The 115343-nt window shown below is 44.0% G+C and carries 99 protein-coding genes and 1 pseudogene (2 of these 100 cut by a window edge); 53 read left to right on the forward strand and 47 right to left on the reverse strand.

From position 1 onward, the window contains the following. Both AB6D93_RS01915 and AB6D93_RS01920 read right to left on the reverse strand, forming a co-directional pair. A protein-coding gene (locus tag AB6D93_RS01915) for an HD-GYP domain-containing protein (protein WP_069597131.1) crosses the window boundary here: on the reverse strand, positions 1-1234 show its 5' portion. 308 nt of this gene lie to the left of the window's left edge; only the first 1234 of its 1542 coding nucleotides appear in the window; it begins with the start codon at positions 1232-1234; the stop codon falls past the left edge of the window. A gap of 249 nt (positions 1235-1483) precedes the next feature. After that, positions 1484-1783 (reverse strand): hypothetical protein, encoded by a 300-nt coding sequence (locus AB6D93_RS01920; RefSeq protein WP_017060414.1) that lies wholly within the window; start codon positions 1781-1783, stop codon positions 1484-1486. A 218-nt stretch (positions 1784-2001) separates the two neighbouring features. Here AB6D93_RS01920 and AB6D93_RS01925 point away from each other — a divergent pair, with 218 nt between their 5' ends. Further along, positions 2002-3405, forward strand: coding sequence for a PLP-dependent aminotransferase family protein (locus AB6D93_RS01925; RefSeq protein WP_017065418.1), 1404 nt, complete (start codon positions 2002-2004; stop codon positions 3403-3405). Between the two features lie 127 nt (positions 3406-3532). Next, complete coding sequence (locus tag AB6D93_RS01930; protein WP_004734707.1) at positions 3533-3739, forward strand: hypothetical protein; 207 nt, start codon at positions 3533-3535, stop codon at positions 3737-3739. A 133-nt stretch (positions 3740-3872) separates the two neighbouring features. Here AB6D93_RS01930 and asnS read toward each other — a convergent pair whose 3' ends face one another. Beyond that, the gene (gene asnS, locus AB6D93_RS01935; RefSeq protein WP_017060416.1) at positions 3873-5273 is read right to left on the reverse strand and encodes an asparagine--tRNA ligase; all 1401 of its coding nucleotides are present in this window, start codon (positions 5271-5273) and stop codon (positions 3873-3875) included. A gap of 557 nt (positions 5274-5830) precedes the next feature. Here asnS and AB6D93_RS01940 point away from each other — a divergent pair. After that, positions 5831-7321 carry a SulP family inorganic anion transporter gene (locus tag AB6D93_RS01940; RefSeq protein ID WP_017068770.1) on the forward strand — a complete coding sequence of 497 codons (1491 nt, stop codon included), beginning with the start codon at positions 5831-5833 and terminating at the stop codon, positions 7319-7321. Positions 7322-7439: 118 nt separating this feature from the next. Here AB6D93_RS01940 and AB6D93_RS01945 read toward each other — a convergent pair whose 3' ends face one another. Then, entirely contained in the window at positions 7440-9062 is a 1623-nt protein-coding gene (locus tag AB6D93_RS01945; protein ID WP_017068771.1) for a methyl-accepting chemotaxis protein, read from the reverse strand. A gap of 501 nt (positions 9063-9563) precedes the next feature. On the opposite strand from AB6D93_RS01945, the gene AB6D93_RS01950 reads away from it, so the two are divergent. Together AB6D93_RS01950 and AB6D93_RS01955 are read left to right on the forward strand one after the other, a co-directional pair. Next, complete coding sequence (locus AB6D93_RS01950) at positions 9564-9761, forward strand: hypothetical protein (protein WP_133154288.1); 198 nt, start codon at positions 9564-9566, stop codon at positions 9759-9761. Between the two features lie 81 nt (positions 9762-9842). Then, complete coding sequence (locus tag AB6D93_RS01955; protein WP_017060419.1) at positions 9843-10985, forward strand: amino acid permease; 1143 nt, start codon at positions 9843-9845, stop codon at positions 10983-10985. A 119-nt stretch (positions 10986-11104) separates the two neighbouring features. Here AB6D93_RS01955 and AB6D93_RS01960 read toward each other — a convergent pair whose 3' ends face one another. The 3 genes from AB6D93_RS01960 to AB6D93_RS01970 form a co-directional block, all read right to left on the reverse strand. Beyond that, complete coding sequence (locus AB6D93_RS01960; RefSeq protein WP_017060420.1) at positions 11105-12466, reverse strand: L-serine ammonia-lyase; 1362 nt, start codon at positions 12464-12466, stop codon at positions 11105-11107. A 120-nt stretch (positions 12467-12586) separates the two neighbouring features. Then, the gene (locus AB6D93_RS01965) at positions 12587-13840 is read right to left on the reverse strand and encodes an aromatic amino acid transport family protein (protein WP_102320452.1); all 1254 of its coding nucleotides are present in this window, start codon (positions 13838-13840) and stop codon (positions 12587-12589) included. A 309-nt stretch (positions 13841-14149) separates the two neighbouring features. After that, a complete protein-coding gene (locus tag AB6D93_RS01970) occupies positions 14150-14749 on the reverse strand; it encodes a CoA pyrophosphatase (RefSeq protein WP_102333204.1) in 600 nt (199 codons plus the stop codon). Positions 14750-15052: 303 nt separating this feature from the next. Here AB6D93_RS01970 and AB6D93_RS01975 point away from each other — a divergent pair, with 303 nt between their 5' ends. Beyond that, positions 15053-15595, forward strand: coding sequence for a heme NO-binding domain-containing protein (locus tag AB6D93_RS01975; RefSeq protein WP_017060423.1), 543 nt, complete (start codon positions 15053-15055; stop codon positions 15593-15595). A 1-nt stretch (position 15596) separates the two neighbouring features. Then, positions 15597-17315 carry an ATP-binding protein gene (locus AB6D93_RS01980; protein WP_102320450.1) on the forward strand — a complete coding sequence of 573 codons (1719 nt, stop codon included), beginning with the start codon at positions 15597-15599 and terminating at the stop codon, positions 17313-17315. Between the two features lie 162 nt (positions 17316-17477). On the opposite strand, the gene pabB is transcribed toward AB6D93_RS01980, so the two are convergent. Then, a complete protein-coding gene (pabB, locus tag AB6D93_RS01985; RefSeq protein ID WP_017065426.1) occupies positions 17478-18857 on the reverse strand; it encodes an aminodeoxychorismate synthase component I in 1380 nt (459 codons plus the stop codon). A gap of 254 nt (positions 18858-19111) precedes the next feature. Here pabB and AB6D93_RS01990 point away from each other — a divergent pair, with 254 nt between their 5' ends. From AB6D93_RS01990 to AB6D93_RS02025, 8 genes are all read left to right on the forward strand, one after another. Beyond that, positions 19112-20629 (forward strand): fumarate hydratase, encoded by a 1518-nt coding sequence (locus AB6D93_RS01990; protein ID WP_102320448.1) that lies wholly within the window; start codon positions 19112-19114, stop codon positions 20627-20629. A gap of 164 nt (positions 20630-20793) precedes the next feature. After that, positions 20794-20979, forward strand: a complete 186-nt coding sequence (locus AB6D93_RS01995; RefSeq protein WP_004734731.1) for a hypothetical protein — start codon at positions 20794-20796, stop codon at positions 20977-20979. 199 nt (positions 20980-21178) lie between these two features. Beyond that, positions 21179-22552 (forward strand): YcjX family protein, encoded by a 1374-nt coding sequence (locus tag AB6D93_RS02000; protein ID WP_017065428.1) that lies wholly within the window; start codon positions 21179-21181, stop codon positions 22550-22552. A 14-nt stretch (positions 22553-22566) separates the two neighbouring features. Next, positions 22567-23619: a YcjF family protein gene (locus tag AB6D93_RS02005; RefSeq protein ID WP_102333205.1), complete on the forward strand. Its 1053-nt coding sequence runs from the start codon at positions 22567-22569 to the stop codon at positions 23617-23619. A 123-nt stretch (positions 23620-23742) separates the two neighbouring features. Continuing rightward, entirely contained in the window at positions 23743-25287 is a 1545-nt protein-coding gene (gene tyrR, locus AB6D93_RS02010) for a transcriptional regulator TyrR (RefSeq protein ID WP_017067720.1), read from the forward strand. An 18-nt stretch (positions 25288-25305) separates the two neighbouring features. Beyond that, the gene (rimJ, locus tag AB6D93_RS02015) at positions 25306-25893 is read left to right on the forward strand and encodes a ribosomal protein S5-alanine N-acetyltransferase (RefSeq protein ID WP_017065430.1); all 588 of its coding nucleotides are present in this window, start codon (positions 25306-25308) and stop codon (positions 25891-25893) included. A 164-nt stretch (positions 25894-26057) separates the two neighbouring features. Further along, on the forward strand, positions 26058-26531 hold the full coding sequence (locus tag AB6D93_RS02020; RefSeq protein ID WP_017060433.1) for a DUF2947 domain-containing protein: 474 nt from the start codon (positions 26058-26060) through the stop codon (positions 26529-26531). Positions 26532-26796: 265 nt separating this feature from the next. Then, complete coding sequence (locus AB6D93_RS02025; protein WP_017065431.1) at positions 26797-27012, forward strand: hypothetical protein; 216 nt, start codon at positions 26797-26799, stop codon at positions 27010-27012. 171 nt (positions 27013-27183) lie between these two features. On the opposite strand, the gene AB6D93_RS02030 is transcribed toward AB6D93_RS02025, so the two are convergent. From AB6D93_RS02030 to AB6D93_RS02040, 3 genes are all read right to left on the reverse strand, one after another. Then, the gene (locus AB6D93_RS02030; protein ID WP_017067721.1) at positions 27184-30024 is read right to left on the reverse strand and encodes an Hsp70 family protein; all 2841 of its coding nucleotides are present in this window, start codon (positions 30022-30024) and stop codon (positions 27184-27186) included. Between the two features lie 153 nt (positions 30025-30177). Next, complete coding sequence (locus AB6D93_RS02035) at positions 30178-32136, reverse strand: Hsp70 family protein (RefSeq protein WP_102333206.1); 1959 nt, start codon at positions 32134-32136, stop codon at positions 30178-30180. Continuing rightward, a complete protein-coding gene (locus AB6D93_RS02040; protein ID WP_017060436.1) occupies positions 32136-32768 on the reverse strand; it encodes a DUF2760 domain-containing protein in 633 nt (210 codons plus the stop codon). The genes AB6D93_RS02035 and AB6D93_RS02040 overlap by 1 nt, the downstream gene beginning before the upstream one ends. Before the next feature lie 350 nt (positions 32769-33118). Here AB6D93_RS02040 and AB6D93_RS02045 point away from each other — a divergent pair, with 350 nt between their 5' ends. Continuing rightward, positions 33119-34657: a sensor domain-containing diguanylate cyclase gene (locus AB6D93_RS02045; protein WP_102333207.1), complete on the forward strand. Its 1539-nt coding sequence runs from the start codon at positions 33119-33121 to the stop codon at positions 34655-34657. 87 nt (positions 34658-34744) lie between these two features. Then, positions 34745-35275, forward strand: coding sequence for a 3'-5' exonuclease (locus tag AB6D93_RS02050; protein WP_017060438.1), 531 nt, complete (start codon positions 34745-34747; stop codon positions 35273-35275). A 122-nt stretch (positions 35276-35397) separates the two neighbouring features. Here AB6D93_RS02050 and AB6D93_RS02055 read toward each other — a convergent pair whose 3' ends face one another. From AB6D93_RS02055 to AB6D93_RS02065, 3 genes are all read right to left on the reverse strand, one after another. Next, positions 35398-35847: a TerB family tellurite resistance protein gene (locus AB6D93_RS02055; RefSeq protein ID WP_017060439.1), complete on the reverse strand. Its 450-nt coding sequence runs from the start codon at positions 35845-35847 to the stop codon at positions 35398-35400. A gap of 183 nt (positions 35848-36030) precedes the next feature. Further along, positions 36031-38058, reverse strand: coding sequence for a hypothetical protein (locus AB6D93_RS02060; protein WP_102333208.1), 2028 nt, complete (start codon positions 38056-38058; stop codon positions 36031-36033). Between the two features lie 24 nt (positions 38059-38082). Continuing rightward, positions 38083-38613 carry a hypothetical protein gene (locus tag AB6D93_RS02065; RefSeq protein WP_029235374.1) on the reverse strand — a complete coding sequence of 177 codons (531 nt, stop codon included), beginning with the start codon at positions 38611-38613 and terminating at the stop codon, positions 38083-38085. A gap of 81 nt (positions 38614-38694) precedes the next feature. On the opposite strand from AB6D93_RS02065, the gene AB6D93_RS02070 reads away from it, so the two are divergent. The 3 genes from AB6D93_RS02070 to AB6D93_RS02080 all read left to right on the forward strand — a co-directional run bounded on the left by AB6D93_RS02070 (position 38695) and on the right by AB6D93_RS02080 (position 44903). Further along, positions 38695-40023: a MipA/OmpV family protein gene (locus AB6D93_RS02070; RefSeq protein WP_017070881.1), complete on the forward strand. Its 1329-nt coding sequence runs from the start codon at positions 38695-38697 to the stop codon at positions 40021-40023. A gap of 198 nt (positions 40024-40221) precedes the next feature. Continuing rightward, positions 40222-44265 (forward strand): ATP-dependent RNA helicase HrpA, encoded by a 4044-nt coding sequence (gene hrpA, locus AB6D93_RS02075; RefSeq protein WP_102333209.1) that lies wholly within the window; start codon positions 40222-40224, stop codon positions 44263-44265. A 143-nt stretch (positions 44266-44408) separates the two neighbouring features. Then, positions 44409-44903 (forward strand): outer membrane beta-barrel protein, encoded by a 495-nt coding sequence (locus tag AB6D93_RS02080; RefSeq protein ID WP_017065440.1) that lies wholly within the window; start codon positions 44409-44411, stop codon positions 44901-44903. Positions 44904-45058: 155 nt separating this feature from the next. On the opposite strand, the gene AB6D93_RS02085 is transcribed toward AB6D93_RS02080, so the two are convergent. Beyond that, positions 45059-45841, reverse strand: a complete 783-nt coding sequence (locus tag AB6D93_RS02085; protein ID WP_017067728.1) for a hypothetical protein — start codon at positions 45839-45841, stop codon at positions 45059-45061. Continuing rightward, complete coding sequence (locus AB6D93_RS02090; protein WP_102321034.1) at positions 45762-46553, reverse strand: hypothetical protein; 792 nt, start codon at positions 46551-46553, stop codon at positions 45762-45764. Before AB6D93_RS02090 ends, AB6D93_RS02085 begins: the two co-directional genes overlap by 80 nt. Before the next feature lie 545 nt (positions 46554-47098). Between AB6D93_RS02090 and AB6D93_RS02095 the strand changes: the two genes are divergently transcribed. From AB6D93_RS02095 to AB6D93_RS02150, 12 genes are all read left to right on the forward strand, one after another. After that, positions 47099-47884, forward strand: a complete 786-nt coding sequence (locus tag AB6D93_RS02095) for a TetR/AcrR family transcriptional regulator (protein WP_102333210.1) — start codon at positions 47099-47101, stop codon at positions 47882-47884. Positions 47885-48055: 171 nt separating this feature from the next. Further along, positions 48056-50518, forward strand: a complete 2463-nt coding sequence (locus tag AB6D93_RS02100) for an RND family transporter (protein ID WP_240799497.1) — start codon at positions 48056-48058, stop codon at positions 50516-50518. Positions 50519-50562: 44 nt separating this feature from the next. After that, positions 50563-51369, forward strand: a complete 807-nt coding sequence (locus tag AB6D93_RS02105; RefSeq protein ID WP_102333212.1) for an outer membrane lipoprotein-sorting protein — start codon at positions 50563-50565, stop codon at positions 51367-51369. Positions 51370-51378: 9 nt separating this feature from the next. Continuing rightward, positions 51379-52587, forward strand: coding sequence for a hypothetical protein (locus tag AB6D93_RS02110; protein ID WP_102333213.1), 1209 nt, complete (start codon positions 51379-51381; stop codon positions 52585-52587). Between the two features lie 247 nt (positions 52588-52834). Then, entirely contained in the window at positions 52835-53986 is a 1152-nt protein-coding gene (locus AB6D93_RS02115) for a GGDEF domain-containing protein (protein ID WP_372049989.1), read from the forward strand. 218 nt (positions 53987-54204) lie between these two features. Beyond that, entirely contained in the window at positions 54205-55188 is a 984-nt protein-coding gene (gene pheS / locus AB6D93_RS02120; protein ID WP_004734764.1) for a phenylalanine--tRNA ligase subunit alpha, read from the forward strand. 18 nt (positions 55189-55206) lie between these two features. After that, a complete protein-coding gene (gene pheT / locus AB6D93_RS02125) occupies positions 55207-57594 on the forward strand; it encodes a phenylalanine--tRNA ligase subunit beta (protein ID WP_102333214.1) in 2388 nt (795 codons plus the stop codon). A gap of 288 nt (positions 57595-57882) precedes the next feature. After that, the gene (locus tag AB6D93_RS02130; protein ID WP_102333215.1) at positions 57883-61152 is read left to right on the forward strand and encodes a hypothetical protein; all 3270 of its coding nucleotides are present in this window, start codon (positions 57883-57885) and stop codon (positions 61150-61152) included. Positions 61153-61390: 238 nt separating this feature from the next. Then, the gene (locus AB6D93_RS02135; protein WP_102333216.1) at positions 61391-62284 is read left to right on the forward strand and encodes an alpha/beta fold hydrolase; all 894 of its coding nucleotides are present in this window, start codon (positions 61391-61393) and stop codon (positions 62282-62284) included. A 128-nt stretch (positions 62285-62412) separates the two neighbouring features. Further along, a complete protein-coding gene (locus tag AB6D93_RS02140) occupies positions 62413-63216 on the forward strand; it encodes a hypothetical protein (RefSeq protein WP_017091243.1) in 804 nt (267 codons plus the stop codon). A 45-nt stretch (positions 63217-63261) separates the two neighbouring features. Then, entirely contained in the window at positions 63262-64305 is a 1044-nt protein-coding gene (locus AB6D93_RS02145) for a hypothetical protein (protein WP_102333217.1), read from the forward strand. A 494-nt stretch (positions 64306-64799) separates the two neighbouring features. Further along, entirely contained in the window at positions 64800-65726 is a 927-nt protein-coding gene (locus tag AB6D93_RS02150; protein WP_102333218.1) for a hypothetical protein, read from the forward strand. Positions 65727-65848: 122 nt separating this feature from the next. Here the strand turns inward: AB6D93_RS02150 and AB6D93_RS02155 are convergent, their stop codons facing one another. Then, a complete protein-coding gene (locus AB6D93_RS02155) occupies positions 65849-66229 on the reverse strand; it encodes a hypothetical protein (RefSeq protein ID WP_065583532.1) in 381 nt (126 codons plus the stop codon). Between the two features lie 606 nt (positions 66230-66835). Here AB6D93_RS02155 and AB6D93_RS02160 point away from each other — a divergent pair. From AB6D93_RS02160 to AB6D93_RS02170, 3 genes are all read left to right on the forward strand, one after another. Next, positions 66836-66979 carry a hypothetical protein gene (locus tag AB6D93_RS02160; protein ID WP_157938615.1) on the forward strand — a complete coding sequence of 48 codons (144 nt, stop codon included), beginning with the start codon at positions 66836-66838 and terminating at the stop codon, positions 66977-66979. A gap of 75 nt (positions 66980-67054) precedes the next feature. After that, positions 67055-67786: a GTPase gene (locus AB6D93_RS02165; protein ID WP_065583531.1), complete on the forward strand. Its 732-nt coding sequence runs from the start codon at positions 67055-67057 to the stop codon at positions 67784-67786. Positions 67787-67831: 45 nt separating this feature from the next. Beyond that, a complete protein-coding gene (locus AB6D93_RS02170; protein ID WP_065583540.1) occupies positions 67832-68974 on the forward strand; it encodes an MFS transporter in 1143 nt (380 codons plus the stop codon). Positions 68975-69071: 97 nt separating this feature from the next. Here AB6D93_RS02170 and AB6D93_RS02175 read toward each other — a convergent pair whose 3' ends face one another. Further along, positions 69072-70580, reverse strand: coding sequence for a DUF3360 domain-containing protein (locus tag AB6D93_RS02175; protein WP_017059070.1), 1509 nt, complete (start codon positions 70578-70580; stop codon positions 69072-69074). A 317-nt stretch (positions 70581-70897) separates the two neighbouring features. Between AB6D93_RS02175 and AB6D93_RS02180 the strand changes: the two genes are divergently transcribed. From AB6D93_RS02180 to AB6D93_RS02190, 3 genes are all read left to right on the forward strand, one after another. Further along, a complete protein-coding gene (locus AB6D93_RS02180; RefSeq protein ID WP_017059071.1) occupies positions 70898-71236 on the forward strand; it encodes a hypothetical protein in 339 nt (112 codons plus the stop codon). Between the two features lie 83 nt (positions 71237-71319). Further along, entirely contained in the window at positions 71320-72192 is an 873-nt protein-coding gene (locus AB6D93_RS02185) for a patatin-like phospholipase family protein (RefSeq protein WP_017070388.1), read from the forward strand. Between the two features lie 15 nt (positions 72193-72207). Then, on the forward strand, positions 72208-72576 hold the full coding sequence (locus AB6D93_RS02190; protein WP_102333219.1) for a hypothetical protein: 369 nt from the start codon (positions 72208-72210) through the stop codon (positions 72574-72576). Positions 72577-72760: 184 nt separating this feature from the next. Here the strand turns inward: AB6D93_RS02190 and AB6D93_RS02195 are convergent, their stop codons facing one another. From AB6D93_RS02195 to AB6D93_RS02205, 3 genes are all read right to left on the reverse strand, one after another. Beyond that, positions 72761-73441, reverse strand: a complete 681-nt coding sequence (locus AB6D93_RS02195; RefSeq protein WP_017065459.1) for a haloacid dehalogenase type II — start codon at positions 73439-73441, stop codon at positions 72761-72763. Positions 73442-73638: 197 nt separating this feature from the next. Further along, positions 73639-74442: a MetQ/NlpA family ABC transporter substrate-binding protein gene (locus AB6D93_RS02200; RefSeq protein WP_017059075.1), complete on the reverse strand. Its 804-nt coding sequence runs from the start codon at positions 74440-74442 to the stop codon at positions 73639-73641. Between the two features lie 331 nt (positions 74443-74773). After that, complete coding sequence (locus AB6D93_RS02205) at positions 74774-75682, reverse strand: dienelactone hydrolase family protein (protein ID WP_017059076.1); 909 nt, start codon at positions 75680-75682, stop codon at positions 74774-74776. Between the two features lie 408 nt (positions 75683-76090). Here AB6D93_RS02205 and AB6D93_RS02210 point away from each other — a divergent pair, with 408 nt between their 5' ends. Continuing rightward, a complete protein-coding gene (locus tag AB6D93_RS02210) occupies positions 76091-76717 on the forward strand; it encodes a hypothetical protein (protein ID WP_017065460.1) in 627 nt (208 codons plus the stop codon). Positions 76718-76728: 11 nt separating this feature from the next. On the opposite strand, the gene AB6D93_RS02215 is transcribed toward AB6D93_RS02210, so the two are convergent. Further along, positions 76729-77184 (reverse strand): Lrp/AsnC family transcriptional regulator, encoded by a 456-nt coding sequence (locus AB6D93_RS02215; protein ID WP_017059083.1) that lies wholly within the window; start codon positions 77182-77184, stop codon positions 76729-76731. A 142-nt stretch (positions 77185-77326) separates the two neighbouring features. On the opposite strand from AB6D93_RS02215, the gene AB6D93_RS02220 reads away from it, so the two are divergent. Next, the gene (locus AB6D93_RS02220; protein ID WP_102333220.1) at positions 77327-79138 is read left to right on the forward strand and encodes a PLP-dependent transferase; all 1812 of its coding nucleotides are present in this window, start codon (positions 77327-77329) and stop codon (positions 79136-79138) included. 116 nt (positions 79139-79254) lie between these two features. On the opposite strand, the gene AB6D93_RS02225 is transcribed toward AB6D93_RS02220, so the two are convergent. Continuing rightward, a complete protein-coding gene (locus tag AB6D93_RS02225) occupies positions 79255-79497 on the reverse strand; it encodes a hypothetical protein (RefSeq protein ID WP_017059085.1) in 243 nt (80 codons plus the stop codon). 406 nt (positions 79498-79903) lie between these two features. Between AB6D93_RS02225 and AB6D93_RS02230 the strand changes: the two genes are divergently transcribed. Together AB6D93_RS02230 and AB6D93_RS02235 are read left to right on the forward strand one after the other, a co-directional pair. Further along, positions 79904-80953 (forward strand): HlyD family secretion protein, encoded by a 1050-nt coding sequence (locus AB6D93_RS02230; RefSeq protein WP_102333221.1) that lies wholly within the window; start codon positions 79904-79906, stop codon positions 80951-80953. A gap of 12 nt (positions 80954-80965) precedes the next feature. Continuing rightward, positions 80966-81988 carry a DUF2955 domain-containing protein gene (locus tag AB6D93_RS02235; RefSeq protein ID WP_102333222.1) on the forward strand — a complete coding sequence of 341 codons (1023 nt, stop codon included), beginning with the start codon at positions 80966-80968 and terminating at the stop codon, positions 81986-81988. Here the strand turns inward: AB6D93_RS02235 and AB6D93_RS02240 are convergent. Continuing rightward, positions 81985-82869 carry a LysR family transcriptional regulator gene (locus AB6D93_RS02240; protein WP_017059087.1) on the reverse strand — a complete coding sequence of 295 codons (885 nt, stop codon included), beginning with the start codon at positions 82867-82869 and terminating at the stop codon, positions 81985-81987. The genes AB6D93_RS02235 and AB6D93_RS02240 overlap by 4 nt on opposite strands. A gap of 164 nt (positions 82870-83033) precedes the next feature. On the opposite strand from AB6D93_RS02240, the gene AB6D93_RS02245 reads away from it, so the two are divergent. Together AB6D93_RS02245 and AB6D93_RS02250 are read left to right on the forward strand one after the other, a co-directional pair. Then, positions 83034-83534 (forward strand): nuclear transport factor 2 family protein, encoded by a 501-nt coding sequence (locus AB6D93_RS02245; protein ID WP_017059088.1) that lies wholly within the window; start codon positions 83034-83036, stop codon positions 83532-83534. A gap of 197 nt (positions 83535-83731) precedes the next feature. After that, the gene (locus AB6D93_RS02250; protein WP_017059089.1) at positions 83732-84478 is read left to right on the forward strand and encodes a nuclear transport factor 2 family protein; all 747 of its coding nucleotides are present in this window, start codon (positions 83732-83734) and stop codon (positions 84476-84478) included. 157 nt (positions 84479-84635) lie between these two features. Here the strand turns inward: AB6D93_RS02250 and AB6D93_RS02255 are convergent, their stop codons facing one another. The 11 genes from AB6D93_RS02255 to AB6D93_RS02305 form a co-directional block, all read right to left on the reverse strand. Continuing rightward, positions 84636-85778 carry a diguanylate cyclase gene (locus AB6D93_RS02255; protein WP_102333223.1) on the reverse strand — a complete coding sequence of 381 codons (1143 nt, stop codon included), beginning with the start codon at positions 85776-85778 and terminating at the stop codon, positions 84636-84638. Between the two features lie 186 nt (positions 85779-85964). Next, positions 85965-86213, reverse strand: a complete 249-nt coding sequence (locus AB6D93_RS02260) for a hypothetical protein (RefSeq protein WP_102333224.1) — start codon at positions 86211-86213, stop codon at positions 85965-85967. A gap of 378 nt (positions 86214-86591) precedes the next feature. Beyond that, entirely contained in the window at positions 86592-87761 is a 1170-nt protein-coding gene (locus AB6D93_RS02265; RefSeq protein ID WP_102333225.1) for an MFS transporter, read from the reverse strand. Between the two features lie 128 nt (positions 87762-87889). Then, on the reverse strand, positions 87890-88798 hold the full coding sequence (locus tag AB6D93_RS02270) for a LysR family transcriptional regulator (protein WP_102333226.1): 909 nt from the start codon (positions 88796-88798) through the stop codon (positions 87890-87892). A 200-nt stretch (positions 88799-88998) separates the two neighbouring features. Continuing rightward, positions 88999-89178 (reverse strand): hypothetical protein, encoded by a 180-nt coding sequence (locus tag AB6D93_RS02275; protein WP_017059095.1) that lies wholly within the window; start codon positions 89176-89178, stop codon positions 88999-89001. 63 nt (positions 89179-89241) lie between these two features. Then, on the reverse strand, positions 89242-89967 hold the full coding sequence (locus AB6D93_RS02280) for a metallophosphoesterase (protein ID WP_029235480.1): 726 nt from the start codon (positions 89965-89967) through the stop codon (positions 89242-89244). 79 nt (positions 89968-90046) lie between these two features. After that, entirely contained in the window at positions 90047-90541 is a 495-nt protein-coding gene (locus tag AB6D93_RS02285; protein ID WP_017059097.1) for a YcxB family protein, read from the reverse strand. Between the two features lie 455 nt (positions 90542-90996). After that, on the reverse strand, positions 90997-92991 hold the full coding sequence (locus AB6D93_RS02290; protein ID WP_102333227.1) for a choice-of-anchor X domain-containing protein: 1995 nt from the start codon (positions 92989-92991) through the stop codon (positions 90997-90999). A gap of 12 nt (positions 92992-93003) precedes the next feature. After that, positions 93004-94521: a triacylglycerol lipase gene (locus AB6D93_RS02295; RefSeq protein WP_102333228.1), complete on the reverse strand. Its 1518-nt coding sequence runs from the start codon at positions 94519-94521 to the stop codon at positions 93004-93006. 489 nt (positions 94522-95010) lie between these two features. Then, on the reverse strand, positions 95011-96108 hold the full coding sequence (locus tag AB6D93_RS02300) for a nickel/cobalt transporter (RefSeq protein ID WP_017059100.1): 1098 nt from the start codon (positions 96106-96108) through the stop codon (positions 95011-95013). Between the two features lie 94 nt (positions 96109-96202). Beyond that, positions 96203-96925, reverse strand: coding sequence for a DUF1007 family protein (locus AB6D93_RS02305; protein ID WP_029235926.1), 723 nt, complete (start codon positions 96923-96925; stop codon positions 96203-96205). Between the two features lie 475 nt (positions 96926-97400). Here AB6D93_RS02305 and AB6D93_RS02310 point away from each other — a divergent pair, with 475 nt between their 5' ends. After that, positions 97401-97892, forward strand: a complete 492-nt coding sequence (locus AB6D93_RS02310; protein ID WP_102333229.1) for a NifB/NifX family molybdenum-iron cluster-binding protein — start codon at positions 97401-97403, stop codon at positions 97890-97892. Further along, positions 97889-98086 carry a (Na+)-NQR maturation NqrM gene (nqrM, locus tag AB6D93_RS02315; RefSeq protein WP_017077941.1) on the forward strand — a complete coding sequence of 66 codons (198 nt, stop codon included), beginning with the start codon at positions 97889-97891 and terminating at the stop codon, positions 98084-98086. The genes AB6D93_RS02310 and nqrM overlap by 4 nt, the downstream gene beginning before the upstream one ends. Before the next feature lie 52 nt (positions 98087-98138). Here nqrM and AB6D93_RS02320 read toward each other — a convergent pair whose 3' ends face one another. Continuing rightward, on the reverse strand, positions 98139-98417 hold the full coding sequence (locus AB6D93_RS02320) for a DUF134 domain-containing protein (protein WP_004734814.1): 279 nt from the start codon (positions 98415-98417) through the stop codon (positions 98139-98141). Positions 98418-98452: 35 nt separating this feature from the next. Here AB6D93_RS02320 and AB6D93_RS02325 point away from each other — a divergent pair, with 35 nt between their 5' ends. Further along, the gene (locus AB6D93_RS02325; protein ID WP_102333230.1) at positions 98453-98908 is read left to right on the forward strand and encodes a PaaI family thioesterase; all 456 of its coding nucleotides are present in this window, start codon (positions 98453-98455) and stop codon (positions 98906-98908) included. Positions 98909-99125: 217 nt separating this feature from the next. After that, positions 99126-100217 carry a transporter substrate-binding domain-containing protein gene (locus tag AB6D93_RS02330; protein ID WP_102333231.1) on the forward strand — a complete coding sequence of 364 codons (1092 nt, stop codon included), beginning with the start codon at positions 99126-99128 and terminating at the stop codon, positions 100215-100217. Between the two features lie 43 nt (positions 100218-100260). Here the strand turns inward: AB6D93_RS02330 and AB6D93_RS02335 are convergent, their stop codons facing one another. Beyond that, positions 100261-100464, reverse strand: coding sequence for a hypothetical protein (locus tag AB6D93_RS02335; protein ID WP_004734817.1), 204 nt, complete (start codon positions 100462-100464; stop codon positions 100261-100263). Positions 100465-100821: 357 nt separating this feature from the next. Between AB6D93_RS02335 and pnuC the strand changes: the two genes are divergently transcribed. From pnuC to AB6D93_RS02350, 3 genes and pseudogenes are all read left to right on the forward strand, one after another. Next, positions 100822-101556, forward strand: coding sequence for a nicotinamide riboside transporter PnuC (gene pnuC, locus AB6D93_RS02340; protein ID WP_102333232.1), 735 nt, complete (start codon positions 100822-100824; stop codon positions 101554-101556). Positions 101557-101564: 8 nt separating this feature from the next. Further along, positions 101565-102293 (forward strand): nucleoside phosphorylase, encoded by a 729-nt coding sequence (locus AB6D93_RS02345; RefSeq protein ID WP_102333233.1) that lies wholly within the window; start codon positions 101565-101567, stop codon positions 102291-102293. 125 nt (positions 102294-102418) lie between these two features. Further along, positions 102419-103098 (forward strand): annotated as a pseudogene (locus tag AB6D93_RS02350) (Crp/Fnr family transcriptional regulator). Between the two features lie 145 nt (positions 103099-103243). Here AB6D93_RS02350 and AB6D93_RS02355 read toward each other — a convergent pair. The 8 genes from AB6D93_RS02355 to AB6D93_RS02390 form a co-directional block, all read right to left on the reverse strand. Next, positions 103244-104947, reverse strand: a complete 1704-nt coding sequence (locus AB6D93_RS02355) for an FAD-dependent oxidoreductase (RefSeq protein ID WP_102333234.1) — start codon at positions 104945-104947, stop codon at positions 103244-103246. A 268-nt stretch (positions 104948-105215) separates the two neighbouring features. Further along, positions 105216-106118: a VirK/YbjX family protein gene (locus AB6D93_RS02360; RefSeq protein WP_133154293.1), complete on the reverse strand. Its 903-nt coding sequence runs from the start codon at positions 106116-106118 to the stop codon at positions 105216-105218. A 320-nt stretch (positions 106119-106438) separates the two neighbouring features. Further along, entirely contained in the window at positions 106439-106582 is a 144-nt protein-coding gene (locus AB6D93_RS02365) for a hypothetical protein (RefSeq protein WP_017059112.1), read from the reverse strand. Positions 106583-106607: 25 nt separating this feature from the next. Further along, complete coding sequence (locus AB6D93_RS02370; RefSeq protein WP_017059113.1) at positions 106608-106883, reverse strand: HU family DNA-binding protein; 276 nt, start codon at positions 106881-106883, stop codon at positions 106608-106610. Between the two features lie 356 nt (positions 106884-107239). Then, positions 107240-107935 carry a VC0807 family protein gene (locus AB6D93_RS02375; protein ID WP_017059114.1) on the reverse strand — a complete coding sequence of 232 codons (696 nt, stop codon included), beginning with the start codon at positions 107933-107935 and terminating at the stop codon, positions 107240-107242. Positions 107936-108106: 171 nt separating this feature from the next. Then, complete coding sequence (locus AB6D93_RS02380) at positions 108107-108763, reverse strand: glutathione S-transferase family protein (protein WP_102333236.1); 657 nt, start codon at positions 108761-108763, stop codon at positions 108107-108109. A 50-nt stretch (positions 108764-108813) separates the two neighbouring features. Further along, positions 108814-110004, reverse strand: coding sequence for a YbfB/YjiJ family MFS transporter (locus tag AB6D93_RS02385; RefSeq protein ID WP_102333237.1), 1191 nt, complete (start codon positions 110002-110004; stop codon positions 108814-108816). Between the two features lie 405 nt (positions 110005-110409). Further along, positions 110410-110982 carry a YceI family protein gene (locus AB6D93_RS02390; protein WP_017059117.1) on the reverse strand — a complete coding sequence of 191 codons (573 nt, stop codon included), beginning with the start codon at positions 110980-110982 and terminating at the stop codon, positions 110410-110412. A 291-nt stretch (positions 110983-111273) separates the two neighbouring features. On the opposite strand from AB6D93_RS02390, the gene AB6D93_RS02395 reads away from it, so the two are divergent. Further along, positions 111274-111990, forward strand: a complete 717-nt coding sequence (locus AB6D93_RS02395) for a DUF1826 domain-containing protein (RefSeq protein WP_102333238.1) — start codon at positions 111274-111276, stop codon at positions 111988-111990. 52 nt (positions 111991-112042) lie between these two features. Here the strand turns inward: AB6D93_RS02395 and AB6D93_RS02400 are convergent, their stop codons facing one another. Both AB6D93_RS02400 and AB6D93_RS02405 read right to left on the reverse strand, forming a co-directional pair. Further along, positions 112043-112402, reverse strand: coding sequence for a VOC family protein (locus tag AB6D93_RS02400; protein WP_102333239.1), 360 nt, complete (start codon positions 112400-112402; stop codon positions 112043-112045). 115 nt (positions 112403-112517) lie between these two features. Then, the gene (locus tag AB6D93_RS02405; RefSeq protein ID WP_102333240.1) at positions 112518-113219 is read right to left on the reverse strand and encodes a YafY family protein; all 702 of its coding nucleotides are present in this window, start codon (positions 113217-113219) and stop codon (positions 112518-112520) included. A gap of 335 nt (positions 113220-113554) precedes the next feature. On the opposite strand from AB6D93_RS02405, the gene AB6D93_RS02410 reads away from it, so the two are divergent. After that, positions 113555-115343 carry the 5' portion of a methyl-accepting chemotaxis protein gene (locus tag AB6D93_RS02410; protein WP_102333241.1) on the forward strand. Its footprint extends 98 nt past the window's final position, so the window shows 1789 of its 1887 coding nt (coding positions 1-1789); the start codon lies at positions 113555-113557; its stop codon lies off the right edge, out of view.

Raw genomic sequence — 115343 nt, forward strand, 5'->3', positions numbered from 1 at the left:
CGTGGTGAGTCAGAGATATCTCCTTTGCGACTCTTAAGAAAGAGCTACTTCCCAACTGCTTTTCTGCAATAGATAACGCTTCAGCCCCAATCGCGGGGTGACCTTTCATTATCTCAAACTCTTCGTCCGTCAATTTGCCCGGCTTCAATAACACACTATCAGGAACACCTACTTTGCCCACGTCGTGCAAAGGCGCAGATTTGTAGAGCAACTCGATGTAGTTTGGTGTTAACAAGCTTGAGTGGGTTTCTGATTTGCTGAGCTCTTGTGCGAGCACCTTGACGTACTCTTGAGTTCTTAGGATATGTGCGCCCGTTTCATTGTCTCGAGATTCAGCCAATGCCGATAAGCTCACAATGGCTACGTCACGTGTGGTTTTCACTTCGTTTTGCGCGGTTTCAAGGCTATCAAGCATGGTATTGGTCATAGATGCCATTGATCCAAGCTCGTTGTAGCCGAAAATAGGTAAGCGAACGCCTTGCTCGCCATTGGTGACTTTGTTTAATGCGTGCTCTTGGCTTAGGAGAATACGCTTAATTAGCTTACTCCAAAGCGTCATGATGGTTATCGCGTAGCCACCCAGTACCACAGCCAAATAAATAAACTCTTTGATCACGCTGATCTTGCCGGTGCCATCCAATAAGCGGTCAGGGTTGTGTTCTAGCCAGAAGATGTCTTTAACGGCAATCATCGTCAACATAGTCGTCAGTGTTACCAGAAGCACGATAACCAAGCCTATCATCTGCTTGACCAGTGAACTTCTTTCACCAACCAGTTGGAAGTCGAATTGTCCAGTCGTCTCCATTTTATCCATTTGGCTGAGCTTGGCATTCAATTGAAGAATGGTTCCGGTAAAGAAGCCGAATAGACTCATGCCAAACAGCACCTTCAAATTACTATCTATGGTGAATTCATAGCTTAAGTTGTAGTAGAGCGCGAAAGGCACACTTGCAGCAAAAAATAGCAGGGTATCGAGTTGCGTGAATCGGCCTTGCTTGACCAAGGTATGTTGCGCCAATGGGTAACGACGTGCGAGCCATAATAAGATAAACACAATACTGACTTGTGTGAAAATCTCTAACGTCGTTAAGCTATCGAGCATAGGGCACACCCGACTGCCATAGGTGCCAAACAGCACGCCAGCAATGACGTATAACTTAGTCGTTAGCGATTGATTGTAATTTGAAGTATCCATCGGTAAGCCTTTGTTCTCATTCTTATTAGATTTACGCATTCATTGATTCACGACTTTAGAATTGCGAATAATTAGCATAACTGACGTGAATAAGACCGGAAATTCTATCGATAGCTTTCGTGGATTGATACAAGAAATTGGTTTGTGTTAGAGATTTGTTAGCTAGGTGGGGGTTATTGCAGCATTTTTATGAAGATACTTGAATAGCCTCGGTCGAGGTTCGAGGCTATTCAGTCTGTGTACTGGTTAGAATCGCGAGTGATTGAGTTTGCTATCTACTTTACCCCGTTACTTTTTGAGATTGATTTCAGCTTCGATTGAGCCGGTTTCAATCTCAGGGTGAGACGCTAGTTTGTCTGCAGCCCATTGGTTGATGTGTTTCAGAATAGCAGACACCGCGTGTTTTTCCGTTGGTGCTTGGTCTTGTTCGACATCGATCTTTTGCTTTGGATGTGAGCCTGTCGCATCTTCAGCAATATGGAGCCAATCTGGGTGCCAGTAATATGGCTGACCGCTCGGTGTTGTCCAACTGTGAACACCGTTTGACTCTCCTTTATAACTTAATTGGTCTGCTTCTATTTTTTTCATTGTTATCTCGCATGTTTTTGGGTTACATCAAATTATTGAGATAGAAAGCCAACTTAGCTCCTACCTTGGGTACAAACTTAGCAAAGCTTACAAAGTTATCTGTGAACCAATTCACACTATTGTGGAAATTAGGTGCGATCATATGGATAGCAGCAATAGTTGTTGGCGTAAGTGATAAAATCACCGGCTCACAGAATTTCTCTAGGTAGTACAATTAGATGGCGCGTTATGAAGAGCTTGCAAAGGATATTCGAACTCAGATAGCCAACAATACGTGGCGATCCGGAGAGAAGATCCCTTCGGTACGCATGAGTTGTCGAAATTACAACGTCAGCAATAGTACTGTCTTACAAGCCTACCAGTTGCTAGAAAGCGAAGGGTGGATCATCGCTAAACCTCAGTCGGGCTACTTTGTAGCGCCAAGGCTGGACGGCGTTGACTACGCACAGCCACTCGTTAGTGAAAAGAAAGCCATTAATGACCGCTTATTTGATTTCTTGAAGTCGAGTTCAGCCGAAGGTGTGATTCCTTTCGGCTCTGCATTCCCAGATCCCGACCTTTTCCCGTTACCTACCTTGACTCGAAACCTTGCCAGCGCGGGTAGGAAGATGACTGGCGCGAGTGTGATAAATAATTTACCACCGGGCAGTGAGTCCTTGAGAAGGCAAATCGCACAGCGTTATCTGCAGCAAGGGATTACGGTTAATCATCAAGACATCGTGATTACGTCGGGTGCTATGGAAGCGCTCAACTTGAGCCTGCAAACGGTCACCAAGTCGGGTGATAACGTCGTGATTGAGTCTCCCGCCTTCTATGGTGCTCTGCAGGCTGTCGAGAGGCTCGGGCTTAACCCTATCGAAGTGGACGTTTGCCCAATCAATGGGTTGAATATAGAGCAGTTTGAAAACGCGCTACAAAACCAAGATGTTAAAGCGTGTTGGCTGATGACGACTTTTCAAAACCCAACGGGAACCAGTTTGTCGGAACAGGCAAAGCGCCGTGTGGTAGAGATTGCAGAACAGCATGGAACCTACATTATTGAAGATGACGTGTATGGCGATCTTTATTACGAAGGGCATAAGCCGAAGCCACTAAAGGCCTTCGATAAGACCGATTCCGTCTTGCTTTGTGGGTCGTATTCAAAAAGTTTGTGTCCTGGTTATCGAGTAGGGTGGGTTGTGAACACGCGTTTTAACGACGCGATTCAAAAGTTACAGCTTCTTTCTACGTTATCGAGTAGCGCTCCTGTTCAACTTGGTGTCGCTCATTTCTTAACGCATGAAAGCTACGACAATCACCTTCGTAAACTGCGTAAAAACCTTGTCGTCAGGAAAGAGCGATTTATCGATGTCATTAAGCAGTACTTTCCGCATTCAATCGAGATTGAAGAGCCGGCTGGTGGTTACTTGATATGGATTCGCTTTTCTGAAAAATTCGACAGCCAACAGTTTCATCAACTGGCTATCGAACAAGGTATTAGCGTTGCATCTGGCGATCTGTTTAGTGAGCATGGCAGAGTGGATAACGCGATACGATTGAACTTCTCTTATGAACTGACAGAAGAGAAAGAACAGGCGCTCATCTGGCTTGGCAAACTGGCACATCAACTTACGCACTCGTAAAACCTTAAGTCCCTCATAAAAAAGACAATCATTCCAACTGTACGGGTTGTTTGTGGGGTAACTGTACGCCTAATTGACCAAAGAGTTGTGATTCAATAACGGTAGACCAAATATTGGAGATACCGTTATGTTGAAAATGACTATGGGAAATGAAGTTAAGCTGATTATTGTCGCTATTGTGTGTGCGCTTCTGCTTATTCTCGGCCACGTACTGCTGGCAAAAGCATTCGCTGATATGGCGTGGGCGGAATACACCACTGCCGCGATCCCATTCGTTATGATGGCAATTTGCGGTCTTGCAATAAAATACGCTATCGACCAAGATGTGGATTAGCTTTTGAAATAATGAGTCTCAGATAGTGGCACGCAGAAGCATCTGGACTCGTTTTATTCCGAACATAAAAAAACCTCCGCAAGTGCGGAGGTTTTTGTTTGTTCTTAACTTTTAATATCGAATAGGTTTCGAATTAGAAGTTTGCAGAGCGTGGTGTACGTGGGAATGGAATCACGTCACGAACGTTACCCATACCTGTTACGTAAGATACTAGACGCTCGAAACCAAGACCGAAACCAGCGTGTGGCACTGTACCGTATTTACGTAGGTCGCGGTACCAGCTCATGTGCTCAGGGTCGATACCCATAGCAATCATACGCTCGTCTAGAATGTCTAGACGCTCTTCACGTTGTGCACCACCGATGATTTCACCGATGCCTGGTGCAAGTACGTCCATTGCTGCAACTGTTTTGCCGTCGTCGTTTAAGCGCATGTAGAAAGCTTTGATGTCTTTCGGGTAGTTCTTAACGATAACAGGTGCTTTGAAGTGCTCTTCAGCTAGGTAACGCTCATGCTCAGAAGACATGTCGATGCCCCACTCAACGTCAAACTCAAATTTCTTACCAGAGTCTAGTAGGATTTGGATTGCGTCAGTGTAGTCAACTTGTGCGAAGTCAGCGTCAACGAATTGCTCTAGACGAGTAATTGCTTGCTTGTCGATGCGAGAAGCGAAGAATTCAAGGTCGTCGCGGCGCTCTTCAAGAACAGCAGCGAAAACGTACTTAAGCATGTCTTCAGCCAGTTTCGCTACATCGTTAAGGTCTGCAAACGCAACTTCAGGCTCAACCATCCAGAACTCAGCTAGGTGGCGGCTTGTGTTTGAGTTTTCAGCACGGAACGTAGGACCGAACGTGTAAACCTTGCTTAGTGCACAAGCATAAGCTTCAGCATTAAGTTGGCCAGATACTGTTAGGAACGTCTCTTTACCGAAAAAATCTTCGTTGAAGTCTACGTCGCCTTTTTCAGTGCGTGGTAGGTTTTCCATGTCTAGCGTAGAAACACGGAACATTTCACCAGCGCCTTCTGCATCAGATGCAGTAATAAGCGGAGCAGAAGTCCAGAAGAAACCTTGCTCGTGGTAGAAACGGTGAATCGCTTGAGATAGACAGTTACGTACACGTGCTACTGCGCCAATCACGTTTGTACGTGGACGTAGGTGAGCAACTTCACGAAGGTACTCGATAGAGTGACGCGTCTTAGCCATTGGGTAAGTGTCAGCGTCTTCAACCCAGCCTACAACTTTAACGTCAGTTGCTGCTAGTTCGAAGTCTTGACCTTTCGCAGGAGACTCAACAATCTTACCCGTTACTTCAACAGAGCAGCCAGTTGTTAGCTTTAATACTTCGTTTTCGTAATTATTAAGATTATTAGGAACCACGGCCTGAATCGGGTCGAAACAAGAGCCGTCATAAATGGCAAGGAAAGAGATTCCAGCTTTGGAATCACGACGTGAACGGATCCAGCCGCGAACAGTTACTTCACTGTCTACCGCTAGCTTGCCGCCAAGTACGTCTGTTACAGGCGCGTAAGTCATGTTGATTTCATTCTCCATTGAGGGACAAATTCAACTCAAAGTCTCTGGCATTGCTGCAAATAAATATACATTTGCACAATAATTAGCCGAAACATTAAGTTGTATAAACTTTTTAAATCGATTGAACATATTACCTGTCATACCGACAGCTTCAACCTTTATTCTTGCTTGGAGAAAGAAATATTGTGTCTACTGACGATAAATAGGTTTGAGGGTGTGTTTTTTGTTCGATCTTAGCGTCAGCCTTACCTTTCACCCTATGTGAGCTGCTGAACGAGCATGGCGTAATCGAAACCTTTGTTTTCAATAATGGGAGTGTGATTGTGTTCAGACTCACTCTATATTGGCGCGGATTCAGTCATTTTGGACTTGATCACCTTCTTAATTTCCCACTAAAGTACAAGAGGAGTTTAATATCTACGTGTTAATTACGCCGCCTTAACCCCTGCATTCTCTCTACACCCGCACTTTTCGAGCGCTCGCTCATTCAAGAAAAACAGTCGATCAAATTATGTCTCAACAAGGCAGGACTGGCTGTACAAGTAAAAGAGAATTACATGCTTAATTATTTAAAAAAACACTGGTTATCAAACGTTAAAGGAGATTCATTATCTGGGATTGTGGTTGCACTCGCATTGATCCCTGAAGCCATCGCATTTTCAATTATTGCAGGCGTTGACCCTAAAGTAGGGCTCTATGCCTCGTTCTGTATTTGTGTCGTCACTGCTTTGGTTGGCAGTCGTCCGGGAATGATTTCCGGTGCAACAGGCGCTATGGCGCTACTAATGGTCACTTTAGTGAGAGAGCACGGACTAGAATATCTACTCGCCGCTTCATTTCTAGCTGGCGTCATTCAGATCGCAGCTGGTTATCTCAAGCTTGGTAACCTGATGAATTTCGTTTCCAAATCGGTGATTACTGGATTTGTTAACGCGCTCGCCATTCTAATTTTCATGGCCCAACTTCCTGAATTAATCAACGTCCCTTCAAGCGTTTACGTGTTAGTCGCTTTGGGTTTGGCGATCATTTATCTGCTTCCTTATTTCCCCAAGTTTGGTCGCGCAATACCTTCTCCACTGGTCGCGATTGTTACCCTGACAATCATTAGTTTGCTCTTCGGCTTAGATGTGAGAACGATTGGCGATATGGGCAAGCTTCCCGATTCACTGCCTGTGTTCTTGATTCCTAATATTCCATTCACGTTTGAGACGCTTGCAACCATCCTGCCATATTCGATTGCTCTGTCTCTGGTTGGCTTGTTGGAATCCTTGATGACAGCGACCATAGTCGATGACCTGACTGATACTGAAAGCAATAAAAACAATGAGTGTAAAGGGCAGGGCGTTGCGAACATCGTGGCTTCCCTTTTTGGTGGAATGGCGGGCTGCGCAATGATCGGTCAGTCGATCATTAACATCAAATCAGGTGGCTTAACCCGATTGTCCAGCATGATCGCTGGGGTGGTTTTGTTGCTAATGGTGGTGTTTGTTTCTGATTGGTTGAAGCTGATACCGATGGCCGCTTTAGTGTCTGTGATGATCATGGTTTCTATCGGCACATTCTCATGGCGTTCCATTGTTGAGCTTAAAGATCACACACTGCCAACCAATGTAACCATGCTAGCAACCGTGGCGGTGGTGGTGTTTACTCATAACTTAGCGATAGGTGTTGCGGTTGGCGTGGTGCTGTCGGCTCTGTTTTATGCACATGCCAGCAAATCCATGGTGTTTATATCCGATGAAGTCGTGACAAACGAAATGCACACCATTCACCGAGTAAAAGGCCATGTCTTCTTTGCTTCGTCAGATGCGTTTGTCGACTTATTTGATTATGACAACGCGACCTCTTTAGTGACCATCGATATATCGGATGCGTCATTCTTAGATAATACCTCGGTCGAGGCGCTTGATAAGGTTGTGTTCAAGTTCCGTAAAAAAGGGGCTTACGTTGAAGTGTCAGGAATGGATAGCGTGAGTGCGAACCTGATAGTCAAACACGCGATGTATCACAAGCATAAAGACTTAACCGCGGTTTCCATTACGCACTAATCTTGGTTTAAGGTACTTTTAAAGCCTGAAAGCCTGAAAGCCTGAAAGCCTGAAAGCCTGAACTAGACATTGTTATGAAGTTAAAGCGCTCATTGTTGAGCGCTTTTTTGTTGGCGATCTATGACTTCTTCTTTGTACTCGACAAAGTAAACTGATTAATCAGTGACTCAAGGTGATCAGACAGCTCTTCTAAGTCATTGCTGATGTTGCGAGTTTCAGCCGCAGATTGCGACGTGTTGTTGGCGTGAGAGGTGATGGTCTCAACCTTTTGTTGAACATCTTGAGTCGCTTGTGTGGTGGATTGTGTTTGCTGCTGAATATTCTGTGCGTGAGCCAAGACTTGTTTCATCTCTTCGACCACACCATTCATTTCAATTGAAAGTGCGTCGATATCGGTTGAGCTTTGATGAGCTTGTTCGCAAACGCGATCGGCAGAAGTTAGCGACTCTTCACTGCCTTGCTGGAATTGATGAATGATTGACTCAATGCTGCCTGTTGCTTCTGCGGTTCGCGATGCAAGGTGGCGAACTTCATCTGCCACTACCGCAAACCCACGACCTTGTTCTCCCGCACGAGCTGCTTCAATCGCTGCATTCAAGGCCAGAAGATTGGTTTGGTCAGCAATGCCACGAATCACACTCAATATTGAAGAGACCTCTCCGGTTTGCTCATTGAGTGTCAGTATTTTGTGTTTCACTTCTTCTATGCTGCTAACGAGGTTTTTTATCTCACTGCTTGCGTCGTGTGCTTGGTTGGCACTCTTACATGCCACATCGGCGGTGTGATTAATAAGCTCTGAAGCCGTTAAAGTCGCTTGTTCTACATTGACTTGCTGTGCCTGTATTCCTTCGACATTATGTTGCACTTCGGCGGTTTCGCTTTGCTGGTCACTGGCGGCTTGCTCGGTAATTTGCGCGACACTAGTCAGTTGGTTGGCAGACGCATTCAGTTTGTGCGAGGTGTTTTGTACCTTTTCTAAGCTGTCGGATACGGTTCCCATGAACGAGTTGATGGAGTTAGCCAGCGTGCCAATCTCATCCTTGCTTTGTTCCGGCAGGCGAGTGGATAGGTTTTTATCGTTGCTGACTTGGGTCATAAAGCGAGAAGTCTGTTGCAGCGGGCGCACGATAATCTTACGAATTAATCCCATCGTAAGGACAAATCCGGCAAACGAGATCACTGCCATAATGCCAATAGCAGCCATGGTTTGAGTGTTAATCAGCGAGTTAACATGGTTAAGGTTATATTCGAGACGAATCGCACCCAAGACTTCACCTTCTGGTGCCATATGACAGGCGACACAATTGGTTCCTCGGTAATCTTCACTCGACTTCATTGGCAGAGCAATAACCAAGCCTTTGCCCCAATCAGCAGAAAAAGGTTCGATAACGGTTTCGCCCGCTAGCGCTCGTTTATCAATATCGTCAACCGGTGTTTGGTTGTCATTACCTGGGCCATATAACTTGCTGACAGCGTCGGCGCGTAAAACACGAACGTCTTCAATGCCTTCTTGAGCCAGTGCTTTCTGACGAAGGGTCTCTTTTTGTGCCATGGTGCCGGTGAGCATCATCATATTGAGGCTATCGAAGTAGTTACTTGCTTTGTCGTGAAGCTGCTCACTTAACACTGAGTTTACAAGTTGCTTTTGTTGCGAATATTGGAAATAGGTCGATATTGCCAGCAAAAAGGTGAACACGATGGCGAGGGCCACTAGGATTTTAAAGGTGATTGTTGAGCGCATAAGGTGTTTGTTTTTATTAATTATAATGACGCAAATACTGTACTAGTAAGAATTCCTACCACCTATGGGGTATAACGAATTGTGTGACCACACTCCGGTTGTGGTTATGCTTCTGTGATGTAGCAAGTTTGTGCGGAACCTGGTGTTGAAATGGAACGCGCTTCAAGCTCCTCGCTGTTCTTAAAACAGACTGTTGTTTTGGGAAAATTGAAGTGCAGCATCGAGTTTTGATTGTGCTGATAATTAGAAAAGCCTAGGTTGTTAATTAGCTCGATGTATTTGTCCGCTTGTCTTTTATCAATAAAGACTATTGTTTTAGACGACTTAGTGGTCAGTTTATATCCAAATGGTTGTTTTGTTCAATTTAATAGCAAAAATTGTGGTTATAGCGTTGTGTTTCGAGGCTCATTCGATAAGATGAAAAGACCTCTATGATAGAGGTAGGGCAGCAACGGATACGCTGCTTCAAATACTATGGAATGTGACTTATTGGACACATACATGAAATTCAAGATTACATCACCGATTATTGAACCTACGGAAGGTTCACCACATCAGTTAATGCTTACTCACGCTTCTCGTTTTACCTCTTTTAAGACAAGCTCCCCTTTGAACGCCCTGTTCGACAACGTCTCTGTACGCTTCTTTACCGCTTATCGCTCCTATTGTTATTCGTTTTATAACTTTATTTCTATCTGAACTCCTTTGTCATCCGCTCGATGAACGAAGACTCACATCTATAAAAACTAAACAAATAAGTTAAAAACAATGAATATTAAAATGATGGGTAGCTCCCTAATTATCGCTGGTACCGCTCTCGGTGCTGGTATGCTTGCGATCCCAATGGTATTAGCTCAATTCGGATTGCTTTACGGCACACTGCTTATGGTACTGATCTGCTTCGGTACGACTTACGCAGCATTACTACTTCTAGAAGCGACCATCAAAGCGGGTGGCGGTCTAGGATTAAACTCTATTGCCCGAAAAACCTTGGGTAAACAAGGTCAGCTGCTTACCAACGGCTTGCTATACGCGTTGTTGATTTGCCTATTAATGGCTTACATTCTGGGCGCAGGTGACTTGCTGAGTAAGTTACTGTCTAACTTTGGCGTCGAAATTACCGCGACTACCAGCCAAACCGTGTTTACCTTGCTTGCTGGCGCAGTAGTCGCAAGTGGTACTGGTGTGATTGATAAGCTCAATCGAGCATTGTTCTTCGTGATGCTTGCTAGTTTGTTTGCAACCATGGCCTTCTTAGCGCCGAGCATGACTCAAGAAAACTTGATGCAGGTAACCAGCCATGACCACGTTGACCTAATCAAAACCAGTGCCATCCTGTTTACGAGCTTTGGCTTTATGGTGGTGATTCCAACCTTGGTTTCTTACAACCACGAAGCGACAGACAAACAGCTGCGTAACATGGTGATCATCGGTTCTCTGATCCCATTAGTGTGTTACTTGTGTTGGTTGTTTGCGGTAGTGGGCAACTTGAGTGAAGAGCAATTCAGAAGCTTTGAGAACGTATCAGATTTGATGGCGGCGTTTGAGGCTCAGTCTCCTTGGGTGGGTAACGTTCTGTCTACCTTCACGGGCTTGGCGTTGTTGACCTCTTTCTTTGGCGTAGCAATGGCGTTGTTCAACCAGAACAAAGACATGTTCAACCAAAATACAGCGGTAACGTACTGCATTAGCTTTATCTTGCCGTTGGCGGGTTCATTGCTTGCTGCAGACAAGTTCCTACAAGTGCTGAATTACGCAGGCATCATCTTGGTGTTCCTAGCGGTGTTTGTTCCTCTGGTTATGGTTCACAAGCAGCGCTTCATGAAAGTTGCTGATGACCGATACCGAGCAGAAGGTGGCAGCGCAATGATGTTGTTCTCACTGCTGTTTGGTTGTTTCCTGCTTATTTCGCAAGTGATTTAACAAAACAATTTGGTCGGTTGAATCAATCAGTCACCAAGCTTTAGCTCCAAAAGCTTCAGATACAAAAAAGGAACGCCGCGGCGTTCCTTTTTTATTATCGGTTTATTAATTCAGAATGATTAACAAACAACCTTAACAGCCAAACCACCTTGAGATGTCTCACGGTATTTAGCGTTCATGTCTTTACCTGTTTCTAGCATTGTTTCGATAACTTTATCTAGAGAAACAGTAGGAGCAGAAGAGCGACGAAGCGCCATACGAGTCGAGTTGATTGCTTTAACTGCAGCAATACCGTTACGCTCGATACATGGTACTTGTACTTGGCCAGCAACTGGGTCACATGTTAGACCTAGGTTGTGCTCCATGCCGATTTCTGCAGCCATACATACTTGCTCAGGGCTACCACCCATAAGCTCAGCAAGACCAGCAGCAGCCATAGAGCATGCCACACCAACTTCACCCTGACAGCCAACTTCAGCACCAGAGATTGAAGCGTTACGCTTGTAAAGACCACCGATCGCGCCAGAAGCTGCGAAGTAACGGATGTAATCTTTCTCTGTCACTGTTTGGATGAACTTATCGTAGTAAGCCAATACAGCAGGGATGATGCCACATGCGCCGTTTGTTGGTGCCGTTACTACACGGCCGCCAGCTGCATTTTCTTCGTTTACTGCGAAAGCAAACATGTTTACCCAGTCAACAACCGACATTGGATCATTGGTTGTTTTTTCTGAAGTCATTAGCTGTTGGCGAAGTGCTGCTGCACGGCGAGGAACACGTAGTGGACCAGGCAGGATACCTTCAGTATTCATACCGCGATCCATACACTCACGCATAGTTTTCCAGATGTTAGCGAAGTAAGTGCGAGACTCTTCGTCTGAGTGGAACGCTGCTTGGTTTTTCATAACCAGTGTACTGATAGAAAGACCGCTTTCTTTGCACTGATTAACCAGCTCTTCAGCTGTTGTGAATTCGTAAGGTGCTTTGATTGGGTTTTCTTCTTCTTTGCCGAAGTTCTCTTCGTCAACGATGAAACCGCCACCAATTGAGTAGTACGTTTTTGAGTATGCAACTTCGTCACCAACCCATGCATGAATGCTCATGCCGTTCTCGTGTAGAGAAAGGTTGCTAGTGTGGAAGTTCATACCGCCATCGCGTGGGAACGATACTGTATGACAGTGCATGCCAACAGGAAGGCGCTCAGTTTCTTCTACGCGAGCAATGAAGCCAGCAATAGAATCGATATCAACACGCTCAGGAGTATTGCCAGCAAGACCCATGATGATTGCGATATCTGTGTGGTGACCTTTCCCTGTCAGTGATAGTGATCCATATACGTCCACGGTGATTTTAGTGATGTCGCGCAATTTTCCCATTGAACGTAGGTCATCAATAAATTCTTTACCCGCTTTCATTGGTCCAACTGTGTGTGAGCTCGATGGACCAACACCGATTTTATAGATATCAAATACACTAATCATAGCGATTACCTCAAAAAGAGAGCCTCCCAAGGGGAGTAGGGAGGCTCATTTATTATCATTATATTTTTTGTCTAATCTCGCGATATAAGATGGATGCCATCTTATAAAAAGGGCTTGAGATTAAAGAGCGCCGTAGATTACAGAACTAATAGCCGCTAGACCACATAAAGCTGTAAAGATTTGCACAGGTGCTGAAGTTTTGTACTTAGCCATTGCTGGTACTTTTTGCATCGCGAATACAGGCATTAGGAACAGGATAGCTGCAATCATTGGAGCACCCATTGTTTCAATCATACCTAGGATACTTGGGTTAACTACCGCAACAATCCAAGTAGTAACAACGATGAACGCTAGAGATGCTTTTTCGATAGTGCTTACTGAAGAACCAGAGCGAGACTTGATTAGACCAACAAGACCTTCGTGAGCACCTAGGAAGTGACCGAAGTAGCTAGAAGTAATCGCTGCGAACGCTACTAGAGGACCCATGTAAGAGATAAGTGGAGACTCATGTACGTTTGCTAGGTAAGAAAGAACAGAGATGTTCTGTGCTTGTGCTGTTGCTAGTTGCTCTGGAGATAGAGAAAGCACTACAGAGAATACGAAGAACATTACAAAACCCATCAGCATCATTGCTGCGCCACCAGTGATCGCGTCAGTTTTCTTAACTGCGTCATCACCGTATACACGACGTTGCTCTTTAGAGAACTGTGAAATGATTGGGCTGTGGTTGAAAGAGAACACGATGATTGGAATAGCAAGCCAGATAATAGAAGGCATTGTTGACCATTCTGGGCTTACGTCCATCATTGAAGTGTTCCAATCAGGAACTAGGTAAAAAGATAGCGCTAGTAGGATGAATACTAGTGGGTAAACCATTGCTGAAGTTGCTTTAAGCATCAGCTCTTTACCGAATACAACACCTGCTGTCATAGCAAGGATAAGTGCACCAGAAAGAAGAGGACGAGGAATAGATTCCATACCCATTTGGTTTACTAGGAAAGAATCAACTGTGTTTGTGATACCAACACCGTAGATAAGAACGATCGGGTAGATAGCGAAGAAGTAAGCAAAAGTAATAATGTTTGCGCCAGTCTTACCGAAGTGCTCTTCAACTGTGTCTGTAATATCAGCTTCAGGGTTTTTAGCAGACAGTACGAAACGAGCTAGAGATTTGTGTGCGAACCAAGTCATTGGTGCCGCAATTAGAGCTAGGATAACTAATGGCCAAAAACCACCCGCACCAGCTTTGATTGGAAGGAATAGTACGCCAGCACCAACTGCTGTACCGAATAGTGATAAACACCAGGTAAAATCTTTATAGTTAAACTTGCTTGAATCTTTAACGGCATTTGCCGAAGAAGTTGTTGTGTTCATGTTAAATTACTCATTTTTTGGGAACAGGAAATAAGTCGGGGCTAATTCTGCAGAATTTTCTTCTGCAAAAAATAGATCTAAATCATGTAATGAAACGGCGTGTCACATGATATGCGAAAAACGGATTTTTGATCACGAAAATAGCGTGCCACAGGTGATTTATGTTTATGCTTGGTATTACTTTTATTTATGCGAAAGGCGGGGTTGTATAGATTTATACCAGGGAAACGTTTGCGTAAAATTGCATTAATAAATCTGTTCCATAGAAAGTCTGGATTTTGTTAACAGAGATTAAACAAAACGTAGTTGCTATGTAATTTGTTGCACTACATGTTGCTGCAGTGAATGGATGATTTGCGCCGTAACGCCCCAAATTAGGTGCTCTTGGAAGGGCATAGCAAAAACTCGATGCTTGATTTGTTTAAAGTTAACAGTGTGGCTGTGTAACTTGGCTTGGTCTAAAACATAGGTAGCGGGCACCTCAAAAATTGAGGCAACTTCGTTCTCATCGATGATGGCTTTATAGTCAGGATCGACCATGGCAACAATCGGCGTCACAGAAAATTTACTAATAGTACTCAATGCAGGTAATTGCCCAACAATTTTAACTTGATCCGATCGAATTCCCACCTCCTCATGGAGCTCTCTGAGTGCAGTGAATTGCATAGAAGGGTCAGAAAGTTCGTGTTTACCACCAGGAAAGCTGACTTGGCCGGGGTGATGCTTTAAATGAGCCGCTCTTTTAGTAAAAATGACATGTAAACCATCTTCTCTTTCAACTAAACCTACCACCACTGCCGCTTTACGTAATTGCTCGCCACTGATGTGCGAAACACGCTCTACTGACTCTGGGTGATAGCCAACGGTAGGGTTAAGTTGGAATTGCTGAAGGAAGTTTTCTTTATTCATATCAAGCCAATATATTGATTATTATGATTTTAATTATAGACATAACCGTGGGTTGATTACCAATATTGAGTTTTTCTTCATTCACTTTCCCTCTTTTAGTTATTAATTGGGCGTCATGAGGGGCTGTTTACCGATGAATCTCCTCAAAATGACGATTTTTGCTATATTCAATATGTGCATACAGGCGAGTAAGCGTTATCGATGTCATAAAATTGGGTGACGAAACGTAGATTTTTTGTTTAAGAATTTGATAACAATAACTTAGTGGACCATTCTAAAAAGAAATAGAAGAAAAGGTATGAGATGAAAGGAATCATATTCACCGAATTTTTAGAGCTTGTTGAAGACAAGTTTGGGCTAGAGCTTTTGGAAGAAGTTCTAGAAATGTCAGAAGATGAAGGAATCTATACGTCGGTCGGCAGTTACGACCACAAAGACCTTGTCAGGTTGATTATCAACTTGAGTAAGAAAACCGATATTGATGCGGCAAGCTTGCAACGCGTGTTTGGGCAGTCTGTATTTAAGAACTTACTGGCCTCATTACCGAATAAAGCGAGCCTTGCTCACAGCAATACCACCTTTCAATTTATTCAGCACGTAGAGCGTTACATTCATGTTGAAGTGAAGAAGCTCTATCCGGATGCTGAGCCACCTGAATTCAGTTTTATCACCACGACCGAAGCACAACTTGTTTTTGACTACAAAAGCGCAAGGTGTATGTCTCATGTTTGCTTAGGGCTTATTGAAGGATGTGCTGAATACCACGGTGAATCTATCGCGGTGGAGATGACGCCACAAAATGATGACCAAAGCGTGGTTAGGTTTAATCTCAAAGTAGAAAAGTAATATGGATCTGGCATCTGCCCTAGAGAAGAAGCTTAAGCGTCAAATCGCGGCAAGGAAAGCGGCTGAAGGATTGTTGGAACAGAAGAGCCTCGAACTGTTCGAGGCTAACCAACAGCTTGAGCTTGCTTTGCGTCAGTTAGAAAAGCGCTCCAACGCGAATATACGCCGCATTGAATTCCAAGAACAAATCGACAACCTGTTGATTGATTTTGGGCGCGCGTTTCTAAGAAATGATCTCGATGATGTCATGCTATCTGAACTAACGACCAACGTGACTAACAGTTACTTAATCGAAGCCAGTCGTTTGATTCTACCTCCCAAGCTCATCCCTCAGTTACAGACCTATGATTATGGCGATGAGACTGTCGAGGTGTTAGAGCAAGACATTCAAGAACCTCATTGGCAAGACAACCTACTGACCGTGCCCTTAGAGGTTGAAAAAGTCATAGTTGGTGCGTTAATCGTCAGAGTCAGGTTGTTAGACCAAGACTACGAGTTTATCCAAAGCCAACTGTTGTTGGTCACGGACCTTATCTGCAGTGCCTTAACCCATCAACTAGCAATCAACCGAAATATTGAATCACGTAAACGAGCGGAAGAGTCCGAAAGGGCAACGCGTGACTTTGTGGCCATGATTAATCATGAGTTAAGAACTCCACTTAATGGCTTACTAGGCAGTGCCGAGTTGATCAGTGATACCGAACTGAATAGCTCTCAGCGTGAGATAGTGAACAACCTGAGCCAATCTGGAGAGTTTCTCCGAACCATCATTAATGATCTATTGGATTACAGCAAAATTAACGCAGGGATGTTAGAGCTTATTCCAAAGAAATTTGCCCTGAATGACTTGCGAAACACGATTGATAGTATTTTCGTCAATCGAGCAATCGAGAAGCAGCTTGAATTTAATATCAGTGTTGCGTCAAATGTTCCCTCCCATTTCCAAGGTGATTTAGAGCGCATCACTCAGCTGTTTGTGAACTTAATCGGTAATGCGATTAAATTTACAGAAGAAGGACATGTGAATGTCGATATCGAATGGGACAAAAACCAATTTGTTTTCTCTGTAGAAGATACTGGAGTCGGAATTGCTGAATCAGCACATAAGACGCTGTTTGAACCTTTTACGCAGGCAGATAACTCAAGTAGTCGGAACTATGAGGGAACAGGACTTGGGTTAGCGATTTGTCGCAAACTGGTGGCTCTGATGAATGGTGATATTGGGGTGACCAGTGTCGTTGGTTCAGGCACGACGTTTACCATCTCGATTCCTCTTCAAGTTGTCGATGTTCCGGCAGAGAGTGATAGTGTCGCCAAGGGCTTTGAGTATGAGGCGGAATTGTCACTACTTAAAGTGCTGGTGGTTGATGATATTAAGATGAACCAGATCATCATCCAACAGATGCTTCGTAAACATGAGATTGAACCAGCTATCGCAAGCAATGGTGTCGAAGGGTTTGAGCTCGCGTCAGACAACGAATACGACATTGTATTCATGGATTGCAGAATGCCTGTTATGGACGGGTTTGAAGCAACAGAGAAGCTAAGAGAGAAGGGTTACGTTAAATCTATTGTGGCACTGACCGCCGGAACGACATTGGAAGAACGCGAACGTTGTATTCAGTGTGGAATGGATGACATTTTGAGTAAGCCTTACACCGCCAACGATCTGAAAGAGATGCTCAAGAAGTGGGGTGTCTCAGCGGTGAAGGTCGCTTAAACACGCGAATAAAGCGTTGTGAGTTATGTACTCTAACTTACAGACTAAAAAACCGAAGTGATCTTACGATCCTTCGGTTTCTTTTTATATCGAACTTTTGCTAGCCGTTAAGCTACGGAACTCGTCATTAAGTCGCGGAACTCGCAGTTAATGACACTAGGTTTAGCAATCTTCAAGTACCGGTAGAATTCGACTCAGCTTATCCAGTGTTTCTTGGTATTCAGAAGCACAATCACTATCAAATACCACACCACCGCCAGCCCAAGCATAAAGCGTGTTGTTCTCGGCGACTAATGTACGAATGGTAATACTGGTATCCATTCTGCCATTTCGGCTGATGTAGCCAATACTGCCGCAGTACGCTGAACGTCGATGCGGTTCTAACTCTTCAATGATCTGCATCGCGCGAACTTTTGGTGCGCCAGTAATCGATCCTCCAGGGAAACAGGCTCTCAGAAGGTCAGTTGCAGAGTATTGGTCATCAAGGTCCGCTCGTATCGTGCTCACTAAGTGGTGCACGGCAGGGAAGCTTTCAATATCGAAGAGCTTTGGTACATGCACTGTGCCCGGTTTTGCTACTCGGCCAATGTCATTACGAAGTAGGTCGACGATCATCAAGTTTTCCGCCTGATCTTTATCGGCGCTTGCTAGGTCTTGCGCGTTGGCATTATCAATCATCGGGTCCTCAGAGCGAGGTCGTGTGCCTTTGATTGGCTTGGTTTCAATGACGTTGTCTTTGAGTTCTAAGAAACGCTCTGGCGAAACACTGATGATTGCGCAGTCGGCCAAACGGATAAAACCCGAAAAGGGCGCTGAGTTGTACTGTTCTAACTTGTCATAAGCCAGCCATTCACTACCTTGGTATTGGGCATTGAAGCGCTGAGCTAAGTTAATCTGATAGCAGTCCCCGGATAACAGGTACTCTTGAACACTATCGAACTTAGTGGCGTAGCTCTCTTCGCTCATATTGGATTGCCACGGTGTGGTTAACCCAAAGGGCGCATGTGATAGGTGTGATTGAGCCATCTGCTGCATTAGCCAATCATGATGTTCATCGATATTGCTACCGACAATACACGCCGTTTTCAATTGGTGGTCAACGATAACAGCCCATTCATACAAGCCAACTGCCATGTCAGGTGCTTCAATATCACGCTTTGCGAGTGATGGAAGTGTCTCGACTCTGCGCCCTAAATCATAGCTAAAATAGCCTAAAGCGCCGCCAACGAATGGCAACTGAGTGTGCTCTTTAGTCGCAGGCAATAATTGTTGCTGATATTGGTCGAGTAGTTCGAAAGGATCAGAGTCTGAAACCTCGCACGTCTCATTAACATTAACGGTCGTTTCTGCACCGATTGTCTCGAAGGTGGCGATGGGTTGAGCAACTAAAATATCGTATCGACTATCAACGTGGCTTTCTGAAGCGGAGCGTAATAGCATTGCCCACGGCAGGTTTTCAATATGGGAAAACAGCTGTTTAGCTAAAGTTGATTGATATTCAAGCGGCTTGATTTGGATAGAGCGAAATTCGTTGTTATTCATTTGTTTAATTTGTGACAAAGAGTTCGATCACTGCATGGCGTGTGAGAGGAAGCAAGAGTATCATAAATTGAAAATAAAATGGGTTCTTGATTAGAACGGTGTAATCCAAGTGGTTTAGTTTAAAGCTATGCAAGCGATTGCTAAAGCAACTAAATACAGCTCAACACAATAAAAAGCTAAACCACCTAATTCGATTTGGCACATATAGTCAAACTGTGAACCCACATGGAACCAGAACAATAAAGAGGCATGCAATGACGGTTATTCGTAAGCAAGATGTGATCAGCAGTGTCGCTGACGCACTTCAGTACATTTCTTATTATCACCCTTTAGACTTTGTCCAAGCCCTAGAAAAAGCGTACGAGAAAGAAGAGAGCCAAGCAGCTAAAGATGCGATCGCTCAGATTCTTATCAACTCGCGCATGTCTGCGGAAGGCCATCGTCCAATTTGTCAGGATACGGGTATTGTTACTTGTTTCGTGAACATCGGTATGGATGTTAGGTGGGAAACGGATCAAACAGTACAACAGATGGTTGATGAAGGCGTTCGTCAAGCTTACAACAACCCAGATAACCCATTGCGTGCATCTGTCCTAATGGACCCTGCAGGTAAGCGTATTAATACCAAAGACAACACACCAGCGGTTGTCCACATTAATATGATTCCAGGCAACAAAGTTGAAATTCAAATCGCGGCTAAGGGCGGCGGTTCTGAGAACAAAACCAAGATGGTTATGCTGAACCCTTCTGATGATATTGCAGAATGGGTAGAGAAGACGCTGCCAACAATGGGTGCAGGCTGGTGTCCACCGGGTATGCTAGGTATAGGCATCGGCGGTACGGCTGAGAAAGCAGCTGTGCTAGCGAAAGAATCTTTGATGGAACACATCGATATCCAAGAGCTTATCGAGAAAGGTCCTGAGAACGCAGAAGAAGAGCTTCGCCTAGACATCTTCAACCGTGTAAACAAGCTTGGCATTGGTGCACAAGGTCTTGGCGGTCTCACTACTGTGGTTGATGTAAAAATCAAAACAGCACCAACTCATGCTGCTTCTAAGCCTGTATGTTTGATCCCGAACTGTGCAGCAACGCGTCACGTTCACTTCACACTAGATGGCAGCGGCCCAGCAGAGCTAACGCCACCTAAGTTAGAAGAGTGGCCAGACATCACTTGGGAAGCGGGCGCAAATACACGTCGTGTTAACCTTGATGAAGTGACTAAAGAAGACGTACAAGAGTGGAAGACCGGCGAAACGGTTCTTCTGTCAGGTAAGATCTTAACCGGTCGTGATGCTGCTCATAAACGTATTCAAGGCATGCTAGAAAGCGGCGAAGGCTTACCAGCTGGCGTTGATTTCAAAGGTAAGTTCATTTACTACGTGGGTCCTGTTGATGCTGTAGGTGATGAAGCGGTAGGTCCTGCGGGCCCAACAACTTCAACACGTATGGATAAGTTCACTGACATGATGCTGAACGAAACTGGCATTATGGGCATGATCGGTAAAGCGGAACGTGGCCCTGCAACGGTTGAATCAATCAAAGAGCACAAAGCGGTTTACCTAATGGCGGTTGGTGGTGCAGCTTATTTAGTCGCAAAAGCAATTAAAAAAGCACGCGTTGTTGCGTTTGAAGATCTCGGTATGGAAGCGATTTACGAGTTTGAAGTTGAAGATATGCCTGTAACGGTAGCGGTTGACTCTAACGGCGTGAACGCACACCAGATCGGCCCTGACACGTGGAAAGTGAAGATTGCTGAAGCTGAGAAAGCGTAATTAATCGACGCCAAAAAATCGTAATTGTCGCTAACTTCAGCGTTTGAATTGCAATTTTTGACAGAAAGTTAAAGACAAAAGTGCAGCATTATCTGCACTTTTGTCTTATTATCAATGATATAGTGATAAACACATAGTTTGATATAAGAACATAGGAGAGAGGAATGCCTCGTTTTATTCAGATCCTACAGATTATCTTGGCAGTGGTGATTGGTGCTTTTGTTGGCTACGACCTGATCTTGAAAGGGATCAGTATCTTTGATAATAAATACGTGACGATTACATGTGCGCTTTGGCTAATTGCAGAGATTGCACTGTTTGTTATCTACAAGTTGATTGAAGACGATTAGACGTCGGATATCGTGCAAAAATTCTAAAGCCCCTGATTATGAATGTAGTCAGGGGCTTTTATTCATCTAGCATTAAGAATGTGTATTGCATACTCATCAACATAAGCAAAAGCATACAAACTATCCCAACGGGGAAAGAACATAGGCTTGCCTTTCTATTATCATAACCAGCTAGCCTAACTATCACGGAGTCGTTCTAATGAAACACTTAACTCAAGAAATGAGTGACTTTATAAGCAGAGGAACGGATTCTCATATTCGAGTAGCGGTCACGGGGCTCTCTCGTGCGGGTAAGACAGCATTCATTACTTCGCTGGTTAATCAGCTTCTTCATACGTCTACCCACAAAAACTTGCCACTGCTTGCATCTGCGAGAGATGGAAGAATTATTGGCGCAAAGCGTATCCCGCAACACAACATGATGATTCCACGCTTCTCTTATGATGAAGCGATGGAGTCGTTGAATGCACAGCCACCAGAATGGCCAGTGCCAACGCGTGATGTCAGTGAGATTCGTCTAGCAATCAAATATAAGCCTGCGAAGGGCGCGAAAAAGCTACTGAGTAAAAACAGCACCCTTTATCTCGATATTGTCGATTATCCAGGTGAATGGCTGCTTGATTTGCCGTTACTGGATATGGACTTCGATACCTGGAGCCAATCTCAGTTTGCAGCATTGAAAGGCGACAGAGAAACTTACTCGCAACAGTGGAACGTAATGCGTGGTGATATCGATTTGCTAGCAGAAGCGGACGAAAAGAAACTGGTCGCGATTGCCGATAGCTACACTCAGTACCTTCATACTTGTAAAAGTAACGGGCTGCATTGGGTACAACCGGGTCGATTCGTATTACCCGGTGAGCTTGAAGGCGCGCCTGTGTTGCAATTCTTCCCGTGCATCGCACCTGAGGGTAAGTTCTCAAAAACAAGTAACTATGCGGTACTTAAAGCGCGTTATGAAGAGTATCAACAGAAGGTCGTCAAAGCGTTCTACAAGAATCACTTCGCGACGTTCGACAGACAAATCGTGCTAGTGGATTGCTTACAGCCACTTAATGCGGGCTATGACTCTTTCATGGACATGCGTGGCGCGTTAGAACAGTTACTTAAGAGCTTTAAGTACGGTCGAAGCAATATCTTAAGACGTTTATTCGCGCCGAAGATCGACAAGATCTTGTTTGCAGCCACAAAAGCTGACCACGTGACACCGGATCAACATCCGAACTTGGTGTCACTGTTACAACAGATGGTGCATCCAGCTTGGCAGCAGGCGGCGTTTGAACACATCGACATGAGTTGTATGAGTATCGCGTCTATTCAAGCGACCAGCGCGGGTTATATCTCGTCGGGTTCAGACAATGTTCCGGCGTTGCAAGGTGTGACTTTGGATAATGTCCCTCAAACCATGTATCCGGGAGAGGTGCCGCGTAAGTTGCCTAATAAACAGTATTGGGAAACCAACCAGTTTGATTTCACGAGCTTTAGACCGATGGAGCAACATTCCGATGAGCCTTGCCAACATCTAAGAGTCGACAAGGTTTTAGAGTATCTCATTGGCGACAAGTTGAAGTAATTGAGGCAATCAAAATGAGTGAATTAAAAACAAAGCAGGTCTTTAATGAACCGTTGAAGACCTCTTTTGATGAGCAAGACAAGAGTGACGTTGGCCCGGATTTAGGCGCTCAACAACTGTTCACAGAGCAAGAGAAATTTGTCCCTGTCGCACCGCAAGTGAAAGCTGATCTTGATGGTGAAGCTGAGCAGCAATTGGAACAAGTGATTCGACCGAGCAAAAAGAAGAAGTGGTTTGGAACGGGTTTATTGGTCGCTTTCTCTGGCCTAGTTGGATGGCAGGCAATTGATTCGGTCATTACCGCGATTCAATCGGCTGACTGGCTGGCGTTAGGTTGGGCAGGCTTCATTGCTGCCATTGCTTCATTGGGTTTAGGCGCAATAGGCAAAGAGCTGTGGAAACTGCGTTCACTTAAAGATCACTTTAGTGTGCAAGAGCAGAGTGAAGAGCTACTCCAAAGTCAAAGTGTCGGCAAGGGCAAAGCGTTCTGTGAAAACATCGCCAAGCAAGGTGGCATTATCGCTGAGTCTCCTTCGTACGATAAGTGGCGAAACAGCATTAACCCAGCACACAGTGATGCAGAAGTGTTGGATATGTACGATGCGTTAGTCGTGAGTCAACAAGACAAAGTAGCGACTCAAATCGTCACTAAGTTTTCGACCGAATCGGCGGCTTTGGTCGCGGTGAGTCCATTGGCGGCGGCTGATATGTTGTTGGTGGCTTGGCGAAATTTCACCATGATAGACAAGCTTGCTGATGTGTATGGCATTGAGCTTGGCTACTGGTCTCGCATTAAGCTATTTAAACTGGTGTTAATCAACATGGCCGCTGCAGGAGCAAGTGAGCTCGCGATTGATGCAAGTATGGATCTCGTCTCGATGGATCTTGCAGGCAAAGTCTCAGCTCGAGCAGGGCAGGGGCTAGGTGTCGGTATCCTTACTGCAAGACTGGGCTTAAAAGCCATGACATTGCTGCGTCCTATGCCTTGGCATAACGAGAGAAAAGTAAAACTGGCAGACCTCCGCAAAGCCGTCCTTTCTGAAATAAAGCGTATCACTCTTAAATAAAGCATTTGAAGCTCAATAGTTTGAGAAGAAGAGTAAACATATGTTTACTCTTCTTCTTGACTGAACTCAGAGCTTAATCCACACTACTGTCAACTTATCCTGACACCTATAATAGGACTATTTGTGCGTCTTGAAGTATTGTGTGAAGACAGACTCGGCTTAACACGTGAGTTGCTCGATATCTTGGCCTCAAAAAGCATTGATTTAAGAGGAATCGAAATTGATGTTAAAGGTATTATTTACCTAAACTGCCCTGATATCGATTTTGATGCTTTTAGTGAACTTATGGCTGAAATTCGCCGAATTTCAGGTGTGAAGGATGTACGTAAAATCCAATTTATGCCAAGCGAAAGGCATAACACAGAGCTGATTGCTCTGCTGGCAAACCTACCTGATCCTGTTATTGCGATTGACCTTAAAGGCTCAGTCGATATGGCTAACCACGCTGCATTGAACCTTTTTAATAAGCAAGAAGACGCAGTCATCGGTGAACCGCTAGCGACGTTTGTTCCTAGTTTTAACTTTGCTCGTTGGATCGAAGGCGATGTAACGCGCCATCGTGAAGTTGTCGTGTTGGATGGTTTAGATTTCTCGATTGAGATCCTGCCGATTTACCTTGGTGGTGATGTCAACGAAGCGGTACTGGCAAGCGCAGTAATGACGATTCGTTCTTGTAATCAAGAGATGAACTCGCCAGATTCAATCCCAGAACAGAACAACCTAGGTTTCGAACATTTTGTTGGTGTCTCTAATCGCCATAAAGCCTTGATCAGCCAAGCTAAGAAATTGGCTATGCTGGATCAGCCTCTATTAATTGAAGGCGACACAGGTACAGGCAAAGAGATGTTGGCGAAAGCGTGTCATAACCGTTCAAATCGATCGTCTTTCCCATTCTTGATTCTAAGCTGTGCATCGATGCCTGATGACGTAGCGGAAACGGAATTGTTTGGTCATGCGCCGGGTTCATTCAACCATGAGCAAGGTCATAAAGGTATTTTCGAACAAGCGAATGGCGGTACGGTATTTTTAGATGAAATTGGCGAGATGAGCCCGCATCTTCAAATCAAGCTGCTGCGTTTCCTACAAGATGGTTCATTCCGTCGTGTTGGTGAAGAAGAAGAGATGCACGCGGATGTTCGTATTATTGCATCAACGCGCCACCGTCTTTCTGAATTAGCCGACTCGGGTTCGTTCCGTGAAGATTTGTTCTACCGCTTGAATGTACTGACTCTGTCTATTCCAGCATTGCGTGAACGCTCAAACGACGTAGCGCCACTGTTGGAACTGTTCGTTGCAAAGTACGCGCAGCAGTTAGGTATGTTAAAACCAAAACTGACTCAAGAGTTAGTCGACCAGCTTGGTAATTACCAATGGCCGGGCAACATTCGTCAGTTAGACAACATGGTTCTACGCGCACTAACAGAGTTGGATTCAGACACGCTAACGGTTGAGCAATTCCACTTGCCACAGCTTGAAACAATGACGGCTGGAATGGCGAACCTGAGCTTAGACGGCTCGCTCGATGAGATCATGAAAGACTATGAATCTCAGATTCTAGAGAAGCTTTATCAGTCTTTCCCATCAAGCCGTAAGCTAGCAAAACGTTTGAATGTTTCTCATACCTCAATTGCGAATAAGCTTCGTGATTACGGTATCAGAAAGAACTGATCGAATAAGAACAAGATTATGGAAGATTTGAGTACACCAGAGCGCATTTATAAGCATGATGGTAATCTGATTCTACGCACGGCTGAAATCGATGATGCTGGCATGATCAGCGAGTACTTTCAGGTTAACAGAGAGTATCTGAAACCTTGGGAACCGATTCGCGAAGACGCGTTCTTTGATAGAGCGAGTTGGGCGCAGCGACTGATCAAGTTAAACGAGCTTCATAAAATGGGGCTAGGCTATTACTGTTTACTGATTAATGCTGACTCTAATGAAATGTTAGGCACCATATCGTTCAGTAATTTGTCTCGTTTCCCGTTCTACGCTTGTAATGTCGGTTACTCATTGGCGCAAAGTGCACAGGGCCACGGTTACATGCGCAGAGGTTTGAACATGGCCAAAGACTACATGTTTGATGTGCAGAACATGCACCGCTTAATGGCGGGCTACATGCCTCACAACGAACGCAGTGCTGGCGTATTAGAACATCTTGGTTTTGTCCGAGAAGGTTTTGCTAAAGACTACCTACAGATTAACGGTAAATGGGAAGACCATATACTGACAGCATTAGTTAACCCAAATTGGGAAGATAGACGCGTTATTTAGCGGCAATATTGCTAAGACGTAGTACTAGTTAAAGGCAAATAGCTTTTAAACGTAAACAAAATTTAGACGCAGCGTATATCAAGCTTTGCTAATCGCCGCTGCATCAAAAAGAACAGATAGGCATGGTAAATCCATCAGCCTGAGCAGATATTTGAGGAATTTTGATGTCATACACAACTTTGGACGAATACCAAAGAAAATGGATTTTCACACACCAGTCAATGCCGCTTCCGGCAGAGGACTTGGAAAAGATTAAGCCAATGACACAGGCGAGAGCATCTCAGTTCTGGAAAGAGAACGTGAGCCCTCAAAGCCCAGACGCAGAACGACTGAGCTCGCAAGACTGGCCAAGCAAAGCATCGAACTGGAATGAAGAGATCAGTTGGATGGCGCATTGGGAAGCGGATGAGCCTGAAATGCCAGAAGAGATTCTTAACTTTATTGATTGGCAAGATGACGTAACTGTTTATTTTTGTTACGAAAAGTACAATGTTCTTGAAACCAAATGGGCGATTTTCAAGAAGCATTGGAAGAACTTCTTGTTCTACGATGATGGCCCGATTCTAATCGGTCGTCGTCGTTCAGAAGCCCTTTGGTTTGCTACCAATGGCAAGGTGAAAATTGGTAACCGTGCTTAACCTCGGTGTGATTTAATCGAGCTAGTGCTGGTAATCCGAGCAACAGATAGATAAACAAAAAGCGAGCATCGAGCTCGCTTTTTTTGTGCCTAATGATCTTCGAAGATCATGGGGAAAGACCCACTATTTGAGCCCTAAAGGTGACCATATCCACTCATTTAAAGCGAGTGAATTACGAAATTGAGATCGCTATCTCATTGGGTTAGTTGAAGTTTCATGGGGTTGAGCTATCTTTATATTACTGCCTTAGTGGAGGTGAAGTATTATGATTTGGGATACTCTCGAACGTGTAAATAAACTTCGCAAGGAAGCAATGGAGGATCCAGAGTTTTTGGATTCAGCAAAAATGCATGAGGAATGGCTTTTAAGCGAAACTCATAATCAATCGAACAAAGGAGCAAAAGAGAATAAACCGAAAAAACTATCTGACATTTATGAAAATACGGATTTTCCTATCAACCCAACTGGAACCAAACATTAACAATGATGAACTGCAACACGGCTAAGGCTCTTAACCAAAAAGCTATAAGTCGATTACACATACCAGCCTTAAGCCACCAATAAAAAAGCCACTTTCAACGAATCGAAAGTGGCTTTTTCTTTTCTTGCTAGCTTCTTTACCATTAGCAACGAAAGCTAATCGTTTTCAAACCTAGTTATTGATTAGGCTTAATCCGCTTGGTAACGCATCACCAAACACACGCTTAGATTCACTCTCAGAAAGCTCAGTCACTTCACTCACTAGTGTTAACCATGAGTCAGGTACCTTGCTTTGCTTAAGCTTCTCAATCACTTGATTGCGATAGTCGTCAGAGATATCAAACTGACGGTCACCGGTTTTTCGACAAATCATCACCGCTGCGAAGGCGATCATCTGCTCTTTCTGCCAGTTCTGTTCAAGCAGTTTTGGTAACCACTGTTCAGCTTGCTCTCTAGGAATTACGCTGTGTTGGCTGCCATACAAAGGCGTTCTTGATGCTAATCGTCCTAGCGCCCACCAGTGAGCCTGTTCAAATTGGTTATGGTTGATCGCTTTGCTTAAGAACCAACTTGCCAGCAGCACTTTGTCTTCAACCTCAAGTTGCTCAAGTGACGCCGCTAAACGGACCATGGCTTCATAACCATTATCTTGCGCATCTTTGGCTGTCTTAGGGTTCTTCATTGCACCTGGGTGAAGGTATTTAGCGATGTCAGCCAAGATACTCTCTTGCTGCTCTTGGTTTAGCCCACCAGCGACACGACGCCAGAATACCCACCAGTCTGTCCAGCCTTGGTGGTTCTTGAACTGAATGTTCTGTTGGTAAAGGCCCCAAATCTGTTCGATACGCCATGAGTCAGTCGGATCGCCAAAGCCAGGACGTAGCGAGTATCCCGCCAAACGTAGCCAGTTCTTCTCGTGTGCTTCTGAGCGGCGACGACGTTTACGACCTAATGAGAAGGTATCAAATAGATGACGAAGGGTCGTGAAGTCCCATTCATCGCGTTTACCTAGTCGCTTCTCAAGATCTTTCGATAGTGTTTTGATCTCTTTCGATTCAGCACTCTTCTTGTTGCCGCTGTACAGGCGAGAAATCAACTCCTTACACTCTTCCAATCTTGGGTGAAGCGCGGAGGTATCAGATTCATCGCCTTGCTTGTTTCTTACTTCAAACTCAAGCAACCAACGCTTAGAGTCATCTTCTATACTCACACACTCCATTTTCAATGTGCCGACTTCGGTTAACTGACAAGCGAGCAGTACTTCAACACGCTCTTTTTGGTTGGCTTGAAGTTCTGCAGTACCTGAGCCTTCCAGCGTAGAAATATACGGTGGGAGAGGGGAGAACAAGTCGGCATCCACATTGACCATCACACCGTTTTGAATGGCGGTGTCATGAGCAATTTGATCGTGTGTTGAAGTCAGAAGATTAAATCGTACTGGCTCACCTAAAGTCAGCGAGAAACGACGGCTGTTCAAGCGTATCTCTTGGCCTTCTTCGGTTCCTTTGGCAAGCAGACAAAGCGCTTTACCCATCTTGTTTTTCTCTTGCAGATGCAAGAAGTAAGAACGGGCAGCACCGCCACCGATTTTCAGCTGTGCACCGCGGCGTGCTTTACCAAAGGCAACCGCGCCAAGGGCAACAGACCAATCTGGATGAGGGTTATCAAGCACTGTGATAGGAGAACCGTTCCAGTTGCCCAGTAGCTGAGTAATTCGCTCTGTTACCAGTTCACTGTTAAACACACCACCATTGAGCAGCACGCCAACTGGAATTGCAGGTTTGGTGTCATCGAACTCAATAGAGTCTGAGTTTTCCAATGCGGCTTTAGACACTTGTTGGTGCGTTGCTAGGAATTCTGCAACGTGCTTACTCACCGCAGGGTCAGCCACGTAAGGCAGACCAAACTCAACCACAGCACTGCGGCGTTTGTCGGGTGTTTCAGTAAACTCAGAAAGCGGGAAGAAACCTTCCAATGCGATTTGATGGACTTCTTGTTTAGTTAAACCAATACTCTTAGTACCGCCAAGCAGTTTTGAACCGCTGCCCAGCATGGTGATCTTTACATCATCGGGCGCATTGGCAGAAAGCAGGCTCTCTTTTGCGGCGCGAGTCTGTTGAATCAGTTTGGTTAGGCTAGAGGCATTCAGCTTTTTGTTTTGATTGAAGCGTTGCTCTGCAAGGTGGGCAAGGGCTAAATCGAGGTTATCACCACCAAGCATCAAGTGTTCACCAACACCAATACGGTCGAGTGCGAGCTCGTTATTACCGTCGCTGTTCGCATCGAATTTGGCTTCAATTAAGCTTAAATCGGTGGTACCACCTCCAACATCACACACTAGAATCAGTGGGATTTGTTGAAGTTCATCTGCTGCGGTTTGTTGGTGACGGGCATACCAGTCATAACAAACGGCTTGCGGCTCTTCGAGTAATAGAATCTTACCTAAGCCCGCCAGTTCTGCGGCTTCGAGTGTTAGCTTGCGTGCTGTCTCATCGAAGGAAGCAGGAACGGTAACCACAACATCTTGGTCTTCAAGCTTGTTGCTCGGGTTACGGTAGTTCCATGCTTGGCGAATGTGGTTGAGGTAGCTTGCACTCGCCACAACTGGCGAGACTTTATCGACATCTGCTGCGCCTGCCCAAGGCAGAATGTCGGAGTTACGATCCACCGCTTGGTGTGACAGCCAACTCTTAGCACTCGATACTTGGCGGCCTTCAACCTTAGCGCCTAATTCACGTGCCCATTCACCGACGATAACGTTCTTAATATCGCCTTCAACGGGGCTTGGTTCCCACGGCATTGTCAGGTCAGAAGGGGATATTTGACCTTGTGCTGGGTGGTAACGAAAGGATGGGAGTAAGGGCTTGCGAACCACTTCACCGGGGCCGATGAGTTGGTCAATATCGAAAAGAGAAACGGGAGCATGTTGTAGGTCGTCGTTGATTTCACAGTAAGCGACAACCGTATTGGTTGTACCTAAGTCAATGCCGACTAAAAAACGAGGAGTTGCCATACAAAACCTTATTCTTCCAGAGTGATGACCAGTTTTTTGATAGCTTTGGTCTTATTGTTGTTATTCGTAAACGTCATTCCTGAGAAACAGGCAGGACTAGATTGAGAAATGCATTGATAAAGTAACGGCACCCGCTAAGGTGCCGTTGATTCATTATGCTTGTTCGTTTGAGTCGTTATTTGAGTCTTCACGAACGTCGAACTCAACGTGCCACTTCTGACCGTTGTCAGTGGCAATCGCTTCAAGATATAAGGTACCTAGCTCAGTAACGCGAGAAGCCAGAGTAACTGGAACCACTTCACCTTCGCGACGGCCTTCAGAAACAGGTAGCGTCACTTGGATTTCAGGAAGCTCATCAAGCTCTTCAGGCGCCCAGTGATCAAGGTGCGTACCCGCTTCATCTTCACGACGAATGGTTGAACCGAAGAACTGGAAGTGTACTGGCTGACCAATCACTAGACCGAATTCTTGGCTAGGTACTTGTACGCTTGAACCTTCTTCCATACCAAATGGTGCAACACACAAAGCTTCCATCGGAGGAGCCATACCTGGGATAGCTGGCATCGCGCTTTCAATTCCTACGTAGTAAGAAGAAGCGATACCACCGCGGATACGAACGCCTTGGCCACGACGAACTGCGCCGTAGTATGAAGCGCCACTTGCAACCGCTAGGTCTAAATCTAAACCTGAAAGCTGTTTTGCGAACTCTTCGTCAGCATTGATCAACCATTCGTTGATCGTATCTGAAAGACGATCAGCAAGTAGGTTCGATTTTAGAACACCACCATTGAACAGGATTGCTGTTGGCTTGATGAAGTCTGCCGCTGGCGCTTCTGACCCTTGCGTACCGGGCATACCGGGCATGTTTGCAAACGGGTTGAAATCTTGCTGAGCCGTTTCGCTATTTCCAGAAAGCGCGTTCGCTTGCTTAGAAAGGAATGCGGCAATGTGACGAGTAATACCTGCGTCTTGAGCGTAAGGCAGACCCATTTGAGTCAGTGCGCCACGCGTCTTTTGTACAGGGTGCTCAGTTACAGCAACTTTAGGGAAGAAGCCGTCCACTAATGTTTGTTGAACTTCTTGCTGAGTCAGTTCTGTTTTCAGTGTTGCGCCAAGCAGTTTAGAACCACGGCTTGGAACAACGATAGGCACAGATTGCAGTTCAGCATCGTTAAGCAGTGCTTCTTTCGCATCACGACATGCGTGAGTCATTGCTTGAACCTGCCAAGGAGCCAGTTCTTTGCCTTCTTGCGCCAGTTTCATCTTCAAGCGGTAAGCCAGTGCTAAGTCCATGTTGTCGCCGCCAAGTAGGATATGTTCACCTACTGCGATACGGTTCAGGCTTAGGTTGCCGTCATCTTGTGTTACTTCAACTAACGAAAGGTCGGTTGTACCACCACCGATATCGACAACAAGAACGATGTCACCAACGTTAACTTCATCACGCCATGTGTCGTTGCTGTTATCAATCCAGCTGTACAGAGCCGCTTGTGGCTCTTCAAGAAGCGTTAGGTGAGCGAAACCAACATTACGTGCAGCTTCTGCTGTTAGGTCACGAGCCGCAGGATCAAACGAAGCTGGAACCGTGATCGTTACATCTTGGTCTGCCAGTTTGTGTTCTGGGTTTGCGTGGTTCCATGCGTCTTTAAGATGCTCAAGGTACAATTCAGTTGTCTTAAGCGGAGATACTTTTTCAACTTCTTCAGGGCTGCCTGCAGGAAGGAAAGCATCGCGACGGTTAACACCACCGTGGCATAACCAAGATTTTGCACTTGCTACCAAACGGATAGGGGTTTTAGAACCAAGGTTACGAGCAATTGCACCCACTAGCGCTTTTGGCTCTGAAGACCAAGGAAGAACGCGAGAGCCCGCATTCATTTCATGTTCGTGCGGTTGGTATAGGAACGAGCCAAGTTGGCTGCGAGTTTCTACTGTACCTGGCGCCGTCAGTTGAGGGATTTGCATCACCTCAACGCGAGCGTCTTCATTGCTTGTGTCTATGTAAGACAAAACGCAATGTGTAGTACCTAAATCGATACCAACACTGAACTTGGGTACCTGGTTTTGCTCTTGAGAAGATGGCTCTTGAGCTGAATGACTTTGGTGTTCCATTATAGCTCCACCTCTGCCGGTGCAATTACAGATGCATCGTAGTTTTCAGCAAGCTTAGGCAGGTTCATGTCAGTTGCTTTCCAACCTTTGTGAACCAGTGTGCCGTTGAATGGTGCATTGCCCGTTACGTTGCCAGTTAGGCGAATTTCTTGAGGGTTGAAACCTTCAGCGATAGTGATACGTGTTTCTTCATCTTCAGTGCGGATGTGAGACAGCGTTACGTAATCAGCCAATACTTTTTGACCGCCAGTGTGAATAACACGAGCTGCTGCGCCAACTTCTTCATCAGAGAATGACGTTAGGTCTTCTTTTAAGAAGTCGATAAGGCGCGCTTCTTGCTGCATGATAGACAGTAGCTGCATTGCAGAGTCTGTTGGTGCTGTAGCAAGCTTAGATTCAACTTCTACTACTTTTTCGATCACACGTTCAACTTCTACTACTTTCTCTACTTCGACAATTTTCTCAACTGGCTTTTCAACTTCAACGACCTTTTCTACTGGTTTTTCTACGACTTTCTCAACCACTTTGGTTTTACGAGAAACGGCAATTAACAGTAGTAAAACGCTTGATGCAGTTAGGCCTGCGTGAAGCATATCAAACGTTTGTGGGATTAGGTTCAAATCAACGATCATAGTGATTTCTCTTTAAAATTGATTTAACGGTATATTCGTCGGTTTAAAGGAATATACAGGTTGGAAAGAAACTCAGTGGCATAAGGCCGAAATGGTCACTTTCAAGCTATAAATATGGGTGGATACTAGCATATTCAAGGCTTAAGGGCTTTATTTAATGTTTTCAATAAACTGGCTTTTTGGTGAGTTAGCTTGAAAGTTAATCGAGATTTGTTGGTTTATTAGCCGTAAATGTCCATGGGTTGTAAATAGTGTTAGTTTTATCCCATTGTGAGAGTCAAAGATAAATAGAGCCTAGCATTCCGGCAGTGTATACTTTCGACTCAAAATAACATCATATGGGAAGCTGTATGCCCCACACTACCGACCCTATAACAGGGTTGAAGAAACGAACTTTGCCGTTAGTTGTCTTTTTTGCCACATTTTTGATGACGGTGTTGTGTTTTGTTTTGGTTGCGGCGAATCAAAATAGGTCTTTGAATGAGAATCTGGATAGCTTTGCTCAGCATCAAACGCTCAGTTTAAAAGCGTTTATTGATAACGATGTCGCTTATATCGGTTCCGGTGCAAATTTTTTCTATTCTAATGATGTCGATAGTCGGGATCGATTTGATCGTTTTGCTCAGCAAACGATTAACGGTTCGAAAAGCCTGATCGGATTGCAGTGGATGCAAAAAGTAGCGGTAGAAGATATCGCCGAGCATACCGCCAAAATGAAAGCTCAATACCCATCCTATAGAATGTTTACTATCCCTAAACATGGGCCAAAAACTTATGGTTATGTCTTGGATGGCGAGCCCGTATTTATCGCGACAGATATTTATCCGAATGATCCAGTGAACAACGGTGTTTTGGGTTTTTACTCTTCTCGTGAGCGGTTTAACCTGGTCATTGATAACATTAAAAAAACACGTGAAGCGAATATTTCAGACAAAGTTCGTCTGTTGCAAGACGGTTTAGACAGCAACACACCTAAGAGCGGAATGTTGGTGTATCACCCTGTCTTTGAGGGAGAGAGTGACAACTTACTCGGCGTTGTAATTGGTGTTGTTCGTACCACATATTATTTTGAGAAACTTCTGGCATCTACTGTCGGCGATATGGACGTTTATGTGCGTGTTACCGATAGCGGTTTTGAAGCTGAAGATGCCCCGATAATGTTCGAAACCAATGGTTATGAAGCGGTAACTGGGCAGCACATTACAAAGACGATTACATTAACTAACCGTGAATGGATTATCGACTTCAAGATAGATGCATGTATTTCATTTAATGGTTACTTAGTGTTGGCGGGAATCGGCATAGTTGGTACCACTATCTCATTGCTGCTTGCTTATATTGTGAACCTGCAAATTAGAGAGAAAGAGCGCTTATATCGAATGATTGATGAAAGAACAGAAGAACTTCGCTTTCTTGCCAATCATGACAGTTTAACGGAAATTTATAATCGCCGAGCTTTTAATAAGATGCTTGGTCAATCGATACAAAGCGATAAGCCGTTTAGCTTAATAGTGTTTGATGTTGATAAGTTTAAAGAGATCAATGATAAGTTTGGGCACCCAGCCGGTGATGCGTTACTTATCCATGTGATTAAGGTTATCTCAGTGAGCTTGAAGTCTGGAGATAACCTATTCCGGATGGGAGGGGATGAGTTCGGTATCATTTCGAGCATCACTGAACATGACTCATTGTCTCGCTATTTAGAATGTATTTTAGATACGGTGAGTGAGTCTCATTGCGAGCATTCTGGCCAGCTATTGAGTTGCACTCTAAGCATCGGGGCTACCATCCGCACTAATGAAGACATTGAAGCGCTCCTTCAAAAAACTGACAGCATGTTATACCTAAGTAAGTCAAATGGCCGAAATCGAGTCACAATTGCAGGCTAAATGAGCACTTGATGCAACTGGGGTCGAGTTCTTTATTAGGCTCATGTACAATTTCACGAAATTTTTGACGAGAGAATTAGGCGACGTATGAATCACAATCGAGTGGTGTGTTTCGATTTGGAAATGTGCTGTTGGAGCGAAGACGGTGTAGGAACAACAGGGGAGATCATTGAAATTGGTCTTGCTGAGATCGATCTTGTATCTGGAACCATCGTGAAGCGCGCGCAATATTACGTTAAGCCCGAAAAAGACGAAGTCTCTCTATTTTGCGCCGAGTTAACGGGCATTACCCCTCGTAAAATCGAAAAGCAGGGTCGCCCATTAGAGTCTGTTATCAAGTCGATGATTAAGAACTTCGGTGGCCCAAAGAAAATCTATGCAGCGTGGGGACGCGACGATCTTATCTTACACAAAGAGTGTATTGAGAAAGGCATTGAACCTCCGTTTAGCGAGTTCTTAAACATCGCAACGCTTTACCGTGTTCAGAATCGCTTGAAAGACAAACGCATTGGTCACCGCGCTGCTCAAGAAGCCAAAAATATTGAGTGGGAAGGTCGTCAGCACTCGGGTTATGTCGATGCTTATAATCTTGCGAAACTCACATTAACTATGTTGTAGCTAAATTTTTAGCTCCTCTCAGCCCTGTTTAGTCAGCTTTCAGTTTACCGATTCAAAAAAGCGACCGGTTTCTTAACCCGTCGCTTTTATTTATTTCAGTTTCCAATTCATTATTTCAGGCACTAATTTTCGCCTAAAACACTTAACTTACTCTTGATGAAGTCACAGTGGTCGACGTAGAGCAGTTCTGCTGTTTTACGGATCACAGAATCTTCGATAGGGTCAATTTCCCCGTCGGCATGCGCTACTTCCCACATCGCTTTGATTAAGTCGATTCGCACTGGCTGAGATAGGTCTCTGAGTTGCGATGTAAAGTCATACAGCGATACTGATTGCTCTACTTTCGGCTCTGCTTGCGCGAGCAGTACCTTTGCTTGTTCTTCATCTAAATCCAGCAAACGCTGCAGAAGCTGTAGCTTAGCGACTCTTTCTGATTCATTGATCTGATGGTCGGCACCCGCGACTTCACACAACAAACTCGCGATGGCGATATTAGGTGATGTGCCTTGGTTTTTGCTTAGGTCCTGGCCTTCAATCAATTGTTTAAACATTGATGTGAGAGAATTGAACATAACGAGCTCCAGTTAAAATTTGTATCGAGTTCCGTAACGCTGATAGCTATCAACTATAACCATAACCATAACCATAACCATAACCATAAGCATAAGCATAACTATTGGGTCTACAGAGTGTGATCGCAAGCGTCTTTACTAAAAACTGACATTACGGATACGCGAGCGATAAGGAGCATTTTATCAATCGGGCTCTGGGAAACGGGTAATTTTACCGTCGCCACTGAGTGTCGTGATCGATTGCGGTTTCCCATCAGTGTCTAGCCTCAATTCTCCAATCGCACTGCGGTTTGAAAGGCGATAGAAGGTCTGATTGTCAGGGCTTCGCTTTTCGATCTTCAAGCGTTTACGCTTAGTGAAGTAGTTCAAAACTGAGCGAGGGCTGTATAACAGGCGGTCCCATACATCGCAGAATTTAAGCAGCGGAGCAGGGAACTGATTTTTAATACCACTGCAGGTGATTTGATAGATGTTCGGGCTGTTGCGACGATACCTAAGCTTGATGTCATAAGCGAAGGAGTAGTGAACATCGCCAGAAAGTACCACGAAGTTGGTCGGTGTTTTGGTATGGGTAAAGATGCTAATCAGCGTATTAGCACTGCCCGGATGTGCCATCCAGTTTTCAGCGTCAATCACTAATGGCTTGCCGATTGTGGTCGCCATCTTTTGCAGTGTTTCAATAAACTTCACGCCAAACATCGGTGCAGCAGAAACGATCACCACTTTATCTTGATTCATTAACTGATGTTGAAACTCAATCAAGGCTTCCCAGTCCATTAAACCTGAAGGCTTGTTCATGCGTGACTCTGAACGCCAACGACGCGTACGAGTATCCAACACAATGACTTTGGGTGAGGTATCTATTGTGTAATGCCACTCTTCAAAGCGACTCAGCATCTCAATAAAGGCTTGATGCTTGTCTGGCTCGATGTTGCCAATAGAGTGAGTAGTCGCTGCATTGCCGGCTTCATTATGAGTTTGTTTACTAATGCGCGGTTGTTTAGTAATGAGCGGTTGAGCGACAAAAAGCTGTTTTGCTTGCTCGATAAACGTTTCATCGAAGCTCTCCGGTTTGTTACCCCAACCTTGACACATCCAGTAAGCCGCAAGGCCGTTACCAATGACTTGGGTCGCGAACTGGTTTTGGTCGACGGCATGCTCCCAACCCACGGTAAGGTTCCAATCATCCGTCACATCGTGATCATCGAAGATCATGTACGTTGGAATATGCGCGAACAGACGTTGCACTTGCGGTAAGCCAGCAATGAAATCATCCATGATGACGCTTTCATCACGCCATTGTTGCTGCTCAGTCGGTGTTAATTGGCGTCCACCTTGAGTGAAGTTATTCTCAATTAAACGCTCTCGATTGACGCATTGCCACAGTGTCGGAGACCAAACCAATAAGTACATCGCGATAAACTCAGACAGCGTGACCAAGTGGTTTTCACAAGCGGTAGAGCTAAAAATCGGCACGCCACGGTTCGGGAATAACTTATCGATCATCGATTCTGAAGCTGTGTGGTGCGGCAAATAGTGATGACGCTGGTATAAGTGGTATTCACTGTTATACAGAGCGTCACTGTTGTTGATTTGTTTAATTTGCGAGTCAGTCGGTAAGCTTTCGCCTACAAGGCCAAGCAGGTGAATCACTTGTTGAATAGCATCAAGTGTTGGGCCTGCCACATGGTCGGCGTAGATCTGATCGCCGCTCATCATCAGCATGTCGGGTCTTTCAGCGACGGTTTGATCGGCCATCTTGTTATCGACTGCAACTAGGCTGTCTTTGCTTGGATGATGCGGGTTGCGGCACGAGCCATGAAGAATGTAATCAGCTGAGGTCGATATCTTAAACTCAACGCGAGATTTACCGTTGTAAACAAGGTGAGGGGCGAGCTCTTTTAGTGAACCTGACTCTGTGTGAATGTCATATTCAAGCAGCGTATTAGTCGGAAACTCACCTTGTAAGCGAATTAGCGTTATCCACGCATGTGTACCGATTTGAATCGAATCATGTTCTTCAAGCGATGAGGTATAAAACGGCTGGTCTTGTGCTGCTTCAGAATCGTCTATTTCTTGAGTATGAAGCTCGGCTCTGCCTGTAAGAGGCGAGCTGGTGGCTAACCAAAGTACCACTTCAGTCGCGGTGGTTTTTCTTAAAATGGGTCCGGCGAGTAACAGGGGAAGAGATGATGTCGTAGAGGGTTTCAATACGGTACCTAAAATCGTTGGTGGCTAGTCGTCGTGGTGTTCTTTTGTTTCGATCTTATTTGTGTCTGGCTTTGTGGTTTCAAGCGTTGATGCTTCAAGTTCTACTGAGTCAGATTCTGTTGTTTTAAACTCTGCAATCTCAGGCTCTGCCATTTCAGATTCTGTTGATTCAAGAACTTCGATAACTTCTGAGCTAGAAAGTTCATGGCCCATTAGAAATATTGCCAATAGGGCATCGGCTTTGGTCTTGGTATCGGAAGGCTCGTCTAATAACAGTTCGAGCTTTTCTCGAATCATAGCAATCTCGTGCTCAACAAAGCCACGGCCTTCTTCATCCCCTTGATTGTCTTCAGGGGCATTATCGAATTCAAGAAATAGCATGTCACCGTCTAGGTTGGTATCCACCAAACGCTCAGGCAACCACGCCTCACCCATAACAATATCTGGATCGGAATCTTTGGGTAAGTGATCTATAATGTTTTGTAATTCGGAGACTTTCACAATACTTTCATTTAACCGAGAATATTCTACATTGTAACGGTCAATGCCGAGCAAACCTAAAAATAGTTAGCCGTCATGGTTAATAAATGTCTAATCAGTAAAACAATATTTTTTTCAAAGAGTAATTACACAAGAATGAAGCTCAAATATTTACCGACTCTTCCTTCATCTGGATTGGTTTTACTAGGTAGCGCTTTCCTAAGTGGCATTTTCGTAAGTGCTAATGCGTGGGCCGCTGAAGAGCAAGAGTGGGGCATCGCTGCAATGTTCCGTACAGCAAGCATCCCTTATGACACGTCTGGTGGCGACCAATCGGTTAGCTCATTCGTACCGATGCTGTTTTTCAAGAACGATTATGTGTTTATTGACGGTACTGAGATGGGGGCATACCTCTATCAAACTGACGATGAGAAGTGGTCTTTCAATGCTATCTCTCGCATGCGCTTTATTGATATTCCTGCATCTGAGCAGAACGCGATTGAAGGTGATACGGCGGACTTTGGTGCTCAACTGACCTACCAACTTGATGATTCTTGGTCTGTCGAGACGGAGTTAATGAGCGACAGTGAATACAACTTCCACGGTAACTTACGAGCTAAAGCCAAGTATGAAACTGGAGATTGGGAGTTTTACCCGAGCGCGACGCTGCGTTATAAAAGTGCTGATTTCAACAGTGAGTATTACTCCGCATCTAATGAAACCATTGGTGCTGGTGTTGACTTAAATGTTGGTGTTGAAACGCGTTACCATGTGGTTTCTAACTTGTACTTATTGGGTTCAACCAGTGTGACTCGATTGGACGATAACGCTTACGATTCTTCGATTGTTGAAGACCGTTATCAGGGGGAATTGTACCTTGGCTTTGGTTTCTTTAACGACAAAGAGAAAGCGCCAAAACCTAAACTGAGCAATGCGCCGTACTTACGTGTCGCACACGGCTGGGGAACGCCATCCAATATTGGCGACATCATGAAGTTCAATCGAGAGAAAGACGAATACAACAACCAGTTGACCTCGTTCTTCTATGGACACCCGTTAACCGATGAGATCTTCGGTTTGCCACTGGATATCTATTTAACCCCAGGTATTGCGCACCACTGGAGCTCAGACGTTCAATCAAGCAGCACCGAATACATTATCGCAATCAAGGCGTACTACACTTTTGATTGGCCAACTCAGTGGCGTGTTGGTGTGGCAGAAGGTATGTCTTACATCGATTCGATTACCTATATCGAAGGCTCTGAGATGGACCGTAAAGGTTACACCGCAAGCCATCTATTGAACTACTTAGACTTCTCATTCGATGTCAACGTTGGCGACTTGATTGGTAAGAATGACTTGAACAACTTATGGTTCGGTTATTCATTGCATCACCGTTCTGCAATCTTTGAAAAATCCTCTCAGTATGGTCGTATCAAAGGCGGTAGTAACTACAACACGGTTTACTTCCAATATGAGTTTTAAGCGCAGTTTTTAACGTTAGCTTTAAACCAGAGTTGACTAAGTACGAATTACATTTGACCGCGCTTTCATAGCTCCTGCGAGTGTTAGCGAGATTAATCAGCCTGATAGCTAAAGGTTTTCCCTTTGCTGTCAGGCTTTTTTGTTTGAGACTTGTGATATAATCGCGCGAGTTTAATAAGTACAAGAATAGGACACGCTTTGACTTCGTCTCCGGAAAAAGCAGATAACAACAAGAATGCAGCACAGCCAAGTTCTTCACAGAGCAAAGCGAAACCAAACCAAGCTGCATCGAAAAAATCTGCTGAACAATCAGCGAAAAACAACAAATCATCTCAGAATAGCCCAGCCTCTCTTCGTAAAGCGCTCAACGAATGTATGATACGCGATCGCTTCCGTTTGAGTAAGCGAATTGCTGGTGCGAGCAAAATTAAGAACGAACAAGCTAAGCACGCTGTCTTTGATGAGATTGCGTTAGACATTGCTAAGTCGATGATGACGGCAACTCAGCGTGCGGCACAGAAACCAACGATTGAATACCCAGAAATTCTCCCGGTTAGCCAAAAGCGCGAAGACATCGCGAAAGCCATCGCTGAAAACCAAGTGGTTATCGTGGCGGGTGAAACGGGTTCGGGTAAAACCACTCAGCTACCAAAAATCTGTTCTGAGCTTGGCCGCGGCCGCTTTGGCTTAATTGGTCACACTCAGCCCCGTCGTCTTGCGGCGCGTTCGGTTGCGAACCGTATTACTGAAGAGATGGAAACACAGCTGGGTGAGTTCGTTGGTTATAAGGTTCGATTCAACGACCAGATTTCTGACAATACCCAAATCAAACTGATGACCGACGGTATTCTACTGGCGGAGATTCAACACGACCGTTTCTTAAATCAGTACGACACCATCATTATCGATGAAGCGCACGAACGTAGCCTGAACATCGATTTCATCATGGGTTACCTGAAAGAGTTACTGCCAAAGCGTCCTGATCTGAAAGTGATCATCACGTCGGCAACCATCGATCCAGAGCGTTTCTCTAAGCACTTTAACAATGCACCGATCATTGAAGTGTCTGGTCGTACTTACCCAGTTGATACGCGTTACCGCCCATTAGGTGGTGATGAAAGTGATTCAGACCGCGACCAAATCGAAGGCATCTTTGAAGCCGTTGATGAGCTGTGTGATGAAGGCCTTGGCGATATCTTGATCTTCATGAACGGTGAGCGAGAAATTCGTGATACCGCAGATGCATTAAGTAAACGCAACCTTCGTGATACCGAAATTGTCCCGCTTTACGCGCGTCTATCGGCGGGTGAGCAGAACCGTATCTTCCAGTCTCATACTGGTCGACGCATCGTTCTGGCAACCAACGTGGCAGAAACCTCGTTAACCGTTCCGGGCATCAAGTATGTTATCGACCCGGGTACGGCGCGTATTAGCCGCTACAGCTATCGTACTAAAGTACAACGTCTACCGATTGAGCCAGTGTCTCAAGCGAGTGCAAACCAGCGTAAAGGTCGTTGTGGTCGTGTTGCAGAAGGTATCTGTATTCGTTTGTACTCTGAGGAAGATTTCGAGTCACGCCCAGAGTTTACTGACCCAGAGATTCTTCGTACTAACCTAGCATCGGTTATCCTTCAGATGACAGCGCTAGGCCTAGGCGATATTCAAGCGTTCCCATTTGTTGAAGCGCCCGATAAGCGCAACATTCAAGACGGTGTAAGGCTGCTTGAAGAGCTTGGTGCGATCGCCACCGTTGAACCGTCAGCGAACAAAAACAAGAACCACGGCGACGACAAGAAGAAGCTAACCGCGATTGGTCGTAAGCTGGCAAAACTGCCTATCGATCCACGTTTAGCGCGTATGGTAATTGAAGCGCCACGTAACCGATGCCTACACGAAGTGATGGTGATCGCGTCTGCGTTGTCGATTCAAGATCCGCGTGAGCGTCCATCAGATAAGCAACAATCGTCTGATGACAAGCACAAGCGTTTCTTCGATAAAGAGTCTGACTTCATCACGTTTGTGAACTTATGGGATTACATCAAGCAGCAGCAAAAAGCATTGTCGAGTAACCAGTTCCGCAAACAGTGTAAGCAAGATTACCTCAACTATTTACGTATCCGTGAATGGCAAGATGTGTACTTCCAAATTCACCAAGCAATGCGTGAGCTAGATACTAAGTTGAATACAGAACCGGGCAGCTACGATGGCATTCACATGTCACTGCTATCAGGTCTGCTTTCGCACATTGGTATGAAAGACCAAGAGAAGAATGAGTATCAAGGTGCACGTAATGCACGCTTCCACATCTTCCCTGCGTCTGGCCTATTTAAGAAACAGCCTAAGTGGATCATGTCTGCTGAGCTGGTGGAAACCTCAAAACTTTGGGGCCGTGTTATCGCGAAGATTCAACCTGAATGGATTGAACCGCTAGCGAAACACCTGATTAAACGCAGTTACAGCGAACCACATTGGTCGAAGAAGCAAGCGGCAGTAATGGCACACGAAAAAGTGATGCTTTACGGAATCCCAATCATTCCAAAACGCTTAGTTAACTACGGTGCGATTGATGCCACTGTCAGCCGTGAATTGTTTGTACGTAGTGCATTAGTAGAAGGTGAGTGGGAAACCAAACATACGTTCTTCAAACAGAACCGCAAGCTCCTGCAAGAAGTGGAAGAGCTTGAGCATAAATCGCGTCGTCGCGACATCTTGATCGATGATGATGAACTGTTCGACTTCTATGATCAACGTGTTGGCGAAGAGGCAGTGTCAGGCCGTCATTTTGATACATGGTGGAAGAAGACCAGTCAGAAAACCCCTGAGCTGCTTAACTTTGAAAAATCGATGCTGTTCCGCGGTGATGCTAGCCACGTTACCGATCTGGATTACCCGAACTTCTGGCACCAAAACGGTATCAAGCTCAAGCTGAGTTACCAATTTGAGCCGGGCGACGATAACGATGGTGTAACGGTACACATTCCGCTGCCTATCTTGAACCAGATCGACCAGAACGGTTTTGATTGGCAGATCCCGGGTCTACGTCAAGAGCTAGTAATTAGCTTGATTAAGTCGTTACCTAAAACGCTACGCCGTAACTTTGTACCTGCGCCAAACTACGCAGATGCATTCTTGGCACGTGTGACACCGCTTGAAGCACCGTTACTGGATTCTCTTGAGAAAGAGCTACGCCGCATGACGGGTGTGGAAGTGGTACGTGATGACTGGAAGTTAGACCAGATTCCAGAGCACTTAAAGGTAACATTCCGCGCTGTAGATCATCGCAAGCGTAAGCTGAAAGAACAGAAAGATCTGCATGAGTTGAAAGAGAGCCTGAAAGACAAGGTTCAAGAAACGCTTTCTAAAGTGGCAGACGACGATATCGAGCAGCAGAACCTGCACACGTGGAGCTTTGGTGAATTACCAAAAGTCTACCAACAGAAACGTGGTGGCTACGATGTTAAAGCCTTCCCTGCGCTGGTGGATACCAAAGACAGCGTAGAGATCAAACTGTTCGAAACCGAGCAAGAGCAAATCTCGGCAATGAAATCGGGTCAGCGTCGTTTAATCTTGTTGAACGTGCCATCACCGATCAAATACTTGCACTCGAACCTGCCGAACAAATCGAAACTTGGCTTGTACTTCAACCCATACGGACAGGTACTCGATCTTATCGATGACTGTATCGCTTGTGGTATTGATAAGCTGATTGAAGAGAAGGGCGGTTTGGTTTGGGAACCAGAGCAGTTTGAAGCTCTGAAAGAACACGTACGTGCAGAGCTGGGTGATACCGTAGTAGAGATTGCTCAACAGGTTGAAACCATCCTAACCACGGCATTCAGCATCAGTAAAAAGCTGAAAGGACGCGTGGATCTTTCTATGGCATTCGCACTTTCTGACATAAAAGCTCAAGTAGAAGGTTTGATTTTTAAGGGTTTTGCCACAGAATGTGGGTGGAAACGCTTGCCGGATATTCTACGCTATATGAGAGCGATTGAACGCCGCATGGAAAAACTGCCAATTGACCCGAACAAAGATCGTCTTCACATGATCAAAGTTGAGTCAGTAATGAATGATTACAAAGAACTGCTGAATAAAATTCCAAAAGGGATCGCGGTTCCAGAAAATGTAAAAGAGGTGCGTTGGATGATAGAAGAGCTTCGTGTAAGCTTCTTCGCACAGCAGCTCGGTACGCCTTACCCAGTATCAGATAAGCGTGTTAAAAACGCGATTGATGCTTGCTAAAGGAATAAAGCTAGACGCAATGGCAAGGTTTGGGTATAAATCTTGCTTATTGCATTACTAATTGAATAGTTATTACATACAGGGCGACTTGGTGGCAATTTATTACCACTCAAGGCCTGCCACTAGGACGAAAAAGGTCGAATATGAAAAAAACGTTATTGGCACTAGCACTACTAGGTGCATCTTCAACAGCAATGGCTGATTCTTGGTTGTACGGCGGTGTAATGGGTGGTCAAAACTCATTCGCTGGTGAAGATGAAAACGCGGTGGGCATCCACGTAGGTACAGGTATCCTTCCACTAATCGGTGTTGAAGCGGGTTACTGGGATCTAGGTTCTTTCGGCAGCGTTAATTACGGCAACCGCGATCTTAAGAATTTAGACGCAAGCACTGCTTATCTAGCGATTAAACCAAGCATCGATTTTGGTCCTCTTCACGTATACGCGAAGGGTGGTCTTCACTCTTACGAGCTTAAAGCTGATGGCTTCAAGCAAGACGATGTTGATATCATGTACGGTGTAGGCGCTGAATACTTCATCTTTGGTCCACTATCTGTAGGCGCTAGCTACCAAAACTTCAAAATGAAAGATGACGACTCTGGCGTATTCACGCTAAACGCAACTATCCACCTACTGTAATTACTTGCAGTCAGTGACAGACGTACCGTTGGTCACGGATATTTGTAGAGTTCGTAAGAATTCGTAAAAAATGCCAGCTTGATAGCTGGCATTTTTGTATCTGTTAACCGTGTAATCGCTACTCTGTTTTCTTATAACAGATAGCAAGCGGATGGTTATTTTTTACTGTTCAGAATACGCTGAATTCTTGGGTTAATCGCTTTACCGTGTTTACTTTCGTACTCTTCACGTTTTAAATCGTTCAGGTTCTTTACAGAGTTAGCGGCAAGAAGGAATTCTGGTAACTCAGTTTCAAGCATGCCTTTCTCATCTAAACGTTTTGCTTCCAAGTAGTACTTCTTAAACAGACCATCCAGCTTGTTTTCAGCCGTACGCTTCAAGTCATACAGTTTGTTCTGAATCAGCCATTTTTCAATTTTGTTGGCAGCGGTGCGAGACAACACACGGATACGGCTATCCAGCAACTCTTCTTCAGTTAAAGAATCTTTCAGGATCCACAGCTCACCCATTTGCGGCGGCCAGCTGTTGCCAAGCTGAATACGTTCGTGGCAGTGCATTAAAACGCGGTTAAGGCCGTCTGAATCAACAGAGTTGGCAAACTCAATGAACTTACCGCTTGGCTCACTACCGTACTGATATTCCCACTGCGTTTCGTACACGCTCAAGAAAGAGCCGAACACGTGAATACACCAATCGGTTAGTTCCAGCTCTGCAGGATCTTGATCAACAACAGGTACTTGTTGAGACGCACCAGAATCCGCAGCTTGTGCAGCCGCTACTTTCACTTCGGTACTTTGCGCTTCAATCACTTCAGGTACTAATGGACCTGTAGCGTCAGGTACAACAGGTTGAGCTGGCTCAGAAGGTTGGCTTTTTGCCTTTTTGAATGAGCTGCTGCCTGAAGCGTTCAGATGGGCTAAGCTTTTGTCTATACCCATTTCCTTGAGCTTGTCCTGCATTTCCTGAATATTGAGAGGTCTTCTGCTGTTGTTGTCTTTCATTTTGCTTCTCGTTAACTAGCCAGTACTGCAGCTTGGATTCAATCCGAGATAATGGCATTAATTCATTGGCTTTGGCTTTATACCAGAGGACAAATTTCTTCCATACTAAACTATGGTCACCGGTCAAACCGGAGAATTTAAACGCACGTTCTGCCCATGATGGTATCTCTTCTTCGTTGAGATCATGAGTAGAGACGGTGTTGCTGTTCATTGAGCCTCGACCTTGTGGGCGAGGGGCCTGCTGCATGTGTTGCATTGGTGCCGGAGCAGGCTGAAACTTAGGTGCAGGTGCAGGTGCAGGTGCAGGTGCAGGTGCAGGTGCCGTAGAGTAGACCGGAATACTATTGGTCGGTTGAACCTCAACGTGCGCCGCAGTTTGCTCTTGCTCAATGAGCATTTTGAAAACGTGAATCTCTTTTTTATCCCGATAATCTACTTTTACCTTATCGAGAAAACCTTGGTCGACTAAACACTTAAGACAGTCGGCTAAACCAAACGTAGAGAGAGCACAAAGTTGACCTGCTGTTTGTAGGCACACATTGGTGTAGCCGAATTCGTCAGCACCGTCTGCAAGCATCAATAAAACCAGCTTTTCTGCAGGGCTAGAAGTATTCACTTGCCAAGCTAAATAAGAATATTTGGCGCTCAATATCGTGTTCTCAAAAAAGGTAAGTCGTTGTCACTATTGTAAGTCACCCCTTACCGAATTTATAGCAACTTAACAGAAAACGGCATTAGTAAGCCAAATATTGACCATAAGGAGACGTCTGCCCCATAAAGTAAGCCTACAGTCATTCATTCTTGTGGTTTAAGCTAGGAATCATTGGGCATGAATACGCATAGCAGCTTAAAGTGCCTACATTCTTTGTTAGGTTAAGAATGCCCAATTCGCGTCCACATTCTGTTGGTCACAATACAGGTCTTCTTTTAAAGTCTTCTCTTTAGGTCAACTATTGATGATTTTCTTAGCTATATCCCATTTATTCTCTTTCCATTCACAAAATGTATTTAATTTATAAAACCCCTTGATATGATCAATACTTGCGCTATTATGACGATAAGTCAGAAATGACGAAGCGTCACAAAATGGTTAACTACATGAATTTACTATTCGTGTTAATATATTGGATAGGAGTGTTTTAAATACTGGCGAAGCTTAGATAACGGCTAAGCTCATATACGGACTAAAAAATTATGTTTGGCTTTGGTTGTAAAGGCGATAAACAAGGTATCTTTGGTTGCAAAGGCGTGTTGTCTAAAAAGCAGCAGTCTATTGCAGACCGAGAAGTAGAGTTGATGTTGTTAGCAAAAGATCTGGTTCGAGAACAAGGGTTCGGAAACCTCACGATGGACAAGCTAACGGCAGCGAGCTCTTATTCTAAAGGTACGATATACAATCACTTTTGCAGCAAAGAAGACGTCGTTTTAGCGTTATGTATTCACTCTCTCAAGACAGAAGCAATGATGTTTGCTCGCTCTGGAGAGTTTGAAGGCAACACACGTGAAAAGATCGTCGCATTGCACGTTGCTTACCGAATCTATGCTCGCATGGAACCGGTACTATCAACCTGTGCGATCATGGCTAAAAGCCCGTGGGTACTAGAGAAAGCGTCTAGTGCACGCGTCGCCGAGATGAATGAACTGGAAGAGTTGGTGATTGAACAATGCGACTCTATGGTTAACCAAGCGGTAGAAGCGGGTGACCTAAAGTTCTCTTCTGGCGTTGGCTCAGATGCCATCGTTTTTGCTAACTGGTCAATCGCATTTGGTTCAAATGCCTTGTCACAGAACGCATCAAACAGTCATTGTATTAAGCGGTTACAAGACCCGTATTCAGTATTACACAACGCGAACATGATTCTAGACGGCCTAAATTGGCAGCCCCTTTCTAGTGACTGGGATTACCGTAAAACTTGGCGTCGTGTAGAACAAGAACTGTTCAGTGAAGAGATCGCTTACTTAGAGTCTTTAGGTCGATAGCTTCCGTTAAGCCCACACATGTGGGTTTATTAATAACCATTTTTGACGATTCGTCACAAACTTGAGACTGACCGACTGTGGTTGCTGTTTTCTTGAGTGTTTGACTAAGTATTGTGTCTTTTGTCAGCTTCGGCTGGCTTTTTATGACACAAATATGACGAATCGTCACAAATGGAGACTGTGATGAAACATGACAGCCAGAAGCCCACGTTCGATCAGCAAAACCGAGATAACCCTAATGCCGATAGCGCAAACACAGATCTAAACAGTTGGCACTCAATACCGACCAAGCGTTCGTTTATCGTTCTGCTGGTGGTGTTTTCAATCATCATTCTCTCTGCATTAGGGGCTAAGAACCTCTACTTTAGAGGGGACTACAACATCTTCTTCGAAGGCACCAACAAGCAGTTGATGGCGTTCGATGAAATCCAAACCACCTTTGCAAAAACCGACAACCTTGCGATTGTTGTCGCACCTGAAGATGGCAATGTCTTCACCCCTGAAACTCTCACCCTGATTCAAAATCTCACGGTTGATGCGTGGCAGATCCCGTATTCAAGCCGTGTCGATTCCCTTGCTAATTATCAGCACACCGAAGCCATTGAAGATGATCTTTTGGTAGAAGACTTGCTGTATGAAGAGTACGAACACACACCAGAACGCATCGCCAAAGTAAAACAGATCGCCCTTAACGAGCCGTTGCTTAAGAATGCCTTGGTGTCGGCCTCTGGCGATGTGACGATTGTGAACGTCACCGTGCAACTGCCAGAAGTGGACAAAACCGCAGAAGTGCAAGAGGTGATTGCGGCAATCAATACCATGATCGGCAAGTACCAAGCTCAGTATCCTAATGTCGAATTCCATAAAGCGGGCATCATAGCCATGAACAACGCGTTTATGACTTCGGCTCAAGAAGACAGCTCAACGCTCGTTCCCTTAATGCTGTTGGTGGTACTGGTGTTCCTGACCTTTATGCTGCGCTCGTTCTTTAGTGTGGTGGCGACGCTCATTGTGATCATCTCTTCGATTGTTGCCACCATGGGATTGTCTGGTTGGGCAGGGATGTTCTTGAGTACCGCAACCGTGAATGTGCCAACCTTGGTTTTAACTTTGGCGGTGGCTGATTGTGTTCACGTGATTGTGACCATGAGACAAGCGATGCAGCGCGGTATGGAGAAAGCACAAGCCATTCAATACAGCATCAAGCTCAATGCGATGCCGATTCTGATCACCTCGGTGACCACTGCGATTGGTTTCCTGATGATGAACATGTCGGACTCACCAGTGCTGCGTGATTTCGGTAACTTATCGGCACTGGGTGTACTTATTGCGTGCTTCTTGTCTGTGACTATGTTGCCAGCGTTGCTAAAACTGCTGCCAGTCAAACGTCTACCTGCCAACCCTAAGGCGGCAGACAAAGTCACCTTCATGGATAAGCTGGGCGATTTTGTCGTAACTAACCGTAAAGCACTGCTGCCGATTTCTACGCTAGTGATTGTTGGCGCTGCCGCGTTAATTCCGCTCAACAAAGTCAACGATGAATCGGTGAAGTATTTCGATACCTCAAGTGAATTCAGACAAGCGGCTGACTTCATGGAAGAGACCGTAAGCGGCATGACAACCCTCAGTATCGCAGTGAAAACTAACGAGTCTCAAGCGATTGCTGATCCAGTGTTCTTGCAAGCAATTGGTGACTTTACTAAGTGGCTACGCGTTCAACCAGAAACTGACCATGTGGCAACGCTTTCTGATGTTTATATGCGTTTGAACAAGAATATGCATGCCGACGACGACAGCTACTACAAGCTACCGCTGAACCGTGAACTTGCCGCGCAATATCTGCTGCTTTACGAAATGTCTCTGCCGTACGGCTTGGACTTGAACAACCAGATCAACGTCGATAAATCATCGATCAAAATGGTACTCACCGTCGATAACCTTGGCAGCGTTGAGCTAGTCGAACTCGAAGAGCGCATTTACTCATGGTTTGCAGCCAATGCACCGCAATATGAAGTGGTGGCTTCGAGCCCGTCACTGATGTTTGCTCATATTGGCGAAACCAACATGGCGAGCATGCTATCAACTTTGCCTATCACCCTAGTGCTTATCTCTGGCTTGATGATCTTTGCATTGCGCTCGGTTCGCTTAGGCATCATCAGCCTAGTGCCCAACATTGCGCCTGCGATCATTGGCTTTGGTTTATGGGCGCTTATCTCAGGTGAAATCAACCTCGGTTTGTCAGTCGTGGTCACGCTCACGTTGGGTATCGTCGTCGATGATGCGGTTCACTTCTTGAGTAAATACCAACGCGCAAGAATGGAAGGGCAATCAGCGGAGGAAGCGGTTCGTTACGCCTTCCACACCGTAGGTCGCGCTTTGTGGATCACCACTGTTGTGCTAGTGGCCGGTTTCTCTGTACTGGCGATGTCGAGCTTCAGACTCAACTCCGACATGGGCTTACTCAGCGCGATTGTGATTTTCATTGCGCTGGTGGTCGATTTCATCTTGCTACCAAGCTTACTGATGATCTTCGACAAACAGACCCACTATTCAGCTAAAACTCAGCACGAATCAAAGCCAGATACCAAGTCGCAGCCTAGATCGACAGCCGAACTGACTACTTCGACCAAATAAGGAAACGTCGGCCTGCTGCGGTGGGCTGACTCAAGGAGATATTTATGAAAAGCGTTAAACAAACATTCGCTACTACATTACTTACTGTTAGCTCGTTGGCACTGAGCACATTCGCCGCTTTCCCAGCATTAGCAGACCCAGCGAAAGGCTTAGAAATTGCCGAACAACGCAAAGCCGTCGATATGGGGTGGGGCGATTCTGTCGCGACCATGGAGATGCTACTTCGCAACAAACAGGGCGAAAGCAGTACACGTCTGATGCGATTGAAATCATTAGAAGTCGATAACGATGGCGACAAAGGCTTAACCATTTTTGATGAACCACGCGACGTAAAAGGCACGGCTTTCCTAAACCATTCGCACATCACCAAATCCGATGACCAGTGGTTGTATCTTCCTGCACTCAAGCGTGTAAAACGCATCTCTTCACGCAACAAATCTGGCCCGTTTATGGGCAGTGAATTTGCGTATGAGGACTTAAGCTCGTTTGAACTTGAAAAGTACACCTTCAACTACATTGAAGACGCGAAACTGGAAGGCGTAGACACCTTTGTTTTAGAGCAAGTACCGACCGATAAAAACTCAGGCTACACCATGCAAAAGGTATGGCTAGACCAACAGCACTACCGCCCAATGAAAGTCGAGTTTTACGACCGCAAAGGCGCACTGCTTAAAACTCTATCGTTCCAAGATTACAAACAGTACCTAAACCAATACTGGCGCGCACACACCATGGCGATGCAAAACCATCAAACAGGCAAAAGCACCGTATTAACCACGACAGATTTAGTGTTCCAGACCGGTCTTAAAGACAAGGATTTCCAAAAGAACACACTAAAACGTGCGAAATAAGGCAGGAATATGAAAAGGATTGTGGCAACAGGAACCCAATTATCCTTAACCTTGGCGGCGACCGTCGGGCTTATGCAGGTGTCGTTGCCTTGTGTGGCGGCAGGCTTTAGTCCTGATATCGCAGGGCAGGTTAACCTTGAACATAGGCAGTTCTTTAGCGACGGCTTACAAGGGCAAGACAAAGGACAAAGCTCACTGGTGTTGCAGCCAGAGTTTTACTGGGAGCAACAAGAGGGCAACGGCAGCATTACCTTCACCCCGTTTTATCGCCTAGACAGTGAAGACGATGAACGAACTCATGGTGATATTCGCGAAGCCTTGTATTTAACCTATTGGGATGATTACGAACTGCGAGCGGGTGTTGGAAAGGTATTTTGGGGCGTAACCGAATCGGCGCATTTAGTGGATGTGGTAAACCAGACCGATGCCATTGAATCGGTCGATGGCGAATCCAAGTTAGGTCAGCCTATGGTGCACTTCACCTCGATAAAAGAGTGGGGCACCATAGACGCCATGTTACTGCCGTATTTTCGTGAGCGTACATTCGCAGGCGAAGACGGTCGATTAAGACCAACGGTACCTGTTTCGGACGATGCGCTTTACGAATCTTCGCGAGAAGAAAAGCACGTCGATGTGGCATTGCGTTATAGCCAAATGTACGGCGATTGGGATGTCGGTTTAAGTTATTTAGGTGGTACGAACCGTGACCCTTATTACCGTGTGGAAGGCAATCAACTCAAGCCGTATTACGCGCAAATGCAGCACTTCGGACTCGATGTTCAAGGCATTATCGGTGACTGGTTATGGAAGCTGGAAAGCATTTATCGCGACAGCTACGACAACCATACCGGCGTGGCGACAGGCTTTGAATACACTTGGGTAGGGGCGCTTGAATCGTACTGGGACATCGGCTTCATTGCGGAATACTTGTATGACAGCAGAGGTAACAATGCCCAAACCATCGGCCAAAACGATGTGTTTCTAGGTGCTCGTTTCGCCTTGAATGATGAAGACGGCACCGAAGTGCTTACAGGCATTACTCAAGACTTAGATAACAGCGATGTCTACAGCGCGAAGCTCGAAGCTTCAAGCCGCATCAATAACAACCTCAAGTGGCGATTGAACGCTTGGTTGTTTGAGAACGAAACCCCAGAAGACTTGTTGTTCTTCGCTCGTAAGGATGATTTTGTTGAACTGGCGTTGGAATACTATTTTTAGTCTTTACAAAAAGTTAGTATTTCCAACCATTTAGCATTTCCAAAAAAATTGGCATTTCCAACAAGTTAGCATTTCCCGAAAAGTTAGCATTGGTTTCGTGGGGCGCTCTTGCTAAAGGGGGCGTCTCAGATTTAAGAAGCGCAATATTTAGAATGTTTAATGTCATCTTTTTATAAAATAGAGCAAATAATCGAATAGTCCCAAAGGTAAAATGGTTGTATTTTTCGAGTATCTATAACCTCCGAATATGCATGTAAATCGTGCTGGTGGTATCGGCCCTAAGGGATTTATGAATTTATTTAATTGGGATAAAAACTTTGAAACAGGCATTGGTGTTGTAGATGAACAGCATCAATATCTTGTTGGTATTATCAACCACTACGGAAATCTGTTGTCAGAGAATACTATCTCTATAGACGACATTAACATCGCTTTACTCGAACTCGCGCGCTATGCAGAATTTCACTTTAAAGAAGAAGAATCTTTGATGAGAGATTGCGGTGTACATGAGTTACACATTGAAGAACACATCAAAGTGCATCGTGTATTTAAGCAAGATATCTACGGTATGCAAGCTTTCATCTTAGAAGAAGATCAGGTGTCAGCACGGCAGTTATTGGACTTCCTCATCCATTGGCTTGCTTACCACATCCTCGGCATCGACCAAAACATGGCGCGACAAATGACCGCGATAGAAGAGGGCGCGACACCTCTGCAAGCCTTTGAAGCGGAAGAAAAGCAGCAAGATTCTGCGACTGTCCCGCTGTTGGCTGCGCTTAACGGCCTGTTTGAACAAGTCTCTGAACGAAACAAACAGTTGTTACGCTTCAACCAGTTACTCGAAGATAAAGTTGAGGAACGTACGGCAGAATTAAAACGAGCGAATAAGAGACTTGAAGAACTGTCATTAACCGACTCTCTTACTAATTTGCATAACCGTCGTAGTGCTTTTAAACAGTTAGCGCTGCATTGGCAAGACTCCAAAGAACTGGGCATGCCTTTAGTGTGTATTATGATTGATGCCGACCACTTCAAGCGCATTAATGACACCAGCGGCCATGATGCAGGCGACTTGGTGCTACAAACCCTCTCGCGTGAACTGAAAAACACGTTCCGTAATGATGATATTGTTTGCCGGTTAGGTGGCGATGAGTTCTTGGTTATTTGCCCAAACACCGACCTTAAAGGTGGGATGTACATCGCGGAAACCGCTCGACAGAAAGTGTCTGAATTAGAGGTTGAAACCAGTCATCAAGTTTGGATTGGCAGTATTAGTGTCGGTGTCGCTGAAATGACCCAAGAATTCGAAACCATGAACGAATTGATTAAAGCGGCGGATGAGTCCGTCTATTTGGCAAAAAACGCAGGGAAGAACAGCGTTTGTTCTATTCAGATCTAGCCTTCAGGTCATTTCCAAATTAAGAAGTGGAACCTGTAATTGTTCCACTTCTTCCTACTCCTCATTAATATCCTGTTAAATTTGCCGTGTTTTTAGGCAATAACTTGTTCTTTTAGCGATTCAATTTGGCATTGGTTGCGTGTTTGATTACTATGTGTAGCTATCTAAAAAAACTAATCATCCGATACGGACACTACCAACTGGTAGATGAGGAAATGATGCAACATCTAGAAGAGATCATTGCTAATGCAACGACTGCTATTGATACAGCAGATTCGTTAGTCGCACTTGATGAAGTGCGAGTTCAGTATTTAGGTAAGAAGGGTGAACTAACTCTTCAACTACAAAGCCTAGGTAAACTTCCACCTGAAGAGCGTCGCACTGCTGGTCAAGAGATCAACAAAGCGAAAGGTGCTGTTCAACAAGCGATCGCAGCTCGCAAAGACGCACTACAACGTGCAGAGCTTGAAGCGAAACTAGCTGAAGAAACTATCGATGTGAGCCTACCAGGTCGTCGCATTGAGAACGGTGGTCTTCACCCAGTGACTCGCACTGTTGAGCGTATCGAACAGTTCTTTGGTGAGCTTGGCTTTAGCACTGAGTCTGGCCCTGAGATCGAAGATGCATTCCACAACTTTGATGCACTAAACATCGCAGACGATCACCCAGCTCGTACTGATCACGATACTTTCTTCTTCAACCCTGATCTAATGCTACGTACGCACACTTCTGGTGTTCAAATCCGTACGATGGAAAACGGCAAACCGCCATTCCGCTTCATTGCTCCGGGTCGTGTTTACCGTAACGACTACGATCAAACTCACACGCCAATGTTCCACCAAGTGGAAGGTATGTTAGTTGATGAGAACGTAAACTTCGCACAACTTAAAGGCATTCTTAACGATTTCCTTTGTAACTTCTTTGAAGAAGAAGTTGAAGTGCGTTTCCGTCCTTCATTCTTCCCGTTCACAGAGCCTTCAGCTGAAGTTGACGTGAAACGTAAAGATGGCAAATGGCTAGAAGTTCTAGGCTGTGGCATGGTTCACCCTAACGTACTTCGCTCTGTTGGCATCGACCCTGAGAAATACTCTGGTTTTGCATTCGGTATGGGTGTAGAGCGTCTAACGATGCTTCGTTACGGCGTAAATGACCTTCGTGCGTTCTTCGAGAACGATCTTCGTTTCCTTAAACAATTCAAGTAATCCGGGGCAGTCGAAACTATGAAATTCAGTGAATCTTGGCTACGCGAGTGGGTTAAACCTGCAATTAACAGCGAAGAGCTAGCTCACCAAATCACTATGGCTGGTTTGGAAGTTGACGATGTAGAACCTGTTGCTGGTGAATTCACCGGCGTTAAAGTAGGTAAAGTGGTTGAGTGCGGTCAGCACCCAGACGCAGACAAACTACAAGTAACTAAAATTGATATCGGCGAAGAAGAGCTGTTAGACATCGTATGTGGTGCATCTAACTGTCGTCTTGGCCTAACTGTAGCAGTAGCAACAGTTGGCGCAGTACTGCCTGGTAACTTCAAAATCAAGAAAGCAAAACTACGTGGCGTTCCATCGCACGGCATGCTTTGTTCTTTCTCTGAGCTAGGTATCGACGTAGAGTCTGACGGCATCCTTGAGCTACCAGAAGGCACAACGCTAGGCATGGACGTACGTGAGCTTCTTGAGCTTAACGACGTAACTATCGACGTAGACCTAACAGCAAACCGCGCAGACTGCTTCAGCATCCGTGGCCTTGCTCGTGAAGTTGGCGTACTAAACCGCGCAGACGTTACAGAGCCAACAGTTGACGCTGTTGCAACAAGCATTGAAGACACAGTATCTGTTGAAATCAAAGCAACTGATGCTTGTCCACGTTACCTTGGCCGTGTGGTTAAGAACGTAAACGTGAAAGCGGAAACACCAATCTGGATGCAAGAAAAACTGCGTCGTTGTGGTATCCGTTCAATCGACCCAGTTGTAGACATCACAAACTACGTGATGCTAGAGCAAGGCCAACCAATGCACGCATTTGATCTAGCTAAGATCGAAGGCGGCATCGTGGTTCGTCTAGCAGAGCAGGGCGAAAAGCTAACACTTCTAGATGGCAACGAAGCTGAACTAAACAGCAATACGCTTGTTATCGCTGACCACAACAAAGCACTAGCAATCGCAGGTATCTTTGGCGGTCAAGATTCAGGTGTGACTACTGAAACTACAGACGTACTTCTTGAAGCTGCGTTCTTCGCACCGGATCACATCCGTGGTCGCGCACGTGCTTACGGCCTTCACACAGATTCTTCTCTACGTTTCGAACGTGGTGTTGATTCAACACTTCAAGCAGCAGCAATGGAGCGTGCAACACAGCTTCTAGTTGATATCTGTGGTGGTGAAGTTGCGCCAGTAAACGGCAGCGAATCTGAAGCTGATCTTCCTAAAGCAAACGTAGTTGCTCTACGTCGCGCTAAGCTAGACAGCCTACTAGGTCACGAAATCCCATCGACAGACGTAGTGGAAATTCTTACTCGCCTAGGTTGTGAAGTTGAAAGCACTGATGCTGGTTGGACGGCAACGTCTCCATCTTGGCGTTTTGATATCGCAATCGAGCAAGACCTAATTGAAGAAGTAGGTCGTATCTACGGTTACGATAACATTCCAAACCAAGCGCCTAAAGCGGCACTTAAAATGAATGACCACAAAGAAGCTAACCAACCGCTTAAGCGCGTTCGTGACCTTCTTGTAGACCGTGGCTACCACGAAGCAATTACATACAGCTTCGTAGAACCAGAGCAGCAAAAACTTGTTGTACCTGGTGTTGAGCCGCTAATCCTGCCATTCCCAATCTCTGCGGACATGTCAGCAATGCGTCTTGGCCTAATCCAAGGTCTTCTAAACACAGTTGTTCACAACCAGAAGCGTCAACAGTCTCGCGTTCGTCTATTCGAATCAGGCCTACGTTTCATCCCTGAAGCAACGGCAGAAAACGGCATGCGCCAAGAAATGATGCTTGCGGGCGTTATCTCTGGTACTCGTGGCGAAGAGCACTGGGACATTGCAACTAACACTGTAGATTTCTTCGATCTTAAAGGTGACCTAGAAGCCGTTCTTGAGCTTTCTGCAAACGAAATCGCATACAGCTTCAAAGCAGCTAAGCACCCAGCACTTCACCCAGGTCAAACTGCGGCTATCGTAGTAGACGGCAAAGAAGTGGGTATCATTGGTACTGTTCACCCAGAGCTAGAGCGCAAGTTTGGTCTTAACGGCCGTACTATCGTATTCGAAATCGAATGGGCAGCGATCAATACTCGCGTGCTTCCAGAAGCAGTAGCGGTATCTAAGTTCCCTGCAAACCGTCGTGATATCGCGGTTGTTGTTGACGAAGCAGTCGCTTCTGGCGACATCGTTGAAGCGTGTATCGCTGCTGGTGGCGAATTCCTAACAGGCGCTAAACTGTTCGACGTATACGTTGGTCAAGGCGTTGAAGAAGGTAAGAAGAGCCTAGCTATCGCACTTAGCCTACAGTCTGTAGAGCGCACACTTGAAGATGCAGACATCGCTGGTTCAGTAGATGCTATCGTAGCTTCAATCTCAGAGAAATTCGGCGCAGCACTTCGCGACTAATCTCTTCTGATAGATAGAAAACCAAAGGCCTCGCATTGCGAGGCCTTTTTTGTTGTAGGTCGAATAGAGAGTAGGGCGTTAATTCGTTATTAGATAGAAATGAGTTATGGGAACTCCTAAATTAACCATGAAAGTGTTACGCTAGGCATGGTAAACATCTAATATAGTGGCAAATTTATCTAATTTATTACAGTATATATCTGATTTTATAACATTACATATGCATTATAATCAAAACTTATCTCGAAGAATAAGTATAAGCAGTAATCAATAAAAAGGACTATTGGTTTGAGTTGGTTTGAAAAAATATTTAATACGCTCCAATATAACGTAGATAAAAACATTAAAGAGTCGCTTTATGAAAACAAATCGTTTTTAGATAGTCGATGGACCTTAGTTGAACGTAACATTTTAACATGGTCAAAACGTTATATTATCTATGCGTGTTTACTCTTTGTATTGGCTTTTTTGATTACGTCATGCTTGCTACTTTGGAAGGTTGACCTCGCAAAATCCACAATTAAATATTTTCCTTATTGGAAAAAGCTAATCGAGTGGCAAGATATTTTGTTTACGGCACAACTTACCATAGCTGCTGTCATTTATCCGCTAGCAATAGGTTTAGTGAGTTTACTTTTTCAGAACAAGTCATCTAAGAAAACGTTAATTCCTGTTTATAAGAAATACTCAGGCGTTATGTTTGCTGGGCTTAGTGGCTTTTTTCTCGCCATGTTTATCCTTATTAGTTTTTTGTTAAGTGCCAGTTTATCTGATTCTTCATATCTTGCATTATGCCTGACATCAGTTATTTGGATGATGTTTAATGTGTCGTTAACCATATGGTTTTTCGTTAGTACTTTTAAATTGCTAGATGAAAAGTCAGCTAAAAAATTAATGATGCGTTACACCATTCATGAATGGTGTGAGCACGATATTCGTAACCGATTAAGAGGTTTGTTATTAGAGAATTGTATAAACAATAAGCTACTGACGAACACTGAAACAAGTGTGTTGTCGGTCAAAACCTATCACATTTCAGATGATGAGATGCACCATGTTGATATTCAATATAATTCTCCTCATTTAGTTCACAATGTTAACTTTCGATTTTTAAATATCATTATAGGTATTCAGATATTAAAGCTAAAATTGGCTCATTGGTTTTTAGACTTAACTGTTAGTAAGTGGCTTGCTAGCAAAGGTTTGACTTTATTTATTAAGGTAGAAAAATCAAAGCCAGTCATTGTTATTAACCCTTACTGGCAATCAAATTCTAAAAAGCTGAATCTTATTAAATATAACAACATTAACTTAAGTAAGTTGACATGTTGGTTTGTCAGAAAGTGTTTTAAAACTATTTCAAAAGATAATGAATTAGATTCTGAAAGTCTTGTTTTTATTGTTCAAGGTATTATTGGTGAAGCTCAAGATGCTATAAGAGATAAGGACATTTCTGCATTTAAAATTGCTATGAACGATATTTCACATTGGCATTGTGAAATAGCTTCAGCCATTGGTTTTATTAATGATAGTAAAGAAGAAGATAACTGGTTATTACTACCAAACTCAGGTTGGTTCAGTAGAAGCTACTTAGATGAGCTATTAACTGAGTATTATTTACTCTCAAAAGCTGCAACAGAACTAATTCCTGAGAATAGTGAGTTTTATGTTCAAGCTATATATTTGCACAAGCGAATTTTTAGTCAACGAGATCAAAAGATAGTCAAGGAAGGTGTTTCATTAATTCAAGGTAGCTACTTTATGTGGTCATTGTTGATGGAGTGGCGATCATATTCTTCACACTCATCAGAGCTTAGAATTTCAAATAAATATGAAGATGTCTTATATGACTTTGTTGGCTCATGGGAAGGTTGGCTTGATTATATTGAGTTACGCTCAAAGCGTTCAGTAGATTCAATCGAAAACTTGCCTTATTTTCTATCTCACCTTGAATATACTGCTCATATGCCTATTACCGCTTTAAGGTATGGAAATATTGAAGCAGCTGGCTGGGGTGTTGATATGCTTAATAATTGGTTTAGAAAGTTTTCTTTTGATCGATATAGACATGAAGAATACAGCTGGCATTCGCAAATAATTACACATGTAACTTTAAATGTTGAGCCAGATAATGAACTTTGGACTGCGATTACTAATAATGAAGGTTATAAGGCTGATGTTGCTTTTGAGCTTGCTGTAGCCAATACCGCATTTGATATTAGAATTTTAGCCGCTTGCTATATGCTGTTAAAGCCGAATTCAGTAGATGATGAAAAAATAAAAGAATATGTTTTTGCTTTATTAAATGGATCACCTATTCATCCTACTGGCGGAATAGATAACGCTATGAAAACATGTAACTCACCTAGTGATATATTAGGTGCGTATATCAGACAAAGAAATCACGGGCATTATGAAGAAAGAGGTTACGGAGCTTGGTTAACTAAAATTCTTGACTCTTTTGGGCGAGTAAATGAGAGCAAAAAAGTTTCTGGCAGAATCTATTCTGGTTGGGGAGCAAATGATCCTAGAAGTATCAATAAAGCATTTGTTGAAATTGCAATTTCACTGTCGGTAAGTAAATGGCAACTAAATAGCCGATGGATAGAGGTCATTTTTTCTGATGTATTTAGACATTTGGATAGAGATGCGATTAAAAGCGACCTTAATGAGTGGCTTAAAGTAGCGAGTGAGATTGATGGTTCAATACTTATTTCTGATAGTGATTTTGAAGATAAAAGAACTTATTTTAATGAGTCGATTGATGAGGTGATTAAACAACTTGATAATCGTCAATCTCAGGCTATTATTGATGCTCCGTTAGATGAAGAGTTATTAAAACAGTTTGGCTTTTCATGTTCAGAATCAATTAATACTTTGCAAGTATCTCCTAGCTACCCAGTAAAGTTGTTCAATAGTATTAGTTCGTCTCTTAAACAAAATGAGGGCGAACTTTATTCTGCCAATGTTACTCAATACCCTAAAGAAAGAGTAGCGCTAGGTTTAGAGACAAACCGAGCAATTAACGAAAATGAATGGCTGAGAGATGCCATAGATAATGATCTGAATATAAGAATAATGAGGTATTTAGTTAATTATCAAGATGTTAAACCTATTGAGTTTGATACCAATAATAAAATTATAAAAGCACTTATCAACTATTCTAAGGAAATAAGTAAACCGATTTTATTTATTGGTGATCATCAGCTGAATGTTGAGATTAGAAAATCACGATATAACCCTGATGCAAGTTCTGATTTTAACGTTGAATATTTTGATGGGTATGGCCCTGATTACATTTGTCATTTAGATGGCATAGAGACTTATAAATTGAGGTTTTCTGATACTAAGTTTGTTTTGCTAACATCTAAGAATTTATTTGAAAATATTAACTTTTATAAAATTGAAGATAATCGATTTGTAGAAGTTTCGTATAAAAGTGATGATGAAAAATCTGCTTTAGGAGAGCTAAGTATGGAATACAGAATAGAAGTTTCGCTAGCGTTAGAGCAGCCATACTTTAAAGCCTCAGTGAAGAGCGAAGAAGAATACGAATAAAGTTTTGAGAAGTGTAGTCATAAGAAGTCGAGTAGCATTAATTAAACAAGGCTTTTTCTTAATCGGCTCTGTTATCTTTACTCATCTCGCGTCAGACATGATTTGGTTAAGTCTTGAAAACGTGAGAGGTTTTTATCTAAATTGCTATTGACCCGTCTACAACTTCACACTTTATAGTGGCTATATTGATTGAGAGGGGCGCTTTCTGTGTTCCCTCTAAAGTAAGTAGAGAGACACTATGAAACGTTTAATTCTAAACATCACACTCTTGGTTTTCATGGCGCTTGGTAGTTTTAATGCCATGGCTCATGATTCGACGGTTAAGTACGGTATTGCGATATCTTACGATGATGAGAAAATTGCGTATGGCAAAAGCGGGAGTGGGGAAACAGCGCTGATCTTCATTCACGGTTGGAGCCTAGACAGTAAGCTTTGGCAAAACCAAGTGAGTGAGTTTTCAAAGAAGTACCAAGTGATCACTATGGACTTAGCAGGGCACGGTAACTCATCGTTCAACCGCCAAGAGTACACCATGGTGGCGTTCGCCGAAGACATCAAAGCCGTCATCGAGAAAGAACAACTCGAATCCGTTATCTTAGTCGGCCATTCGATGGCGGGTGGTGTTATTGCAGAAGCCGCTAAACTGATGCCGAAAAGAGTTAAGGGCATTATTGGTGTTGATACATCGCAAAACGTCGCACTAGCGGTTTCACAAAGCGACCTAGATGCAATGACCAAACCATTTGAAGCAGACTTCCAAGCGGGTATCACTACGTTCGTGAAAGACTCGCAACCAAAAGACGTCGACGCGGATTTACTTTACTGGGTAACGCAAGACATGGCATCAGCACCGCCAGCTATCGCGATAAACCAGTTCCGCCATTATCTAGGCCAATACGTAACAGGTGAAGCACACCGCGTGTACGAGAACGTGAATGTGCCAGTAATCTTGGTGAACGCTCGTCTATGGCCAACGGATTCAGAAGCGAACAAGAAGCACATCAAGGACTACAGCATTTACTACATTGAAGACTCAGGCCACTTCCCAATGCTAGAGCAACCTGAGCAGTTCAACGTAACCTTGATGAAAGCGGTTAAGTTAGTGAAGTTGGGCGCTGTAGTTGCTGATTGAAAAACTAAGGCCTTTCGTATTGTGAGGTCTTTTTATTGGAACTAATATCTCATTTTATTATTACTTCGAGGAAGAATTACTGTCCTTGACTATTATTCGTACAGTTGATATGCAAGAGGGGGTTCTATATGTTAAAGATTATAGCTTGCGCTACCGTACTCGTTGTAATGACGGGCTGTACTTCGCCAACAATTCTTTCTGAGAGTAAAGATAAAGAACTCTCTCTGTCTAATGAAATTCTTAATAATGAGTGTGTAATAGTGCCACTTGCCACTGGGGATGGTGAGAAATTAACAGGCGCATTGACTGCTTTCGTTGTTGATGCAGCAGCCACACTACTGATCGATGAAATTCAAACTAGACTCGAAAATGCAGCAAAACAACAGGTTATGTTTAAAAATAGTACCTTTATAGGAGTCAGTAACAGTGGTTTAGCAGATGTCAATTGCGAACAAAAAGTAACAGTCACTCATAATGGTACTACTTCCCATGGAGTCCAGCTTGTATTCAATAATGCTAACTCTCTTCCACTAATAAGAATTCAAGCAACATCAAGTGATGGTGACACAATACCACTACCAAAAGGTTGGAAAAAAGCTACAGCTTCTTTAAGCCTAAAGTGGAAAACGATTTATTCCAAAGGTGGAATAGTAAAAACTTCTCAGACTACCCCAATTGTAGTCGCGGAGTTTAAGTCAAAAGACGACGGCAAACCTTTAACATTTATTGAGCAATCTAAACCAATCATGCTTCAAGCACCGAGCGCTCCAACTGATGCTCCGAGTGTACATGTTTTGACCTACACATTTACCATGGTGGAATCGACGAACTCAAAACTGCTTGGGCAACTTGCTAAGTCATTGAAAAAACAAAAAGGGGCAATGGTAGACGAGATTAATAAAGCTTACATAGAAAGCTTGGATGACGATTGATATTTGCTCTGTGGTAAATATTACTAAAGTTCATTTGGAGGATATATGAAAACTAAATTAGTCATGCTTGTTTTCGTTCTTATTATTAGTGCCTGCAGTAGTAAGAACACATATACAGTGATTGAAGACCAAAGTGGTAACGACAGAAGTTTTGATGGAATCGTTGATATCATTAATAAAGAGGGGAACACCAATGTACTCTTTATCCATGGTATGAGTGGATACGCGAAGCTTGATGATGAAAAACCAATTGATCCATGCACTGTCATTAATAGCGTAAGAGCAAAGTTTGGTTTGTCAGCGGGTGATTTCCAATACCCTGATCTACATTGTTCTGATACTTTCAATGTCGATGATAAAACGGTTCACTTAATGTCAATGCATTGGAGTGACGTAACGAGCTTTCAAAAATTACAGTTGAATGCTATCGACCAGCAGAGCAGTTTCGACGAGAAAAGGCTCGATATTACCAAGCAAGCGAAATATGGATTAGTTAATGATGGGTTTGCGGACGCACTTATTTACACTGGAAGCTACAAAGACTCAGTGTTGAAGAGGATTATTGATCAGTATAAACGGATCCAAGAAACAAACCCTGCAGATAAGGTAATCATTGTAACTTTTAGTTTAGGGTCTTCCATTTTTATTGATTCACTAGAACGTCTAAATCAAAGTGGCGAACAAGACCTTTTAAAAGGTAAAATTCAAATGGTTTACATGATGGCAAACCAAGTCCCTCTTATCGATCTTGCGACATCTGACGTGACAAATAAACCTGAAGCAATCCCGCAAACTTATGAAACGATTTCGCCTTACCTGCGTAATTCAATAGATAAGAGCAATGATAAAGTACGATTCGTGGCATTCTCTGACCCAAATGACCTTCTTTCATACCCATTAGACAGCGAAAGAATGGGTAACCTAAAAGGTGACTATGTAAATGTTATTGCTCCTTCGGCTGATAAAACATATTACGTTCCATTCTTTAAAAAGTTTTCAATTGTAAACTATAAAAACGCCCACCTAGCCTATGTCTACAGTGAACCTATTATGAAGTTGCTACTTGATGGGTATAAAAAAGAAGAATAGTAGACGATGTATTAGGTCAGTAAGTTGGGCTATTTATATCTAGTTCTAGGTATTGGGAAAAGTAAATTACTGGACTCGAATTAAGGTTCGCTCCGGCACTGCCCAAACCTAGTTCAGAATGACTTAATTCCCTTAATCTTTTTGTTTTATTAGTTCTTTATTTCCAATTTAATTAACTGGTCGGTTAGGCGAAACTAGCTAGTTTGTTGACATGTTGGAGCTGTATTTCCCGCTAGTATAACTGAGGCCTCGCGTGTGCGAGGCCTTTTTGTGAGTTGGAGCTTTTGCTCGCTACATTCATTTCAATTTGCGAGTGATGATCGCATCGTTCATTCGTTTATGGTCCTTAAACGATGGCCTCATAGTTATATAAATGACCTATCACCCACCCCTAGATACGTAATTATCACCCCTGTTATTAGTAAGGGCTGACCGAATTTAGGAGGTACTTTCTAGTGATAATCACTTTAACTATGTGTTTAGGACGTCCTGCTATGGCTAAGAAAATAATATTCATTCATGGTCGCGCTCAAAAGCCCGATAAAGCTCCCCTTCAAGCACTCTGGTACGAAGCTATAGAGCATGGCTTGCAGCGAGATTGTGGAGACTCAAGTTCATTACAAGCTTTTAAAGATGTCGATAAACGGTTTGTTTATTACGGTGAACTATCAAACACATTGTTAGAGAAACTAACGGAAGACCCTGCAAGTCGGCAGCAAGCGTTGTCTGAACTCAAAAAGTACAAGACAAGCCAGTTCAATAAAACAACGTATAATAAGGTATCTAAAATTGGTTTTCTAAAAGAGGCGTTAGCAGATACTTTTTCATCGCTATTTGGAAAACTGGGTGTGGCTGAGACACTCATAATGAAGGTCGCGCCGGACATGGCGCATTATTGGTATGAAGATACCTATTTTGGCAGCGATGTCAGGCATAGGCTAATGGTTGAGCTGAAGGAAGCGCTTGATAATCAGGATGACGTGATGATTGTATCGCACAGTCTCGGGTCGATGATCAGTTATGACGTGCTGTGGAAGTTGTCTCATTACGGAGAGTATAGACACGACTATGGTGCGGATAAGAAGGTCAACTTATTGCTGACGCTCGGGTCCCCGTTAGGCGATGAAAACGTAAAAGATAGGCTAAAAGGGAGCCGCTTGAAAGATGAGAAGAAGTACCCTTTAAACATTCAGCAATGGATAAACATATCGGCAGAAGATGATTTTATCTCTCATGACAGCAAAATTAGAAATGACTTTAAAGATATGCTCAAACTTGGTCTGATACCCGGCGGAATGAAAGATATCAACCCAGTCTATAACCTTAATATTCGAAACGGAAAAAGCAATCCGCATGCTTCCATCGGTTATCTAATTAATCCTAAATTCATCAAAGTATTGGATGAATGGCTCTCTAGTTGATGTGGTTTTACTATCGCCAATTACTTCGGTGATCGTTCGTTGAAACTTAGATAAAACAAAGCCTCGCGTGCGCGAGGCCTTTTTGTTTGTGCTGACGAGGCAACTGACTTGGACAATATTAACTACTCTGTGTAGATAGCTATTCCATTAACCGTCTGTTCTGAAACAGGGATTAAGTACTGGTAGTCTGTGCCGACGCCTCCCAATACTACAGAGCTGTTGCTTCCTGTCGCTTGAAGTAAGACCCCATTAGCTCCTAGTTTGGCCGCCTGATTTTTTAACTCTTCGATTGCATAGTCGATGGAGCCTTGTTTCGTCATCCCTGCATCACTAGATGCGTCAACTAAAGCTATTTTTTCATAGCTCTCAGGCGCTTCAAGATATAGCGTAACCTCTTGAGGTGTAATTGGGTCTCTGGCTTCACCGACTAATATTGCTGAACCAGATGCACAGCCAACTAAAAATAGCGTTATAGAAAGAGCTAAGGCTTTAAAGATATTCATTGGTATTAGGTCTGTTTCTGGAATTAGGCGCGGAGTATAGCGAAATAAGACCATCTTTTAATTATGGGTATTGTAACAAGTTGCGTTATTGCTTGTGAATCAGATGCATATGAGACTTGACCTATAATCCCTCCTAACCTCCCCTTGGTTTACATCTCCAATTTCTTGTTGGTAGCGGGAAAGGGGAGGAACTGAATACAGATCGCTACATGTGCAGCGCCAAAGAATGTTCTCCCCCTCGGACGTATATCTAATGAGATCGGTGAACTCCATTTGAGGGGGAGCTAGAGGGGGGAGGTTTGGGTTTAATTGAACCGTTCCACGGAATTTCATTAACTGCGACAAGTCTGTGACTTTGTTTTACTTATTATTCAATCCAACTGGCACAGACCTGATTTGTACATCATCGTCAGCGACAAATAATAATCTCCAATGAATTTATCAAAGAAGTAAAAGCTCCCTGAATACTTATCAATCCCAAAAAATAACATTCTAAAAATGATCGTGTAACAATTTGTTAACGAGTTGTATTGTCTCTGTGTTCTTTGTCTTAGTTGCATATCGTTACCAAGCTCAGAACATACCATTATTTTTGAGGATCTGAATATGAACGGAAAACTAATAGCGGCTTTATCGTTAAAACTTAAGAAGCAAGATATCTCTAGCCAACCTCCAAGACTGGTACGCTCAAATGCTGCTTTTGAACCGAATCCAGCCCCGTCAGAACACCACAAAAAAGAGTCTCGCTAATTAGCTTGCTCCCTCTTAATAAGGCACTCGAGAGAGTGTCTTATTGAAGATGTGTGCTGAGGAAAGGAATGGTTTATGAATAATATACAAAACAGTCTCTATAGTTTATTTGACACCCAAGGTGTGAGTCTTTCAAAAGAATACAAGGATTGCATTGAGAAATATTTAGTATCTGATTTGTCTTTCACTTCTGAGATGATGAATGGTTTGGCTCGAACTATTTTTCAAAATAAAAAGATGATGGCTTACTACCTTTTACACAATGCAATCGATGAGGCTAAAGGTGCGGCAAGGTTACGAATGATCGCAGAGCGGTATGCAGATGATGAATTAAGGCCGCTTATGTTGCGTCATTATAACGATGAGATGAATCATTCTACGTTGTTTGCCAGCCTTATCCCTTTTACTGGGTACGAGACAGAAACGCATGAACATGAAGTTCAATATGAGTTAGATAAAGTCATGAACTTTGACGATGAGCTTAAGACATTCCTGTTTAGGGTTCACTCTATTGAAATACGTTCATGGCGTTTACTGTTACTGCATTTGGCGATCATCGATGAGTCTGACGATGATTACATGAAACAAATGCGTCCAACGATTCAAAAAATCTTAGAAGATGAAATGCAGCATGTGTGTTACACCGGGAAATATGTCAGTCGTTGGTTACATGCTGAGCCACACTTAAGCAAAGTTTTTGTTGAGTGCATTACCCACACGAATAAAGAAACATGGGAAGACCTCTCTTCGATGGCTTTATTCATGCGCGATCATATTCATGATTTTCTTTTAGAATCGGCGGTTTAAATGACTCTCTGGCTTAGGCTTTTAACATCGCGGAGCTCATTCGCGATGTTGGTTATCATCGCTATCGCGTCAGTGATAGCGAATACTGGATGGCGAGTCGTGATGAATAACTTCGCTGTCGACACTGTTGGTATGACCGGGGCTGATGTGGGTGTATTGCAGAGTGTCAGGGAAATCCCAGGCTTGCTCTCATTTACCGTTTTGTTTCTGTTGTTCATCGCTTCAGAACAAAGAGTCGCTGTACTGTCGGTTGCAATATTAGGGCTAGGCGTTGCCGTGACGGGGTATTTGCCTTCGATTTATGGCTTCTATTTCAGCACGACGATCATGTCTATTGGTTTCCATTATTTAGAAGCGGTGAACAAATCACTCTCAACACAGTTGTTAGCGACTAAGAACTTCAGTGAATCAATGGGGAAAATTCGATCTGCTGCCTCTTTCTTCTCGATGGTGACTTTTCTATGCATTATGGTCGCGAGCTATCTTTTTGACGTTTCAGATAAGGCTATTTTCTTTACTTGTGGAGCAATATGTTTCTGGCTAGCGGTGTACTTGGTCACGTTTAAAAATACTCATACAGAGGTTAAACAACACACTAAACTCATTGTCCGACGTGAATACACGACCTATTACATTCTTACCTTTTTGAGTGGAGCAAGAAGACAGATCTTTGTGGCATTTGCTGGCTTACTGATGGTGACCAAGTTCCACTATACGATTGCGATGATGGCCGCTTTATTTATGGTATCCAGCTTAGCAGCAACTCTTGCTCTACCTTATGTTGGGAGATTTATCGACCGAGTCGGAGAGAGGCTAGCTTTGATCATTGAGTATGCCGCGTTAGTGTTGGTGTTCCTATCTTACGCATTTGTGGATGATCATTATGCTGCAGCGGGGTTGTATGTTGTCGACAGTATCATTTTTAGTTTTGCGATCGCTTTGAACACCTACTTTAAAAAGACAATTCGGGAAGATGAAGTGGCTTCAACGGCGAGTTTGTCATTCACCATCAACCATATTGCAGCGGTGTTCCTACCATTTCTGTTGGGAATCATCTGGATGTCTGGTTATCAATGGGTGTTTGTTTCTGGAGCAGTGATTGCTTTGATTAGTCTGTTGGTTTCGTTGACTATGGGTACGCAGCTTCATCAGCGAATTAATGGATTCGATAAGCTACAGAAACAATAGTGACAATCATTTATCTTACTGGTTTGATAGATAAAACTAAGGCCCCGCGATTGCGAGGCCTTTTTGTGTTCCAGCTAAAACTAAATATTAATCGAGCCTAGCGAAAGCTCGGGATAATCGCTGGAATCCCCGGTAGAAGGCCAACCAACGCCATTACGCCACTTAGCACAATAAACATAGTGCCAGGCAACACCCAGCGGCTCATTTTACTCAGTTCACTACTACGTTCTTTACAACCGACTAAGCCTAAGTTATCCAACAGCATGGTGAGAGCCCAACCAAATGCAGGGTTAACGAGCGCTGAAGAGAACACAACAATCGCGGCCGATTGGGTGGTTTTCCCTTCACGCGTCATTTCCATGCCAGCTTCTAGCAATGGAACAAATACCCCAACAATCAGCGCCACACACAGTACAGGTTGCCAGATAGCTAAATCCATCGGGTAACCCCAAACTGCGGCGATGATACAGAACAGAGCTGTGAGCAAAGCGCCCGCAGGAATAGGGCGTTTAGCAATCGCCGCCGGTACGATGTAAGTACCCCATGAGGACGTAAAGTTAGTACCGCCAAGTAGAGAACCGAACGTTTGACGAATTGAAGCCGTGGTCATGGTGTCGTCGATGTTCATGTGTACTTTTTCGGTACGCTCTGGGTAGCTGATCTTTTGGAATACTTGATGCCCTAAGAAATCCGGTGACCACATCGCTACGGCTAGAATCGCAAACGGCAATACCACCATGAAGTGTTCAATCGTCGGTAGGCCTAGCATCCAACCTGTATCTTCTCCCCACCAATACATAGGGTTCATGTTGGGCAAGCCTGGCTCAGTGTGGAAAGCAAATGGGGCGCCCATGGCAAATGCGATCGTACCACCCAACAAGCAGCTAAGAGGTACTGCTAACCAACGTTTGCGGAAGTGTTCCAATAGCGCGTACAAAATAATGGTGCAAAAGATCACCACAAAAGCAATGTGGCTCATGCCAATTCCCTCAGCCCAAGCGAACAGCTTTTTCACTTGAGAAGCGGTTCCAACAAAGCCGAGGTAGAGCAACAAGCCGCCACACACACCTTTACTGGTGAGGTTGGCCAACATGCTGCCACCTTTACTGATGGCTAAGATGAGGCCAAAAGCGCCAATCAACAGGCCAAACGCCATCGGGTGTCCACCTGCTGCAACCACAATCGGAATCAAAGGGATAAGTGGGCCGTGGGTCCCTGCGAGGTTTGCAGTCGGCAATAAAAAGCCAGAGAAAATAATAATGAAAACAGAGGCGATGAGCAGTTCATAACGAACGTTTTCTAGAATGAAGTCTTCATTTAATCCGAGAGCCCCAGCAAAGGTGGCTGCAATCGCGCCCACCATAACCACTTTACCAATGGTCGCCGCCATCGCTGGGATGGTGTCTTCTATCTCAAATCGATAATCTTTAAACGGCAAATTTGGACGCCAGCGCTTAGGCGACATGATTTGCAATTCGTGTTCTAGATACTGTTCTCGGGATTCAAACTCTGAGCTTGGTTTATGTTGTTGTTCATAGGTGAGTTCATCCTCATTGGCTTGAGGCTTCTCTGTTTGTATATGTGCGGACTCTAAAGTAGTGCTCATTTTGATTCCTTTCGTTCACACTCTGAGGTGTGTTATTCCAACAAACGTTGTTGACTCACGGCATGAAGTGTAAACAATGCGTCAACTTATAATTAAAAATTCATTAATATTTAGTTGTTAGTACCTTATACCAAACCAAAAAAAACAAATAGACTCAGTCGGTTAGACATTAGTCGTAGAGTCGGACGACTAATATTAGACCCTGTAGATAGTATGTGTCTGGTTATTTGTAGTCCCTTAATTTCTCCCACGTTCTGCACTTGATAGTGATAGAATCTCCGCATTAGAGTTATCGAGAAACTAGGTATTTATAAACAATGTTTATCCATCACGTAAATGGCATCGACTGGCTGGTAATTACAGCCTTTGAAGAACTGAAAACTATGTTTATCGAAGATGCAGGCCCAATCCCAGCTTGCTTTTCTACCGCCAGCGAGTTGAGCCTGATTGACCAAGCCAAACGCAGTTATGGATTTTTGCCTAAACTCCGCGGTGTGATCACCGATACCGGCACTTTTCAAAGTAGAGATATTGAAGAAGATTTGAACCCACAGCTTGCGTGTATCGTTGAAGGGCGTGGTCGGGTTTTTATCTATCACGGCGACTACGTGGCTTTTGTCGATGACGAGCAAACCTTCATTACCCGTATGGACTGAGAGTGATTCAGTGAGTTGAGATCGGCGAATTGGTAAATCGGCGAGTTAGCCCACCTAGAATTTAAAACTAAAGGATTAATATGATGGCAAAAACGATCTCATTGGTACTTGGCAGTGGTGGCGCAAGAGGCTTGGTTCACGTTGGAGTCATCCGCTGGTTAATTGAGCATGGCTATCAGATAAAATCCATTTCTGGCTGTTCAATTGGCGCACTTATCGGTGGTGTCTACGCTGCGGGCAAGTTGGATGAATTTGAAGAGTGGGTCACCAGTATCGATCAAGGTGATATGGCGATGTTGTTGGACTTTTCATGGCAGTCGAGTGGTATGTTCAAAGGGGACAAGATCATCGACACTCTGCGTGGACTGATCGGCGAGATTTCAATTGAAGATCTGCCCATCCCTTATACCGCAGTTGCCGCTAACGTCGCCGATGAAAAAGAGGTTTGGCTGCAATCAGGTTCTCTGTTTGATGCCATTCGCGCCTCTATCTCTTTGCCACTGTTCTTGACCCCTCACGTTATCAATGGAGAAGTGCTGATTGATGGCGGCGTTCTTAATCCCGTACCGATTGCGCCTACCTTTGGTGATAATACAGACTTTACACTGGCTGTGAATTTAGGTGGTGAACCTGAAATGGTTAAACAGGAAGTGATACCGGTTTCCCTGCCAACAAAAGAGAGCAACCTGCATGAGAAGGTTGTGCATTTTATCGATAACCTCGGTAGCAGTGTAAAAAGCAAAATGAGCTTCAACTTTGCTTTTTACGATATTGCCAACCAAGCATTTGATGCGATGCAATCGACCATTGCTCGCCAAAAGTTGGCCGCTTACCCCGCCGATATCACGCTTGAGATCCCACGCAATGCTTGTGGCACCCTAGAGTTTGATCGCTCACAAGAGATGATCGACAGAGGCTACCACTTAGCACAGGCTAAACTGGGCAATCGACTTTAATGTATTTGCTGCTGAATGAGGGTAACTATGGAAACTGAACTCAAACTATCTGAACTCAAAGAATTGGTCACAACAAAAGATGTCATCGTGCTCACCAGCATAGAAGAGCCTGCTGTATCTTGGTTGATAGATTGCTATCAAGAGAATGCTGATATCCAAATTATCGAGAACGCACACCAACTAGATACTGAAGCGATTTTGCGGCAATGCAGAAGCAGCCTTAACGAAAGTAAAAAGGTCATCCTTACAGCGCAGTTTCGTAGCCAACTGCCTATCATCAATATCGCTTCACTGTGTAATGAGAAGCGCAAGTCATTGATCAATATTGAGCTATTAGGCTGGGATGAAGAAAAACGCGTTCCTCAATCTTACAGTAGTTTCTAGCTTATATTTGTTGCTAGCTTATATTTGTTGCTAGGTAACTGCAGTTTTTAGGTAACCGACAGCGTCTCTATAACCAGAGCAGTTCAACACAAGGTTGATCAAAGCGGTTAAGTCAGTGTCCGGAATTTGTTGACCACTACAGGGTGGTTGTATCGAATCAGGAGTAGAAAAGTCTCTTGAGATTTTACTTGTCTAAATTGTGCTTAATTATTTGTTCCACCACACCATTCATCGTCCTTGAGCTAATCTCCGGTTTCAAATACAAGGAATGATACTCAACTCCTGTTCGGTCTATATAGGCTGCTTGTAAGCCAGCGGATAGCGCACCATGAGTGTCCCAATCATGAGTAGCGACAAGACGAAGGTTTTCGACAGGCTCTTTTAAAGTTTCGGCTGCAAAGTTATACACATCTGAATTGGGTTTGAAACTGCCTGTTTCTTCAACGGAAATGACGGTGTCGAAATAATCTTCTAAGCCTGAGTTCTTGATTTGAGAAGTGATGAGATCGAGGGATGAGTTGGAAAAAGCGACGGTTTTAAACCCGTTCTCGCGCAATTTGAGCAAAGACGCTTTGATATCTGTGTGCGGTGGTAGATTGGCAAAAGAAGTTAACAAGGCACCTTTGCTTTCCGCCGTTAAATCACACTTGTACCGTTGTGCAATAGCGTTGAGCGCTGCATTCGCTAATTCAGAAAAAGTAGATTTTACGTTTGTTGCGATGCAAACCGTTGAAGAGTGTAAAAGCTTTGAAAACCAAAGTGATAATGCATCCTCCTTTCCAAACACCGCTTTAAATTTAGGCTGTAATGACTCCAAATTTAAAACCGTTTCGTTTATATCAAAAAGTATCACTTCTTTTTTCATGCAAAGCCCCCAGATTTAATTGAATTTTATGCTTACATAATCTGCTCTGACGATATGGTTTTCAACCTCCATTCAAGTAACTAAAGCTTTGCTCTCTAATTTGAAAAGAAGCTGGAATGCGTCAACGACAACCCGCCAACTCAAATCTGGCGTTGCTTTATGAGTATCATGCAACGCCAAATCTGAAACGATTTAGCTTAATTTGCGGCTTCGATGGTGCCTTTGAAAGTGCTGTCTAAAAAGTCATTGATCTCTTGTGAGTGGTAAATTGAGATAATCTTTTTATACGTTTCATTATTTTTGTCTTCTTCTCGCGCCGCAACAACCATCACTGCTAAAGGTGCGTCTTTTTTCTCTAAGTAAATGCCTTGTTTCTTAGGGTCGAGTCCAGCCGACATTACATAGTTCATGGTGATTGCAGCAGCATCTACATCGTCAAGAGAGCGGGGTAGCTGCGCGGCATCCACTTCAACAAATCGAATGTTCTTCGGGTTGCTAACAATATCGTTTAAAGACGCGTTGAAACCAGCGTTGTCTTTTAATGAGATCAGCCCTGCATCTTCAAGCAGTAATAGTCCACGCCCGCCATTCGTTGGATCGTTTGGAATCGCGATTCGAGCGTTTTCGGGAATAGAATCAAGCGAAGTGTACTTGTTCGAGTAAACGCCCATACGCATCAAAATTGAACGTCCGATAGAAACTAACTGGCTATCGTGATTGGCATTAAAGTTATCGAGGAATGGCTGATGCTGGTAACTGTTCAGTTGGATACTTCCATCATCTAATGCTGCGTTAGGGGTGATATAGTCTGAGAACTCGACGAGTTCAATGTTTATCCCTTGCTTTGCTGCTTCTTTGGCAACAGCTTGTACAACTTGTGCATGTGGGCCAACTGTCGCCCCAATCTTGATGACAGCCTCGTCTTTTTTTCCACATCCTGTTACACCGAATACGAAAGCTAATGCCAACAGGGATGCTGTGATTTTTTTGTAGCTGTTCATGATAACTCCATTTAATAAATAAAAGACATGTAGACGTCTAGCTATCTATATTATCTATTTGCGCGATCGGGTCAATAGGTTTGTTTGAAGCGAAGTTACATTGATGAGCGGTTAAGTCAGTGAATCAACGAGGCTTCTGTACGTGAGACTCGACCGACAATCCCCTTCTAACCCCCTTGGTTTACATCTCAAACCTATTGTTGGTAATGGGAAAAGGGAGGAACTGATTACCGACCAACAAAGGCCTCGCGAGTGCGAGGCCTTTTGGGTTTTGTAGGGAATAGGGCAGTCACTCGGAATCTAAAGAAAACGGGTTCAGTAAAGCTAACTATTAAGAAAGCTTTTGGTTAAAGAACTCAAGTGTACGTTTCCAAGCTAACTCTGCTTCTTCTTCAGCATAGCGGCCAGTTGAATCGTTATGGAAGCCATGGTTCACGCCGTCATAGATGTAAGCTGTGTAGTCTGCTTCGTTCTCTTTGAGTTCGGCTTCATAATCTGGCCAAGTCGCATTCACGCGTTTATCGATTCCCGCAAATTGGATGAGCAAGGGGCCTTTTACATTTTTTCTTAAATCTGGTGCGGCAGGAGTACCATAAAATGGAACGCCTGCATCGAGTTGCTCTGGCATGACAGCGGCCAACATATTCACGATATAGCCACCGAAGCAGAAACCGACTGCGCCTAGCTTACCGTTACTTTTTTCATGGGACTTCAAGAAGTTTGCCGCTGCGATAAAGTCTTCTTCGATTTTCTCTTTTGATAGCGACTTCTGCATCGTTCGACCTTCATCATCATTACCTGGATACCCGCCAAGCGAATAGAGTGCATCAGGTGCAAACGCAATAAACCCCGCCGCTGCGAGTCGTCTTGCCACATCCTTTATGTATGGATTGAGGCCTCTATTTTCATGAATGACCAATACAACAGGCGCATTGCCCTCTAACTCTTTGGGTACAACCAAGTAACCATAGCCTTCGCCGTGTCCTTTAGGTGAAGGAAACTTCTCGTAGGTTGCTTTGATGGAAGGGTCATTGAAAGAGACTTGCTCTGCCTGCGCATAATTAGGAATCAGTGCAGAAGTTAGCGTCGTCATGGTTAAGCCAAGTACAGCTAGCCCAGATAGACGAGCCATAAACTCTCTGCGATCAATCAGGCCGTGTGCATATTCGTCGTACCAATCAAATGCTTCTTGAGGGATAGATCGAGTCGGCGTTGATTGAGATTCGGTATTTGGATTCATAACTTTTCCTTGTTGTGAGTTGTTTGACCAATCAACTATAGTGGAAAATTTGATACAATTGAACGATCGCTCAATAATTTTTGAGCTATTTGTTATATCAAAGTACAAAAATTAGATGACAGTCCGATAAAACGATCACTTCGAATCGATTTCCATCGCTTTGGTTTGTTTTACGGAGCAATTCAATACAAGGTTGATTTGAGGGTTAAGTCAGTGAAGTCGGGTGTGATGATTGTTTGTTTTTAGGGAGGCTCTAAATCGAAGTTGGGCACATTAGAGCTAGGCTTATTTTCCGTAGACATGGACAAGTAAGTTTCAATGCAAAACGCTTGATTTTACTCTGGTATAATCTTTCTCATAGGGACGACCTTAGCGTTATCAGAACCTTCTTGATGAGAGATAAAATAGATGTTGAAACTTCTGCGTCAGATAAAAAAATGGAAACTTGTAACGTTTGGCTTACTGATGCTCATTGCCGCTTTTTTTATCTACAACCAGTTCGGGAACCGTATGTCCCGTGTCGACGAGGCAAAATTTCTAATCGGCCAGCTGAATACTGTTTTGGATGCCGCTGAGCAATATTCTCGTGATAATGGCTCTCTGCCTCCTATTGCTTCCGATACCGATACGAACTTCGGCTACTTAAACATCAATCACTTAATTGCAAATCCGGGCTTATCCACATGGAAAGGGCCGTACCTACCTTATGAAGATACATGGATAGGTGGCGATCAGTACATCGACCACCCAGATTACATAGCAACGCAATTACTGCTTAAGGAAAAGGATAGTCTTTGGATAAGAGGAAGCTCCGAGACAGGTTGCGAATCGTCATCATCCACTTGCTCTGTTGCAGCTTGTATATGGTTGGTACCAACAAAAGTCGCACAAGAAATTAATAAGATTGTGGACGGCAGTTCGAGTATAGAAAGCTCAGATGCGACAGGAAAAATACGTTACGAAAAAGCTTTTGGTGGCGCTCTTATCTGTATGATTGGAGATGATTATCCAATGCCTTCAGCACAGACAAATTAAGTCGTTTCTAATTACCTCACTGGCAACTTGGTCTTAGTTTTTACCTGACCGAAGGCGAAGCTGGATTCAATAGAAGCTATATTGGGTAGGCGGGTTAGTTGTTTACGGATGAACTGCTCGTAGCTTTTTAGCGATTCACTGACTACATGCAATAGGTAGTCGTGATTGCCCGTCATCAGAAAACACTCTAACACCTCGTCAATCACTTCAATGTGCTGCTCAAAGTCTCGCATGTTCTCTTCTGTCGGCTTTTCAAGTTTCACCAACACAAACACATTGACTGGCAGGCCACACGCTTCTTGGTCGACACTGGCGTGGTAACCACGAATTATCCCTTGTTTCTCTAATGCTCGAACTCGGCGTAAGCAAGGAGAGGGCGACAGTGCTACTCGATCGGCCAACTCTTGATTAGACAGCCGAGCGTTGTTTTGCAGTTCAGCCAGTATTTTCTTGTCGATCTCGTCCATTGGCATAATCCATCAATATTGAATTTAGTTTGGCAATATTATTGCTCAAAGTGTATGTCTTACTTCGCAAATAGCAATTTTTAACATCTGCCCAAAACTAAAATTAAAGAAGGAACAACAAGCATGGAATGACTTAGGAATTATGAATACTTCAACTCAACTTAGCCCGCTGCGTAAAACCACCAAACACGAACAAGCAGAAGCTCTTGCCGTTGAGCAAGCAAAGCATTTTGGTATCGTCCCAAATAGCGATTACGGCATCACGCTGATTGAACTGGCGACGACACTGTACCAAGCCAATACCAAGACACACGATCTTTGGGCATTGACGGTTGATGGACTTTCAGAGCTCGATAAAAGTGACCGAATCGCTTGGTTTAACGCCAAACGTTTTTTGTCATTCCAGATCGCTAAGATCCTCGATAATCTGCAAAACCCAATGCGCGCCACTTACCAGTCTATTGCCACCAATAATGGTAATTTTGCGTCTAAAGGTGCGTATCCAATTTTCGATAATGTCGCTGCTATATTTTCTGCAAGCCCTGTGATTACACGTACCGCGACCTATTTGTTTGCGTGTACAGAATGGATTGAAGATGCGTTTAACGGTAAAGAGCCGTTGCACGATATATATTCTCGACTGCTTAACCCTACATCGATTTCACTGGCTAACCATATGGTTGATATCGAGGCAGGCTCTAGAGCCAACGAATACCTCGCATGGAACTTTAACTCGGGTATGGCGGCTATTGATGGGTTGTTGAGCCACTTGCTCGGGCATGAAGACATTGTTTTGGCTTCACGCAATATCTACGGTGGTTCTTACCAGCTGTTGGAAGATTGGTTTGGAAAACCTTCTAATCTGAATGTCGCGGTAGAGTGGGTGGATGGTTACTCCGGTGATGAGTTTGCGACGCGCCTTGATGAGGTTGCTGATAAATACGCAGATCGCATCGCTGCAGGTAAGAAAATCTACGTTTACCTAGAGTCACCGTGTAACCCGCATGGATACGTGTTGGATGTTGCTAGCATCAGTAAAGCTGGTCACTCTCGTGGTTGGGATGTGATTGTTGACTCAACAGTGGGTACACCATTGTTGCACCCAGTACTAAAACGTGACGATGTGATGGAAAGACCAGATTATGTGATTCACTCCTACACCAAAGAACTGGCGGGTTCTGGCACCACAACTGCTGGGGTTGTGATTGGTCGCAATGAGACTATGTTTGTGCCAAAAGGAGAGGAGGTCACTTTCACCAAGCCCAACGGTGATGAGGCCAAAATCCTATGGAACGAAACGCTGTTTTGGAATGTGTACTACATTAAGGGTGCATTCCTAGATGCAGATAAAGCGTTTGAAGTGCTCAATGGTATGAAAACGTATGAGATGCGAGTGGTGCAAAAAACGATTAATACACTGACTCTCGCGAAGATCTTTGATGCTCACCCAGACATCAATGTGTCGTGTCCTGCTTTGCCAGATAGTGATAACTATGAACACTGCCAGAACAACATGTACTTGGGGCTACCAGCGGCGCTTTTCACTATCGATATGGAAGGCAATGGCGACCGTGCGCCAATCAATCGAGATGGCTTCAAACAGTTCTTCGACATGCTTGAGCCCGCTATCGGCATGCAAGTAAGTTTAGGGCAAACCAATACAGTGGCGCTGTGTCCAGCACTGACTACGCACTCAGAACTCAGTGATGAAGCGCTCAATGAAGCCGGTATCAAACCGACGACAATGCGTATCTCTATTGGCTTGGAAGATCCGAGAATGTTCATCGCTCATATTGTCGAGGCCGCTAAATTGTCTATCGACCGCAACCACGTAGATTTCTCATCCAGCTTCCCGAGTAGTGACAATATCGATGAAATCTATATGCAAACTTATATGGATGTACACCAGAGGTTTGTGAAAAGCTTGCCGAAGTTCAGTGAGCTGAGTCAGTAACTTAGGTCAGTTAACAAGATTAGTCAGTTAAAGGCCGTCAATAAAAAAGCACCCAGCTGACTCAATAGTCGGTAGGGTGCTTTCTCGATGATCATATTGGTTTACCAAGTCACTTACTATTTAGGCTGGTGGCCTGTCTTCTTCGCAAGTTCTTGCATAGCCTCGGCAAACGTAGTTGTTCCGCCTTTCGCTTTAACCTGAACCACCTTATATCCTTGGCTTTCCAGCGCTTGGCGCTCTTCTAAAACGGCTTTGTCATCTGGTTGACTGCCTTGCACAGGCTGATGAATGTAATACCCTTCTAATTGACCATCTTCGACCAGTTGGTGGTGTTTCAGTGCATTGATATCAAAATTCATAGTAAGTCTTTTCGCTTTAAATGGAGAGTCTCTGTGGCAAAGGCCGCGAGTCTTTATAATTTTATGGTTTGTACAATAGGCATTTTAACCATAAGAAGCTAGCGAAAATTAAGCAATCCAATGGAATGAAGTCGGGTGGTCTTACTTCTTCAATCTCTTATTGAACGCTGGGAAGGAAAGGGGAGGAACTGAATGCGAACGTTTCAATACACCCTTATCTGACCTTTTCGTTCAACCATTGAGCGAAATCGGTACAAATCATCAACCTTTCCAAATGTGGAATCCTCACTTCTTTTATTGGCTCTGTTTTCCATTTGTGAATGGTTATAACCTAGTTTTCGTAGAAAAGAGAATCGAATAAGCCGTGAGCGCGGCGCTTTATAACGAATGAAAACTAGGTACAAGCATGAACGAAAACTTTTATAGATACGCGATTTACACTGTTTTTTCAGCGGCAGCATTGTTCTCCGCTTTTTTAGTCACCTCAGATAATGTTTCCCCTTTTACCACTCAAGCGACTTTGTATCGTAACGTCGCGACCATTGCGCCAGAAGTGTCCGGCGTAATTACCGACGTCATGGTTAGTAATGGCGAGTTGGTTGAAAAAGGTCAACCATTATTTGCTATCGATGCCAGTAGCTACCAATTGAAAGTGGCACAAGCGCAAGCCGAACTGCATCAAGCGCGTGATTCTGACTCAGCGAAATGGCAGCAATTAGCAGCAGCGAAACAAACACAAAGCCAACGAGAATTCGAATATCACAACGCGAAACAGAAACTCGCACGTAACCAAAAACTGCGTAACAAAGGGCTTGCGACTGAACAAGATCTTGATGATGCAATCACCAATACACAAGTTGCGAGTAGTGCGGTTGAAGCTGCGAACGCGGAAGTGAAACGCATTGAGGTTGAGTTATCGACCCAAGACCGCACAGCGGCCATTGAATTAGCAGAAGCAAAACTTGCCAGTGCGGAACTGGATTTAGGCCACACTCAAGTCGTCGCGCAAACGGAAGGTGTCGTGACCAACTTACAATTGCAATCGGGCAGTTATATCACTCAAGGCACTTCATCATTGCTGCTGGTGGACGAAGCTCATGCGTGGATCAGTGCAGACTTCAATGAGAAAGGCATTGATAAGCTTACTAATGGCCGCGAAGTTTTGGTCTCTTTTGATGCGTTACCGGGCAAAGTCTTTACGGGTGAAGTGAGTAGCCAAGAGCGTGCGATTTACGACACCAATAATGCCAATGGCAAGCTGTCTAGCGTGACTAATGATACGCGTTGGATCCGTGAGCAACAGAAAGTACGTACCCGCATTACCGTTAACGAACTGGGTCCTTCGATGATCTCAGGTTCACGAGCGAGTGTGATTGTTGAAAGCGGTAACCCAATAATGCACGTTATTGGCTCTGCTTGGATTCACTTGGTTTCAACATTTCGCTACATCTACTAGTAGGAGATGACGATGTGGACATTTGAAAACACCGCACAGGGTCATTCTCAACGTAATGAAGCGCTGCGTGTCGCACTTACTGTGACGATTTGTATGGTGTTGGGAAAGCTACTAAACCTAGACTCTCCCGTTTATCTGGCGTTGTATCCAACCATCATCATGACCAAGAATAAAGATTACTCTTGGCTTGGCCTGATCCGTACTTTGTCACCCACTTTATTGGCTGCAAGTACAGCGCTGGTGGTGACTGAGGTATTTTCACAGCATCCGTTTGTGGTGTGGACCATTAGCCTGTTCTTCTTCGATTTTATGCGTCGTCGAGCTACTACACCGGCAAAGAAAGGTCAAATGTTGATGCCAACTTTCAACTGGATTTTGATTGTCGTGTTTGCTCAGCACACCACCATGGATATGCCGATGCGTATTCATGAAATTTTGTTATCCATGTTGATTACCATGGTAGTAGCAAAAACCATGGTGGCTCTGTTCCCTGTTGAGCAAGGAAGCAAGCCTCCTGTATTTAAAGAACAGCCTGTCACATTTGAGAACAGAGCAATTTCACTCGCGTTGATTGGTCTTGGTTTGGCATTCTTGATGATTGTCGACATCATCTCTGCAACGTTCTGCATGGTGCCAGTGATTGCTGCTGCAACCCAAACCACACACAAAAGCTTTATCGACGTGGTTGACCGCCGTTTTCAAACTCAAGTGGGCGGCTGTGCATTCGCCGTGGTGTTCACCTTGTTGATGGCAGGGCATCAATCTACATTCGGTTACTACACCATAGTGTTGGGTTTATTTGCCTTTATGATCACCGCATCAATGGCCAAAGCGAAAGGTTCAGCCAGAGACATTCATGCCGATGCGTTATTGGCGACTATGCTGCCGATTCAGTTGTACATGACCAGTAGCAATTTAGGGTTGGAAAGTACCTTCCTACGCGCTTGGGAGCTGACTGTGACTTTGTTTGTGCTGTGGGCTTTGTGTCATTTTGTTCGTAAGCCTAATGGTGAAGAGCCGGCACTCGCTCGCTAATAATCAAATCCGGCCAACCGATTATGGTCTGATTTGATTGCGCCTTTCATAAAATTAAAAAATGCTTTTACTTTGGCTGAATCTTCTAAATCTTTATGAGTCATCATCCATAGGTCTGTATTTTGGTGCATCACTTCCATATCTACTCTTTGCAGAGTTCCCTTACTGTTACCTAAAAAGCAGGGTAAGTAGGCTAACCCCATCTGATTTTCAGCCGCGATGATCAGGGGCTCAAAAGAGTCGGCTTTCATGACAATTTTGTCTTCCGAAATCAGTTCAGAAACCTGTAGCGAAGCACTGCCTCTATGCATCATTAACCAAGATGCAGACTTTAAGGGGTGCTTACTCTTAAGGCCATTTATATATTCTGGCGATCCGTAAACACCAAAGGCAATTTTACTTAACTTGGTCCCAACTAAATGGGCTGGCAACTCATTTGCCGGGCGAATCGCGATATCTGCATCTAGGTGTGAAATATCCAATTGACGAGATGTGAGGCTGAGTTCTAACTGAATTTTTGGATAAAGCCGATGAAAAGCAGCCAAATGAGTACCCAGAATGAGGCGAGATAACGCATCGGTCGTCGTTATTCTTAGCGTACCTTCTAGCTTCAATTCCTGTCCAAAAACCTTGTGCTCCAATTCTCTTACTGTGGATTCGATAGCGAGAGCTGACTCCAGAAGCTTTTGCCCTTCAACCGTTAGTTTGTATCCGGTAGGAAGTTTATGGAAAATTCGTAATTTGTGACGATACTCAAAGGTGTCAATACGACGTAAAACGGTGCTGTGGTTTACACCAAGTGCTCTTGCCGCGGCCGACAGGGATCCTTCATTCGCCACTGTTAGAACATATTGCAGGTCATCCCATCTTATGTTGTGCATTTGCGCATATCCAACGTGTTCAATTAGTGAGTTTACCAAAAATTTAGCACAGCTATAGTTATCTCAACAAGGCAACAAACAGAACTGAAGTTCAAAGCATGCACTGATGGCACTTTTAATCTCCCACGCATTGAGCTTCAAAATTGACAATCAGGAGAAAGAAAATGTTAAAGAAAAATCTACTTATCGGTCTAGCGAGTCTTCTGGCTTTCTTTCAATTCACTCCAGCCCTTGCAGATGAAACAAAAGCAGTCGATTCAGCAAAGACACTAGAAACGGCTCAAGCATTCTTATGGGCGGCAGGCTCAGGTGATATGGCAAAACTCGAGTCATTAATGGCCGATGATTTTGTCTGGCACAACGAAGGTGACGCCGACATCCCTTGGATCGGTAACTGGGAGTCAAAAGAAAAAGTGCTCAACACTTTCTTTCCTCTATTTGGCGCAGGTTTGAAAGTCACAAGCTGGTCAACAGACTATAGTTTTGTAAACGGCGACCAAGCAGTATTCATGGGCAGCATGAGTGCCATTGCGAATGAATCTGGTGTAGACACGGGTAAATTCAGCTGGGCGGTTCGAGTTCAGGTTGAAGATGGCAAAGTGAAGAGTTGGAACTGGTTTGAGGATAGCTACGCAGTATCTAAAGCTTATCACGCCAAACAGTAACCACAGTGACCAATTAGGTTGTAAAGGCTCGATATGCTGTAGACGTATATCGAGCTTAACTTGGTTTTGAATAGCGACGCGAAGAGCCTATTCAACAATCCGACAGTTAAAAGGACACCTGAGACAATCTAGTTCTGAGTTTCAGTGTACGAGCCAAATAACGTACTTTGGCACTATTAAGTTTGGAGAAACTATCTATGAGCAATAAGCTAGCGAATGCGACTAATCTGTATATGGAAGGTATCCGAGATGGTCATGCATTAGAGGCGGTAACGAAGTACACCGGTCAACGTTATACTCAACATAGCACTGGGGTTCGCAACGGTATTGATGGTTTTGTTGAGTTCTTCGAACCGTTCTTAAAACGCTGCCCTGTTAGAGACATAAAGATCATACGTTCAATCGTCGATGGCCAATTCGTGTTTGTTCAAGCATTCCAAGATATTAATAATGGCGAATATAAGTGGGTGACTACGGATCTATTCGATACCGATAATGACGATAAAATTATTGAACATTGGGATGTGATTTCTGCCTTCGAAGCTCAACCGACGGAAGGGGAAGGTCGACTGCAAGGGCCAATCAATCATACTGACTTAGATAAAACAGAGGAGAATAAGAACCTTATCCGTGATTTTTTATGTGATGTTATGGTACTAGGGCAGAAAGACAAGCTATCAAAGTATCTCCAGCACGAAGAGCTAGCCGTTTATCAAGCCTCAGATGTGAGCCCTTTAGATAGCTATATTGGTGGCTATGACCAAGTGTTCAAGATTGTCGGTCAAGGTAACTTCGTAGCAGCTTACAGCCGAGTTATTGATAATGGTCTCGAGGTTGCGCGTTTTGATCTATTCCGAGTTGAGGGAGGTCAAATTAAAGAGATATGGGTAAACCAAGAGCCCGTGCCACCAAAAGCAGAATGGGTAAATGGCGGGAAGTTCTAGAGTCGCTTTAAGGGAGTTACGCCAATAATGCTATCGCTAAAACAAACCGAAAAATGCGTATCCTTGCTAACCTTACTTGTTGTGTGTGTTTAACTTCTTGAATCTTAGCCAACATGTTTTGTGATGGAAGAATATTTACACTGTTTTACAACTCGCCTTAACGCTCAACAATGCAATCGCGCCCTTGAGATTTTGCGTCGTAGAGGGCGTTATCCGCTCTTTTAATTAATGAATTCCAGTCATCGTTTATGAGGGCTTGAGTCACTCCAATGCTGACAGTATACGTGCCAGAAGAGAGCTCTTGATTGGAGTTGTGTTTTGCGTGGTTTCTTATTCTTTCAGCTATCTGCATTGCTTGAACTTTATTCGCTCTAGGTAACATGACAACAAACTCTTCTCCACCATAGCGAAAACAGAAATCGCTTGTGCGGCATGTATCTTCAAGAATTTGACCAAAGTGCTTAATCACATCATCTCCCTTGTCATGACCATAGGTATCATTAATTTTTTTGAAGTGATCTAGGTCGGCAATCAGTACAGAAATGTCACTCTCTCGGCCTGGTTGAACAAGCTTGGGTATCAGTTCTGCTAGGCCTCTACGGTTATAAAGGCCGGTTTGTTCATCAGTGATCGATGAACGATAGGTCTGCTTCAACAAACGATCAGTTAAGATCCAAAACACTGAAAATGCGAGGCTAACAATTGTGATTGTCATGATAACGAAAGACAATTTATGAATATCTGATATCAGGTAATAGTTCGAATTCGTTCCTTTGGTATGAGCAAGTACGCCCCTAATTGCCATATAGAGAATGTTGATAAACAGGGTCAGATTCAACAGACACTTTGCTTCTCTGTTATCGTGCTTTTCCCCTGAATAGTTTGCACAGAGGGCTAAGATACATATCGTCACAACGAGAATACTTCGAGCCTCGATCCTAGAAGTTACAGAAGGCGCAATTAGGGCGCTATAAAGGAAGAAGCTAATGCCAAGGGAGCTAATGATGATTGATATTACGAGAAAAGATCGACTTGCTCCGCGTAACACGGTTATACCGACGAGTAACAAACCAAAAGCCGTTGCGTATGCACCATTGGAAAGAAAAACAATGGATTCTGAAGATTGAGTAACGCCGAACGAAAGCGGGGTAACACTGGCTCCTAACAGCAAAGCAGCATAAGCAATATAATTTACCCCTAACGTGGTGCCTGCGAGTATATATTTATGCGTTAACAACATAGCACTCGCAACCGTAGCTGCTAACAAAGAGGTATATATAGCTAAGGTGTGTACATCCATGAAATCACCAACAACGTAAAAATGAACTCTCTCAATTCAGTATTGCGCAATTTGTATTATGAATGTTTAGTAGTTAATCATTATTAAACTATATGCTGATGCAGATCAATTTTTGCTCAGGTGCATTTGTAAGCGTAGGGCAAGGTGCGAGTTATTCAGGAGCCTAACCTTAGCTTTGTTATACCTTTATTTTAAATTCTCTAAGCCCGATGTATCGACGCCTTTTAAGGTGTCTTTTGCTACTTCATCTAAATCCGTCGTTGTCGATTTTTGAGGATAACTAGCAGCGGCACCTTTACCGATCGCTGTTGCTTCTGCTTGTAGCTTTTTCCCCTCAGACTCACCCGCGATCCAGCCTTGCTTGTAGTCACTGTCTGATTCAAAACGCTTTCCATCTTTTATGTAGTTTTCGAAGCTATTGCCGCTTTCTTGCATGCCGCTATGCCTACCGTCATGAAAACCTTGTATCTAAGAGGTGTTGTGACCACTCTCAATCAAAGCACTATCACTTGTTCCGCATCCGGACAAAAGAAAAACCAATAAGATTAAAAACAGTTTATTCATACTCAAAGCCTCGGAACTCAGTCGTCTAAATGATAAGAATAGACCAAGATCATCTCGCAAAGGCATAACAGCGCTCTAGGCGGGAAAGCTTGTTTGAGAATCATGATATTCAAAACTTGAGAGAGTAGAGTTACTACTGCCTTATTAGATCTAGAACGATAGCAAATCACTGGGTGGTAATTTGCTATCAATTACAGAGTGAATATCCGTTGTGCATATTGGTAAGTTCAAGAATTAAGACGAGGTGACTTATTGCTTATTTGAACGGTTAACGATAAAACTCAATATCACGACTGCAATACTAAAGCCCACAACACCAATCCAACCCGCACGTTCAAATACCTGAATTCCCACAAATGAACCAAACGCACCACCGAGATAGTAGCCAAGCATATAGATTCCGTTGATACGACTTTGAGCTTGTGGGTCAATTGAGAATACGCGTACTTGGTTCGATACTTGAGCGCTAAATACCCCAAGGTCGATGAGAATGATACCGACGATCAATCCAGCCAATGTGTCAGCGAAAAGCCCCGATATAATAAAACCAGCAGTAATAATAACTAACGCCATACTGATCATGTTTCGAGAGCCAAACTTGCTCACCAGTGACCCTGAAACTTTTGCTCCAATGACTCCAGCAAGAGCAATAACACCAAACATTCCTGCCTGTTGTGCATTGTAGTTAAACGGAGATTCACTGACATGCAGAGCTAACGTCGCCCACAGCGCATTGAACGAAGCAAACCAAAGCGCGCCAGTTAAAGCGGAAGTACGCAGTGTCGCATGCTGCTTGATTAACGTGGCCATGCTCGCAACCAGTTTAAGGTAAGGTATTTTCGTTGTCGGCGTGTTCGTCGGTAAAAAGGCATACAGCAACACACCAAAGACCATCGCAATAATTGCTGACATCATAAATACCGCGCGCCACCCAAACTGCTCACCGATGAACCCACTGAGTGTACGCGAAAGCAAGATGCCCACAGTTAGGCCTGTCATTAATGTGCCAATGACTTTTCCTTTCGTTTCTGGAGTACTTAGTGACGCTGCAAATGGAATCAGCTGCTGAGTGATGTTGGCACTCAAACCAATCGCAAAACACGCAACAACCAGAGCCACTAAGCTAGATGCAGTAAACGCGACAAAAGATGACAACACCAACATGACAGACAAGATCGCTATTAGGCGTCTGCGGGGTAACGTGTCTCCTAAGGGCGATAAGAATAGCAATGCCACGGCATAACCAATCTGACCGGCAGCTGGCACTGCGCCTAGCTGTTCGCTTGTTAACCCTAGCTCTGCGCCGATCTTAGGTAAGATGGGTTGGTTATAATAAAGGTTTGCAGCAGTTGCCGAGACTGCGCTCGACATCAGTAATAAACGTCCTGTGCTCAACACTTCTGTAGTCAATTTTGACATGGTGACACCTTAACTTTGGTTCATCGTTTTAATGAATGATTTCGATGAGCTAAGTCTAAGGTTAGCGATTGAATAACAAAAATAACCATTTGATTTAAATTCTATACGAATCTGGTATAGATAACTTTCTAAGCCATGTTTTGTTGAATCGCCTCAATTTCACTCTGTACGACAGCAACAAAGACACTGGCTGTAGGGGATAGAGTATGCGAATGGTGTGTCATCACTAATGGCATTTGTACGTCCACAGATTCAAGATTAACAAATACACATCCCTCACTGCGTAAATCACGAATTGCATGCGGTGCGATAGATACACCTAAGCCAGAAGAGACTTGGGTTAACACGGTTTGCATGTTGTTGGGTTGTTTTTTTATATTTGGAGAGAATCCAGATAGGTCACATTGAGTAATGATGGAGTCAAATAATCCTACCGCTTGTTCACGTTCAAATAAGATGAAAGGGTCTTGCTGCAGTTGTTTCATTTGAATGGTGGAGTATTTAGCCAACTCGTGGGTGACGGGCAAAACAGCAACAAGCTTATCTGTATAAATCGTCACCGAGGTGTAATCATCAACAAGCAGGTTCGGCAGTGGGCGAGAGAAGCTAATATCGATCTCTCGTTTGTCCAGAGCTTCGATCTGTTCAGAAGCCGTCATCTCAACAAGATCAACATCAATATTGGGGTTTTCAGCAATATACTGTCGAACTAAACGAGGCAAAAAGCTCAGAGTTGCGCCTCCAAGATAACCAATAGTTAAAGTACCAATACAACCAGAAGAAGCTCGAATCGCGGACTGTTTTGCTTGTTCCGTTTGTTCGATGAGTCTAATCGCATCTTTAAGTAAGTGCTGCCCTGCGGCGCTAATGACGACTTCGCGAGATGTACGGAAAAATAGGCTCACTCCAAGTTCGTGTTCAAGGCTTGTGATATGGCGGCTAATGGCAGGTTGAACGGTATTTAACTCTTTTGCAGCTTTTGAAAAACTGCAATGTGTCGCGACAGCCACAAAGCTTTTTAGTACTTTGATTTCCATATAGCCTCAATATAAACCTAGGTGATAAAAAAGCGCTAACTTGCGCCTATATTGCTTTTATTATCAATCACAAAGACCTTGCTAGCAAACCTTAGGGTAATAACGTTTGCAAGGCTCTGGTCACTTGTGAGAGTGGGGCGATAATCCTACGTATTCAGCTTTCAAGCTTTCTGTTTTCTAGATAATTCTTTTTCAAACTTTTAGTTTTCGAGCTCTTCGTTTTCGAGATTGCGCCGAACTAAATCGTGCATTTGTTTTACAGTCATCAGTGCTAACCAGGTAATTTCTTCTACTGAACGTTGACCCGTTGTGGAAGTTGGGTTGTGGGCTTCAATCACAGATTGATAAATTGAATCGCCGCAAGCCTCTTCTATTGGCATAGCTCTATATAGTTTGGTTTATTTGAAAGCTAATCTATGAGGTTTAAGACAGTAAGATAGGGTTCAAAAATAGACAGCTTGGTAGTTGATGGAATCAGTACAGAACGAGATTCGACTTAATCCTATCTTCTCGCTGCGATTGTATTCATTGATCGAGTGGTCAAAGCCATAGGCTGTCGACGGGGCCATATATTGAGTTATGCCTTGCTGTGTCGCTGTTATTTCATCATGGCCATGACCGCAGAACACGTCACGAACGCGATATTTTCGAAGCACTTTCATCACATCAGTATCGTTCTCTAGGCGGATCGCTTTCATCCAATCTGCACCGACTGGAATGACAGGGTGGTGAACAACCACGATAGGATCATTGGCCTTTCTCAATTGTTGTTTTAGCTGAGCCATGCCGCGGTTATCAATACGCCCTGAACCAAGTGGGTGGCGGCTGTCTAGCGGCTTGAAGCTTGAGTCTAGGAACACAAACTCTCGTTCACCGATGGTGGCTTTGTCGGTGACATAAATCGTCGAGCCTTTTAGCTCTGTGCGCATTAAGCGAGAGTCATCATGATTACCCGCAATCACGTAAATGGATTGGTCGCTAATGTGTTGCCTAATGAATGCCTCTAATCGAACGTAGTCGCCAGACTTTGGGTTACAACAAATATCACCAGTCAGAAAGATGGTCTTGCATGCCGTGTCTTTGTTGACGTATTCCAGTGCTCTGCGCAGGTTCTCATAGCTGGATTCATCGGAAAGGTGGCAATCACTGATTTGGTACACGGTATTCATTGTTATTGTCCGGTAATTCGATACGTAGAATTAAAAGTGATAGAAAAATGCCTGCTAAATCAGCAGGCATTTTTTGGTGTTATTTCGCTTTTGATGCGGCGTGGTGTTCAATCATGAAGGCAATAGCTTCATCGTTTAAACAAGATTTACTCACATATTGGCGCTGTTTACCGATATGCAGGATAAAACCAAGATCGGTCTGCTCAAGTTGGTCGATGTCACTCCACGCGATGGTGTTGGTCGCTTTGTGGTTTTTGTAACTTACTCCGTTAGCGTCACCTTGAAAGACAATTTTGCTGCCTGCGCCTGAGCTGATTTTTTGTCGCCATAACCACCAGGTTCTTTTGCAGTACACACTGAATGCTTCAATCACACTCAAAACAATAAAGAACCAGCCAACATAGCCGTTAGGTAATAGTTCAAACTCCAGCAGAACCACACCAAAAATAAGAAACAGTATTCCTTTTAAGTAGGCTTTTGGAAATTGAGTCGGAAGGCTAGTTTGATCATAACACTCCGCGAAAAACGTCTTGTCGAGTTTGTATTCTGTAGTGAAACCGGGTTCTTTAGACATGTGAGGCTACTTTATGGTTCTCTGTGAATGGGCTGTCAGTGGGCAGGTGTCCCACGCTGCAATTTTGCAACTTGATTATTGTATCGCTTCTCACTGTTTTTATTTAGATATTTTGGCTCTGTTTTGTAAATCGATGATACTTAACGGGTCTATTCTAACTTTAGCTATCAGACTAGTGTAGGGGCATCTTTAAAGTCACCTAAAAAATTGGTGATGGGATGGATAGACCTGTGGAGTCACCCGGTTGTTGGGACTACTGGCATTTTTGGATAAAACTTTGATCTCATTTTGTTGGTTGATGGAGTCTATAGTGATTAGTGTGCTTTATCACTGCTGTTGAGGGTGCTCTAACAGAATAAATATATGAAGCTTGCAAAGTTCATCACCGTTCACTCTGAGAGGCCATGCCCAAAGCGATACCTTGGGCATGGCCTTATTCTATTTCAGTTTTAGGATCAGTACTCGATGAATAATGACACCTGCTTAACGTTAATGAAGAAACTTCTTTCATAGGGATAAGAGGTAAGAGCAATATCTAGTTTGTTCAACCCAGACACTCTCTTCTCATTTAATGCTTCTAATAGTTTAGAGTTGGTAAACCTAAGCGTTTGACCTGCTTCTACGTTGTTGAATGTAGTAAGTGGATTACTCCATGCTGCACATATTGTAAAAGACTCACAGAACGTGTCGTAATCCAGTGTGTTTGGAGACCAAGTTTGATTAACGATATGCGCAGTTACATTGTTGAATGGAAATTGAAGAGTTGAATCTCCGAAATCAACAATAAGCGTTGCCTGTTTAATTTTCCCTCGAACCTCACTTAAGTCAAAACTCGCTAGTGTTTCGTAGTCGTATGGGATTGAAGCCCCCGCTCTTAAGTAACCACCGACACGATGTTGCGTGACATGTGTTGCCGGGGTTGCTTGCCAGTTTTCTCTTTCCAAACCGAATAGGTTAGAGGGGAGGGTCACATTCACTGGCGGACTGAAATCAGAGGCTTGGTATGGTGGAGTTTGACCGAGAACTCCTTGTCGATAGGAGTCAACGCCACTGTAGATTAGCAGTGCGTTCAGTTCATAAGGACCATCGGCTTGCTTAAACGTGTCACCAGGAACGGTAAACTTGATGGTGTTTTCGCCAGCCTCAAGCGGTTCTTGGAAACTCACTAGCTCTAAATACTCTCCGGCTGCACCAACGATATTTACCGAACCTGTGTAAGTTCCACTGCGCGTAACATGGATAGGAAACTCAAAACTCAGCGAATCAATGTAGGTTCCATCTTGCGACATAGTCGGTGTGGTGACTAAACTCCCCGTGACTTCAATCGGTTCGCGGCAACGCTCAAAAGATGCTAAATCAATAAATTCTTCAAACTGAATTCGAGGGGCTGAAATTCGTATGTCATCTTGAGTGATTGCGTAGATGATCGTCGGGTTGGAGGTCAAAGTAGACGCTGAATCAAACGCGCCAAAAATATCTTCAGTTGAGTACTGTAGAGTGACGATTTGCTTCGCAGGTTTGAGTTGCAGACGTTTGCTTGTGTTGAGCTCGTCAATTCCATCGGTGAGGTAACCATGAATGGCAAAATCCCCCGCGGATTTAACATCAAGTTCCAAGCGCTGCTCTAAGGCAATAACACAGCCTTCAGAGGAAAACAGTGGAGCGAGTGAGAGGCTGACAAATTCAATGTCAGAGGGTAGTACGTGGATTTTTTTACTTGTCTGGCGAGTGATAGTTGTTCCATATTCTTCAAAAGACGTTATGCCTTCAATTAGATAATCCCCTTCAGCGGGTGGAACGAAAATATTGCTGTAGACACCATCTTTAGCAATAGCATCGAAATTGACACCCTCATCTTTAAGCGTCAGGCGTGTTTTTATTCCAGCTTCATCAATGATCACTGCGCTGGTTTGGGCACCTGTGATTGGATTCCCTTTGTTTGTCAGTAATGCAGAAACGGGAACTGGTTCACCGACCACAAATTGGTTTGCAGCTATCGCCATGCCAAACGCAATAGGGGATTGGATCGCAACCTGAGCAATAATTACTGTGTTGTAACTTGGGTTTGGAAAATCAACGACGATCTTCCATTCGCCAGGTTCAGGGTTAGTTACTTCAGGCAAAAATAAATAGCTGCCCGGTAGCGGCGGACTTTGTGTGTCACCTGAAAGTATGTTCGCTTGCACATCATTGGATGATGTTGCGACTTGCCCGTTAGGCTTGACTAAATATACGGTTGCATCATCCAACGGCACGATGATTTCTGCTTTTAGGGCTTCCGCTTTGTCGATGGTAAATAGCATTGTGACTTCGTTATCGTTACTAGTCACTGGTTGAGATAGTGTCGTGCTTGTACTCATCCCAACGGGTATTGCATTACTGGCGATAGCCGGTGTGATGAAGGTACAGAAAAGACTGAACACCATCACTAATTGCTTGATGAATTTCATTGTGGCCACTCCTTAGCGCATTGAAATAATTTGTTGTAGAAAATGTTCAACGTTTTGTCCCGTTTTCATTGTTGAGTGGTTAGCCAATACGTTACCCAATGCATTGGTATAACTTGGGTTAGCGCTTGCCAAGGTCACAACAACATCATTTTCTTGCGGTACTGTTTGAATGGCTTGGTAACTGACTATGGTGATTGGATGAGCTTGTGGTCCATGCACACTTGGCATTGTGACCGATTGAGTTTGAGTATCGAGGTAGGCCGCAGAACTAAAGCTTCTTAGCGCCTGCCAAGCGGTAACGCCTGCCCAACGCGATCCCCACGGGAATAGGCCAACGATATCAGGATCTTTCTCAATAACACCGTCTTGGTTGAGATCGGCATTTGCCCCAATAGAAAATGTATTTGCAATATTGCCGCGAGTACGCATTTGGATCGCGTTTGATGCTGTATCCGTTGTTAGATCACGGATACCAGGCATTTTAGGACCCGCAAACGGAATATTTGGGAGTTGCATGTACTTGCCAGCGTAATTATTTGGATCGGTACTGACGTTACTGTAGATATCGGCGTAGTGGTCCATTTTTATCACCGACAAATCTGCTGCGACGCTACCAAGGTGAGGTGTGGAGAAAGTAGAAAGGGAGGTTATCTCAAAGGAAGGGCTAAGTGCTTTGAGGTTTTGGGTATCTAGCCCGCCTTTACTGTGTGCAATGACGTGAACTTTGTCGGATTTCAACTCATCGAGAAAACCCTGAATTTTGTTGTTCAAGATATTAGCGTTAGTCGCTGTGGTTCCATTTTTGTCAGCAGAGAAACGAGTATAACGAATGCCATAGTCATCAAGTGTAGAAAGCACGCCTGGAGCCGTATCATCATCCCAAGTGTCTGATTGTGCAGCAATGCCATGAGCAAGAATCACAGGAATGGCAACATCAAACTCGATTGAGACCCAATCGACAGACATACACCAGTTGTCTCCCGTATTGCCAGTATCAATATCGACGCGAATCTCATTGTTTTGGCCGAACTTGATATCACTGATATCGACTTGAAGGTTAGTATCCGTCCAACGGTTATCAGCGCCTTGCAGCGTACCTAAAGACTTTCCGTTAAAAGATACGATATCTATTTCTGGAGCAATATTACTGACGTTGGCATTGGAGTCTATGTCGAAGACCGGCATGCTGATCCTTGCGTTAGAACCGATAACGCCTTTTTGCTGCATATCGCCCAGTTTACTCGGAGCAATTCTCCCGTCACTTTGTAAAACGTTGGGGCTGACAACCATAGGAACAGGTAAAGAGATAAGTAGAGGTCCGCCAGAAGCATAGGTACAACCGGTATCCAGACCAGGACCAGAATTGACAACATAAACGCCGAGTACTTCTTGCGGTGGGGCTATCCCAGAGCTTTGTGAACGCATCGAGAAATTACGCAATTCGTGTGAATCAGGTATATCTTCGGCACTCGCGAAACTCGGAGAAAGTAACAAAACACTGAGCGTGGCGCTCGGAATGTATAGTTTCATTTGTTTACCTTTGAGTATAGGTTATCCAAGAATTTGGTTGAAGAAAGCTCTATCTGTAGTTGTAAGGTAAAGGCTAGGAGTTTGATGTGAAATTTATTGGGTATAATTTCGGCTTGTTACTCAATTGATAAAACTGCTGCTCTATTTTTTTTCAAAATAGGAAGAGTGCGATCGCAGTTTCTGGATTGCGGAAGTTATGTCCTTATTTTCAAAAGGAGGGGGATAGTGCTCTAATATTGTTAGAACAATCTAAGTTAGTTTATGAAAGAGTAGCTAAGAATAGGAAAATCAAAGTTGGATGTAGGTTTGTTACAGAACTACATAGAGCGCGCTGTTCTGAATGGCTGACTACTAACCTAACTGGCTGTGCAAAGTTAGGTTAGTAGAAATTATGTGGCTGTTAATTCAGATTTGAGAGATAAGGGCTAGTGTTTTTTAGTAAAAATGGTAAAGGTCGCAATAAACTGAGGTTTGTTATTACATCGTTCGCTACATAGTGAAAACAGGCGACATACCGCTGTCTTGTCCACTCATTAGCAACAAGCCAATTAAGACAAGTAAAACACCACCGAATAGCTGTAAATAATGACCTGCGGCTTTTAGTGAAGCACTGTTATTCTTGTTACCTGCTGCCAAATAGCGTTTTACCAAGTTCTTGCCTGTTAGTGTCATTATAGCAATCGTCGAGGTTGTGAAAGCAGTACCAATCGCCATGGAAAAAGCACTGACAACACCCATCCAATATAGGCCAACCATGTTTGCGAAAAGCAGTACCATGATGGCTCCGGTGCACGGTCTTACGCCAATCGTCACTATAATTCCAGCATATTCTCGGAGCGTTGAGGCTTTGTTGATTGCGTCTGCATCGGCTACATGCTGGTGGCCGCACCCACAGTCGGCATGAGAATGATCTGCATGAGTGTTAGCTGCGGCTTGCATTGTGCTAGTAGCGTCGATTATCGGAGAAGGGGCTGATATTGATGAGCGAAGTGCCATTGGCGAACGCGCTGAAATTGTCGCAGCTGTGTCTGTTGCGAGTGTAGTGATGGCTTTCACTTTCAGCTTAGGCTTACGCATAGCGGTGTAGATGTTTTTCAAAGCCTTCCAACATATAAGTGCGCCGACGACCGCGACTAAGGCAAAGCTTAATGAAACAAACATATTCGCTTTGTCATTCACTACTCGCATGGAAGCACTAAAGCCCCACAGCAACACGCTTACTAGTAAGATTGCGACCAATGCTTGTAAAAAAGCGGAGACGACCGTAAGCACTAAACTCGCCTTGGCTTTGGTTGGGTGAGTCGCTAAGTAAGTCGACACGATAACTTTGCCGTGCCCAGGCCCCAAAGAATGAAGCATGCCATAGATAAAGCTGAACCCGATAAGGTAACTGCCTGCGCCCCAAGGGTTGGATTTAGCTTCATAGAGCAGGTCTGCAAGTTCTGAATTGACTTCTCTTTGCCATTGAATGCTAGAGATAACTAACGATGGCCACATGGACCACAGTTGATACGCACCAATAGCAATAAGCACGAACGCGCCAGCACCAATGAGGTAGTGATTGATTTTGGATTGATTTTTCTTCATTTAACAAGAACCTATATCTGAAATCTTTCTGTTAATTAGTTGCCATGCTTAATCAGCTAGACGCTGACTTAAAGGCTGAAACGAACCACTGCGACTAAGAAGCGGGAACCGCCGCACAATGAAGCTCAACCGATTGTGTAAACAGTTGGCCTAGCGTGTTATCTGGATCTGCATCGACAGGTAAAGACATTGCATAACTCATTTGCTCTGGCGTCGGGTTAGGCTCGATTAATTCTAAATGGCATTGTCTTGCTAGTTCAGGTGACAATGTCACGTCGCTGTTGGATAGCCACGACATGTCGACAAAGTAACTAGGGTCAAAAATCAATACGCGAAGCGAGTTTCGTGTCACAGGCTTAGGTTTAGAAAGTGGTAGGTCAAATGTTAGAACCATCTTGGCTTTATCACGCTCAAACTTTGCGTTCTCAACCACCTGATATTTGATGGGCTCTTCACCATCATAAAAGTACGTGAAGTAGTGCTCGTACATCATGTTTTCGATTACAGACGCAGCGAGCTTTTTGAATGTTTCAGTTTCTGTATCGGCAGAGACGTCTTCTCCATCCAACATGTACATCGAGGTCATTGCATCAAAAGACCACTCCATAGAGAGACCGGTGATCATGCCATTCTCTCCCTCAATATGAGTTTTCATCTCTATCCAAGAGTGAGGGTGGGCATATAGATTTGGCGCAAAACACAATAATGCTAGGCCAACAGTCAAGCCCTTGAGAGAGCGAAAGCATGTCGAGAAACGGCTTACATAGCGTGTGGAGAGGCGATTGATGACATCGATTAGAATAAATGGCTGTTTCATGAGAAATGATGGTAATTTAGTGTGATGTTATATTATAACAACTCGATGCGTTGTTCACTTCAAATTATAAGCTTGTTTACATTGAAGCCGACTGCAATTCTTGATTTTCAATCCAACCTATTTTTCCTATAAACATCTTTGATTGGTCCCTAATTCGACATTATTCAGACTAGTGTGTGACGTTGAATAGTCGATTAAGCTCTCGGTTGTGCGAGGCCTTTTTGTAATGGGTTTGAGCTTGGCTCTTGATAACAGGCATTAACAACGCAAAAAATACCCCCAGTAAAAATACTACCCCCTAGTATATATGGTTATTTGAAAGGTAACTGAGATAGGCTGAAGATGACGCTAAGTTTGGGTGCTTGTGATCTTAGTTATCGATCCAGTAAATCTTATTTTTCACATGATAGTTATTGGCATATGCTAATAATGGGGCGTATGCTGAACTTCTGATCATCAATAACAGGAAGTTACTATGTTATACGCAGTACCTTGTCGCGACCTTCATGTCGGCAACCATTTTGCTCGTTCCCCACAGATCGCGATTGTCGATGAGCAACGACAAATAAAGCAGATTGTTCCTTTGGTTGATTCCGACACCGCTTGCAATAAAAAGAAGCAATGGATCTCTGTCCTCCGTTCTTACGATGTGAAATCTGTAGTCGTCCGTCACATAGGGAAGAAGATGCTAGCGCACTTGTTCAACCACGATATTAGAGTTTTGGCATCAACAGGAAAGGCAGAAATAGGTGCTTTGGATTTTAGTAATCTGCAACAAGTGACCGATCTCGATTACGGTCGCGAGCCTCGCAACGTTTGTCACAGTAAAAAAGGGCACAGTCAGAGAGAGTGCAGTAATAAAGGGAGTAGTAAGAAAGGCTGCGGTGAGGAAGGGCGCAAGAAAGGCGCCGCGATTCTTATGGCACAGCCGAATCATTTAGGGGGTATTCGAGGGTTCCGACAATGACCTTTTTGTTGACGCTATTGGGGTTTATCGGAATCGTCGCGTTGATGGCGATAGGTGTGATTTTTTCTCGCAAGCCAATCAAAGGCAGCTGCGGAGGGCTTGCGCAGTTAGATATTGAGCGTGAATGCAATTGCAAAGATGTCTGTGAAGGGCAGAGTCGAAAGCTGTATCAGATCTCTGAGCCATCAAGCTGAGTATCGAGAATTCACTGTCATTGAGCTAGCTAACGTTGGGCTAGTTCGCGAGTTAAGCGCTTTGAATCACCAACGCGTGACCGTTGACGATGCACTTGGCGACTTTGGCTCGTGCACGCTTGATGATGTTGCCGAACGTTTGGCGAGACACCTGCATTTGTTCAGCTGCTTCAAGTTGGCTCAATCCTTCTTGATCAGCCAAGCGTAAGGCTTCTAACTCTTCTAATAGCAATTCTTCTTTATGAAGCTCGTCCATAGGAACGCCATTAGGCTTAAAACAAGAGTAAGCCGCTCGGGTGCATAACTGGCGATGTTTTTTTGGTCGAGCCATATTAATCTCTAGGTATTTAAGGTTAAAAGGTAAGTATGAAGGTTTTCATTCCACACAACCATCGGCGTTGCCAAGTGTGCAGCCAAGGTTTTTTTTCAGACAATCCAATAATATTTGAAGCTATTGGTGAGCACGAGGCTTTAGTTAAGCATGAGACTTTATCCAAGTATGAAACTTCAGCTAAATATAAAACCAGGGCAAAGATTGTACCAACAGATAAAGCTGAGGGCTACGATGGCATCATGCAGGGTGGCATTGTCACCGCGTTACATGACAGTGCGATGCTGCATTGTTTGTTCCAAAATAACATCACTGCAATGACGGTGAGTTTAGCGTCTCGCTTTCATCATCCTATTTCCATTGGTCAAGAACTGGAAGTTCGCGCCCAATGGGTCAAAAGCAGACGTAATATCTACTTCCTTGAAAGCCAAATTACGCAGTGCGGAAAGTTATGTTCGTCGGCACAAAGCCAGTTTATGTCATCTCACTAGTTACCGATCCGATGTTCCCTATGCCGTTAGTTTGTTACGCCCATTGTTTTGCACAATAAATAGAGGTTTTCTATAGTTAAGGTAATAACGAATAAAGCTAGGGCAGTATTGAATTTATCATAATCTTTCTTCACTTCTGATCGCGCTGATGTGTGTTCATTAGTCGAGCCTTCGTACTCGATTCAATTCATTGCTGCCTTCTTCTGGAGGGCTGCTGATGCACAAATATTTCAAATCGACACTCCGATACGGTGTCACTTCAATCGTTTCTCTTTTTCTATTCTTCAGTACTTTTGCCTCTTCTTCTCCACTTAAAGTCGGTGTTTACCTGTGTCCTCCTTTTGTGATCAGTTCGATGGAAAGTCAATGGAATGGCCTGAGTGTTGAGCTTTGGGAACAGATCGCTAAAGAAATGGACGTTGAGTACACGATAGAGAATCACCGTTTGGATGAATTACTCAATGCGATTGAAACAGAGCAAATCGACATCGGTGTCTCTTGTATTTCAATCACCCCAGAGCGTGAGTTGTTTGCTGACTTTTCCCATTCCTTTTATGAAACTCACCTCGCTATCGCAGTGAAGAAGCAAGGTTACCTTCATACCTTACACGCCATTTTCTTAAACCCTGCATTGTGGCTGATCATTGGCGTTATCGTCTTTATCTCTGGTGTGATTGGTGCCTTTTTCTATGTATTGGAGCACGGTGAAAATGAAAAGCTCTATTCGATGAAAAGCCGAACGGGCCGTTGGTTAGAAAGTTTCATACTGGGTTTGCTTTTTATCACTCGAGGCCCATTCAATTATTTTGAGTTTAAGAGCTTAACCGGACGAATTGCTACGGTGTTCATTGGTGTGCTGAGTATGCTGTTTATCGCCAGTATTACTGCGGTATTAGCCAGCAAGCTTACGCTCAGCCAAGGCTCTTCCCATATTAAAGGTGTGAATGATCTTGCGGATGTTGAAGTAGGGGCAAAAGTCGCGACGACTTCTTCTTTGATGCTCACAAGCTTTGGTATTCGACACAAGAGTTATATCGATATGCCAAGACTGTTGGCGGCTTTAGAGGAAGGCGAAGTAGAGGCGATTGTCGCTGATGATGTGGTGCTCAAATATATGATTGGTAATGGCAGAATAAGCGGGCAGTTCGATGATCTAGAGGTGTTGCCGTATCAACTCGAAAAGCAGAATTATGGCTTTATCATCACTGAAAACAACTCGTATGAAGAAGAAATTAACCGCGCTCTTCTGAAAATTCGTGAGTCGCGAAAGTGGCGTAAAATCTTGGTCGACTATTTTGCAGATAAGTAACCGAGTTTAACTGCTAACTCTCAAGCATTTCTAATGCCTCTCCCTAGAGTTGTTCTGAACCAGAGGCTTTGTTCTTTTTGAAATATTTGAACGCTGTCCAAACGACATAAGCCGCAACGCCCACAATCAATGCAGAGCGAAGGAGAATAGGCGCATCATGTTCAAGTTGACCAACATGCGGCACAATACTGGCAAACAATCGACTGGTAAAAAACAGCCCCATTACTAACATAACAATCTTATTCATGTGACCTGCCATTCAATTGGGTAAGTTGTACAAAAAGTGTGATGGGTCGATTACACGGCCAAAAACGATTCTGCTCGAAATAAAAGCATGCGCTTCTCAAGAGCGCCCGTCAACGCGATATCAGCTTAAAGCCAGTAAGCTAAAGTTTCGTTTTTGGAAGTGATTTGTTCTGCTGTTGGAGTTTCGAGTTCAAGACTGTTGGGAGGGCGATGACACCTTTCTGTGAATTTGATTTTCCGGAATTATTATTCTGATTTATGATCGCATGCAATCTAGGGGGGACAAATGTCCTCCTCTTTGTTTCTATCGGCGCAATAAGATAGGTGCTACAAAAATCAAATAATAAAGGACACCCCGATGGATCTATTCGCCCTACTTGATATCAACAATACTCTAGTCAATATCCCAATAGGGGATGGCTATGCAATGAGCTGGATCGAAGCATTCGGCACCGTATTTGGCCTGCTTTGCATTTGGTTTGCAAGCCAAGAAAAAACCATTAATTACCTGTTCGGGTTACTGAATGTCACCCTATTTGCGGTTATCTTTTTCCAAATTCAGTTATACGGACTGTTACTGCTTCAACTCTTTTTCTTCTGCGCCAACATTTACGGCTGGTACGCATGGACACGCCCTAATGAGCAAGGTGAAACGCTAGAAGTTCGCTGGTTGAGTCAAAATAAGCTGGTGGCAACGGCTGCAGCCTGTGCGATTTCGATTGCACTGCTCACAATGTATATCGACCCATTCTTCTTTGCGTTGGCGAACATCGCGGTTGATAGCCTGAATCTATTTGGTGCTGATTTAACGGAACCAGTACTTGAACCTGATGCGTTCCCATTCTGGGATGCAACGATGACCATTCTATCTATTGTTGCTCAAGTTCTTATGACACGTAAGTATGTTGAAAACTGGATACTTTGGATTGTGATTAACATTATCAGTGTTGGTATTTATGTGACGCAGGGCGTGTACGCAATGTCTGTTCAATATGCAATCTTAATGTTTATTGCGGCAAACGGTACTCGTGAGTGGGCACGCACAGCTAAACGAAACAGTGATAAATCGTTAACTCAAGCAACGGCTTCTTAGGAGTGAAGATGGCAAAGCAACCTCATATTGGCGTTGATGAAACGCAAATTGCTCCGTTAGTCATTGTTTGTGGTGAGCCTGATAGAGCGAATCGAATCGCGAGCTTGCTAGAAGATGCAGAGATGGTTTCTGAGAATCGCGAGTATCGAGTCTTCACTGGCACCTATCAAGGGAAGGCGATATCGGTTTGCAGCACCGGCATTGGCGCACCTTCAATGATCATTGCCGTAGAAGAGCTTAAGTTTTGTGGTGTGACTCATATCGTCAGAGTAGGGTCTGCAGGTGCGATGCAGTCCCATATCGGGCTTGGTGAGCTAATTATTGCAGAGGGCGCAGTTCGCGATGAGGGTGGTTCTACCGCTTACGTTAAGCCGTCGTATCCCGCCTATGCAAGCTTCTGTCTGCTTAAAGAGCTAGACAAGTTCTTGCAGCTGCAAGCAACACCTTATTATTTAGGAACGATACGCTCACACGACAGTTTTTATACCGATGACGAGCAGGCGCTTTGTCAGTACTGGAATGGCAAAGGCATTTTAGGTGCAGACATGGAAACATCCGCGCTGTTTACCGTGGGACGCTTGAGAGGGCTTAATGTAGCTTCTATCTTGAACAATGTTGTCTTGTACGAACAAGATGTAAAGGAGGGCGTTGGGCAATATGTCGATGAGGCAAAAGTGATGATGCAAGGTGAGCGGCTCGCATCGTTAGCGGCACTGGAAGCACTAATTACTCAATAAGAGCCCGAAGAAATACAAGACGAAAGCGATGGGAGACCGTCGCTTTTTTATTGGGTTCTCTCCTGTGGTTTAAGTGGTTACAATCGTTTGAATATAAACAGCAGTAATGCAATGAGAGAGTAAGTATGAAGATTGCACCATACTCAAGCGGACGCTTTAAAAACTACTTAGAACAAAAAAGCTCTGAATTTAGAGATCTCATCTACCAACACCAAGTTAACTCTCGTTACTTTAATCAAAACGATGAAATCCTACGTCAAGGTGAGCAGCTTCAGTATCTTTATGTAGTGCCCGCAGGGAGAGTCTCTATGAGTATTTCTGCAGCTAATGGGCGACGCTTTCAATTGGGTGAGGTGAATTGCGATTACCATATCTTCGGTGAGATGGAGTTTTTCACTCAGACACCTTGTCAGTGGAACGTAGTGGCTGACGAACACATGCAAGTTGATGTCATTTGCATTCAGAAACTAGCAGAAGCACTACATGAAAACCCGGAGATGATGTTCTTCTTTGCCTCTGCATTAGCGGAAGATTATCAAGACTCTATGGGCATTTACACTAACCGTCTTTTACACTCAATTACCTACAACATTGCCTACGACTTATTGGTTCAAAGCGAGACAAATACTGTGTTAGGCGGTTTCGATAAAGTGAATCAAGAAGCGGAACGTTTTGGCACATTGAGCAGAGTGTATCGAAGAGCGGTTAAAGACCTATTAGACAAAGGTTTCATCAGAAAGGAGATCAAGGGTTAGAAATTGTCGATCAGCGAGCACTGCAAGCTTTTATTGACTCCTACGAATAATAAAAGAGCTTGGCACTTACTTAAATGCCAAGCTCGGTTTTTCAATGTTTACTATTAACTACTCGCATCTATTTATGAGCGACTTTCTCTCAGCAACTAGCCCGTAAGTGTCCGCGCACCATTACCGGCGACTAAGTATTAATCCTTAAGCTTTTGCATACATGAGTGTTCTATAACCACCGATTAAGTTGCGTGCTTTAAAGCCGTTGTTGACGAGTTGGCGATAAGCCACGTTACCACGTAACCCGACTTGGCAGTAGATTACAATCTCTTTGTCTTTTGATAGTTCGTCCATGCGGTGACGCAGTTGGTCGACAGGAATGTTGATTGCGCCTTCAATAAAGCCACCATTTTCTAGTTCGCCAGGGTTACGAACATCGAGTAGGAGTTGGTTGTCGCTTAATGTTGCAATCTCATCGAAATGAATAGGTGTCGCGTCACCTTTAATAATATTGTTGGCAACAAATGCGGCTTGGTTAATCACGTCCTTGGCACTCCCGTAAGGTGGTGCATAGGTTAATTCAAGGTGTTGAAGCTGATCAACGGTCATACCTGCACGTTGAGCTACTGCCATAACATCAATGCGTTTATCTACGCCATCTTTACCGACGGCTTGCGCACCTAGTATTTTCCCTGTCTTAGGGGCGAATAACATCTTGAACGAGACAATCTCAGCGCCAGGATAGTAGCTAGCGTGGCTTGCGGTATGCACATAGACTTTTTCATAGTCGACGCCTTCACGCTTCAACTGTTTTTCGTTTTTCCCTGTTGAGGCAACGGCTAGGTCAAAAATCTTACAGATAGCTGTGCCCTGTGTACCTTGATAGATTTCATTGCGTCCGAGCATGTTGTCGGCAGCCGTACGACCTTGACGGTTAGCAGGGCCAGCAAGCGGAACTAGAGTTTGTGCACCTGTGACAAAGTCTTTTTCTTCGACCACATCACCCACAGCGTAGATGCTAGGATCGCTAGTCTGCATCATTTCATTGGTGTAGATACCACCTAGTTCGCCAATTTGAAGTCCTGCTTCTTTTGCTAACTTAGTCTCAGGACGCACACCGATAGCCATGATTAAGATATCAGTAGTTAATGACTCGCCATTATTAAGTGTTAATTCTAATTCACCCTCTATGTGTTGGTGCTTCTCGCTCTCGCCTGAATCAAAACTTGCGATGTGTTCGTTAGGTATATATTTCACAGACTCAAGCGCGACGCCGAGTTTTAGGTCGATGCCTTTGTCACGAATCTCCGCATGGGCAAAGCCGGCCATTTCCCGGTCTACTGGCGTCATTACTTGGTCAGCCATCTCAATCAACGAAGTCTTGATCCCAAGCTGATGAAACGCTTCCATCATTTCCAAGCCGATAAAGCCACCGCCAACAACTGTCGCGTGCTCAGGTTTATTCATTTGGATTGTTTCGATGATGCGATCCATATCTGGAATATTGCGTAGTGAATGGGTGAGGGGGTTATCGATTCCTGAGATGGGAGGAACGACGGCACCGGCTCCAGGGCTGAGTAATAAGAAGTCGTAACTCTCGCTGTAGTGATTACCATCAACAAGATTTTTGACTGTAACGGTTTTATTGGTGCGATCAATAGAGGTAACTTCGTTCATCACTCGTGCGTCAACGTTGAAGCGAGCTAAGAAGCTTTCAGGTGTTTGTAACAGAAGCTTGCTTCTATCCTCGATATCGCCACCTATGTGGTATGGCAATCCACAGTTGGCAAAAGAGACGAATGGTCCTCGTTCAAACATTATGATTTCGGCTTCTTCACTAAGACGACGAGCGCGTGCAGCAGCTGAAGCACCTCCAGCTACGCCACCGATGATTACAATTTTAGTCATACGTTTACCTATTACTGTCTCTAAGTTTAACTATACAAATTGCCGAGCATAGAGCTTGTATCTTCTTAATGATCAGTACTGGCTGGTCGCCGGCGATTGAGTAGTTTTCGAAATACCTAGATACTATAAAGATGTAAATTAGCATTGTCTAATATTTATTTTAAAGCTATCACCTCGGGATTGAGCGTTTGGTCCAAGGGCTGTGATTAGACTAAAGCACGCTAGTAAAGGTAATACGCGTTAGCGAGTCGAGTACAGGTTAGCCAAATTAACTGTCATGAGCATAATGAACAGGATCATGGATGTGCTGACTGATTACGTTCTTCAGATCTTGTTCATACAGATCTAGCCAGGCATAACGCTCGCGATACAACTTACGCTTTTGACGTTTTAGAGCTTCAAGATCTTTCCTGCTCGGGTTTGTCGGGAGACGATAGAAATAGTTATCATGCACCTGTCCATCGTGCTCTTCCCACAGACTGTCGTATTTAAGGCTGATGTCTTTGTTTTTCTTACCGTAGCGTAATGAGTTCGAGACATGACCAGACTCTTTTACCGCATAGATATTGTCGATACCCAAGTTAATAGCGAGCAGTCGTAGTGTTTCTACCATGAAGGATTTAGGTCTTAAACCGTAAAAAGCTTTGGTGAATGTGCGGCTAAATCCATTGTCATTGGCGCCACCCTGTATACCGCCGATGTAGATGTTGTTGTCGAAAACAGTAAACGAAATGGTATACATTTTTTCGAGTTGAGAGTTGGTCAATGAAATTGTCAGTTCACCTTCTTTTCTCGCGTTTCTTTCGAAGCTGAGATTAACCAGATAAACGTTGTCATCTATCTCAAGTTTTAAAAGATTGAGCCTTTCGTTATAGATTTGGTGTCTAGCTTCTGTTGCGAAGGTGTTTTCAAACCAGTCGTAGTGTTTGGATAAGATATCGATCTTTTCTTTATTGCTAAAGCCAGTACATAAGTAGGGAGTCACAAATTTAGAAAGGAAGTTGGGTTGCTTGATAAATAATAACTTTCTCTCTTCAGAGTTGAAATTATTACTCATTTTTCGAGTAGCTGAATAATAAAACAGGGCTCGAATAGTAAACTTAACTATCGCTTTGTACTTACCCTTATTTTTATGGGTATTTGCTTCAATCCCCATGCGAACGACATTCATAATCACCTCAAAGAAGAAGGATTGCTCGAACATAGTCGTGTCATGAACCCTTCCAATAATCTCACCAATAACAAGAAAATGATGATAGTGAAAAAGGTGATTTGGGTAAGTATGGATATGTATAGCTATGTAACTCAATCAGTTACTTAGCGTTCAGATTTTGGACAGATGTGTTTGTCGCTTTAGTGGGGAGGGGTATCAATGTTATTTATTAGAGGCGCTTGCTCCTAAATCAAAAATGCCACTACAAATCTGCAGTGGCATTAGAACGATAACAAACTATCACCTTGCTTAAACCTAAACTTTAGTTCTTATATAAACTAAAGTTCTAACAGTTTAGCCAGTTCACGCTCTTCGAGAAGCTCTTCAATGCGTTGACGAGTCTTAGGCGTTTCGGCTTGCGCTTTAGTCGACTTGCCTGCTTTTTTGCTTCGGCTCGTTTTCGCTTTTTCCTTAGTCGTCATCGTAATCTTCCTTGTGTTTTTTGTGTTACAGGTTGCACGTCTCTTTTAGTGCCTTGCCCGCTTTAAATGCTGGCGTCTTTGATGCGGCAATCTGAATCTCTTCTCCGGTTCGCGGGTTACGACCAGTGCGAGCAGCTCGAGAGTTAACTTTAAAGCTACCAAATCCAAGGATCGATACGTCATCACCGTTCGCAAGCGAAGTAGAGATACCTTCAACTAGCGCATTTAGTGCTGTGCCTGCTTGGTCTTTTGAGATGTCTGCAGAAGTCGCGATGTGTTCAACTAATTGAGATTTGTTCATAATCTATATTCCTTATTGAGTACGGCTGGCGTCTACCTTTAGCACCTAGCTTATGCGATCTTATCAACAGCAATTGAAATAATGTCAGTGAGCGGGTAGAGCTTTGTAAAGTAACCAACAGAATTGACTATAAAAGCATCTGTCGGTTCAATCAATGCAATTCATTGATTATTATTGGTTTATAGACATGTTGCCCAAATTTACTTGAGAAAAGAGCATTAGGGTTGCCCGTTCGATTCATAATCCAAATCGAAGCTGTCATCTATCACGTTGATAACGAAAGAGTAAAAACAAAGAAGCCCAGCTTAATTGCTGGGCTTCATGTTGTGCTGTCAGAGCGATTTGTTAATTCAGAACTATTTAGTAATAAAAATTTGTTCTGTTTCTAGTGATGTCATCGTGCGAACTTGACGCCAAATGTAGTAGAAAATACCTAACATCATCAGCATGCTTGGGATGGCGATTGCTGGGTAGCTGTAAAGTGTCAGCTTGCCAAGTTCTTCATTAAAGGCAGCGGTGCCAGCAGGGCTAGTCACAATCCAAGTCGCTAGGAAGTAGTTCATAGCTGAAGAAAATGCGAAAGTACTCGCGAATAGGTAGTTGGATGTCATTAGACAACGATCAAACTTTGCTTGGTTACCGAACTGCTTTAGGCGCTCTTCAATAAGAGAGATATTTAACAGGGCCGGTGTGAAGATAACTTTCTGGATAAACGGGTAGCGGGTGAAGGTTGAGCCAAGAACCGCCAAACCAATTAGACCAGGGATTAATGCTTCTTTTAGTGCTAACCAACGAGTGTCTAGCTCGAAGAAACCAATACCGCCCGTCAATAGCACGCTTACAAAGCCGAGCGCAGCGATGAAGTTGAACTTCTTATTGCGGATTAACTCCATGCCACCGTAAGCAATAGGGAAGGCTAGTGCGACAAGTAATGCTAAGCCTGTTCCGAGATGCTCATCTCCACTGAACTTCATTAAAATGAATGAAGGAAGAAAGACGTTAAACACGACTTCGAAAAGAGGACTCGATTTTTTGTTTTCTGTGTTACTCATAATTTCTAAATACATTATGTTATGGATTTATTCTCACTGATTGTTGTTTACCTCGCCCAAGATGTAAAGCCTTAAGGCGTCATGCTGTGTAACGACATGTGACATCAACGACATCTCTGAGCCTATCTCTCGTTGAATTCAAGACTTTACGCATTCTAGTTCTGGATGCTTTTAGGTCTCCCGACCGAACGAATCAAGCAACGTTTCATAATCAGACTTGTTTGCCAAACTCTCAATGCTTATAAGTGTCAGTACGTCTGCGAATGGAGAAAGGTGTAAAAAATCGATGATGTTGCGGCTGTCCACTTCATCAAACAATTCAGTATGTCGAAACTGGACGTAATCTAAAGCTACATGGAGATACAAGGTGGCCAAGTTGTCGCTCAAAAGGGATTCTAGTCCTTGTTCTTTTATCTCTTGGTCAAGTTGCTCTAGGGCGGCAACCATACCTTCTTGCCCTCTATGGATAAGCGCATTGTCACTGTCTGCATAGCGAATCAATGCCGCGGTTCTAAACGCGATCTCCATTAACGTCTTTGCTGTTCCTAACGTTTGCATTTCATTGGCACGACTTAACGTTACCTGACGTAGCGTTTGAGGCTGGTACGTTTCAATTAGGTATTGGCAAATGCACAAGCTTTCCGTTAGTGCTGTTCCGTCTTCAAGTTTGAGTGCTGGAATTAAACAAAACGGATTGACGCTTTTTAGGTTGGCCGGGGAGCTCCATGGATCAACCCAAACAAAAGACAGAGGAGAGCAGCGTGATAGAAGCGCAGTTGCTGCGACTACGCGCGAAAACGGGGAGGTTTCATTTAAGTAGAGTTGCATGATAATCCTTTATTGTATTCGTCAGATGAACTCTGGAAGCTAGCTTAGAACTAGGTCATGTGTTCAGGCTTAGAGTGAGTTACAGTCATTAAGGTACACACCGCAGACAGCACCAAAACAGCAGTACTAATGGTGAATAACACGTCGTATGAAGCCATATGATTTAAGTAGTACGCCATCAAAAGCCCAACCACACCTTGTGATACAGCAAAAGAGAGTGTCATTCCTGCCCACGCTTTGGTATGCAGTTCATAGCCTACAATCTCCAACGTGTAAGTCGACACTAGAGTTACCGTTCCCGGCGTGAAAATACCAACCAGTAATGAAGAAATTAACAGCGCGATAGGGTGTGTACTAATAAGCGGTAATGCGACGCCTAAAGCCTTGAGGCTAAATGCAATACAGAGGGATTTTTTAAGCCCTAACTTGTCTCCCAATACACCGGTAATCAATGGTCCAATGGCGGCGCCAATACCAAAGGTAGCCCAGAATAAACCACCGCTGCTAAACGACATACCCAGTTCGCGCACGATGTAATCTACCCAAAACAAGGTATGGGGTAAGTAGCCAATAGCGTCGAAGGTATACGCTAACAGAATAAGCGCAACGCTGATTAGTTTTGGCTTTGAGAGCTGAGAGAAGGAGGATTTTATATAAGGCGCTTTAGACGTGTTAGGTTGGGTTTGCCATGCATTCCAAGTCAGTATCGTTGTGACTAATGCGATGACTCCCATGCCAATCCAAGCCGACACCACACTAAAATAGATCAGTACTGGGATTAATGTGCCTGATAACATCGCACCAAGTCCAATGCCTGAAAATATGACACCGCTGACACGCGCCTTCACATCGGGATTAAACTTTCGGACAATCACTGGTGGGGCGACAACCATTAATAAGGCACCCGCAATTCCAGCCAACGTTCGCCAAACATAGAACCATGTTAAGGGCGCCTCTTGTAGCGCACAGCCTAAGTAACTAAAACTGCTCATCAACATAGCGAATCGAATTAACTGCCCAGCACTAAAGTAACGCAGCAGTATGTTGGCAGCAGGTGCACCCAATATGTACCCAAGAAGGGTCGCGACACCAAGGTAAGATGCATCACTTTCGCTAAACCAACCACTTTGAATGAGAGCCGGCATTAATGCTATATAGGCAAACCTACCGATCCCGTTGCCTATTAGAGTGGCCCCCATTCCAGCCAAGCTGTCTCGATTAACGATGTGTTTATTCAGCATGAAAAGGGCTCTTTTTAGGTTTAGCTAGATGTTCTAGCACTAGGACAAGATCTTTGTTTAGTTTTGCATATTGACATCATTCACCATCAATATCACTAGGCGGTTAGTCATATAATTTGCTCATTTAAAACCGGTTTGAGATAGGTAAATAGCGAGTGTGTTTAAACACTTAGGTGGATGTGTTGTTCTGCCGAGGATAAGGCAATAAGCGATTGTTTTAATCACCGCAGATTTGAGTGATTAATTGTTAGACTAAAGTTGGACGACCGACCGCTTTAATTGAACATGAGTGACTTGTTTATCTAGGACTGTTTGCTGACTTGCCGGTTTTAACTGACATTCACCCACCTTAAACGATAGATGAATGTGAATTAAGAAAGATCTAACTGGGTAGGTGTGAACCCATTATTTATCGAAGAGCAGATTGAAGCTTAAAGGGATTTTGTCGGAAATCGCTAACCCACCAACGGTAGCTGATAGCTTGTTCAAGTTGTCTGTCGATATTCCAAAATCAGCGCCATTGACGATGATTGTCGAGGCTGAACTAACCATCACTAACTCTTCTGATGGAACGATTAAAACGGGAAAATCAATCGTTTTTGTTACGCCGTGCAAGGTAACCTCCGCTGCAATGGTTGTTCTTTTTGGGTCACCAGACAACATTGACGGTTCAACTTTTCCAGAGATTTTCACTTCAGGGAAAGTCATCGATTCAAAGTAGAGCTCATTGAGCCTCTGATCGCGAATATCCACGCCAGTACTCACACTTTTTACGTCCAACAATATGGCAAATTGACCCTCTTCGGTAAGACCACCAGATAAAGGCTTGATGGATGCGGGCTCAACAACAAACTGCTTCTTGATGGTTGCGAACGTGATATTCGATAAATTGGGGTCTAACGTGTAGCCCGTTTCCGCGAAAGATTGAGCGGAGATAACGGTGCATAGGAGGCCGAGTGTAGAGATTAGTTTTTTCATAAGTTGTCACCACATTGATGAATTCACAAGTTTAACGTTCTCGAGTCGTGCATTTTTGGAGTCTTTATTTGAACTAAAGATAAATTAGAAAAAGATAGATAGAAGCTTAGTTCAGCATTCATCAAATTACCTGACGAAGGTAGAGCATCGCCATATTATTGGAACCATGATCGGCAAAGTTACTTGTGTAAGTTTAGTTATGTTATAACATAACTAACAGTCACTATTACTGTGAACGACGTTTGCAGTATTAAAAGAGAAACGATAAACATGCATCAAGGAGATGACGTAATGAATGCCGTGTTGACCAAGCCTTTGATAACGAATAGCAATCAGCCACTTAACATTAATTCCGTTGTGAGTATCAAGGATCAGGCGAATCATAAGCCAGGACTTAGCGCTTCTGAGCAGCCAACGGTATTAGCGGATATCTACCAAAGCGATATTAATATAGCGGTATGGCAGCGACAGTTTGATGAAGATTTAACTATGGCAATTAGTGAATTCATCGCCTCGAATCCTAGCTTCAGTAAGTCTGTTAGCGTGTCACCTGAATATGCTCTCGATAAATTGGAATTTGCCACCGATGGAACCGCTTCCAAAGCGTTATTAGAAAACATGGCAGAGCTCGTGGATATGTTCTGTTGTTTGTTCGATCTTGAAGAAGTAGGGCTCCGTTTGGCGGTTCTGAATAAAGCGATGTGTCCTCGTTTTCATTTTGACCAAGTTCCTTGCCGTTTAGTGACAACCTATCACGGCGTTGCGACTCAATGGCTGCCAAACGAATCGGTCGACCGTTCTAAGCTTGGCCGTGGAAGTAATGGACAGCCAGATTCGGGTTCAGGCCTATACGCTCATGAATCTGATATTCAACAAATGGCTAATGGTGATGTGGCGCTATTGAAAGGGGAGCGTTGGAGTGGCAATGAGAATAGAGGCCTTGTTCACCGTTCACCAGTTACGTCATCAAATGAGACGCGACTATTGCTGACTCTAGATTTCGGTTAGTAAGCTTTTATGAGATGAGCAAGCGGCTCAAATACGGCTTGCTCTTATTCTTTTAAGCGAATACGCGGATACGGTGTCCGTCTGGATCAACAGCAAGGAAGTTGATGCCGTAAACGGACTCTTCTGGCGTTTGCTCAAACTGGATGCCTTTTTCTTTCCATGTGTTGTAAATGTTTTCCAGTGTCTCTTTATCCGCAAGAGGCATAGAGAGCTCAGTACCGCCACCCTTGATGTTACTTGCTGGTGTTAGAACATCTGCTTGCTTGAGTGTGATTTTAACATTGTCTGCAAAGTCTAGAACAGCAAAGGTCGGTGATAGAAGCTTTGGCTCGCAATCAAAGGCTTTAGAATAGAAATCCATGCTGCGGTGAATGTCAGTGACATAAAGAACAAATGAATCGATGGTAAACATAGTAGCTCCTGAACTGTTCAATTGGGTTTGCCGTGTTGGTTTCAGTTAACTCGGTTTTTGTGTTGAGCCCGGTTTGGGACCACAGCAATGTATCGAACCCCTGTGACAGTTTTTGTCAGTAGCGAATCACTTTATCTGCAATGCCTTCCATGTTCTGCCAATCTTTGATCAAGTCGTGGCGCGCATGCTGGTACTTTTGCTCAAGTATTTTCCATTCGGTAATTCTGTCGAGCCTGAAATTACGATACGCACTTCGCGTTTCACACCAAGCGACCAAGACATATTGTTGTTCGAATAAGCCAATCAACATTGGCCAAACGATTCTAGAGCTAATCTTAGCTTTGGCGTCTGTGTAATGAATCTCAGCTTTGTTCTGTTGCTTAATTGCGAACTTGATGTCCGACAGGTCAATGGTTAACTCTGCGACTTCAATGATTGAAGCAACACGCACGATATCTTCACTGCGTTTGGCCTGGTGGTCAGCAGGTAACACAGCAGAAATCTTGGCAATGGCATTTCTAGCTGACTCACTGAATTCCCCATTGGCTTGCTTCGCTACCCATTCAGCGCCAAGCCGTAACGCTTCCAATTCTTCCGTTGAAAACATCATCGGAGGGAGAGTGAAGGTCGGTTTCAACTGATAGCCAACTCCTGCTTCACCATCAATTTCAGCACCTTGTGCTTGCAGTGTCACGATATCGCGATAAATAGTGCGAGTACTTACATTGAGTTCTATCGCCAAGTAGTCGGCGGTAACTGGGTATTTATGGCAGCGTAATAGTTGGAGTAGGTCAAAGAGACGTTGGCTTCGGGACATAGAAAAACTCAGACGACAGAATGAACGATTAGATTAATGGATCAAAACCCGTAACGCTATTTAGGTTGTGAGAAATGGCGTGATCTGTGCCTTTACCAGTCCTAAAGTTTGACGCCTACCGTTGAACTTATTCTCGTTTCCAATTTGAAATTTAGAGTTCACCATTCTCTAAATCAATGGGTTACGATGCGTGCTCTTACTCACACATATGAATAATTCAACCGGTTAGCTGGTTTCTTAATTTATTTTAAATCGTAAAATATATCCCGCTTGCAAACCGCTTTGGCAATCAATTTGTTCGCCACGGTTTATTACTTCCAAATTATAGGTTTCCTATGTTCAAGAAACTCTCGCTTAAAAATAAGCTGGCGATTTCAGCCAGTATGGCCATTATCCTGGGGGGGATTTTGGTCGAGGCATTGTCTTTTCGTGCTTCACTGCAAAGGTTGGATATTGAAGTTGAACAGCGCTTAGAGGGCGCATCGGCTTCGTACAATCAATATGTATCGGATTGGATCTTATCCAAAGAGCGTGCGCTTACTTCTCTTTCGAAAGAGTCCAAACAAGAAAGCTTGGTGACTCATCTAAAACAGGTTCGTGACTCAGCCTCTTTTGATAATGTCTTCTTGGCATTTCCTGATGGTTCGCAAAAGAACGCGAACGGTGTTGTGTTGCCACCGGGCAATGATGATCCACGCGTATGGGGTTGGTACACCAATGCGGTTGCGAACCCAAGCAAGGTGTTCATGGATAACCCAACGGTTGCTGCAGCAACTGGGGCGAACGTTGTTTCATTAGGAACAGCAATGCAACTGCATGGGCAACAGGTTGTGTTGGGTGCTGATGTAGAAATTACAGACATCTTAAACAGTCTAGAGCAGGTGATTCTTCCAGGTGAAGGTTACATGTTCATCGCGACCAATAAGGGCACGGTTTATACGCACCCTGACACTAAGTTACTGAACAAAAACATCAGCTCACTTGGGTTAGATTTTGCGGACGTACAAAAGGCGCTGACTAGCGGTAAAGACACTTCTATCGAGTTGAATGGCAGCGACTATGTTCTGTACGCACGTGCGATTGATGGAACGAGCCTGATTACTGTGAGCGTTGTTAACCATGACTCTCTGGTTGCGCCACTATTTGATGCAGTGATTGGTCAAGTGTTGGTGACGCTACTTGTGGTGATCGTATGTACCATACTGTTTAACCTGTTGTGTACGATTCTATTCCGCCCGTTGAACCACGTTTCTCAAGCACTGGCGCAAATCGCGAATGGTAGTGGTGATTTAACTCAACGCATTCATGTTGAAAACCAAGATGAAGTGGGCGAGTTGGCTCATAACTTCAATACCTTTGTTGGAAGCTTACAGCAGTTGATTGGCCATATCCGTGGGCAGTCAGAACAGCTAAACAGCCAGTCAGAGCAAAGTGCTCAGCGTGCGAACCGTTCGGTGGATGAGCTTAATCATCAGCAGCAAGAAATCACTATGGTCGCGACGGCCGTAACTGAAATGGCGAGCGCCACGCAAGAGATAGCATCGCATGCCGAGCAAACAGCAAAAGCGGCGCAAGATTCAGCGACAAGCACTAACAGTGGTCACGCTCTGGTTGTGGATACCAAAGGTTCAATCAATAACCTAGCCAATGAAGTTAATGAAGCGGGTAGTGTGATTAGCGAACTTAACAAGCATGCGCAAGAGATCTCGACTGTACTCGCAACGATTCAAGGCATTGCAGAACAAACCAACTTACTTGCTTTGAATGCTGCGATTGAAGCGGCTCGTGCTGGCGAACAAGGTCGTGGCTTTGCTGTAGTTGCTGATGAAGTACGTGTGCTTTCGCAGCGCACTCACTCTTCAACAGAAGAGATCAAATCAACGATTGATATCCTGCAGCGTACAACGGCGCAAGCGGTTGAGCTGATGGAGAGCAGTTCTAAGTTGGCAATACATTCAGTAGAAGATGCCGATCGAGCTTCGCATGCGCTTGAAGAGATCAATACTGCAGTTGCTTTGATCAGCGATATGGCGACTCAAATCGCGACGGCTGCTGAAGAGCAAACACATGTGACGGGTGAAATTACCCAGAACGTGGCGACCATTAAAGATGTTACCGACCACT

It is taken from the genome of Vibrio sp. 10N.247.310.23, assembly GCF_041467155.1.
In the GTDB taxonomy this organism is placed as follows: Bacteria; Pseudomonadota; Gammaproteobacteria; order Enterobacterales; family Vibrionaceae; genus Vibrio; species Vibrio crassostreae_C.

Excerpts from the sequence above, each read along its gene's own strand:
- AB6D93_RS02215 (WP_017059083.1), bottom strand. The coding sequence starts at position 77,184 with ATGGACGAGATCGACAAGAAAATACTGGCTGAACTGCAAAACAACGCT.
- rimJ (WP_017065430.1), top strand. The coding sequence starts at position 25,306 with ATGGAAGATTTGAGTACACCAGAGCGCATTTATAAGCATGATGGTAAT.
- AB6D93_RS02160 (WP_157938615.1), top strand. The coding sequence starts at position 66,836 with ATGAACGGAAAACTAATAGCGGCTTTATCGTTAAAACTTAAGAAGCAA.
- AB6D93_RS02005 (WP_102333205.1), top strand. The coding sequence starts at position 22,567 with ATGAGTGAATTAAAAACAAAGCAGGTCTTTAATGAACCGTTGAAGACC.
- AB6D93_RS01955 (WP_017060419.1), top strand. The coding sequence starts at position 9,843 with ATGATGGGTAGCTCCCTAATTATCGCTGGTACCGCTCTCGGTGCTGGT.
- AB6D93_RS02325 (WP_102333230.1), top strand. The coding sequence starts at position 98,453 with ATGAAGGTTTTCATTCCACACAACCATCGGCGTTGCCAAGTGTGCAGC.
- pheS (WP_004734764.1), top strand. The coding sequence starts at position 54,205 with ATGCAACATCTAGAAGAGATCATTGCTAATGCAACGACTGCTATTGAT.
- pheT (WP_102333214.1), top strand. The coding sequence starts at position 55,207 with ATGAAATTCAGTGAATCTTGGCTACGCGAGTGGGTTAAACCTGCAATT.
- AB6D93_RS01940 (WP_017068770.1), top strand. The coding sequence starts at position 5,831 with ATGCTTAATTATTTAAAAAAACACTGGTTATCAAACGTTAAAGGAGAT.
- AB6D93_RS02335 (WP_004734817.1), bottom strand. The coding sequence starts at position 100,464 with ATGAATAAGATTGTTATGTTAGTAATGGGGCTGTTTTTTACCAGTCGA.
- AB6D93_RS02135 (WP_102333216.1), top strand. The coding sequence starts at position 61,391 with ATGAAACGTTTAATTCTAAACATCACACTCTTGGTTTTCATGGCGCTT.
- AB6D93_RS02355 (WP_102333234.1), bottom strand. The coding sequence starts at position 104,947 with ATGACTAAAATTGTAATCATCGGTGGCGTAGCTGGAGGTGCTTCAGCT.
- AB6D93_RS02390 (WP_017059117.1), bottom strand. The coding sequence starts at position 110,982 with ATGAAAAAACTAATCTCTACACTCGGCCTCCTATGCACCGTTATCTCC.
- AB6D93_RS02270 (WP_102333226.1), bottom strand. The coding sequence starts at position 88,798 with ATGGAAATCAAAGTACTAAAAAGCTTTGTGGCTGTCGCGACACATTGC.
- AB6D93_RS02165 (WP_065583531.1), top strand. The coding sequence starts at position 67,055 with ATGAATAATATACAAAACAGTCTCTATAGTTTATTTGACACCCAAGGT.
- AB6D93_RS02230 (WP_102333221.1), top strand. The coding sequence starts at position 79,904 with ATGAACGAAAACTTTTATAGATACGCGATTTACACTGTTTTTTCAGCG.
- nqrM (WP_017077941.1), top strand. The coding sequence starts at position 97,889 with ATGACCTTTTTGTTGACGCTATTGGGGTTTATCGGAATCGTCGCGTTG.
- AB6D93_RS02220 (WP_102333220.1), top strand. The coding sequence starts at position 77,327 with ATGAATACTTCAACTCAACTTAGCCCGCTGCGTAAAACCACCAAACAC.
- AB6D93_RS02290 (WP_102333227.1), bottom strand. The coding sequence starts at position 92,991 with ATGAAATTCATCAAGCAATTAGTGATGGTGTTCAGTCTTTTCTGTACC.
- pabB (WP_017065426.1), bottom strand. The coding sequence starts at position 18,857 with ATGAATAACAACGAATTTCGCTCTATCCAAATCAAGCCGCTTGAATAT.
- AB6D93_RS02000 (WP_017065428.1), top strand. The coding sequence starts at position 21,179 with ATGAAACACTTAACTCAAGAAATGAGTGACTTTATAAGCAGAGGAACG.
- AB6D93_RS02300 (WP_017059100.1), bottom strand. The coding sequence starts at position 96,108 with ATGAAGAAAAATCAATCCAAAATCAATCACTACCTCATTGGTGCTGGC.
- AB6D93_RS02200 (WP_017059075.1), bottom strand. The coding sequence starts at position 74,442 with ATGAACAGCTACAAAAAAATCACAGCATCCCTGTTGGCATTAGCTTTC.
- AB6D93_RS02365 (WP_017059112.1), bottom strand. The coding sequence starts at position 106,582 with ATGACGACTAAGGAAAAAGCGAAAACGAGCCGAAGCAAAAAAGCAGGC.
- AB6D93_RS01995 (WP_004734731.1), top strand. The coding sequence starts at position 20,794 with ATGCCTCGTTTTATTCAGATCCTACAGATTATCTTGGCAGTGGTGATT.
- asnS (WP_017060416.1), bottom strand. The coding sequence starts at position 5,273 with ATGACTTACGCGCCTGTAACAGACGTACTTGGCGGCAAGCTAGCGGTA.
- AB6D93_RS01945 (WP_017068771.1), bottom strand. The coding sequence starts at position 9,062 with ATGCGCTCAACAATCACCTTTAAAATCCTAGTGGCCCTCGCCATCGTG.
- AB6D93_RS01960 (WP_017060420.1), bottom strand. The coding sequence starts at position 12,466 with ATGATTAGTGTATTTGATATCTATAAAATCGGTGTTGGTCCATCGAGC.
- AB6D93_RS02275 (WP_017059095.1), bottom strand. The coding sequence starts at position 89,178 with ATGCCAATAGAAGAGGCTTGCGGCGATTCAATTTATCAATCTGTGATT.
- pnuC (WP_102333232.1), top strand. The coding sequence starts at position 100,822 with ATGGATCTATTCGCCCTACTTGATATCAACAATACTCTAGTCAATATC.
- AB6D93_RS02025 (WP_017065431.1), top strand. The coding sequence starts at position 26,797 with ATGATTTGGGATACTCTCGAACGTGTAAATAAACTTCGCAAGGAAGCA.
- AB6D93_RS02035 (WP_102333206.1), bottom strand. The coding sequence starts at position 32,136 with ATGGAACACCAAAGTCATTCAGCTCAAGAGCCATCTTCTCAAGAGCAA.
- AB6D93_RS02255 (WP_102333223.1), bottom strand. The coding sequence starts at position 85,778 with ATGGATGTACACACCTTAGCTATATATACCTCTTTGTTAGCAGCTACG.
- AB6D93_RS02210 (WP_017065460.1), top strand. The coding sequence starts at position 76,091 with ATGTTGAAACTTCTGCGTCAGATAAAAAAATGGAAACTTGTAACGTTT.
- AB6D93_RS02260 (WP_102333224.1), bottom strand. The coding sequence starts at position 86,213 with ATGCAAGAAAGCGGCAATAGCTTCGAAAACTACATAAAAGATGGAAAG.
- AB6D93_RS02250 (WP_017059089.1), top strand. The coding sequence starts at position 83,732 with ATGAGCAATAAGCTAGCGAATGCGACTAATCTGTATATGGAAGGTATC.
- AB6D93_RS02115 (WP_372049989.1), top strand. The coding sequence starts at position 52,835 with ATGCATGTAAATCGTGCTGGTGGTATCGGCCCTAAGGGATTTATGAAT.
- AB6D93_RS02155 (WP_065583532.1), bottom strand. The coding sequence starts at position 66,229 with ATGAATATCTTTAAAGCCTTAGCTCTTTCTATAACGCTATTTTTAGTT.
- AB6D93_RS02070 (WP_017070881.1), top strand. The coding sequence starts at position 38,695 with ATGAAGCTCAAATATTTACCGACTCTTCCTTCATCTGGATTGGTTTTA.
- AB6D93_RS02265 (WP_102333225.1), bottom strand. The coding sequence starts at position 87,761 with ATGTCAAAATTGACTACAGAAGTGTTGAGCACAGGACGTTTATTACTG.
- AB6D93_RS02345 (WP_102333233.1), top strand. The coding sequence starts at position 101,565 with ATGGCAAAGCAACCTCATATTGGCGTTGATGAAACGCAAATTGCTCCG.
- AB6D93_RS01950 (WP_133154288.1), top strand. The coding sequence starts at position 9,564 with ATGAAATTCAAGATTACATCACCGATTATTGAACCTACGGAAGGTTCA.
- AB6D93_RS02330 (WP_102333231.1), top strand. The coding sequence starts at position 99,126 with ATGCACAAATATTTCAAATCGACACTCCGATACGGTGTCACTTCAATC.
- AB6D93_RS02175 (WP_017059070.1), bottom strand. The coding sequence starts at position 70,580 with ATGAGCACTACTTTAGAGTCCGCACATATACAAACAGAGAAGCCTCAA.
- AB6D93_RS02180 (WP_017059071.1), top strand. The coding sequence starts at position 70,898 with ATGTTTATCCATCACGTAAATGGCATCGACTGGCTGGTAATTACAGCC.
- AB6D93_RS02095 (WP_102333210.1), top strand. The coding sequence starts at position 47,099 with ATGTTTGGCTTTGGTTGTAAAGGCGATAAACAAGGTATCTTTGGTTGC.
- AB6D93_RS02400 (WP_102333239.1), bottom strand. The coding sequence starts at position 112,402 with ATGTTTACCATCGATTCATTTGTTCTTTATGTCACTGACATTCACCGC.
- AB6D93_RS02100 (WP_240799497.1), top strand. The coding sequence starts at position 48,056 with ATGGAGACTGTGATGAAACATGACAGCCAGAAGCCCACGTTCGATCAG.
- AB6D93_RS02295 (WP_102333228.1), bottom strand. The coding sequence starts at position 94,521 with ATGAAACTATACATTCCGAGCGCCACGCTCAGTGTTTTGTTACTTTCT.
- AB6D93_RS01975 (WP_017060423.1), top strand. The coding sequence starts at position 15,053 with ATGAAAGGAATCATATTCACCGAATTTTTAGAGCTTGTTGAAGACAAG.
- AB6D93_RS02030 (WP_017067721.1), bottom strand. The coding sequence starts at position 30,024 with ATGGCAACTCCTCGTTTTTTAGTCGGCATTGACTTAGGTACAACCAAT.
- AB6D93_RS02240 (WP_017059087.1), bottom strand. The coding sequence starts at position 82,869 with ATGCACAACATAAGATGGGATGACCTGCAATATGTTCTAACAGTGGCG.
- AB6D93_RS02205 (WP_017059076.1), bottom strand. The coding sequence starts at position 75,682 with ATGAATCCAAATACCGAATCTCAATCAACGCCGACTCGATCTATCCCT.
- AB6D93_RS01965 (WP_102320452.1), bottom strand. The coding sequence starts at position 13,840 with ATGAACACAACAACTTCTTCGGCAAATGCCGTTAAAGATTCAAGCAAG.
- AB6D93_RS02310 (WP_102333229.1), top strand. The coding sequence starts at position 97,401 with ATGTTATACGCAGTACCTTGTCGCGACCTTCATGTCGGCAACCATTTT.
- AB6D93_RS02360 (WP_133154293.1), bottom strand. The coding sequence starts at position 106,118 with ATGAATGTCGTTCGCATGGGGATTGAAGCAAATACCCATAAAAATAAG.
- AB6D93_RS02050 (WP_017060438.1), top strand. The coding sequence starts at position 34,745 with ATGAATCACAATCGAGTGGTGTGTTTCGATTTGGAAATGTGCTGTTGG.
- AB6D93_RS02040 (WP_017060436.1), bottom strand. The coding sequence starts at position 32,768 with ATGATCGTTGATTTGAACCTAATCCCACAAACGTTTGATATGCTTCAC.
- AB6D93_RS02150 (WP_102333218.1), top strand. The coding sequence starts at position 64,800 with ATGGCTAAGAAAATAATATTCATTCATGGTCGCGCTCAAAAGCCCGAT.
- AB6D93_RS02245 (WP_017059088.1), top strand. The coding sequence starts at position 83,034 with ATGTTAAAGAAAAATCTACTTATCGGTCTAGCGAGTCTTCTGGCTTTC.
- AB6D93_RS01920 (WP_017060414.1), bottom strand. The coding sequence starts at position 1,783 with ATGAAAAAAATAGAAGCAGACCAATTAAGTTATAAAGGAGAGTCAAAC.
- AB6D93_RS02320 (WP_004734814.1), bottom strand. The coding sequence starts at position 98,417 with ATGGCTCGACCAAAAAAACATCGCCAGTTATGCACCCGAGCGGCTTAC.
- AB6D93_RS02140 (WP_017091243.1), top strand. The coding sequence starts at position 62,413 with ATGTTAAAGATTATAGCTTGCGCTACCGTACTCGTTGTAATGACGGGC.
- AB6D93_RS02170 (WP_065583540.1), top strand. The coding sequence starts at position 67,832 with ATGTTGGTTATCATCGCTATCGCGTCAGTGATAGCGAATACTGGATGG.
- AB6D93_RS02395 (WP_102333238.1), top strand. The coding sequence starts at position 111,274 with ATGAATGCCGTGTTGACCAAGCCTTTGATAACGAATAGCAATCAGCCA.
- AB6D93_RS02105 (WP_102333212.1), top strand. The coding sequence starts at position 50,563 with ATGAAAAGCGTTAAACAAACATTCGCTACTACATTACTTACTGTTAGC.
- AB6D93_RS02190 (WP_102333219.1), top strand. The coding sequence starts at position 72,208 with ATGAGGGTAACTATGGAAACTGAACTCAAACTATCTGAACTCAAAGAA.
- AB6D93_RS02385 (WP_102333237.1), bottom strand. The coding sequence starts at position 110,004 with ATGCTGAATAAACACATCGTTAATCGAGACAGCTTGGCTGGAATGGGG.
- AB6D93_RS02055 (WP_017060439.1), bottom strand. The coding sequence starts at position 35,847 with ATGTTCAATTCTCTCACATCAATGTTTAAACAATTGATTGAAGGCCAG.
- AB6D93_RS01925 (WP_017065418.1), top strand. The coding sequence starts at position 2,002 with ATGGCGCGTTATGAAGAGCTTGCAAAGGATATTCGAACTCAGATAGCC.
- AB6D93_RS02375 (WP_017059114.1), bottom strand. The coding sequence starts at position 107,935 with ATGAGTAACACAGAAAACAAAAAATCGAGTCCTCTTTTCGAAGTCGTG.
- AB6D93_RS01980 (WP_102320450.1), top strand. The coding sequence starts at position 15,597 with ATGGATCTGGCATCTGCCCTAGAGAAGAAGCTTAAGCGTCAAATCGCG.
- AB6D93_RS02305 (WP_029235926.1), bottom strand. The coding sequence starts at position 96,925 with ATGAAACAGCCATTTATTCTAATCGATGTCATCAATCGCCTCTCCACA.
- AB6D93_RS02235 (WP_102333222.1), top strand. The coding sequence starts at position 80,966 with ATGTGGACATTTGAAAACACCGCACAGGGTCATTCTCAACGTAATGAA.
- AB6D93_RS02225 (WP_017059085.1), bottom strand. The coding sequence starts at position 79,497 with ATGAATTTTGATATCAATGCACTGAAACACCACCAACTGGTCGAAGAT.
- AB6D93_RS02020 (WP_017060433.1), top strand. The coding sequence starts at position 26,058 with ATGTCATACACAACTTTGGACGAATACCAAAGAAAATGGATTTTCACA.
- AB6D93_RS02185 (WP_017070388.1), top strand. The coding sequence starts at position 71,320 with ATGGCAAAAACGATCTCATTGGTACTTGGCAGTGGTGGCGCAAGAGGC.
- AB6D93_RS02405 (WP_102333240.1), bottom strand. The coding sequence starts at position 113,219 with ATGTCCCGAAGCCAACGTCTCTTTGACCTACTCCAACTATTACGCTGC.
- AB6D93_RS02380 (WP_102333236.1), bottom strand. The coding sequence starts at position 108,763 with ATGCAACTCTACTTAAATGAAACCTCCCCGTTTTCGCGCGTAGTCGCA.
- AB6D93_RS02195 (WP_017065459.1), bottom strand. The coding sequence starts at position 73,441 with ATGAAAAAAGAAGTGATACTTTTTGATATAAACGAAACGGTTTTAAAT.
- AB6D93_RS01930 (WP_004734707.1), top strand. The coding sequence starts at position 3,533 with ATGTTGAAAATGACTATGGGAAATGAAGTTAAGCTGATTATTGTCGCT.
- AB6D93_RS02085 (WP_017067728.1), bottom strand. The coding sequence starts at position 45,841 with ATGGGTATAGACAAAAGCTTAGCCCATCTGAACGCTTCAGGCAGCAGC.
- AB6D93_RS01990 (WP_102320448.1), top strand. The coding sequence starts at position 19,112 with ATGACGGTTATTCGTAAGCAAGATGTGATCAGCAGTGTCGCTGACGCA.
- AB6D93_RS02045 (WP_102333207.1), top strand. The coding sequence starts at position 33,119 with ATGCCCCACACTACCGACCCTATAACAGGGTTGAAGAAACGAACTTTG.
- AB6D93_RS01970 (WP_102333204.1), bottom strand. The coding sequence starts at position 14,749 with ATGAATAAAGAAAACTTCCTTCAGCAATTCCAACTTAACCCTACCGTT.
- AB6D93_RS02080 (WP_017065440.1), top strand. The coding sequence starts at position 44,409 with ATGAAAAAAACGTTATTGGCACTAGCACTACTAGGTGCATCTTCAACA.
- AB6D93_RS02370 (WP_017059113.1), bottom strand. The coding sequence starts at position 106,883 with ATGAACAAATCTCAATTAGTTGAACACATCGCGACTTCTGCAGACATC.
- AB6D93_RS02110 (WP_102333213.1), top strand. The coding sequence starts at position 51,379 with ATGAAAAGGATTGTGGCAACAGGAACCCAATTATCCTTAACCTTGGCG.
- AB6D93_RS02285 (WP_017059097.1), bottom strand. The coding sequence starts at position 90,541 with ATGTCTAAAGAACCCGGTTTCACTACAGAATACAAACTCGACAAGACG.
- AB6D93_RS02145 (WP_102333217.1), top strand. The coding sequence starts at position 63,262 with ATGAAAACTAAATTAGTCATGCTTGTTTTCGTTCTTATTATTAGTGCC.
- AB6D93_RS02280 (WP_029235480.1), bottom strand. The coding sequence starts at position 89,967 with ATGAATACCGTGTACCAAATCAGTGATTGCCACCTTTCCGATGAATCC.